This window comes from Streptomyces sp. NPDC007907 (assembly GCF_042959365.1).
GTDB classification, from domain to species: domain Bacteria; phylum Actinomycetota; class Actinomycetes; order Streptomycetales; family Streptomycetaceae; genus Streptomyces; species Streptomyces indiaensis.
Window position 1 is genome coordinate 1 of sequence record NZ_JBIBKR010000007.1, and the last position, 110,628, is coordinate 110,628.

Sequence of the window (110,628 nt, forward strand, 5' to 3'; positions counted from 1 at the left end):
CTGGCGTTGACTTTTGGCACGCTGTTGAGTTCTCAAGGAACGGTCGCTTCCTTTGTACTCACCCTCTCGGGCTTTCCTCCGGGCGCTTCCCTTCGATCTTGCGTTTCCGACTCTATCAGATCCGTTTCGATCCGATTCCCAGTCGGTGGGATTTGCCGTTCGGCCCCGGGCTTTCGCTCGTCGGCCTTTCGACATTCACTACGTTAGCGGATTCCCCGTCCAACTCATAATCGAGTCTGTCGGCAATCGAATTCGGGCATGCGGGCACGCCGAATTCGCCCCTGCTGAGGGGAGTCGCTAGGTAGTTGGTTTGGCCGCTTCCGGCTGCTGGCGATCGCCATACCCGGTTCAGCGGCTCGGGCTACATTACGCACCTCGGCGGAGCGCGTCAACTTCGGCGGCGCCTCGGGACGTGGGCCCGGTACGGGCTCACCGTCGGGTCGTTGGCGACCCAGAAGCGCCAAGGGTGCACGGCACCGTCGCCGCCGACTCCCGTCCTGGGCCCGCTGAGTACCTGGTCGGAGGGCACGGGCGTGCCGGTCAGCATGCGGAGCGGGGTGTCTCCCGGGGTGCACGCGTCCGTGCCGTCAAGCGAACGGTCCACGTTCAGTGCGGTGGCCAGCCGGGCCGGGCCTTTGGCCAGTTCCTTGTCGTTGCGGGCCGAGAGTCGACGGGTGCGGGCCAGCTCGGCCCCCTCGATGATCTCGCCGGCGCGCAGCAGGAGCGCGCTCGCCTTCCCCTCGGGTCCACAGACCAGGTTCATACAGAACCACATGCCATAGGTGAAGTAGACGTACACGTGTCCGGGCGGGCCGAACATCACGCTATTGCGGGCCGTGCGGCCGCGGTAGGCGTGGGAGCCGGGGTCGTTCTCCCCGTCGTAGGCCTCTACCTCGGTGAGGCGGAGGGCGATCGGACCGTCCGGGGTGCTGCGTACCAGGATGCGGCCGAGGAGATCGGGGGCGACATCGAGGACGGGTCGGTCGAAGAACTCCCTGGACAGGGGCGTACGGTCAGGGGTCGCGATCATGCCGTCCGAGGGTACTGGAGATGAGTGGTGCCGCGGGGTGGCCGTTGGGCCCCGCCCTTGCCAGGGTGAGGCTTGGAACCGGCCACGGCCGGATCGCGTTTGTATGGATCAAGGATCCACCCGTTGTGGGCGAGAGGGAGAGACATGGCGTTCAAGAAGCTGCTCGCGAGCCTGGGGGCCGGCGGGGCTTCGGTCGAGACGGTGCTGCACGAGGTCAACGTCGTCCCGGGCGGTGTCGTCCAGGGTGAGGTGCGGATCCAGGGCGGCTCCGTCAACCAGCAGATCGAGGGACTCTCGGTCGGGCTGCAGGCCAAGGTCGAGGTGGAGAGCGGCGACCAGGAGTACAAGCAGGACATCGAGTTCACGAAGTCACGGCTGGGCGGTGCGTTCGAGCTGCAGGCGGGCGCGGTGCACGCGGTGCAGTTCGGTCTCGAGATCCCGTGGGAGACGCCGATCACGATGATCGACGGTCAGGCGCTGCGCGGCATGAACATCGGGGTGTCGACCGAGCTGGAGATCGCGCGTGCGGTGGACTCCGGTGACCTGGACCCGGTCAACGTGCACCCGCTGCCGGCGCAGAAGGCGATCCTGGACGCGTTCATCCAGCTGGGCTTCCGGTTCAAGAACGCGGACATGGAGCGCGGTGTGATCCGGGGTACGCGGCAGCGGCTGCCGTTCTACCAGGAGATCGAGTTCTACCCTCCGCAGCAGTACCGGGGGCTGAACCAGGTCGAGCTGAGCTTCGTGGCCGACCAGAACGCCATGGACGTGGTGCTGGAGATGGACAAGAAGCCGGGGCTGTTCAGCGAGGGCAGCGACACCTTCCGCTCTTTCCAGGTGGGTCTGAACGACTACCAGGGGACGGACTGGACCGCGTACCTGAACCAGTGGCTGTCCGAGGTCGGCAGCAAGCGCAACTGGTTCTAGGCTCGGGGGCGACTGCACGAAACGATCAGGAGGTACCGAGGTGACCGAGCTCAAGCGGCGGCCGCTCCCCCACGACTTCCATCCGCCCGTCGCGTCGTTCACGGTGACGAGCGAGGACATCGAGGAAGGCGCGACGCTCAAGGACGCTCAGGTCCACGCGGCCGGCAACACTTCGCCGCATCTGCGGTGGGAGGGTTTCCCGCCCGAGACCAAGAGCTTCGCCGTGACCTGCTACGACCCCGACGCCCCGACGGGCAGCGGTTTCTGGCACTGGGTGCTGTTCGACATCCCGGCGTCGGTGACCGAGCTGCCGGTGGGTGCCGGCAGTGGCAAGTTCGACGGTCTGCCGGAGGGTGCGATCCACGCGCGCAACGACTACGGCGACAAGGAGTTCGGCGGGGCCGCTCCGCCGCCCGGGGACGGGCCGCACCGCTACGTGTTCACGGTGTACGCCGTGGATGAGGAGAAGCTCGGTCCGGACGCCGACGCGTCGCCCGCGGCGGTCGGCTTCAATCTGCGGTTCCACACGATCGGGCGGGCCCAGCTGATCGGCGAGTACGAGGTGCCCGCCGAAGGCTGAGCACAGTCGCCGCTATCCCGGCGTTCACGGAACGTTTGCCCGCTCCTGGTCTTGGAATTGATCAGGAGCGGGCATTTTTGTTGCCGGGGGTCGCGGGGGTCACCCCTCGTGGGACCAGCAGATATTGCGTTGTCCATCTCGGCGTGCCCGGCCAGAGTTGATCCCAGCCCGCCAGGGGGTGGGCCGGTGCACGGGAGGTGGGCTGGTATGCGGGACACGCTGGTACTGAACGCGAGCTTCGAGCCGCTGTCGACGGTGACGTTGAACCGAGCCGTCGTTCTGGTGCTTCAGGACAAGGCCGTCGTCGAGCAGGCCCACCCCGAACTGCGGATGCGGGGAGCCGCGGTCGACATACCGGTGCCCCGGGTGATCAGGCTCTGCCAGTACGTACGGGTGCCGTTCCGAAGACGAGCTCCGTGGTCGAGGCGGGGTGTGCTGGTGAGGGACCGGCACCGGTGCGCGTACTGCGGGAGGCGGGCGACGACCGTGGACCACGTGGTGCCGCGGTCGCAGGGTGGTCAGGACACGTGGCTGAACACGGTGGCCTCGTGTGCGCAGGACAATCACCGGAAGGCGAACCGGACGCCTGTCGAGGCGGGTATGCCGCTGCTTCGGGAGCCGTTCGAGCCGACACCGGCCGATGCGATGCTGTTGGCTCTGGCTCAGGATGACCTTGCGGCGCTGCCGGATTGGCTGGCGCTGGACGCGGCGTGACCGGCCGCGGGGCCTTGGTGCTTCGTCGGCCGGGGGTTGAGTGAGGTTGTTCGCGCAGTTCCCCGCGCCCCTGACAAGAAGCAGTTCCCCGCGCCCCTGACAAGCAGGGGCGCGGGGAACGTTGCGTTGGGGGTGCTGTCAGTCGATGTGCGGCTTCTCGCGGCGCTCCTGGGCGGGGACGCTTGCTCCGGTCGCGCCGCCGTTGCCGCCTGAACCCCCGCCGATGCCGCCGAAGTTGCCCATGGCGCCGGAGAGGCCCTTGAGGGCGTCGCCGATTTCGCTGGGGACGATCCAGAGCTTGTTGGCGTCGCCCTCGGCGATCTTGGGGAGCATCTGGAGGTACTGGTAGGAGAGGAGCTTCTGGTCCGGGTCGCCGGCGTGGATGGCCTCGAAGACCGTGCGGACGGCCTGGGCCTCGCCCTCGGCGCGCAGGGCCGCGGCCTTGGCCTCACCCTCGGCGCGCAGGATCTGGGACTGCTTCTCACCTTCGGCGCGCAGGATCTCGGACTGGCGGACACCTTCGGCCTGGAGGATCGCGGCGCGCTTGTCCCGGTCGGCGCGCATCTGCTTCTCCATCGAGTCCTGGATGGAGGTGGGCGGTTCGATCGCCTTCAGCTCGACGCGGTTGACGCGGATGCCCCACTTGCCGGTGGCCTCGTCGAGGACGCCGCGCAGGGCCGCGTTGATCTCCTCGCGGGAGGTCAGGGTCCGCTCCAGGTCCATCCCACCGATGATGTTGCGGAGAGTGGTGACGGTGAGCTGCTCGATCGCCTGGATGTAGCTGGCGACTTCGTACGTCGCGGCCCGGGCGTCGGTGACCTGGTAGTAGATGACGGTGTCGATGTTGACGACCAGGTTGTCCTGGGTGATCACCGGCTGCGGCGGGAACGGGACGACCTGTTCACGCAGATCGATGCGGTTGCGGATGGTGTCGATGAACGGGACGACGATGTTGAGGCCCGCGTTGAGTGTCCGCGTGTAGCGCCCGAAGCGCTCGACGATGGCCGCACTGGCCTGTGGGATGACTTGGATCGTCTTGATCAGGGCGATGAAGACCAACACCACCAGAATGATCAGGACGATGATGACCGGTTCCATCGTCGTTCCCCGTGTCCCTTCTCCGCTGCGGCGTCTTCGGCAGATCTTATGGTTGTCGAAGATCTTGCTGGTCGAGTCTGACAGACCGTCGCGTTGCTGGCGAGGAGTTCCGCTCCGGTTACGTCCTGCGAGGTCACATGACGATCGCGGTGGCTCCTTCGATGTCCACGACATCCACTTCCTGGCCCACTTCGAAAGCGTGGCCGGTGTCGAGGGCGCGGGCCGACCAGACCTCGCCGGCGAGTTTGATCCGGCCGCCGGTGCCGTCGACGCGTTCCAGGACGACGGCTTGTCTGCCCTTCAACGCGTCGACGCCGGTGGCGAGTTGGGGGCGCTGGGCGCGGTGCCGGTTCGCGATGGGCCGGACGACGGCGATACCCGCGGTCGAGATGACGGCGAAGACCACGACCTGGGCGACGGCTCCGCCGCCGAAGACGCCGGTGACGACCGCAGCGGCGACGGCGCCCACCGCCAGCATGCCCAGTTCGGGCATGGCGGTCACCACGAGCGCGATGCCTAGCGCTGTCGCGCCGATCAGCCACCACAGCCATGCGTCGATGTCCACGCGGTCATGGTAGGTCCGCGGGCCCCGTCGACGACAGGGCGCCCGTGATGTGAAATCCCCTTCTTGCTCGGGGATTTGTGGGGCGGACGCCCCGCTTCAGGAGAGCGGGAGGCCCTGCGCGGTCCAGCGCTCGCCCGCCTGTTCGACGACGAGCGGCAGGCCGAAGCAGAGGGAGAGGTTGCGGGAGGTGAGTTCGAGCTCCAGCGGGCCGGCGGCGAGAACCTTGCCCTGGCGGATCATGAGGACGTGGGTGAAGCCCGGGGGGATCTCCTCGACGTGGTGGGTGACCATGAGCATCGAGGGGGCGATCGGGTCCAGGGCGAGGCGGCCGAGACGGCGGACGAGGTCCTCGCGGCCGCCGAGGTCGAGGCCGGCGGCGGGCTCGTCGAGGAGGAGCAGCTCGGGGTCGGTCATGAGGGCGCGGGCGATCAGGGTGCGCTTGCGCTCGCCCTCGGAGAGCGTGCCGAACCTGCGGTCCAGGTAGTCGCTCATGCCGAGGCGGTCGAGGAAGGCCCGGGCACGCTGCTCGTCGATCTCCTCGTAGTCCTCGTGCCAGGTGGCGGTCATGCCGTACGCGGCGGTCAGGACCGTCTCCAGGACGGTCTGGCGCTTGGGGAGCTTCTCGGCCATGGCGATGCCGGCCACGCCGATGCGGGGGCGCAGCTCGAAGACGTCGGAGCCGGGCTTGCCGAGGGTCTCGCCGAGGATGGTGGCGGTGCCCGAGCTGGGGAAGAGGTAGGTGGAAGCGAGGTTGAGGAGGGTGGTCTTGCCGGCGCCGTTCGGGCCCAGGATGACCCAGCGCTCACCCTCCTTGACCGACCAGGAGACCTGGTCCACCAGAGCCCGGCCCTCACGGACCACGGATACGTCCTGAAGCTCCAGAACATCGCTCATGAGCGCGTTGTCTCCCCTTGCAGTGTGGCCGGTCTCGGCTGTCGCGTAAGCCTGTGGCTCGGTCCGCCGCGCCGGTGGGCGCAGCCCTCCATGAAATCTACGCCACCGGCCGGCCGGGGCATTCCCTCGGTCCGGTCCTTGGAGGGTCCTAGGGTGGAGGCATGCTTTCGGAACCACGTGCTGGACGTCTCGCAGCTTGGGGAAATGCCCTTTTGGCCGGGCTTGTCTCGCCGGATGACGCCGTGCTGGCCATCGTCGGCACGGACGCGGTGCACCGGGTGGAGGGGCTGCCGGACGAGTCGGGGCAGGTCGGTCTGACGCTCGCGCTCGGGCGGCTGCGGACGCTCGGGGTGAGCGGGCTGCGGGTGGCGCTGCCCGCACCGGGGCATCCGCTGGGGCTGAGCGGGCCGCCGGAGTTCAACGCGCGGGCGCTGGAGGCCGAGGAGGCGGTGGTCTGTCACGGGGCGGCCTACGGGCTGGTGCCGGACGTGTACGAGGCCGGGCCCGAGCATGTGCGGGACGAGGTGGTGTGGCATGTGCTGCCCGTGCGGGAGGCGCCGCCCGCGGATGTGCCGTCGCTGGGTGAGGCGGAGCGGGAGCTGGCGGAGGCCCTGCGGGAGGCGACCGAGGCGTTGACGCGGCTGGACGTGGCCGGCTCGGGGCCGGTGGCGGAGGCGGCGGTCGACGCGTACCGGGCGCGGGCCGAGCGGGGGCGGGAGGTTCTGGCGCCGGGGTATCCGCCGCGGGCGGTCCGGGTGCTGGAGCTGGCGCAGCGGGTGGGGACGCTCATCGCCGTGGCGACGGAGAGTGGGCACGGGGGTGCGGTGAGTTCGTCCGAGATCTCTGCGCGGCGGGAGGCGTTGCGGCCGGTGGAGCGGACGGCTCGGCGGGCGCAGGTCGCGGCGTACAACTCCGTTGTGGAGGAGCGGGAGCGGGGGGTGCGGTGACGGTTCCTTGTGTGGTGCTCGGCGCGGGTGCTGGGTCCTGGGCCGGACCGTGACGCCGAGCGGCCTCCCGGGTGGGGCCGGGAGGCCGGGGGTGCCTCCGGCCCGGAGACGGAGGTGGCGTGTCAGTGGTTGACGGCGAGGTTGCCGAACGCCGGGTTCAGGACGCCCACGACGTTCACGCTGTTGCCGGACACGTTGACCGGGACGTGCACCGGGGCCTGGACGACGTTGCCCGAGCCGACGCCCGGGGAGCCCACGGCCTGGCCGTCGGCGTGCGCGCTGGTGGCGGAGGCCATGCCCGCCCCGGCGGCCAGCAGGCCACCCGTCACCATCGTCACGGCCGCTGCCTTCTTCAGGTTCTTCACTTCTGAGCCCTCCTTGCGATTGCCGCGGCAGGCGCCGCAGCACGCACTGAGAACGGTGGAGATCCACGGAGGTTGCGCCATATGGGGGACGTTCCCACGACAGTATGAATCTCGGTTCGGAACGCAACCTTCCGTGTGGCCGCGGGGCGGGCGGGTCAGCCGGTCACGCCATGGCGAACGGCCCACAGCGCGGCCTGTGTCCGGTCGGAGAGGTCCAGCTTCATCAGGATGTTGGAGACGTGGGTCTTGACCGTCTTCTCGGAGAGGACGAGGGCGCGGGCGATCTCCCGGTTGGAGCGGCCGTCCGCTATGAGTCCGAGGACCTCGCGCTCCCGCTCGGTGAGTGAACCGGCCCTCGTGGTGCCCGCGCTGGTCTCCTCCTGCGCCAACAGGGCGCCGGCGACCTCCGGCTGGAGGAGGATGTGCCCGGCGTGGACCGAGCGGATGGCTCCGGCGAGGGCGTCGGGGTCGACGTCCTTGTACACGTAGCCCGCGGCGCCGGCGCGCAGGGCCGGGACCACCGTGCGCTGTTCGGTGAAGCTGGTGACGACCAGCACGCGGGCGGGGTTGCCCAGCTCGCGGAGCCTGCGCAGGGCGTCGACGCCGTCCATGCCCGGCATCTTGACGTCCATGAGGATGACGTCGGGCTTCAACTCCTCGGCGTGGTCGACTCCTTCGGCACCGTCCGCCGCCTCGCCGACGACCTCGATGTCGTCCTGCACTTCCAGGAAGGTGCGCAGGCCCCGGCGGACGACCTGGTGGTCGTCGACGAGCAGCACCCTGATTGCGTCAGCCACCGGGGACCTCCATCTCGATCACGGTGCCCTTCCCGGGCGCCGATTCCACCGTCAGCGTGCCGCCGGCGCCGGCGGCCCGGTCCCGCATCGACACCAGGCCGAGGTGGCGCCCCGCGCGGCGGACCGCGCTCGGGTCGAAGCCGCCGCCGTCGTCCGTGATCCGCAGGACGGCGCCGTTGCCGCGGCGGTCCAGGGTCACGTCGACGTGGTCCGCGCCGGAGTGGCGCAGGGCGTTGTGCAGGGCTTCCTGGGCCACGCGCAGGAGGGCTTCCTCCTGGGAGGCGGGCAGGGCCTTCACTCCGTGGCCGGAGAAGGTGACACGGGCGCTGTGGGCGCGGTCGAGCACCTGGATCTGGGTGCGGAGGGTCGCGACGAGGCCGTCCTCGTCGAGGGCGGCGGGGCGCAACTCGACGACGGCGGCGCGCAGTTCGTCGGCGGCCTCGGCGGCCAGGGCGGCCACCTGCTGGAGTTCGCCCTTGGCGCGGGAGGGGTCGCGGTCCACCAGGCGGGCCGCGGCCTGGGCGGTCAGGCGCAGGGAGAACAGCTTCTGGCTGACCGCGTCGTGCAGTTCGTGGGCGAGGCGGGAGCGCTCCTCCGCGATGGTGAGCTCGCGGCTGCGTTCGTAGAGGCGGGCGTTGGTGAGGGCGATGGCGGCGTGCTGGGCGAGGATGCCGAGCAGTTCCTCGTCGTCCTCGGTGAAGCCGCAGCCGCCCTGGGGGCGCTCGCAGTTCTTGTTGGCCAGGAAGAGGGCTCCGATGACCTCGTCGCCGTCGCGGATCGGCAGGCCGAGGAAGTCGACGAGGTCGGGGTGGGCCTTGGGCCAGCCCTCGAAGCGGGGGTCCTTGCGGACGTCCGCCAGGCGCTCGGCCCTGGCCTCGTGGAGCATGGCGGCGAGGATGCCGTGCTGCCGCGGGAGGGGGCCGATGGCCTTCCACTCCTCCTCGCTGACGCCGTCCACCACGAACTGGGCGAAGCCGCCGTGGTCGTCCGGGACGCCGAGGGCCGCGTACTGCGCGTCGAGCAGCTCGCGGGCCGAGGCGACGATCGTCTTGAGGACGTCGCGCACCTCGAGGTGCCTGCTCATGGCCAGCAGCGCGGAACTCACCGCGGCGAGGCCGGACCGGGGGCCGTGACTCATGACCTCACGGTACCGGCGGGCGGTGACCGTGCGGATCGGACCGGTGGCTGCGGGGCCCCCGGTCGGTGGGACTAGGTCGCGGGGCCGAGAGCCGGTTGATGCCGAGGTCTCAGGGCGCCGGGCCCGGGGCCTACGGCGAAGGGACCCGGTGGAGTGCGGCCCGCGTCCGAGGCGGCCCGGGCGGCCCCGTTCCTAGGTTGAGGGCACGCGATCACGACGAGGGAGCTGATCATGCCGGTTGCGATCATCACCGGGGCCTCGAAGGGCCTGGGCCGTGCCCTGGCCGAGGCCCTGGCCGGGCGGGGCTGGGATCTGGTGCTCGACGCCAGGGGTGCCGAGACGCTGGCGGACACGGCCGAAGCCCTTTCCGCGCACGGCACGCGGGTGACCGCCCTGCCGGGGGACGTCACCGACCCCGGTCACCGGGCGGAGCTGGTGGCGGCGGCCTGGCGGCTGGGCGGGGTCGACCTGCTGGTGCACAACGCGAGCGCGCTGGGCGCGGAGCCGCTGGTCAGGCTGGAGGAGCTGCCCCTGGAGGGGCTGCGCCGGGCGCTGGAGGTGAACCTGGTGGCGGGGCTGGGCCTGGTCCAGGAGGCGCTGCCGTTGCTGCGGGCCGCGCGGGCCGGCGCCGTCATCGCGGTCAGCTCGGACGCGGCGGCCGGGGCGTACGAGACCTGGGGCGGCTACGGGGCGTCCAAGGCGGCCCTGGACCAGCTGGTGGCCGTGCTCGCCGTGGAGGAGCCGGGGCTGCGGGTGTGGGCGGTGGATCCCGGGGACATGGCCACGGAGCTGTACGCGGCGGCCGTGCCGGACGACCCGGAGCCGCGGCCGGAGCCGGCGGCCGTGGTGCCGGGGTTCCTGCGGCTGCTGGAGGAGCGTCCGGCGAGCGGGCGGTACGGGGCTCCGGCGCTGCTGGACGGAGCGCGATGACTCTGGCGGTGCGGGTACCGGAGGAACTGTCGGCGCGGGTGCCGGTCGAGCAGCGGGGCCCGGGGCTGGAGCGGGACGCCGTACGGCTGCTGGTGTCGCGGGGTGAGGAGGTGGCGCATCACACGTTCACGGAGCTGCCGCGGCTGCTGCGGGCCGGGGATCTGCTGGTGGTCAACACCTCGGCCACGCTGGCGGCGGCCGTGGACGGACGGTCGGGGCACGCGCGCGTGGTGGTGCACTTCTCCACCCGTGGGGACGACGGCCGCTGGGCGGTGGAGCTGCGGGAGCCCGACGGGCGGGGCACCACGCGCGCGCGTGCGGGCGGGCCCGCGGGCACGGAGGTGCGCCTGCCGGGAGGTGTGGGGCTGGTTCTGGAGGAGCCGCTGAGCGGGCGGGGCGACCGGCTGTGGTGGGCGCGGGTGTCCGGGCCGGGGGTGCCGGGGCTGCTGCGGGAGCACGGGCGGCCCATTCGCTACGCCTATACGGAGCGGGACCAGCCGCTGTCCGTCTACCAGACGGTGTTCGCGCTGCCGTCGGCGGACGGGACGGGCAGTGCGGAGATGCCGAGCGCGGCGCGGCCCTTCACGGCGCGGCTGGTGGCGGAGCTGGTGAGCAGGGGGGTGCAGTTCGCGCCGGTGACGCTGCACACGGGGGTGGCCTCGGCGGAGGCGCACGAGCCGCCCTACCCGGAGCGTTTCGCGGTGCCGGAGGCGTCCGCGCGGCTGATCAATGCGGCGCGGGCCGGTGGGGGCCGGGTCGTGGCGGTGGGGACGACCGCGGTGCGGGCGGTGGAGTCGGCGGTGGGCACCGACGGGGCCGTACGCGCGCGTGCGGGGTGGACGGACCTCGGCGTGACGCCGGAACGCGGGGTGCGGGTGGTGGACGGGCTGCTGACCGGGCTGCACGAGCCGGAGGCCTCGCATCTGCTGATGCTGGAGGCGGTCGCGGGGCGGACTGCGGTCGAGCGGGGGTACGAGGCCGCACTGCAAGGGCGCTATCTGTGGCACGAGTTCGGGGACGTGCATCTCGTGCTGCCGTGAAAAGGCCTCACACAGAGCATCGCTCGTGCAACGGGACGTGAGAATGATCTAGGGGCGATGTGAGCCCTCGCATAGGACCCACGTCACGTACGAAAGGACGTAGGAGACAAAGTCGCCCCTTTTGAGCGGCGCATACGGTCCAATCTGCCCCGATTTACCCCTCCCTGATCCACTATCTCCTTTCGTACGTCACACCTTTGCCTCGCCATTTTGCGGCCGCTAAGAATTGCTGACGTCGCTCAGCGCCGTGGGTTCACCTCCGCGGCGTTTGTGTCGGAAACACACCGAGTCCAACGCCGGACGCCGAGCGACTCCCGCGCTATTCGAAGAGGTCCCACGCAGCATGCCCAAGAACATCTTCAGCCGTGTTCAGAGTCGTAGCCTGACCCGTCACCACAAGATCGCCATGGCCGGTGTCGCCACCCTCGGTGCCGCCGCCATCGGGTTCTCCGCGGTGCCGAGCGGCGCCTCGACGAAGACCACGACCGAGGCCGCTCAGCCGGCTGCGGTGGCGTACAGCACCCAGCAGATCAAGGACGTCAAGGCGAGCGTCACGGACCAGATGGCCGGCGCCAGCCTGAAGGCCGAGCAGATCGCGGCCAAGAAGAAGGCCGACGCCGCGGCCGCCGCCAAGAAGAAGGCCGCCGCCGAGGCGGCGAAGAAGAAGGCCGAGGCCGAGCGTCAGGCCAAGGAGGCCGCGAGCCGCGCCGCCAAGCGTGCCGCGGCCAAGAAGAAGGCCGCGGTCAAGAGCTACCCGAACAACCTCGACGGCTGGATCCGCGAGTCGCTCGACATCCTGAAGAAGCACGACATCCCCGCGTCCTACGACGGCATCCACCGCAACATCATGCGGGAGTCCTCGGGTAACCCGAAGGCGATCAACAACTGGGACATCAACGCCATCAACGGCATCCCGTCGAAGGGTCTGCTGCAGGTCATCCCGCCGACCTTCAAGACCTGGCACGTCCCCGGCACCTCCTGGGACATCTACGACCCGGTCGCCAACATCACCGCCGCCTGCAACTACGCGGCCGACAAGTACGGCTCGATGGACAACGTCAACAGCGCGTACTGAGGCCTGCGCGGACCTCTCTGCTTCGCTGAACGGAACGCCGAAGGGCGGCACCCACCTGACGGGGTGCCGCCCTTCGGGCTCGCGGAGCGGGCACTACTTGCGCATGACCTCCGGCTCGTGGCGGCGCAGGAAGCGGGCCACGAAGAATCCGCAGATCACGCCGAGAACCAGGAGCGCGCCCATGTCCATGGCCCAGGCCCCGGCCGTGTGCTCCCACAACGGGTCGGTGTCGCCGGCCGTCTCGGGCGGGCTGATCTTGTTGAAGTCCAGCGTGGCACCGGAGGCGGCGACCGCCCAGCGCGACGGCATCAGGAACGAGAACTGGTTGACGCCGATCGAGCCGTGCAGCGTGAACAGACAGCCGGTGAACACCACCTGGATGATGGCGAACATCACCAGCAGCGGCATGGTCTTCTCGGCGGTCTTCACCAGCGAGGAGATGATCAGGCCGAACATCATCGAGGTGAAGCCCAGCGCCATGATCGGCACGGACAGCTCCAGCAGTGTGGCGCTGCCGAAGACCAGGCCCTCCTCGGGAATCTCCCGGCTGGAGAAACCGATGACGCCGACGAGCAGGCCCTGGAGCACGGTGATCATGCCGAGCACGAACACCTTCGACATCAGGTACGCGGAGCGCGAGAGGCCGGTGGCGCGCTCCCGCTCGTAGATGACGCGTTCCTTGATCAGTTCTCGGACGGAGTTCGCCGCGCCCGCGAAGCAGGCGCCGACCGCGAGGATCAGCAGGACCGTGGTCGCCGTGCCGTTCGGGATGATCCGGCCGGTCTGCGGATTCGCCGGGTTCGGCAGCAGGCCCTTGTCCGCGTCGATGAGCAGGCTGACCGCGCCGAGCACGGCCGGCAGGATCACCATCAGCGCCAGGAAGCCCTTGTCGGAGGCGATCACCGACACATAGCGCCGGACCAGCGTGACGAACTGGGACATCCAGCCCTGCGGCTTCGGCGGCTTCATCGCCTGCATGGGCGGAACCTGTACGGACTGCGGCGCGACGGCGTCGATGTCCGCGGCGTACATCTGGTAGTGCTGTGAGCCCTTCCAGCGGCCCGCCCAGTCGTAGTCGCGGTAGTTCTCGAAGGCGGAGAAGACATCGGCCCAGGTGTCGTAGCCGAAGAAGTTCAGCGCCTCCTCGGGCGGGCCGAAGTAGGCGACCGAGCCGCCCGGCGCCATCACCAGCAGCTTGTCGCAGATGGCCAGCTCGGCCACCGAGTGCGTGACGACGAGGACCGTACGGCCGTCGTCGGCCAGGCCGCGCAGCAGCTGCATGACGTCGCGGTCCATGCCCGGGTCGAGGCCGGAGGTCGGCTCGTCCAGGAAGATCAGCGACGGCTTGGTGAGCAGCTCCAGGGCGACCGAGACGCGCTTGCGCTGGCCGCCGGACAGGGACGTGACCTTCTTGTCCTTGTGGATGTCGAGCTTGAGCTCGCGCAGCACCTCGTCGATGCGGGCCTCGCGCTCGGCCGCCGTGGTGTCGGCGGGGAAGCGCAGCTTGGCCGCGTACTTGAGGGCCTTCTTGACCGTCAGCTCCTTGTGCAGGATGTCGTCCTGCGGGACCAGACCGATGCGCTGGCGGAGCTCGGCGAACTGCTTGTAGAGGTTCCGGTTGTCGTAGAGCACCTCGCCCTGGTTGGCGGGGCGGTAGCCGGTGAGCGCCTTGAGCAGGGTCGACTTGCCGGAGCCGGACGGGCCGATGACCGCGATCAGCGACTTTTCCGGGACACCGAAGGAGACGTCCTTGAGGATCTGCTTGCCGCCGTCGACCGTGACGGTCAGATGGCGGGCGGAGAAGGAGACCTCACCGGTGTCGACGAACTCCTCGAGCCGGTCGCCCACGATGCGGAACGTCGAGTGGCCGACGCCGACGACGTCCGCCGGGCCGAGCAGCTGCGAGCCGCCCTTGGCGATCGGCTGGCCGTTGACGTAGGTGCCGTTGTGGGAGCCGAGGTCACGGATCTCCATGCGCCCGTCGGGCGTCGCGTGGAACTCGGCGTGGTGCCGGGAGACCTGCAGGTCGGAGACGACCAGTTCGTTCTCCAGGGCACGGCCGATGCGTATGACGCGGCCGAGCGAGAACTGGTGGAACGTGGTCGGGCTGCGGTCCCCGTGGACCGGCGACGCCCCCGCGACACCGCCGGAACCCTGCTGCTGCGGAATGTGCGCCGCGGCCTGCTGCGGCTGCTGCCAGCCGGCCTGCGGGGCCTGCTGCTGCGGCTGTTGATGCGGCGGCTGCTGGGCCGGGGCCTGCTGACCCCAGCCGGGGTTCGCGCCCTGCGCGGCGTACGGCTGCTGCTGCGGCTGGGCCTGCGGCGTGGCCACGGAGGCCGCGGCGCCGGACAGGTTCAGGCGCGGACCGTCGGTCGCGTTGCCCAGGTTGACGGCCGAGCCCGGGCCCAGCTCCAGCTGGTGGATGCGCTGCCCCTGCACGAACGTGCCGTTGGTGCTGCCGTGGTCCTCGATGACCCAACTGCGGCCGTTGAAGCTGACCGTGGCGTGACGCCAGGAGACCCTGGCGTCGTCGAAGACGACGTCCCCCTGCGGATCACGTCCGAGGGTGTATGCCCTGGACGGATCGAGCGTCCAGGTACGTCCGTTTGATTCCAGTACGAGTTCCGGCACTCCATGCCCCACTGAGTTGTCCCCCGAGTTACCCCCGACATGGGGAGTCTAGGGATGTCGAACATCGGGGGGAACTATTTCAGGAGCGGCCCCCTGACCGAAAGTCGGGCCTTGTGACAACCGCCGTCGGACGCATCGGCCGATTCCGTTGACGGGGTTGAAAACGGCCCGGAGAGTGGTATTTCGTCGCGAGGGGGACATGCGTGGGTGTTCCCGCCGCGTAGCGGATCGGGGGGTCTGCCATGGGCGCTGCTGGAGAGGCCGGGACGGCGAAGGGGCACGCGCGCGTGCCCTGGGGGGACGTGCTGATGTCCGCCGTGGCCGCCGTGAGCTGGGCGTTGATCGGGATGGCGGGGACGGCGGCGCTGGGGCTGCGGCTGCTGGAGGCGGACGCGGCGGGCTCGTCGGGGCCGATGACCGCTGCGGTGGTGGCGCTCGGGGCGGGTGGTTCGGTCTCGCCGTCCGGTGATGTGTCCGTGTTCGGCCTGTCGGGCGCTGAGGCGGACACGGCCATCGAGATCACGCCACTGGGCGTCAGCCTGGTCGGAGCGGTGCTGCTGTCGTGGTTCTTCCTGCGGTCCCTGCGCGGAGCGGGAGTTGTGATCGCACCGGCCGAACTGCTCGCGCGGGCCGGGTCGGTGGTGGCGCTGTTCGTGGCGATGCTGGGCGGACTGGCGTGGGCGGGGCACGACGTCATCACGATCGACGGGGGATCGCTCGGGCTGGACGACGTGACCGGCGGGAGCGGGGGTGCCGAGATCCCGGGGCTGGGGGACGTCGGGGGGCTGCTGCCGGACCGGCTGGGCGACCTGGTCGACGCGCAGGCCGCGGTCGGCTTCACGGTCGACACCGTCCCGACCCTGCTCGGCGGGTTCGGCTGGTCGGCCGGGATCCTCCTCATCGCCCTGCTGGCCTCACGTCGTACGCCGCTGCCGCGGGGCTGGGAGGCCGTGCACCGGGTCGTGCGGCCGGCCGTGTCCGCGGTGGTGACGGTGCTGCTGGTGGCGGTGGCGGCGGGGTGCGCGGCGGCGGTGTACGCGGCGGTCGGCGACGACCATCCCCGGCGCATCGCCGGTGCTGCGTTGCTCGGGGCGCCGAACGGGGTGTGGCTGGGGGTGCCGCTCGGTCTGTTCGTGCCGTGGGACGGACGCGCGACGGGCGAACTGACCCGGTTTCTGCCCGACCCGCTGGACGACCTGCTCGGTGCCGGCTCGGACGGCTCGGTGACGCTGGGCCGGCTGGCCGAGCTGGACTCTCGAGTGTGGCTGCTGGGGGTGGCCGCGGCGTCGATGATGCTGCTCGCGGGCGTGCTGGCGGGGGTGCGGACGCCGGTCGGGGCGGGAGAACGCGCCCTCGGTTTCGCGGGGCGGTGTGCGCTGTGGCTGGGTGTCGCCACCGCGTCGGCTCTGCCGCTGCTGGCCTGGCTGACGGACGTCTCCGCGAGCGCGTCCCTGTCCGTCCTCGGCTTCGACGCGTTCGGAGCGGGCATCGAACTGCACGGCCGCCTCGCCATGGCCGTGCTGCTGGGGGCGGCCTGGGGCGCGGCGGCCGGGGCTACGGGGGCACTCCTCGCGTGGGGCTGCGGGACAGCGGGGCGCCGGGCCACGCCATGGGCCCGGGCGGCCGGACCGGCCGGCGTCGGTGACGCCGAGGGCCGGTCGGGCGCGGGGTGGGCGGATCACGAGGCCGGGGGCGTCGCCCGACGGGCGGACCTCCCGGGCAGGGGCCGGCCCGAGTACGGGACCGGGACCGGGACGTGGTCCGACGCGCGGGCAGGGGCAGGACAGCCGGAGACCAGGCGCTGGGCCGATCCCGGAACAGGACAACCGGAGACCGGGCGCTGGGCCGGGTCCGGGGCAGGACAGTCGGAGACCGGGCGCAGGCCCCAGGAGAGCGCGCACCAGGCCGGAGCCGGGCAGGCCGAGGCCGGGGGCAGGCCCCAGGAGAGCGCGCACGAGGGCGCAGCCGGGCAGGCCGGGGCCGGGCCCTACGCGCCCCGGACGCCGTATCGGCCGCCCAACCCGGGTACCAACCCGTACCTCCGGGTTCCGGACGAGCTGCGGGAGCCGGAGGACGCGCGGCCTCCCGGGGCGGAACGGGCCACCGATGCCGCGCCCGGGCCGCCGGAGTCCGGCACGCGGTCGGACGACGAGCCCCCCGCCCCGGGGGACGTCCACGGCGCCCCCACCGTCGTACGGCCGGTCGGGCCGCCGCCACGCGGCCCCCGGCAGGCGCCCGGGCCGCGGAACGGGAACGGGCCCCCGGCGCGGCCGGACGACGGGCCGCCGCCACCGCCTCCCCCGCCGCCGCGGAAACCGCCGGGCGGCAGGTGACCGGCGAGTGCGCGGGGCGCCGTACCGGCACGGTGGCCCGCAGATACCGGTACGCAAGGTTCACGTCATCGGCGCGACATGCGGTGTTCGCTGTCCGCCAGACGGACCGCAGGGGCGACAGGCACCGCGCGCCGGATACGGTGGAACCACCATGAGCGCTTCGCAGACCTCGTCTTCCGACGTCCCTGCCGACGTCCCCACCCTCCTTGTGAAGATCTTCGGCAAGGACCGGCCGGGCATCACCGCCGGCCTCTTCGACACTCTCGCGGCCTACTCCGTCGACGTCGTCGACATCGAGCAGGTCGTCACCCGTGGCCGGATGGTGCTGTGCGCGCTCGTGACCGAGCCGCCCCCGGGGCTCGAGGGTGATCTGCGGTCGACCGTCCACAGCTGGGCCGAGTCGATGAAGATGCAGGCGGAGATCATCTCCGGTCTCGGCGACAACCGGCCGCGCGGCCTGGGCCGCTCCCTGGTCACCGTGCTCGGACACCCGCTCACCGCCGAGGCGACGGCCGCGATCGCCTCGCGGATCACGAAGACCGGCGGCAACATCGACCGTATCTTCCGGCTCGCCAAGTACCCGGTGACCGCCGTCGAGTTCGCCGTCTCCGGCGTGGAGACCGAACCGCTGCGCACCGCCCTGGTGACCGACGCCGCGCGGCTCGGCATCGACGTGGCGGTCGTCGCCGCGGGCCTGTACCGGCGCGCGCAGCGCCTCGTCGTCATGGACGTCGACTCGACGCTCATCCAGGACGAGGTCATCGAGCTGTTCGCCGCGCACGCCGGCTGTGAGGACGAGGTCGCCGAGGTGACGGCGGCCGCGATGCGCGGCGAGCTGGACTTCGAGCAGTCCCTGCACGCGCGCGTGGCACTGCTGGAGGGACTGGACGCCTCGGTCGTGGACAAGGTGCGCAGCGAGGTCCGGCTGACGCCGGGCGCCCGCACCCTGATCCGTACGCTGAAGCGGCTCGGGTACCAAGTCGGCGTCGTGTCGGGCGGATTCACTCAGGTCACGGACGATCTGAAGGAGCGCCTCGGGCTGGACTTCGCCCACGCCAACACCTTGGAGATCGTCGACGGCCGGCTGACGGGCAAGGTCACCGGCGAGATCGTCGACCGTGCGGGCAAGGCCCGGCTGCTGCGCCGGTTCGCGGCGGAGGCCGGTGTGCCGCTGTCGCAGACGGTGGCGATCGGTGACGGCGCCAACGACCTGGACATGCTGAACGCCGCGGGGCTCGGGGTGGCCTTCAACGCCAAGCCGGTGGTGCGCGAGGCGGCGCACGCCGCGGTGAACTTCCCCTTCCTGGACACGGTCCTGTACCTGCTCGGTATCACGCGTGAAGAGGTCGAGGCGGCGGACATCCTCGACATCGGCTGAGCCGATGGGAGGGGCCCGGCGCCGCACCGGCGCCGGGCCCCTTCGTCGGGCGTGTCACGCGGAGATCGTCACTCGGCGGGTGCCCAGTAGTCCTGCAGCGAGGCCACGGCCGGCTCCAGGCTCTTCCACGGGCCGCCGAACGACAGCACGGCGAAGGCGGCGGCCGGGAACCCGCGGCGGGTCATCCGCTCCCGCGCGGTCTCCTCGCCCGAGCCCGCCAGGACGTCGGCGAGGCCCTGGATGCCCGGGTTGTGCCCGATCACCAGGAGGTTCCGCACGTCGTCGGGGGTCTCGTTGAGCAGGGCGATCAGCTCGCCCGGTGAGGCCTCGTAGATCCGCTCCTCGTAGACGGTTTTCGGCCGCTGCGGGAACTCCTGGACGGCGAGCTTCCAGGTCTCCCGGGTCCGGACCGCGGTGGAGCACAGGGCAAGGTCGAAGGCGATACCGGTGTCGGTCAGCCTGCGCCCGGCCTCCGCCGCGTCCATTCGGCCCCGGTCGGCGAGCGGACGCTCGTGATCGTTCACCTGTGGCCAGTCGGCTTTCGCATGGCGGAAGAGGACAATCCTGCGGGATTCTGCGACGCTCATGAGATCCAGCTTCGCATGAAACACGCCACCTGGCGCAGGGAGTTGACCCCCGGCTTCGGCCGTGGTCAGCGGGCCGTGAGCTGCTGGATGCGCTCGAAGAGGTGGCTGATCACCGGCTCGCCGGTGGCCGCGTGCGCGTCGGACGGGTTGAGGATCAGGGTGAGCAGGGCGGCGAAGGCGAGCACGGGCAGGGCGAGAGCCCACCAGGGCAGCCGGCCGGCGGCACCCGCCCGGGTCGCCGGATGGGGCCGGATGTGCGTAGGGGCCGACATGGGTGCCTCCGCTCTTCGAGTGGCCGGTGACCGTCTGGCGGCCACACACTCGAAGCTACGGGCTCCACCACTGCCAACCCATCCGGTGATCCACCCACTTGACCCTGACCCTCACCCCCTAGGGGACGCGGGGGCTAGCCCCACCATGGGACGGGCGTGCGCGGGTCAGGGCGAGGCGATGGTCGCGATGACGGCGATGACGACGAAGATCGCGAAGAAGGCGCCGAAGACGAGCAGCATCTTCTTCTGACCGTGCTGGGGATTCGGGTCGAGCACTGGCATGGGGCCAGTCTCCCACCCCCCGTCCGCGCCGGAGGGCCCGGGGTGACTCCTCTCCCACGGGCTCCCCCGGCGCCCGGCTCAGCGGGACGCCTCGTCCTCCACCGTGCGGTCGCGGCCGGCCAGGACGCCGACGACCATCTGCGGGATCATCAGGGCGCTCATCAGCGCGATCGGCAGGCCCCAGCCGCCGCTGTGCTGGTAGAGGACGCCCACCAGGAGCGGTCCGGGGATGGAGATCAGGTAGCCGGTGCTCTGTGCGAACGCCGACAGCCGGACCACGCCCGGGCCGGTCCGGGCGCGCATGCCGACCATGGTCAGCGCGAGCGGGAAGGCGCAGTTGGCGACGCCGAGCAGCAGGGCCCAGACCCAGGCGCCGGCCGAGGGCGCGAGGTAAAGCCCCGCGTAGCCGACGAGGCCGCACAGGCCCAGGGCGACCACGATGGGGCCCTGCTGCGGCAGCCGGGTGGCCAGGCGGGGGATGACGAAGGCGAGAGGTACGCCCATCACCATGGTGACCGCCAGCAGCAGTCCCGCGGTGCCGGCGGGTACACCGGCGTCCCGGAAGATCTGCGCCATCCAGCCCATGGTGATGTAGGCAGCGGTGGCCTGGAGCCCGAAGAACACGGCCAGGGCCCAGGCGGTACGGCTCCGGGCCATGCGCAGCCGGGGCGTCTGCCCGCGCGCGTACTCGGCGGAGGCCGGGGCCCGGTTGCGTGCCGTCTCCTCGGCGGCCCGCTCCCCCTCGCCGGGCTGCGTGCCGCGTCCGCGGGCGAAGGGCAGCCACGGCAGGACCGCCGCCAGGGCGAGCCCCGCCCACAGGGCCAGGCCCGTCTGCCAGCTGCCGCCGAGGGTGTCGGTCAGGGGGACCGTCACGGCGGCCGCGAGGGCCGTGCCGAGGGCCAGGGCCATCGAGTACAGGCCGGTCATGGAACCCACGCGGTCGGGGAACCAGCGCTTGACGATGACCGGCATCAGGACGTTGCTGACCGCGATGCCCATGAGGGCCAGGGCGCTCCCGGCCAGGAATCCGGCCGTGCGGCCCGCGTACGGGCGTATCAGCAGGCCCGTGGCGATCGCGGCCATGCCGGCGCACACCACGGCGCCGGGCCCGAAGCGGCGGGCGAGCCGCGGGGCCATGACGCCGAAGACGGCGAAGCACAGCGGCGGCACGGAGGTGAGCAGCCCGGCGACGCTGCCGCTCATGCCGAGCCCGTCGCGGACCTCCTCCAGGAGGGCGCCGAGGCTGGTGATGGCGGGGCGGAGGTTCAGCGCGGACAGCACGATGCCGAGGACGAGCAGGCGCGTCGTCCACGCGCGCGGGGACGCGCCGTCCGGTTTCCGGGCGTCGTGGGGATGTCCGGCGCCCTCCCGTTTCCCGGCGTCGTGCGCGGCGGCGCTGCGTACGGTCGGGGGCGTCGTCGTCCGGGTTTCCTCGCTAGGCATGAGGCCCATCATAGAATCATGGGATGATTGACTGTCCACTCCCCGGTTGCCCCCGGGCGCCCCGGCCGTGCGAAGGTGTGCCATGCCCCTGAGCCATCCCCGTCGCTCGGCTCTGTCCGAGCAGGTCATCGCCGCGCTGCGGGCCCAGATCACCTCGGGTGAGTGGCCCGTCGGCTCCCGGATCCCGACCGAGCCGGAACTGGTCGAGCAGCTCGGCGTCGCCCGCAACACGGTCCGTGAGGCCGTCCGCGCCCTCTCGCACAACGGCCTGCTGGACATCCGCCAGGGTTCCGGCACGTACGTCGTGGCGACGAGCGAGCTGGCGGGTGTCATGCAGCGCCGGTTCGCCGGGGCGGACCCCCGGCACATCGCCGAGCTGCGCTCCACCCTGGAGTCGGCCGCCGCCCGGCTGGCCGCCGAGCGGCGTACGGAGCGGGACCTCAAGCAGCTCGACGCGCTGCTGCTGCGGCGCGAGGAGGCCTGGGGGTCGGGCGACAAGGAGGCGTTCGTGACCGCGGACGCGACCTTCCACCTGGCCGTCGTGTCGGCCTCCCACAACGACGTGATGACGGCGATGTACGCGGACCTCGGCGAGGTGCTGCGGGACTGGCTGCGCGAGGACGTCGGCGAGGAGCTGACGCCGGAGACGCACATGGACCACGGACGGCTGCTGGAGGCCATCCGCGCGGGCGATGCGGACACGGCCGCGGCGGAGGCGGCACGCTACCCGTTCCTGTGCCGTCCGGACGGCGTCGCCTCCCCCACCACCGACTGACACCGGACGGCGCCACCGCCCGGACGGCGCCGGCTGCCCGGCCGCCGGACCGAAGCCGTCCGCCGGCCCCGCCTCAGTTCGCCCGGCGGTGGCTGATCCACACGTCGGCGACCTCTTTCCAGCACCGGCCGGACAGCCGCACCGTCTGCGCGGGCGCGGCCTCGACCGGTGCGCTGTCGGTGTCGATGTCCCACCAGCGGGCGCACTCGACGTGCAGGCTCACACGGTCGGTCTCCGGGTAGGGGTTGTGGCAGTACGCGGTCACCCGGGAGTCGGTCACGCGGATCCGGCAGGCCGCGCCGAAGGGGTCCGCGGTCTCGCGCTGGTCGGCGGGCACGCGCGCGTGGGGCACCGCCTCGTACGCCAGGGTCAGGACGAGCGCGACGGCGGCGAGGGACACTGAGGCCGTTCGGCGGGACAAGCGCACAAGGGGACCTCCTCGGCCGTGCTGGGGAGGGGCTCGCGTGGTGAGCGCGTACTCCAGAGTGCCCGGTCACCGGCCTCCCCCGCCCGGGCTGCTGAGCCGAACGAGTGACGCCCCGCTCCCCGCGCGCTGCGGGGAACGGGGCGTCCGGGAGATGCGGGAGATCAGGCTCCGATCGCGTGCAGACCGCCGTCCACGTGGATGATCTCGCCCGTGGTCTTCGGGAACCAGTCGCTGAGCAGGGCGACGACGCCGCGCCCGGCCGGCTCGGGGTCCTTCAGGTCCCACTCCAGCGGGGAGCGGTCGTCCCACACGGAGGCCAGCTCGCTGAAGCCCGGGATGGACTTGGCGGCCATGGAGCCGAGCGGGCCGGCCGAGACCAGGTTGCAGCGGATGTTCTGCTTGCCCAGGTCGCGGGCCATGTAACGGCTGGTGGCCTCCAGGGCGGCCTTGGCCGGGCCCATCCAGTCGTACTGCGGCCAGGCGAACTGCGCGTCGAACGTCAGACCGACGACGGAGCCGCCGTTCTGCATCAGCGGCAGGCAGGCCATGGTGAGCGACTTCAGGGAGTACGCCGAGACGTGCATGGCCGTGGCGACCGACTCGAACGGCGTGTTCAGGAAGTTGCCGCCGAGGGCGTCCTGCGGGGCGAAGCCGATGGAGTGCACGACACCGTCGAGCCCGCCGAGCTCCTCGCCGACGATGTCGGCCAGACGGCCGAGGTGCTCGTCGTTGGTGACGTCGAGCTCGATGACCTTGGTCGGCTTCGGCAGCTTCTTGGCGATGCGCTCGGTCAGCGTGGGCCGCGGGAACGCCGTGAGGATGACCTCGGCGCCCTGCTCCTGGGCCAGCTTGGCGGCGTGGAAGGCGATGGAGGCCTCCGTCAGCACGCCGGTGATCAGGACGCGCTTGCCCTCGAGAATTCCGCTCATGGTGATCAGTGACCCATTCCCAGTCCGCCGTCAACGGGGATGACGGCTCCAGTGATGTACGAGGCGTCGTCCGAGGCGAGGAACCGCACCGTCGCGGCGATCTCCTCGGGCTGGGCGTACCGGCCGAGCGGCACCTGCTTCACGATGCCCTCTCGCTGCTCGTCGGTGAGCACCTTGGTCATGTCGGTGTCCACGAAGCCGGGCGCGACGACATTGAAGGTGATGTTGCGCGAGCCCAGCTCACGGGCGAGGGAGCGCGCGAAGCCGACGAGGCCGGCCTTGGAGGCGGCGTAGTTGGCCTGGCCGGCGGAGCCGAGCAGCCCGACGACCGAGGAGATCAGTACGACGCGGCCCTTCTTGGCGCGCAGCATGCCGCGGTTGGCGCGCTTGACGACGCGGAAGGTGCCGGTGAGGTTGGTGTCCAGGACGGACGTGAAGTCGTCCTCGGACATCCGCATCAGGAGCTGGTCCTTGGTGACGCCGGCGTTGGCGACGAGGACCTCGACGGGGCCGTGGGCCTCCTCGATCTCCTTGTAGGCCTGCTCCACCTGCTCGGCGTCGGTGATGTCGCACCGGACGGCGAGGCAGCCCAGCTCCGTCAGGGCGGCCGGCGGCTCACCCGAGCGGTATGTGATGGCGACCTTGTCGCCGGCGTCGGCGAAAGCGCGGGCGATGGCGAGGCCGATGCCCCGGTTGCCTCCGGTGACGAGAACCGAGCGGCTCAACGGATCACCCTTTCGGTAGCGGTCGGATACCCCGCCCGGGCGCCTGGACGACAGGCGGTGATGACAGGCGGCTTCCTCGAAAACCTATCGGTCCGGGCAGGCCCGCGGACAATCGGGCACCGACAGTGGCGTACGGGACTCACTGTCGGGTCCCTACAGAAAGCCGCGGGCCGGGCTCGGGAAACTCGTGGCCCGCGGGCGCGCGGGACGACATGATCGGAGCTGTCACGACGTACGGCAACCACGGTCACCTCGACAGAAAGAGACGGCGGTGCCTCATACCATCGACGAGGCCTTCACGGCCCTCCCCCTACGCGCCCTCGCCGACGCGGCCCTCGCACGCGCGCGTGCGCTGGGGGCCGACCACGCGGACTTCCGCTTCGAGCGGGTGCGGGGCGCCTCCTGGCGGTTCCGGGACGCCAGACCCGCCGGGTCGTCGGACACCACCGACCTGGGGTACGCGGTGCGGGTGGTGCACGGCGGCACCTGGGGCTTCGCCTCCGGCGTGGACCTGACCATGGACGCCGCCGCCCGGGTCGCCGGGCAGGCGGTGGCGATGGCGAAGCTGTCCGCGCAGGTGATCAGGGCGGCCGGGTCGGACGAGCGGGTGGAGCTGGCCGCCGAGCCGGTGCACGCGGAGAAGACGTGGATCTCGTCGTACGAGATCGATCCGTTCACCGTGCCCGACGAGGAGAAGGCCGGGCTGATCGCCGAGTGGAGCGCGCGGCTGCTGGCGGCCGACGGGGTCGACCACGTGGACTCCTCGCTCCTCACGGTCCATGAGAACAAGTTCTATGCCGACACGGCCGGGACCGTGACCACCCAGCAGCGGGTGCGGCTGCACCCGGTGTTCAACGCGGTGTCGGTGGACGAGTCGAGCGGCGAGTTCGACTCCATGCGCACCCTCGCGCCGCCGGTGGGACGCGGCTGGGAGTACCTGACGGGCACCGGCTGGGACTGGGAGAGCGAGCTCGAGCAGATCCCGGAGCTGCTCGCGGAGAAGATGCGCGCGCCGAGCGTGCAGCCGGGCCTGTACGACCTGGTCGTCGACCCGTCCAACCTGTGGCTGACCATCCACGAGTCCATCGGGCACGCCACCGAGCTGGACCGGGCGCTCGGCTACGAGGCCGCCTACGCGGGCACCTCGTTCGCCACGTTCGACCAGCTGGGCAAGCTGCGGTACGGCTCGGAGCTGATGAACGTCACCGGCGACCGCACCGCCGAGCACGGCCTGGCCACCGTCGGCTACGACGACGAGGGCGTCGAGGGCCAGTCCTGGGACCTGGTGAAGGACGGCACGCTCGTCGGCTACCAGCTGGACCGGCGGATCGCGAAGCTGACCGGCTTCGAGCGGTCCAACGGCTGTGCCTACGCCGACTCCCCCGGCCACGTGCCGGTGCAGCGCATGGCCAACGTGTCGCTGCGGCCGGACCCGGCGGGGATGTCGACCGAGGACCTGATCGGCGGCGTGGAGCGCGGCATCTACGTCGTCGGCGACCGCTCCTGGTCGATCGACATGCAGCGCTACAACTTCCAGTTCACGGGGCAGCGCTTCTACCGCATCGAGAACGGACGGCTGGCCGGACAGCTGCGGGACGTGGCCTACCAGGCGACGACGACCGACTTCTGGGGCTCCATGGCCGCCGTGGGAGGGCCGCAGACCTACGTCCTGGGTGGCGCCTTCAACTGCGGCAAGGCTCAGCCGGGCCAGGTCGCGGCCGTCTCCCACGGCTGCCCGTCGGCCCTGTTCAAGGGCGTCAACATTCTGAACACGACCCAGGAGGCCGGTCGATGAACATCAGCTGCAGCATCGGCTGGGGGTCCGGGGGTTACCCCCCGGGAAGGCACATTCTGAACACGACCCAGGAGGCCGGTCGATGAGCGGGCGTTCCAGCAAGCCGCACGAGGTCGTGGAGCGCGCCCTCGAACTGTCCCGGGCGGACGGCTGTGTCGTCATCGCCGACGAGCAGTCCACCGCCAACCTGCGCTGGGCGGGCAACGCGCTGACCACCAACGGCGTCACGCGCGGGCGCACGCTCACCGTCGTGGCCACGGTCGACGGCAAGGAGGGCACGGCCTCCGGCGTCGTCTCCCGGTCCGCCGTGGCCCCGGACGACCTGGAGCCCCTGGTGCGCGCCGCCGAGGCCGCCGCGCGCGGGGCCGGCCCCGCCGAGGACGCGCAGCCGCTGGTCACGGGCGTGCCGCAGACACCGGAGTTCACGCAGGCGCCCGCCGAGACCTCGTCCGCCGTGTTCGCCGACTTCGCGCCCGCCCTCGGTGAGGCCTTCGCCCGCGCGCGTGCGGGCGGCCGTGAGCTGTACGGCTTCGCCAACCACGAGCTGGTGTCGTCGTACGTGGGCACGTCCACCGGACTGCGGCTGCGGCACGACCAGCCGAACGGGACGCTGGAGCTCAACGCGAAGTCACCGGACCGCACCCGGTCCGCCTGGGCCGGGCGCTCCACCCGGGACTTCAAGGACGTCGACCCGGCGGCGCTGGACGCGGAGCTGGCGGTGCGCCTCGGGTGGGCCGAGCGACGCGTGGAGCTGCCTGCCGGGCGCTACGAGACGCTGCTGCCGCCGACGGCCGTGGCGGACCTGCTGATCTACCAGATGTGGTCGGCGTCGGGCCGGGACGCGGTCGAGGGCCGCACGGTGTTCTCCAAGCCGGGCGGGGGCACGCGGGTCGGCGAGAAGCTGACCGAGCTGCCGCTGACCCTGCGCAGCGACCCCAACGAGCCGGGCCTGGAGTCGGCGCCCTTCGTGATCGCGCACTCCTCGGGGGGTGACCAGTCGGTGTTCGACAACGGGCTGCCGCTCGCGGCCACCGAGTGGATGCGCGAGGGCGAGCTGCGGCACCTGACGACCAGCCGGCACAGCGCGGGCCTGACCGGCCTGCCCGTGGCGCCGGGCATCGACAACATCGTCCTGGACGGGGGCGAGGACCGTTCCCTGGACGAGATGGTCGCGAACACCGAGCGCGGGCTGCTGCTGACCTGCCTGTGGTACATCCGCGAGGTCGACCCGGCGTCGCTGCTGCTGACGGGTCTGACCCGGGACGGCGTCTACCTCGTCGAGAAAGGCGAGGTGACGGGCGAGGTGAACAACTTCCGATTCAACGAGTCGCCGGTCGGGGTGCTGGGCCGGGCCACGGAGGCCGGGCGGACGCAGAAGACGCTGCCCCGGGAGTGGAGCGACTGGTTCACCAGGGCGGCGATGCCCGCGCTGCGCGTCCCCGATTTCAATATGAGCTCTGTCAGTCAGGGCGTATAACCTCGTAGGCGGCTGTCACCCGACTGCCCGAGGATCATCCGAGGAGATACGAGAACCGTGACGGACATCGTCGACGAGCTGAAGTGGCGCGGGCTGTTCGCCCTGTCCACCGACGAGGACGCTTTGCGCAAGGCGCTCGCGGACGGTCCCGTCACGTTCTATTGCGGTTTCGACCCGACCGCGCCGTCGCTGCACGTGGGGCACCTGGTGCAGGTGCTCACGGTGCGCCGGCTCCAGCAGGCCGGTCACCGGCCGCTGGCGCTGGTCGGCGGGGCCACGGGGCTCATCGGCGACCCCCGCCCGACCGCGGAGCGCACGCTGAACGACCCGGAGACGGTCACCGGCTGGGTCGCCAAGCTGCGCGCCCAGATCGAGCCGTTCCTGGACTTCGAGGGCGAGAACGCGGCCGTCATGGTCAACAACCTCGACTGGACGGAGAACCTCTCCGCGATCGAGTTCCTCCGTGACATCGGCAAGCACTTCCGCGTCAACAAGATGCTGACGAAGGACTCCGTGGCCCGCCGCCTGGAGTCCTCCGAGGGCATCAGCTACACGGAGTTCAGCTACCAGCTGCTGCAGGGCATGGACTTCCTGCAGCTGTACCGGCGCTACGGCTGCACGCTGCAGCAGGGCGGCAGCGACCAGTGGGGCAACCTCACGGCCGGCCTGGACCTGATCCACCGCCTGGAGCCCGACGCGACCGTGCACGCGCTGGCCACCCCGCTGATGACCAAGGCGGACGGCACCAAGTTCGGCAAGACCGAGGGCGGTGCCGTCTGGCTCGACCCGGAGATGACGACGCCGTACGCGTTCTACCAGTTCTGGCTGAACGTGGACGACCGGGACATCTCCCGCTACATGCGCATCCTGTCCTTCCGTTCCCGCACGGAGCTGGAGGAGCTGGAGCGGCAGACCGAGGAGCGTCCGCAGGCCCGGGCCGCGCAGCGCGCGCTGGCCGAGGAGCTGACGACCCTGGTGCACGGTGCCGACCAGACGGCCGCCGTGATCGCCGCGTCCAAGGCGCTTTTCGGGCAGGGCGACCTGGCGGAGCTCGACGCCGGGACGCTGGCCGCGGCCCTGTCGGAGGTGCCGCACATCCAGGTCGCCGAGCTCGGTCCGATCGTGGACCTGTTCGCCGAGGTCGGCCTGGTGGCGAGCAAGTCGGCCGCGCGCCGCACGGTCAAGGAGGGCGGCGCCTACGTGAACAACGTCAAGGTCGCCGGCGAGGACGTCGTCCCCGCGAAGGAGGACCTGCTGCACGGCCGGTGGCTGGTGCTGCGCCGGGGCAAGAAGAACCTGGCGGCCGTCGAGGTCACGGGCGGCTGAGCGTGCCGGTGAGGGGGTGGTCTCCGGTGTCGGAGGCCGCCCCCTTCGCCGTACGGGTCATGCCCTGTGTTGTTCTCCCCGGGCGGCGGTCCAGGCCTTGTCGCCCAGACCGACCAGGATGATCGCCATCACCAGCTGGAAGACGTGCCGCCACCAGTCGATGCCCGATGTGGCGTCGACACCGGCCGCCCGGGCGATGGCGTTGCCGGCGATGCCGCCGATGATGCCCAGGATGACGGTCAGCCACAGGGGGATGTGCTGCTTGCCCGGGATGATCGCCTTCGCGAGCAGGCCGAGCACCAGTCCCACGATGATCGCCCACAACCAGCCCATCACTGCCTCCTCGCACGGCTCGACGTGAGCACTACGGCCAGTGTCGGCCCAGGTGCCCTACGGCGCATGCCGACGGGGACCGTACGCAGGGCGGCGCAGACGCCCCGCACGGGCGGGGCGCGACCCGGCCTCGTCGCCATCGCTGCCGCGGCGTAACGTAAGAGCTGTCCTGGTCAGGTTCCCCGGCCGGCCGGGGACGGCTACGGGGCGGGGAGAGTCCGATACGGGCGGATGGTGGAATGCGATGCGGAAGCAGCATGGCGGCGGCAACGTCCAGGTTTTCCGGATCACCGGCGCCCGGACGGGCCTGCAGGAGGACGTGCGCGGGCGGCAGCGCCGGTACGTGATCTCGATGACGGTCCGCACGATCTCCGTGATCCTCGCGGCCACCCTGTGGAACGTCGAACGGCACGTCGCCATCGTGGCGTTGGTGCTGGGGCTGGTGCTGCCGTACATCGCGGTGGTGATCGCCAACGCCGGGCGTGAGAATGCGCCGTCTCTGCCGTCGACGTTCGTGGTGTCGCATTCCCGTCCGATGATCGGCCCGCCGGGTGCGGGTGACGGGTCAGGGGAATCGGTTGCGGAAGATGCCGTGCCCGGGCCGGGGGCGGGCGCGCGGAGCGAATCGCACGAGCGGTAGGCGCGCCCCGGCGCGCTCGCGCGGGAGATCGCGGGTGCGCGGGAAGGGAAGTCGGCTTCCCGCCAAGCTCAAGAAAAGCTCAGATCAATCATGTTGTTCCAGTGCCGGGGGCGGGGTTACCCGTGACATACTTCGTACGCGCTCCGCATCCCCCGTCGGAGCGACGGACCGACGCCGGGCAGCTCCCCCCGTGGCTGCTCGGCGTCGCCTTTTCTGTGTGCTGTGGTGAGACGAACCTGTGAGTGACGAGACGCCCATCTGTTCCGCGAAGGGCTGCCGTGTCGACGCCGTGTGGGTGCTGGCGTGGAACAACCCGAAGATCCATACGCCGGAGCGGCGCAAGACCTGGCTGGCCTGTGAGGAGCATCGCGAGCATCTGTCGCAGTTCCTCGGGGTGCGGGGGTTTTTGAAGGACGTGGTTCTTCTGAAGGATTGGGAAGCGCCGGACATGTGACGCTTCCGGGTGCGGGTGCGTCGTGGCTTGTGGCGCTCACGCGGCGGAGCCGCACATGGTTGCAGCCCCGCGCCCCTGAGTGTCTCTACCCGCCGATCGCCGACATCGGCCTGGTCGGCTGTACGAACGTCGGGTCGTCCAGGCCCGCTCCCGCCTTCTTGCCCCACATCGCCAGGCGCCAGATGCGGGCGATCTCCTCGTCGGGGGCGCCCGAGCGCAGGGCGGCGCGCAGATCCGTCTCCTCCTGGGCGAACAGGCAGGTGCGGACCTGTCCGTCGGCGGTGAGGCGGGTGCGGTCGCAGGCCGAGCAGAAGGGGCGCGTGACGGAGGCGATGACGCCGACGACATGCGGGCCGCCGTCGACGAGCCAGCGCTCCGCCGGGGCCGAGCCGCGCTTCTCCGCGCCCTCGGCGGCCAGTTCGAAGCGGGTGCGCAGGGAGGCCAGGATGTCGCCGGCCGTGATCATGCCGTCGCGCTTCCAGCCGTGCTGGGCGTCCAGGGGCATCTGCTCGATGAACCGCAGTTCGTAGTCGTGCTCCACGGCCCAGGCGAGGAGGTCGGGGGCCTCGTCGTCGTTGAGGCCGGGCATCAGGACGGAATTGACCTTCACCGGGGTCAGGCCGGCGTCGCGGGCGGCGTGCAGGCCCTCGAGGACGTCCTTGTGGCGGTCGCGGCGGGTGAGGGTCTTGAAGACGTCCGGGCGGAGCGTGTCGAGGGAGACGTTGACCCGGTCCAGGCCCGCCGCCTTCAGGGCCGCCGCCGTGCGCTTGAGGCCGATGCCGTTGGTCGTCAACGACATCTGGGGGCGGGGGTCGAGCTGCGCGACGCGCTCCACGATGCCGACCAGGCCGGGGCGCAGCAGGGGCTCGCCGCCGGTGAAGCGGACCTCCTCGATCCCGAGGGAGGTGACCGCGATGTCGATCAGGCGGACTATCTCGTCGTCCGTGAGCAGATCGGGCTTGGCCAGCCACTGCAGGCCCTCCTCGGGCATGCAGTACGTACAGCGCAGGTTGCAGCGGTCGGTCAGTGAGACCCTCAGGTCGGTGGCCACCCGGCCGTAGGTGTCGATGAGCACGTGGGCCCCCTCCCTCGTCGCGGATCACGCGTGCGGCACTGCTTCTCCGACATCTGCGAGCCTACGTGACCCCACCGACAACACCACAGGCCCGATCCCACGACGCGGGACGCGGCCGGGCCGCAGGCACCTGGAGGTTCCTACGATCCGGCCGCGCGGGAGGGGTCGTGCTCAGTGGGCTCCGGTGCCGGTCAGGGACCGGACCTCCAGCTCCGCGTACTTCTTGGCGTCGGGCTCCTCCTTGGACAGGACCGTGCCGAGCCAGCCCATGAGGAAGCCGAACGGGATGGAGATGATGCCGGGGTTCTTCAGCGGGAACCAGGCGAAGTCGACCTCGGGGAACATCGCCTTGGGATCACCGGAGACGACGGGCGAGAACAGCACCAGGCCCACGGCGACGATCAGACCGCCGTAGATCGACCACAGGGCGCCCTGGGTGGTGAAGCGCTTCCAGAACAGGCTGTAGAGGATCGTCGGGAGGTTGGCCGAGGCGGCGACCGCGAAGGCGAGGGCGACCAGGCCGGCCACGTTCAGGTCGCGGGCCAGGGCGCCCAGGCCGATGGAGACGACGCCGATGAAGACGGTCGCCCACCGGGCCGCGCGGACCTCCTCGGCGCCGGAGGCCTTCCCCTTGCGGATGACGTTGGCGTAGATGTCGTGCGCGAAGGACGACGACGAGGCGAGGGTGAGGCCGGCGACGACGGCGAGGATCGTCGCGAAGGCGACCGCAGAGATCGTGGCGAGCAGGATCGCGCCCCAGGTGGAGTCGACGCCGCCCAGGTGCAGGGCGAGCAGGGGTGCCGCCGTGTTCCCGGACGGGTTGGAGGCGAGGATCTCCTCCTGGGAGATGAGCGCGGCGGCGCCGAAGCCGAGCGCGATCGTCATCAGGTAGAAGCCGCCGATGATGCCGATGGCCCAGTTCACGGACTTACGGGCGGCCTTGGCGTCGGGCACGGTGTAGAAGCGGATCAGGATGTGCGGCAGGCCGGCCGTGCCCAGCACCAGGGCGATGCCGAGGGAGATGAAGTCCAGCTTGGAGGTGCCGGTCGCGCCGTACTGCAGGCCGGGCTCCAGGAAGGCGGCGCCCTTGCCGCTGTTCTCGGCGGCGGTGCCGAGCAGGTCGGAGATGTTGAAGTCGAACTTCAGCAGCACCAGGAAGGTGATGAGGATGGTGCCGCCGATGAGCAGCACGGCCTTGACCATCTGCACCCAGGTGGTGCCCTTCATGCCGCCGATGGAGACGTAGACGATCATCAGGACGCCGACGAGGGCGACGATGAGGATCTTGCCGGCGTCGGAGGTGATGCCGAGCAGCAGCGAGACGAGGACGCCGGCGCCGGCCATCTGGGCCAGCAGGTAGAAGATCGACACCACGATGGTGGAGGTGCCGGCGGCGGTGCGGACCGGGCGCTGGCGCATGCGGTAGGCGAGGACGTCGCCCATGGTGTAGCGGCCGGAGTTCCTGAGCGGCTCGGCCACCAGGAGGAGGGCGACCAGCCAGGCGACGAGGAAGCCGATGGAGTAGAGGAAGCCGTCGTAGCCGAAGATGGCGATGGCGCCCGCGATGCCGAGGAACGACGCGGCGGACATGTAGTCGCCGGAGACGGCGAGGCCGTTCTGGAAGGCGCTGAACTGGCGGCCGCCGGCGTAGAAGTCGGCGGCGTCCTTGGTCTGGCGGCCCGCCCAGATGGTGATGCCGAGGGTCGCGAGGACGAACAGCGCGAACAGGGTGATGATCAGCGGGCGGTGCTCGCTGGCCTCGTTCGCGGCGAGGAAGGTGTGCTGTACGGGGCTCATGCGCCGCTCTCCATCCGGGTCTTGATGGCCTCGGCCTTGGGGTCGAGCTTCGCGGCGGCGTGCCGCGAGTACCACCAGGCGATGAGGAACGTGGTGACGAACTGGGCGACGCCGAGGACGAAGGCGACGTTGATGTTGCCGAACAGCTTGCTGCCCATGAAGCCGCCCGCGTAGTTCGAGAGCAGGACGTACAGCAGGTACCAGGCGATGAAGCCGACGGTCAGCGGGAAGGCGAAGGAGCGGTAGGAGCGGCGCAGTTCACCGAACTCCGCGCTCTCCTGCACCTCGGCGAACTCCTCGGGTGTGGGGAGCTTGTGTTGCTCTTTCGAGGGGGGCGGTGCGTCGGTGGCCACGGAGTCTCCTCGCAGGGACGGAAGCGGTTGTGAACGGGGGCGGAGGCACGTGTCCTCGCGCTCCTTGTCCAACGTCACGGCGACGCATGAGAACCGGTTCAAACGCCCGGCGTTGTTTCCGAAGTCGTTTCGACAAAGCGTTGCTGCGGGCGAGAGGCCGGGATAGCTTCACCCTGCACCACCACGTCATGTACCTGCCCGGGCACCACCTGTGCCTCGGGCCGGTTTCGTTTCCGGAGGATGTGGAGACCCCATGTCTCACTTGCGTTCCAGACGCCGGCTCGCTCTCGCCGTGCCCGTCGTGCTCTCCCTGACGGCCTCGCTCGGCTTCCTGCCGGCCGCCGCGTCGGCGGCCCCGCACACCGAGTCGGCCTCCAGGTCGGCGGACGCGCCGAAGCTGTCGTACGTCGTCAACACCACGCCGTCCCGCCCTACGATCGCCTCGGTGAAGAAGGCGATCGTGAAGGCCGACGGAGCGGTGGTGGAGACCTACGAGCGGATCGGCGTCATCGTCGTCCACTCCTCGAACCCCGACTTCGCCAAGGAAATCCGCACGGTGCGCGGGGTCCAGTCGGCGGGTGCGACGCGGACGGTGCCGCTGACGGCCGCGGGCACGAAGCAGGAGGGCGGCGTCGAGTATCTGACGGCCGCCCAGGCGAAGCGCGCGGAGGCCGCCTCGGCGGGGACGGCCGAGAGCGAGCCCCTCGAAGCGGACCAGTGGGACCTGCGCGCGATCGGCGCCGACAAGGCCGCGAAGATCAACCCGGGCAGCCGCAAGGTGACGGTCGCCGTCATCGACACCGGCGTGGACGACACCCACCCCGACATCGCCCCGAACTTCTCCGCGTCCCAGTCCGCCAACTGCGACGGCGGCAAGGCCGACACCAGCGAGGGCGCCTGGCGGCCGTACACCCCCGAGGACTACCACGGCACGCACGTCGCGGGTGAGATCGCCGCCGCCCGCAACGGCGTCGGCGTCGCGGGCGTCGCCCCCGGGGTGAAGGTGTCCAGCATCAACGTGACCGACCGGACGAACGGCCTCTTCTACCCGGAGAGCGTCGTGTGCGCGTTCGTGTTCGCCGCCGACCACGGCGTCGAGATCACGAACAACAGTTACTACGTCGACCCGTGGCTGTACAACTGCATGGACGACCCCGACCAGCGGGCCATCGTCGACGCGGTCAACCGGGCGCAGCTGTACGCCCAGAGGAAGGGCACGCTGAACGTCGCCGCGGCGGGCAACTCCAACCACGACCTGGACGCGGACGCGATCGTCGACGACTCCAGCCCGGACGACTCCACCCCGGTCGAGCGCACCATCGACCCGCACGAGTGCCTCGACGTTCCGAACCTGCTGCCGGGTGTCGTCACGGTGAGCGCGACGGGCGTGAACAACGTCAAGTCGTACTACTCCTCCTACGGCAAGGGCGTGGTCGACGTCGCCGCGCCCGGCGGTGACGGGCGCTACCAGACGCCTGACACCCCCTCGAAGAACGGCCGTATCCTGTCCGCCCTGCCGAACGGCACGTGGGGCTTCCTGCAGGGCACGTCGATGGCCTCGCCGCACGCGTCCGGTGTCGCCGCGCTGCTGAAGTCCGAGCACCCCTGGGCCTCTCCGGCCCAGCTCCAGGCGATGCTGAAGGCACAGGCCGACCCGACCGCCTGCCCCACGTCCTACGACCAGAACGGCGACGGCACGCAGGACGCCGTGTGCGAGGGCGGCAAGCACCGCAACGGCTTCTACGGCCACGGCATCGTCAACGCGCTGCGCGCCGTCAAGTGACCCGACCCGCCACCGGGACCTTCCGCAAGATCAGCTCGTACCGTGAACGAACTGGAGACACCATGACTGCGCCGTACGCGCGCTACCGTCGCGCCGTCGCGATCCCGGCCGGGATGGCCATGGCAACGGCCCTCGCGTTCCTGCCGAACACCGTCGCCACGGCCGCCGAGGACGCTCCCGCCCCGACCGCGGCCCGGGCGGACGCGACCCCGCTCAGCTACGTCGTCAACGTCAAGCCGGGCCACGGCACGTCGGCGCACGTGAAGAAGGCCGTCGCCGAGGCGGGCGGCACGATCGTGACGTCGTACGACCAGATCGGCGTCATCGTCGTCCACTCCTCGAACCCCGACTTCGCCAAGGAAATCCGCACGGTGCGCGGGGTCCAGTCGGCGGGCGCCACCCGGACCGCCCCGCTCCCGTCGGCGTCGACGGGCGACCTGGGCGCACCGAAGGTGCTGAGCGCGGCCGAGGTCGCCGCGGCCGACGCCCCGGCCGGGCAGGACCCGCTGCAGCCCCAGCAGTGGGACCTGCCCGCCATCAAGGCGGACAAGGCGCACGAGAAGACGCTGGGCAGCGAGAAGGTCACGGTCGCCGTGATCGACACCGGCGTGGACGACACCCACCCCGACATCGCGCCCAACTTCGACCGCGGGGCGTCGGTCAACTGCGTGTCGGGCAAGCCGGACACGGCCGACGGGGCATGGCGGCCGAGCGCCCAGGAGAGCCCGCACGGCACCCACGTCGCCGGTGAGATCGCCGCCGCCAAGAACGGCGTCGGCATGACCGGTGTCGCGCCCGGCGTGAAGGTCTCCGGCATCAAGGTGTCCACCACGGCCGGGTTCTTCTACACGGAGGCCGTGGTGTGCGGCTTCGTGTGGGCGGCCGAGCACGGGGTCGACGTGACCAACAACAGCTATTACACGGACCCCTGGTACTTCAACTGCAAGAACGACCCGGACCAGAAGGCCCTCGTGGAGGCCGTCGGCCGGGCCTCGCGGTACGCGGAGAAGAAGGGCGCGGTCAACGTCGCCGCGGCCGGCAACGAGAACTACGACCTCGCCGCCGACGAGATCACCGACCCGTCGTCCCCGAACGACAGCACGCCGGGCGACCGGGTCGTCGACCCCTCGAAGTGCCTCGACATCCCGACCCAGCTGCCGGGTGTCGTCACGGTCGCCTCGACGGGCGCGAAGGGCATCAAGTCGTCCTTCTCCAACCACGGGCTGGGCGTCATCGACGTGGCCGCCCCGGGCGGCGACTCGACCGCCTACCAGAAGCCGGACGCCCCGGCCACGAGCGGCCTCATCCTGGGCACGCTGCCGGGCGGCAAGTGGGGTTACATGGCCGGTACGTCGATGGCGTCCCCGCACGTCGCGGGTGTCGCCGCCCTCATCAAGTCGACGCACCCGTACGCCTCTCCGGCCCTGGTGAAGGCCCTGCTGTACGCGGAGGCCGACGCCACGCCGTGCACGGACCCGTACGACATCAACGGCGACGGCAAGGTCGACGCGGTGTGCGAAGGCTCCGAGAACCGCAACGGTTTCTACGGCTGGGGCATCGCGGATGCGCTGGACGCGGTGACCAAGTAGAGCTCGTGTGAAGGTGATCCGGGCCGGGCGGGGGCACCCGTCCGGCCCGTTCCGCGTCTGGGGCAGGATTCCTTGTCATGGACGTGCACGAGAAGACGGCGACCTGGACGGCCCCACCCGTGCGGCCGCAGTGGCAGTTGGCGCTGCGGTTCGCCGGGAGCGTGGTGTGGTTTCCGGTCGTGTGTGTGCTGTGGGCGGCGGTCGTGGGCGCGTTCCTCGTGGTCGGCATGTTCGCCGAGGTGATCACCGCCTTCAGCAGCAGGCTCGAACGCGGCTACCTGGACGCCATGGGCTGGACGGTGGACCGCGTCGGGCGGCTGGCCTCCTGGTGCGTGTCCTGGCCGGAGCTGCGTCATGAGGGCGACGTCGAGTACTACAAGGCGCGGGTGGAGAAGGCGGTGGGCAAGTGGACGGCCCGGGCCTCCGCGCCGATCGAGCCGAAGAAGCCGAAGCCGCCCGTGGAGTGCGCGATACCCCTGCGTGTCTACCGCGGGGTCGGCGGCTGGTACGTCGCCGAGGTCGCACTCGCGCAGGGCTGGGAGCTGAGGCCGACGGACGAGCGCGAGGAGGTGCGGCTGTGGTGGGCGGCCGCGCCCAAGAACGGCTGAATCCGGCTGATGTCCGGCTGACGTGCGACCGACTTGCCCGGACGCGTGGAGGTTGGTGAAGATCCTGGGGTGATTCCGACAAGACCCCCGTCCGGAGCGGCCGATGCGCACGGGGCCGTACGACGCACCGGCGCGGGCCGGACCGTCGCCGTCCTGGTGCTGGTGGCGCTGGCCGCGCTGATCCCGCTGCTCGGCCCGTCCGTCGCGCTGCACGGCACCGGGGAGGCCGGGGCACCCGGCGCCGGTGGCATAGCCCTGCTCCGGACGGTGCTGTTCGCGGCGCTGTGCATACCCGTCGGCGAGCTGTTCGTGAACCGCCTGGCGCGCACGCTGCCCGGCGCGGAGGCCGGTACCCGACCGGGTTCGGGAACGGGACGGGACCCGGCGTTGCCCCGCAGTTGGTCCCCCGTCGCGGCAGCCGCCGGTTTCGTCGCCGCCCTGGGACTCGCCTCGGTCGTGGCCACCGGCAATCTCGTGCCGGGCGATGCGGCGGACGTCGACGTCGGGGGCCTCTATGCCTCCCGGGACGGCAAGCTCGCCCTGCTGGAGGTCAACGCGTTCCTGGTGACGGGGCTGTGCGCCGTGTCGCGCCGGCCGGTCACACAGGTCTGGCCACTGGCCGCCGTGATCGTCGCCGAGGCCCTGCGCGCCCACCCCACGATCGAGCACAGCCCGCTGACCGGCTCCGGGCTGACGCTCGTCCATCTGACCTGCGCGGCCCTGTGGACGGGCGGTCTGCTGCACGCGCTGCGCGTCCTGCAGCTGTGGCACGGCCGGCGCGCCACGGCGGCGGGCGCGGCCCTGCTGGGTCTCTACGCGCGCGTGGCCCTCGTGCTGCTCGCCGCCATCACCGCGACGGGCGTGTGCAGTTCACTGCGCCGGATGCCGCCGGAGACGATCCTGGAGCAGCTGACCGGTACGGCGTACGGGCGGGCCCTGTTCGCCAAGGTGCTGCTCGTGGTGGTCGTCGCCGCGCTCGCGGTGTGGGCCAGACGCCGACTGCGCCGGGCGGCCGACCCGTTGACCGCCTGCGTTCCGGCCCGGGCGGAGGTCGTGGTCCTGGGTCTCGCGGTCGCGGCGTCGGGCCTGCTGACGGCGCTTCCGGTGCCCATCCGCTGGTGACGCCGGTGCGTCTCAGGCCGCGCGCATCTCGCCGTAGGTGACGGCCGGTGCCCTGCGTGCGTCGAGGACCCCGAGGGTGCCGACGGTCAGCAGGAGTTGCGCGGCGATGTAGGTCAGCATGATCCAGAAGTCCGGGGCGGGCGGTTGCGGCCACTCGGCCACGCCGGTCGCGATGAGCGTGTCGGACAGCAGGAACAGCGCCCCGCCGAGCCCGGCGAAGAGGCCGAGCCGGGTGGCCGACCGGAACGCCATGGCGGTGAGCAGCAGGCTGTACCCGGCCACGGGCACGCGCAGGTCCGCGGGCAGGTCCGGCCACAGCAGCGCGACGGTCGTCACGAGGGCGACGGCGTAACCGAGGGCCAGGAGGCCCGTCCGCGCCCGGGGGAGCGTGTCGCGTCTGCCGTGGACCGCGAAGAGCACGAGGTAGCAGACGTGTCCGGCCGCGAAGGAGGCCATGCCCGCGAGGAAGGCCGGCTCGGCGTCCGACAGCAGCAGGACGTCCCCGCCCCAGCCGAACAGCAGGGCCGCCAGGAGCGGCCGGGGTGCCTTGCGCAGGGCGGCCAACAGGGCCAGGAGCGGCATCAGCAGGGGCTTGGCGACGGCGTGCCCGACGTCGGCACCGGCCGCGAGGCAGACGAGATCGACGGCGGCGACGAGACCGAAGGCGGCCAGGAGGAGACGCGAGAGTTTCACGCGGACGTGCTCCCGGCGACCGGAGCGGGGTCGGAGACCGACACGGGCTCGCCGGAGGACGCAGCTCCGGAAACCGGCGTGCTCCCGGAAACCGGACCGGACCGGGAAACGGGCGTGCCCCCGGGGGCAGGCGCGGTCTCGGTGGCCGGCGCGGGCACCCCGGCGGGCTTGGTCCCCTCCGGCGGGGACGAAGTCGGTGCGGCGGTGGCAGCGGCTGCCGGCTGTGGGCCCCAGCCCGGTCCGCGGAACACGCGTCCCGCGCGCTCGCTCCAACTGTTCGCCGTCCGCAGGTCCTTGGCGATCGACACGTACTCGTGCGTGGCCACCTTCAGGAGGTTGTACGTGGCGATGTTCTTGGTCAGCCCGTACCGCGGCCGCTCGGTCTCCTCGACGAACGACCCGAACAGCCGGTCCCAGACGATGAGGATGCCGCCGAAGTTGCGGTCCAGATAGCCGCCCTGGGAGGCGTGGTGGACGCGGTGGTGCGAAGGGGTGTTGAAGACGAACTCGAACCAGCGGGGCAGCTTGCCGATGCGCTCGGTGTGGATCCAGAACTGGTAGACGAGGTTCGCCGAGGAGCAGAACGCGAGCGCGGCGGGGTGCACACCGGCGACGATGAGGGGGACGTAGAACGGCCACACGGTCAGGGACGTCCAGGGCTGGCGCAGCGCGGTGGTGAGATTGAACTTCCGGCTGGAGTGGTGGACGACGTGGCAGGCCCACAGGATGCGGATGACGTGGTGGCCGCGGTGGGACCAGTAGTAGAAGAAGTCCTGCCCGAGCAGCATCAGCGGGACGGTCCACCACACCACGGGCACGCGCAGCGGCGTGAGTTCGTAGAGGGCCGTGTAGATGGCCAGGATCGGGATCTTCCACAGGAAGTCGAAGACGAGGCTGCCGAGCCCCATGCCGACGCTCGTCGCGGCGTCCTTGGCCTCGTAGCCCTCCGCGTCCTCGTCGGGATGGAGTCGGTAGCTCACCATTTCGACCACGGTGAGCAGCACGAAGGCGGGGATGGACCACAGCACGACATCGGGCAGGTTCGGCATGCAAGCACCGTAGGTCCGGCGTCCAGCCCCGACTAGACGTTGTTACCCACAAGTATTACCGACGGTACGCGCTTGCTTCTTGGCGATCTCCGCCAATCCGGAACGGGGCGAAGTCGGACGTCGGAGGACGCGGCGACCGGCTGATCGACTGAGGACCGATCAGACGTACACCCTTCGAACGGACAACCCGGACAACACGCCTGAGGGGGTATCGGAAGAGATCCTGGGCGAACCTGACGGACGGCGGTGTCAGTCACGGCCCGTATCCTCAGGGACCATGCTGGAAGACCTGACGACCGCAGTGTTCTCGGCCACGCCGTGGCCGGCCGCGTACCCCAAGGGATACGCGGTCGTTGACGTGGAGACCACGGGCCTGGCCCGGGACGACCGCATCATCTCCGCGGCGGTCTACCGGCTGGACGCGCGCGGCGAGGTCGAGGACCACTGGTACACGACGGTCAACCCCGAGCGCGACCCGGGCCCGGTGTGGATCCACGGACTGACGAGCGAGGCACTCGAAGGGGCGCCCCTCTTCCCGGACATCGCCGGGGAGTTCGCGGCCCGGCTGGACGGACGGGTGCTCGTCGCGCACAACGCCGTCTTCGACTGGCAGATGATCGCCCGGGAGTACGCGCGCGCCGAGCGCGAGGCGCCGGTACGGCAGCGGCTGTGCACCATCGCGCTCTCCAAGGAGCTCGGGCTGCCGTTGCCCAACCACAAGCTGGAGTCCCTCGCGGCGCACTTCGGCGTCGTGCAGCAGCGGGCTCACCACGCCCTGGACGACGCGCGCGTGCTGGCGGAGGCGTTCCGGCCGAGCCTGCGGGCGGCGGCGGCGAACAACGTACGGCTGCCGCTGCACGAGTGCCGGCCGCTGACCGAGTGGACCGACCGCCCCACCGCGCCCGCCATCGGCCGGCAGGCGGGCCCCGGAGGCTACGGCGGCTACCGGCCGAGCAGTTGGCGCCCGTCCCGCAAGCGCCCCGCCTGCCCCTACCCCAACCCCGGGCGCTACGAGGAGGGCGGGCGGCTCAAGCAGGGCATGCGGGTCGCCTTCTCCGGCGACACCTCCACCGAGCGGGACCTGCTGGAGGACCGCGCGACCGAGGCCGGGCTGCATGTGGCCACGAGCCTGTCCCGTCTCACCAGCCTGCTCGTCACGAACGACCCGGACTCGGGCACCAGCAAGGTCGTGAAGGCCCGGCAGTTCGGCACGCCGGTCGTGGACGAGGCGGCGTTCGGACAGCTCCTCGCCGACGTGGAGCCGGCGACGGAGGGGTAGCCGCCCCGCAGAAGACAGGGCTGCCCGGCGCCGCGGAGGGCAGCGCTGACCGGCGCCGCAGAGGGCAAGGCTGACCCGGCGCCGCGGAGGGCAGGGGTGACCGGCGCCGCAGGGGTGGCCCATCCCACGGGGCCGCCCGCCTCGCAGGGGTGGCCCTTCCCGTAGAGCCGCCCTTCAGCACTGCCCGCCCGGCAGGGCGACCGTACGGACGGGTGATTGCCGGGCGACTCGCCCGGCGCCCGCTCGCCCGCGCGGGGCCGACGGTTCACCCTGTGGCGCATGGCGACCTGTGAGGTATGTGGCAATCAGTACGGAATGACCTTCGAGGTGCACGCGCAGGGCGCGGTGCACGTCTTCGACTGCTTCTCCTGCGCGATCCACCGTATGGCCCCCATCTGCGAGCACTGCCGGGTGCAGATCATCGGCCAGGGCGTCGAGGTCGAGGGCCACTGGTACTGCGGCGCCCACTGCGCCCGGGCGGAGGGAAAGGCAGGAATTGTCGACAAGGTCTGAACCCGTACCCGACTGAATGCACCCCACGACCGAGTTGTACGGTCGTGGGGTGTACCGCTTCCTGATGTCCCGGCAGTGGGTGATCCTCACGCTGATCGCCCTGCTCCTCATCCCCACGATGATCAGGCTGGGCATCTGGCAGATGCATCGCTACGAGGAGCGCACCGCCCGGAACCAGCTGGTCACCGACGCGCTGGCGGCCGATCCGGTGCCCGTGGAGCGGCTGACCGCGCCCGGGCACACCGTGACCAGCGCCGAGCGGTACCGCACGGTGACGGCGCAGGGCCGCTTCGACACGCAGGACGAGGTCGTCGTCCGGCGCCGCACCAACTCCGACGACGAGGTCGGCTACCACGTACTCACCCCCTTCGTCCTCGACGACGGCAAGGTGCTGCTGGTCAACCGGGGCTGGATCCCCTCCACCGGCCCCAGCCAGACCACGTACCCGAAGGTTCCCGCACCGCCGGACGGCGAGATCACCGTCGAGGGGCGGCTGATGCCCGACGAGACGACCGCCGCGAGCGGTATCAAGAACCTCCGGGGCCTGCCGGACCGGCAGATCATGCTGATCAACAGCGAGCAGCAGGCCCGCCGGCTGGACGCCCGGGTGCTCGGCGGCTACATCGCCCAGACCGCTCCCGAGCCCAAGGGTGACGTCCCCGAGCTGCTGGGCAACCCCGGCAAGGAGGACGCGGCGCTGAACTACGCGTACGCCATCCAGTGGTGGCTGTTCTCCGCGGCGGTCCCGGTCGGCTGGGTGGTCCTGGCCCGCCGCGAGGCCCGGGACCGGGCCCGCAAGGCGGCCGGGGAATCCGACACCACGGAAACCGAGCCGGCGGCGGTGTAGACACCCGCGACCGGACGCCGCGCGGCGGGGGCGAGGGCCTCGCGCGTCGCACCCCCGGCTCGGAGAGGTGGCGCAGCGCCCCGAACCCGACGCCCCGCCCCTGCCGGTCACGGGACGTCACTCCCCCGGCCCCGGCCCTGATTGCCGCGCCCGCTTGCCGGGAACCCGCACTCCGTGCACCCCAGCATCGAGGACTACGCGCTCATCGGAGACGAACAGACCGCGGCCCTGGTCGGTATGGACGGATCCGTCGACTGGCTGTGCCTGCCCCGCTTCGACTCGGCCTCCTGCTTCGCCCGACTGCTCGGCGACGAGGACAACGGCTACTGGCGCATCGCCCCCGTGGGGGCCGACCGCTGCACCCGGCGCGCCTACCGCCGCGACACTCTCGTCCTGGACACCGAGTGGGAGACGGAGCAGGGGTCCGTCCGGGTCACCGACCTGATGCCCCAACGCGACCGCGCACCCGACCTGGTGCGCGTCGTCGAGGGCCTGGACGGCGAGGTGACGCTGCACAGCGCCCTCAAGTTGCGCTTCGACTACGGCTCGATCGTCCCCTGGGTACGCAAGGCCGACGGCCACCGCGTCGCGGTCGCCGGCCCCGACTCGACGTGGCTGCGCAGCGAGCCGGAGGTGACCAGCTGGGGCGAGGACTTCGGCACCCACGCGGAGTTCACCGTCAAGAAGGGGGAAAAGGTCGCTTTCGTCCTGACCTGGCACCCCTCCCACGAACCGCGCCCGCCGCTCATCGACCCGTTCGACGCACTGCGCCACAGCGTGGAGGACTGGCGGGCCTGGGTCTCGCGCTGCCGCTACGACGGTCCGTACCGGGACGCCGTCGTCCGCTCCCTGATCACCCTCAAGGCGCTCACCTACGCCCCGACGGGCGGCATCGTCGCCGCCCCCACCACCTCCCTGCCCGAGGAACCGGGCGGGGTGCGCAACTGGGACTACCGCTACTGCTGGCTGCGCGACTCCACCCTCACCCTGAACGCGCTGCTCGCCGCGGGCTACCAGGAGGAGGCGGAGGCCTGGCGGAACTGGCTGCTGCGCGCGGTCGCGGGCGATCCGGCCGACCTGCAGATCATGTACGGCGTGGCGGGCGAGCGGCGGCTGCCGGAGTTCGAACTGCCGTGGCTCTCCGGCTTCGTCGATTCCGCCCCGGTACGCATCGGCAACGACGCCGTGAACCAGCTCCAGCTGGACGTCTACGGCGAGGTCATGGACTCCCTGTCGCTCGCCCGCGAGTCGGGCCTGTCCCCGCAGCCGGACGTGTGGGCGCTGCAGAGGGCGCTGATGGACTTCCTGCGCACCCACTGGCAGCAGCCGGACGAGGGGCTGTGGGAGGTGCGCGGCGGCCGGCGCCAGTTCGTGCACTCGAAGGTGATGGTGTGGGTGGCCGCCGACCGTGCCGTACGCACCCTGGAGCACCATCCGGAGCTGGACGGCGACCTGGACGGCTGGCGGGCGCTGCGCGACGAGGTGCACGAGGAGGTGTGCGAGAAGGGCTACGACGCCGAGCGCAACACCTTCACGCAGTCCTACGGCTCACGCGAACTGGACGCCGCACTGCTGCTCATCCCCCGCGTCGGATTCCTGCCGCCGGACGATCCGCGGGTGATCGGCACGATCGACGCGGTCCGCGCAGAGCTGGCCCACGGCGGCTTCCTGCGCCGCTACAGCACGGAGGAAGCCGCCGTCGACGGGCTGCCCGGCGGCGAGGGCGTCTTCCTGGTGTGCTCGTTCTGGCTCGCGGACGCCCTGTACATGACGGGCCGCACCAAGGAGGCCCGGGAGCTGTTCGAGCGGCTGGCGGGGCTCGCCAACGACGTCGGGCTGCTGTCGGAGGAGTTCGACCCGGTGACCGGCAGGCACCTCGGCAACTTCCCGCAGGCGTTCAGCCACATCGGGCTGGTGAACACCGCCCTCGCCCTGTTCGGTGGGAACGGGGCAGGATAGGGACCATGGATCTTGGACTGAAGGACCGGGTGTACGTCGTCACCGGGGCCACGCGGGGCCTCGGCAACGCCACCGCGCGCCAGCTGGTCGCGGACGGGGCGAAGGTGGTCGTCTCGGGGCGGGACGAGAAGAGTGTCGCCGAAGCGGCGGCCGAGCTGGGAGCGAACGCGGTCGGAGTGGCCGTCGACAACGCCGACCCGGAGGCGGCAACCCGGCTGATCGGGGCCGCCCGGGAGCACTTCGGCCGTTTCAACGGTGTCCTCGTCAGCGTGGGCGGGCCGCCGGCCGGGTTCGTCGCGGACAACACCGACGAGCAGTGGCAGGCGGCGTTCGAGTCGGTGTTCCTCGGTGCGGTGCGGCTGGCTCGCGCCGCGGCCGCCGAGATGGAGGCCGGGAGCGTCATCGGGTTCGTGCTGTCCGGGTCCGTGTACGAGCCGATCCCGGGGCTGACCATCTCGAACGGGCTGCGGCCGGGGCTCGCGGGCTTCGCCAAGTCGCTCTCCGACGAGCTGGGGCCGCGGGGCATCCGGGTCGTCGGTGTCCTGCCGGGGCGGATCGACACCGACCGGGTGCGGCAGCTGGACGCGCTGTCGGCTGATCCCGAGGCGACCCGGGCCGCGTCGGAGTCGCGCATTCCGCTGCGGCGGTACGGGACACCGGAGGAGTTCGGGCGGGTGGCGGCGTTCTTGTTGTCGCCGGCCGCTTCCTACCTGACCGGTGTGATGGTGCCCGTCGACGGAGGCGCCCGCCACGGGTTCTGACCGCTGCGTGCCCTTGAGGGCGTGCCCCTGGAGTGCGTCGTCAACTCACTCGCTCCGCGCCGTGCTTGACGCCCCGCAGGCGTACCTCGGCCGGAAGTGACTCGAGACCCGCCGATCGCTTCGCGTGGGCCAGGGCGCCGGTCGTGAAGTCGGTCAGGGCCGTCCCCGGGTCCACGTGCGGCTCCAGTGCCAGGCGTACGTGGGCTTCGGGGGTGCGGCGGTGCCCCTTCAGGTGGGCGCGGGCTCCGTCCACGCCGTCGACGTGCGCCGCCTCCTGGGTGAGGACGTCCTCCAGGGCCCGGCCGCGCAGCAGGGCCCCCTCGCCGTCGCCGGTGTCGACGAGGACCTCGGCGAGGCGGCGCCGGCGCAGGACCGCGACGAGCCACCACAGGGCGAGCAGCAGCAGAACCGCCAGGGCGGCGATGACGACCGGCCACCACCAGCCCTCGTCGTGCCAGCGGGTGCGCTCGGCGTTGCTCAGCAGCACGTCGTGCTTGCTGTCGTGGATCCACCACGAGGGCATGGGGGCGCCCAGGCCGACGGCGAGGACGGAGCCGCCCAGCACCAGCAGGACCAGGCCCATCAGGCCGAGGAACACGCGGTTGGCGATCGGGAGCACCGTCGCTCACCCCTTCCGGCCGGGCCGCCGGACGCGCACCGACAGCGAGGGCGTACGGGACAGCCCCAGCCCCTTGACCGCGTCGGCGAGCACGGCGTCCAGATCGGTCCGTACGTCGTCCACTTCTCTGAAGTGCGCCATCGCGCGCACGTCCGCCCGCCTGCGGCGCACCCGTACCCGTGCCGACTGCACGCCGGCCACCTCCATGGCCCGGTCCCGCAGCGCGGTGGCGGCGGCGTCCCGGTGCAGTCCGGCACGGACCTCGGGGTGTCTGCGCCGCATGGGGAGCAGGGCCCGCAGGCCGGGTGTGGCGGCCAGGAGCAGCAGCCACAGGCCGAGGACGGCGGCGACACCGGCGCCGACGAGCACCCAGGTGTCGTCGAGGGGCTTCTCGGCCAGTTGCCGAGCCAGTTCCTTGCGCCAGTACATCCCGGGCCGGCCGGCGCGCACGGAGACGATGTCGTAGAGGAACAGCCCGGCCAGGCCCAGGAGCAGCAGGGCGACGATGGCCGCGGGGACGCGGCGCGCCGACCAGAAGCGGCCCTCGTGGCCGCCGCCCTCACCGGGCTCGGCGGCCGGCTCGTGGGCGTCCGGCGCATCGGAGCGGCCGGGTTCGTCGCCGTCGCGCGGATCCTGCTCGTCGAGGACGGGCAGCCGCTGCGTGGCGCCCTCTGGAGGTTCTTCCCGGTCCCGGGGTTCGCTCATCGCGTCCTCCCCTGTACCGTGCCGGGCGCCGCGGCCAGGTGGAGCCGCTCCACCTGGACGACGACCTCCGGCACCTGCATGCCCACCAGGTCCCCCACCCGCTCGACGACCCGGCGCCGCACGCTGCCGCAGCGGGCACCGATGTCGCAGGGGTAGTCGAGTTCGACGTGGACCCGGACGTGGGCGACTTCATGGTGGACGGCGACGGACGCGGAGGGTCGTCCGGCGTCGGGCGGCAGCGTGCCGACGGCCTCGCGGGCCGCCTGCGAGGCGATCTTCGCCACGACCCGGTCGGCGATCCGCGTCGCGCCGCGCTCGCCCGGCGGGACGACGGGCAGCGGTCTGTCGAGTTCACCGGCCCCCGTGCTCACAGGCGTCACCGCCGCCGTTCACGGACGCGGAAGAAGTCACCGAAGTCCATGTCCCCGTCCAGGAACCGGCCCACGACGAAGCCGACGGCGCCCAATGCCGCCACCAGCACGAAGGCACCGAATCCGCCGAAGTATCCGGCGAAGGCCAGCGCCATGCCGGCGATCATGCCGACCACGGCCATGCTCATGCGCTTCTCAGCTCCCTAGCCGCTGTGGTGTCCGATGGCCCGTGCCTCACTGGATCCGGCGCTCCGGTTCCTCTTCCTCCTCGTCCGGCAGCTTCACGTCGCTCACCGCGATGTTGACCTCGACGACCTCGAGACCGGTCATCCGCTCCACGGCGTTGATGACGTTCTCCCGCACGCCCCGGGCCACATCGGCGATCGACACGCCGTATTCGACGACGATCTCCAGGTCGAGGGCCGCCTGGACCTCACCGACCTCGGCCTTCACCCCGCGCGTCACCGACTTGGCGCCGCCGGGCACCCGGTCGCGCACGGCGCCGAAGGTGCGGGACAGGCCGCTGCCCATGGCGTGCACGCCGTCGACGTCGCGTGCGGCGAGCCCGGCGATCTTCTCCACCACGCCGTCCGCGATGGTCGTCCGGCCCCGGGAACCCGGGTCCCCTCCCCCGCGCTTGACCAGCGGGCTCCTGCGCGCCGCCGGTGTCTCGGACTCCCCGCCCCGGTTCTCGGTCATGTCAGTCATCGCCGCACGTCCCTTTCGGTCGTCGTCCTGGGACCACCGTAAGCACGGTTGCGCGGGAGCGCGCCTCTGATGCGGCAGGCTGGAGGAATGACGGCCGACCGATGGGCGCAAGCAGTGAGACATCAGCTGGGAATCGGCAGGCTTCTGCCGCTGGGTGACGCGCGGGACGGCGCGTGGATCGCGGAACGGGCGGTGGAGGCGGTGCTGCGGAGTGCGGCACGGGACGCGCCGGGCGTGCGCCTCGACGCGCTCCGTGTCGCGGTCGCCGACGCGGCGGACACCGTCGAGCCGGCCGTACCGGCTCCGCCGAGTGCGCTGCCGCCCGGGCCGCTGCGGGTGACGGCGGAGATCGCCGCGACGGCCTCGCGGCCCCTGCCGGCGACGGCGTCCGCGCTGCGGGAGGCGCTGGCGGCCGCGGCGGACCAGCGGCTCGGGCTGACGGTGACGGAGGTGGACCTGCGGGTGACGGGGCTGCTGGACGAGGAGGGGGCGGCCGAAGGCGCCCCCGCCGTCGCCCTTCCCGAGCCCCCGGCTGCCGCGCGGACCGAGGGCGACGACGAGGCCCGGGTGGCCGCCGCCGCGCTCGGCGTCCCGGGTGTCCTCCGTCTGACCGGCACGCTGGGGCACCCCGTGCACATCGAGCTGCTGTTCCCCGAGGGCGCGGCGCTGCCCCACCGCCATGTCCGGCTGGAGCTGGCGGTGCACTCGGACCACCGGGCCAGGGACGTGGCCCGCGAGGTCCGGACGGCGGTCAGGCGGACTCTGTCGGATCACCCGACGGTGGCGGTCGTGGTGAGCGCGGTCGGCTGACCGCGCTCCCGGTCCCGGGCCGGCGGTGCCGCGCGGCCCGGCAGCGACGGCCTGTCGGCGCGCGGGGCGCCGGTGGGCGGGTCACCTGCGGCGGACGGCCGGGGCCGGTCGTTCACCGGCGAGGCTCAGTCCTCCACGCCCGCGAGGTCCCGCAGCCTGCGGGCCTGGGCCTGGCGTTCCGCCGCGCGCTGTTCCTCGTACGTGCGGTCCTGGGCGCCGCGCAGCAGGGCCTTGGTCTCGATGACGGCGTCGCGGGGCGCGGCGAGCACGGCCGAGACGAGGTCGCGGACCGTGTCGTCCAACTGCCCGGCGGGCACGGCGAGGTTGGCCAGGCCGGTGTGCACGGCCTCCTCGGCCGTGACGAACCGCCCGGTCACGCAGATCTCCAGCGCGCGGGCGTAACCGACGAGTCCCACCAGCGGATGCGTGCCGGTCAGGTCGGGCACGAGTCCGAGGCTGGTCTCGCGCATGGCGAACTGCACGTCGTCGGCGACGACGCGCAGGTCGCAGGCGAGGGCGAGCTGGAAGCCCGCCCCGATGGCATGCCCCTGGACAGCGGCGACGGAGACGATGTCGCTGCGCCGCCACCAGGTGAACGCCTCCTGGTATTCGGCGATGGTCGCGTCCAACTCGGTGTCGGAGCCGCGCGCGAGATCGATGAACGACGGTTCGCCGTCGAAGCCCTCGGGCGTGAACGCCTGCCGGTCGAGCCCGGCCGAGAAGGACTTGCCCTCGGCCCGCAGCAGCACGACGCGGACGGAGCCCGGCAACTGCCGACCGGCCTCGGTCAGCGCCCGCCACAGAGCGGGGCTCTGCGCGTTGCGCTTGTCCGGGTTGGTCAGCGTCACCGTGGCGATCGCGTCGTCGACGGTGAGCCGTACGCCGTCCTTGTCGAGTACGGGAACGAGGTCCTTGTCGGGCGAAGCCATGGGACGCCTCCGATGTGTGCGGTCCGACGCGCCCGTACGACGGCTGGACCGCCGTGGCAGGCACGCTTAAGTGACTGCACAGTAACCACCCGGGCGATCAGTCGACCGACCGGGTGGCCACCATCGGAGCCGAGGGGCCACCCGGGGTCAGGCCGTGGCCTTTTTGCCCCGGGTCGCCCCGCCACGCCCTCGCAGCGTGACGCCCGACTCACTGAGCATGCGGTGCACAAAGCCATACGAGCGGCCGGTCTCCTCGGCCAACGCCCGGATGCTCGCACCGGCGTCGTACTTCTTCTTCAGGTCTGCCGCGAGCTTGTCGCGCGCGGCGCCGGTCACCCGGCTGCCCTTCTTCAGAGTCTCGGCCACCCGTGCCTCCTCATGGGAAGTGCGCTCTGGTCTCCTCATGATCACCCCTCCGGGCCTTCATGGCCACCCATTCGGCAAGGTCCGTGAGACAAGGTTGTGACGACGGGAGCGCGTCCCCACATACGGAATGCCTAATTCCGATGGGCGGCGTCCGCACACCCGAACGGATGATGGAGGAAAAGGCCTGGTCAGAAAGGCGGCGCGGCCGAGCCCCGAAGAATCGGGGACTCGACCGCGCAATCGATGTAGGACACACCTCGGTACGAGGAGATCTCACACAGATGATGGATCACCGCTGGGCCGAATGATCCATACGCCGTTGATCACGCATGGGATCAAGGGAGAGTGCCGCTCAGGCCAGGGCGACGAGGTCCGCGTAGTCGGCGCCCCACAGGTCCTCGACACCGTCCGGCAGCAGGATGATCCGCTCCGGCTGGAGCGCCTCGACCGCGCCCTCGTCGTGCGTGACCAGGACGACCGCGCCCTTGTAGGTGCGCAGCGCGCCGAGGATCTCCTCACGGCTGGCCGGGTCGAGGTTGTTGGTCGGCTCGTCGAGGAGCAGCACGTTGGCCGACGACACCACGAGGGTGGCGAGGGCGAGGCGGGTCTTCTCGCCGCCGGAGAGCACCCCGGCCGGCTTGTCGACGTCGTCGCCGGAGAACAGGAACGAGCCGAGCGTCTTGCGGACGTCGACCAGGTCCAGGTCGGGGGCGGCCGAGCGCATGTTCTCCAGGACCGTGCGCTCCGGGTCCAGGGTCTCGTGCTCCTGGGCGTAGTAGCCGAGCTTGAGGCCGTGGCCCTGGATGACCTTGCCGGTGTCGGGCTCCTCCGCACCGCCGAGGAGGCGGAGCAGGGTCGTCTTGCCTGCGCCGTTGAGGCCGAGGATGACGACGCGCGAGCCCTTGTCGATGGCCAGGTCGACGTCGGTGAAGATCTCCAGCGAGCCGTAGGACTTCGACAGCCCCTCGGCCATGAGCGGGGTCTTGCCGCACGGGGAGGGCTCGGGGAAGCGCAGCTTGGCGACCTTGTCGGACTTCCGCTCGGCCTCCAGGCCGGCCAGCAGCTTGTCCGCCCGGCGGGCCATGTTCTGCGCGGCGACGGTCTTGGTGGCCTTGGCCCGCATCTTGTCGGCCTGCGAATGCAGCGCGGAGGCCTTCTTCTCGGCGTTCTGCCGCTCGCGCTTGCGGCGCTTCTCGTCGGCCTCGCGCTGCTGCTGGTAGAGCTTCCAGCCCATGTTGTAGATGTCGATCTGGGCGCGGTTGGCGTCCAGGTAGAACACCTTGTTGACGACCGTCTCGACCAGGTCGACGTCGTGGGAGATCACGATGAAGCCGCCGCGGTAGGTCTTCAGGTAGTCGCGCAGCCAGACGATCGAGTCGGCGTCGAGGTGGTTCGTGGGCTCGTCGAGCAGCAGGGTGTCCGCGTCGGAGAAGAGGATCCGGGCCAGCTCGATGCGGCGGCGCTGACCGCCGGAGAGGGTGTGCAGGGGCCGGCCGAGCACCCGGTCGGGCAGGTTGAGCGCGGCGGCGATGGTGGCGGCCTCGGCCTCGGCGGCGTACCCGCCCTTGGTGAGGAACTCCGTCTCCTGGCGCTCGTACTGCTTGAGCGCCTTGTCGCGGGTGGCGCCCTTGCCGTTGGCGATGCGCTGTTCGTTGTCCCGCATCTTGCGGATCAGCACGTCCAGGCCGCGGGCCGACAGGATGCGGTCGCGGGCGAGGATGTCGAGGTCGCCGGTGCGGGGGTCCTGCGGGAGATAGCCGACCTCGCCGGAGCGGGTGATGGTGCCGCCGGCGGGCATGCCCTCGCCCGCGAGGCACTTGGTGAGGGTGGTCTTCCCCGCGCCGTTGCGGCCGACCAGGCCGATGCGGTCGCCCTTGGCGATGCGGAACGAGGCGTTTTCGATGAGGACGCGGGCACCGGCGCGCAGCTCGATACCGGAGGCGGAGATCACGGACAGACTCCAGGGCGGATACGGGGGCGGGATGGACGGCTGAGGACGTTCCCGCCGTCTAATGCGCGAGGAGAATGGCCATGGGGGACAGTCTAACGGGGGCGTGCTACCACTTTTTCTGTGTGCGGGTGTTCGATCACCGATGTCCGGGCTGGGGCCGGTGGCCGGTGGAACACTGGGCGGGACAGCCCCGCGAGACACGAGGAAGTGATCGCCATGGCAGGTACGTCCGGCGGGCGTCCGAGCATCTACCCGACGCTGCTGTACGCGGACGCCAAGGCGGCGATCCGGCAGCTCACGGAGGCCCTCGGTTTCACGGAGCTGTCGGTGTACGAGGGCGAGGACGGCTCGGTGCTGCACGCCGAGCTGGCGCAGGGCAACGGCGCGGTGATGGTCGGCTCCAAGGGCCGGGGCGGTCTGTTCGACGCGGCCATGAAGGACGCCGGCACCACGGGGGTGTACGTGGTGGTAGACGACGTCGACGCGCACCACCGCCACGCCGTGGACCACGGCGTGGAGATTCTGATGCCCCCGACGGACCAGGACTACGGCTCCCGGGACTACATGGCCCGGGACGTCGAGGGCAACGTGTGGAGCTTCGGGACCTACGCGCCCGAGACTGCGGTCTAGCCCGAGACTGCGGTCTGGCGACGCACCAGGCACGGTTCACGCCCTAGCTACCGCCGGTGTGGACCTGGAAGGCGGCGCGGCGGACCGCCTTGGCCAGGGCCGGGTCGGGGTGCGCGGCGGCGAGGGCGACCAGGACCTGCACGGTGCGGGGGTGGCCCACGGCGCGCACCTCGTCCAGCAGCATCGGGACGGTCGGCTGCACGGCCGACTCCAGGTGGCGCACCAGCAGCGGCGCCTCACCGTGGTCGGCGACGGCGGCGGCGGTGTCCACCCACAGCCAGGTGGCCTCCGCGCGGGTGAGGACCTCGTGGGCGTCCTCGGGGTCCGCGCCGTCGTGCTCGGCGAGCCACAGCAGCGCGTACGGCCTGAGCGTGGGCTCGTCCAGCACGCCGCGGACGTCCGGCTCGGCGGGGGCGCCGACCACGCGCAGCGCCTCGAAGGCGAGGCCGCGCAGCAGGGCGTCCTCGCCGCGGGCGGCGCCGAGCAGCTCGGTGACGGCGCTGCCGACGGGGCGGGCGGCGAGCCAGGCGCGGTACTCGGCGCGGGCCGCGTTGGGACGCAGCTGGGCGCAGCCGCGGAGCATGTCCTCGGCGGCCTGCTCGATGTTCCCGGCGGGGCTCTGCGCGGCGACGCAGATCTGCTCCAGCTTGACCCAGACGGCCCAGTTGCCGAGGGGGGTGAGCGTGGCCTGGCCGTCGCCGTAGGTGAGGGCGCCGACGGAGGCTAGGGCGCGCAGCGCCCAGTCGAGCAGCGGGGCGAGCGGGGCGTCGGTGGGCTGCGGTTCGGCCTGCGGTTCGGGCTGGGGGCCGTAGGGGATCTCGCAGCGGGCGGTGCGCAGCTCGGTGACGCGCTGCTCCAGGAGGTCGAGGAGCTGTTCGACCGGGACGGGCCCGGCGGACAGCTGGAGGAAGGAGAGCGCCTGCGGCATGGCCGAGACGACCTCGGCGACGGCGGCGGGCTCGTGGTCCGCGGGCTCCGGGTGGGCGAGCGACCAGGCGTCGAAGAGCGCGACCCAGCCGCGCAGCACGGCGCTGTCGTCGCGGTCCCAGGCGCGCAGCCGCCAGCCGGGGCGGGCGGTGTCGCCGTGCACCTCGACGAGGCCGGCGAGGCGGGCGGTGTCCCAGTCGGCTCTGACCTGAGCCGGGGTCAGGCCCAGATCGCGGGCGGCCCGTTCGGCGGTCGCGTCGGAGAGGGTGGCCTTGCCGTTGTCGGTGGCGCTGTCCCGGCCGGGGCCGAGCGCCCGGTCCGCCCAGCGGGCGACGCGAGCCGCGGCGGCGAGACCTGAGCGTGCCATTCTGGCCAGTTCCGCCGGTGCCGGGGTGCCCTCCGGGGGGCGCGGCGCGGGGCGGCGCGAGCGCCGCTGGTTCATCGCTGGTGGGGCGGCGGCCAGGGGTCGCGGGCGGACGAGTCGGAGCCTGGAGTCGCGCGGGATACGGGACGTCACGGGGGCAGTCTTCCGGTTGACGGTCCGAAAACCCAAACGGAATGTCACGGCGGGCGACGGGGATGGCCAACGCACCGGCCCGCGGGAGTGGTCGAGGGCCGGAAACCGGCCAGTGGTACGACGCTAAACGGAATGATGGCGACCGGTCCCTGCGGAGCGGGACGGGACGCGGTTGCGGCCGGGCGAAGAGGACGTGAACGGCGGGTGTGGGCACGGCGCCGAGAGCAGACGCGCCGGAGGGCGTACCGCAGCCGGGTCACATCAAGGGCGTCAGGAAGCGCCGGAGCGCCTCCTCGTAGGCTTCCGGGTCGGCGTTCCACAGGGCTCCGTGCGGGGCGTGGGCGACCGTGCGCAGGGCGACCACGTCCGGGCGGGAGTCGGCGAGCCGGCGCGACAGCCGCCAGGGGGCGACGGCGTCGTCCGGTCCGTGGAAGAGCAGTGCGGGGACGCGCAGTCCGTAGGACGGGGCCGTGCCCGCGGCGCGGTCGCCGGTCAGTCCCGTGCGGCCCTGGGCGGCACGGACCGCGAGGGGCAGCAGCGCACCGGGGGTGCGGCGGGCCGAGGCGAGGGCGCGCAGGGTGGTCTCCCAGCTGAGCACCGGGGAGTCGAGGACGAGCCCGGCGACGCGGTCGCGCAGCCCCGAGTGGGTGGCGGCACGCAGGGCCATGGTGGCGCCGGTGGACCAGCCGTGCAGGACGACCTGCCGGGCGCCGTAGCGCACGGCGTAGCGGATGGCCGCGTCGAGGTCGCGCCACTCGGTCTCGCCGAGGTGGTTCAGGCCGTCGGGCGGACGCGGTGCGCCCAGGTCGCCGCGGTAGGCGAGGGCGAGCACCGGGATGTGGCCGCGGTGCAGGAACCCCATGACGTTCATGGCGAGTTCCCGGGTGGTGCCCAGACCGTGCACGGCGATCACCCAGGTGTCCCGCTTGCCCGGCACGAACCACGCGGGCAGGGAGCCGAGTTCACCGGGGACGTCGACGTCGGCGTGTTCGAGTCCGAGCGCGGTGCCGGGGTTGCCGACGTACACGTTCGGGGTGAGCCAGACCTTGTCACCGGATTCCAGCGTGCCGTGGGTGACGCTCTCCAGGCGGCGCACGACGGTGTCGGCGGGGTGCCGGACGCCGGTCAGGACGGGGCCGACGACGGCGTGGGAGCCGTCGCCGGAGAGACCGTAGCGGCCGGGGCGCAGAGCGGCGAGGTCCCGGGTGAGGCTGATCTGCCCGGCGGCGGCGCCGTGCACGGTGAGCCGGGGTTCGGTGGGCAGGGGCCTGCCGGGGGGTGCCTTGAGCGCGGCGTCGCTGGCGAGCCGGCCGGCGGCCACCGCGGCGGCACCGGCCCCGATCACGGCGGTGACGGCAGCGGCCGTCGCTCTGACAGTGCGCACGCCTCCAAGTGTCCCGGCGGATCGGGCGGGCTACCAGTGGGGCGGAGCGGCGGGGTGGTGCCGGGCACCGGCGGCGGGGTGGTACCGCGGCACCGGCGGCCCGGGGCGCGCCGGCGGCCGGGTGGGGCCGGGGTGCCGGCGGCCGGGTGGGGCCGGGTAGTGCCGCGGCGCCGGCGATGGCGTGCGGGCCGCTCAGCCGCGCTGGCCGTAGCCGCGCAGGCGCTCCGCGACCTCTGCCAGCTGCTCGCGTGACAGCAGGCTCGGGGCCAGGCCGGGCACCGAGGAGGCGGTGAGCCACAGGCGGCACATCCACTCCAGCTGGGCGGTGCGGTCGTAGGCCTGGGCGAGGGTGGCGCCGTGGGTGAGGGTGCCGTGGTTCTGGAGCAGGCAGCCGGAGCGGTCGGTGAGGGCGTGGAGCATGTTCTCGGCCAACTCGTCGCTGCCGTAGGTGGCGTAGGGGGCGACGCGGACGGGGCCGCCGAGCGCGGCGGCCATGTAGTGGATCAGCGGCAGCTCGGTCACGAGCGTCGAGACGGCCGTGGCGTGCACGGCGTGGGTGTGGACGACGGCCAGGGCGTCGGTCGTGCGGTAGACGGCGAGATGCATGGGCAGCTCGCTGGTCGGGACGAGGGTGCCGAGGACCTGCCGGCCGTCCAGGCCGACGCCCGTCACGTCCTCGGGCGTCAGCCGGTCGTAGGGGACGCCCGAGGGGGTGACCAGGACGGTGTCCCCGACGCGCACCGAGACGTTGCCGGACGTGCCGACGACGAGGCCCTCCGTGACCGTCCGGCGGGCCGTGTCGACGAGGTCGTGCCAGGCGCGTGTCTCCTCGGGGCGCGCGGTCCTGCGGCGCGGCTCCCCCGCACCCCCCTCGTCCCCCGGTACGCCCGCCGTGCCCCGCTCGTCGCCACGCTGCTCAGCCATGCCGCGATCCTGCCAGGCGGGGCCTCGCGGCGCTGCGGTGCGGGGGACTTCGGGGGCGCGCTTCGTACACGACCGCGGTGGCACCCCGACGGGTGACCGGGACCCGTTCGACGGGCCACTCGTCCGGGTGAAACGGGACACTCCTGGCAGCCGGCCGCCGGGGCACCGGGCGGCCGCGCCGGGGCGGAACGCCGACCCCCTGATGCGGTCACCCCTGCGCCCCTCCCAGTTCATCTTCCGTTCACTCAGGTTCCCTACGTTCATCGAGCCAATGACCTCGAACGATTGCCTGGGTAAATGGAAAGCTTCTCGCTGATCCTCGCGATTGTGGTGATAACCGCACTCGCGTTCGATTTCACGAACGGTTTCCACGACACCGCGAACGCCATGGCCACGACCATTTCCACGGGCGCCATGAAGCCCAAGGTTGCGGTGGCCATGTCCGCGGTCCTCAACCTGGTCGGCGCCTTCCTGTCCGTCGAAGTCGCCAACACGATCTCCAAGGGCCTCGTCGACGAGGCCGGCATCCGTCCCGAGGTCATCTTCGCCGCCCTGGTCGGCGCGATCCTCTGGAACCTGCTGACCTGGCTCGTCGGTCTGCCCTCCAGCTCCTCCCACGCCCTCATGGGCGGTCTGATCGGTGCCACGATCGCCTCGGCGGGTGTCGGCGCGGTGCACGGGGACGTGCTGGTCACCAAGGTGCTGATCCCGGCGATCGCCGCCCCGCTGGTCGCGGGCATCGCGGCGATGCTGGCCACGCGGCTGACCTACTCCCTCGGCAGCAAGGCCGAGGACAAGGCGTCCAAGAAGGGCTACCGGGCCGGCCAGATCGCCTCCGCGGGCCTGGTCTCCCTGGCGCACGGCACCAACGACGCACAGAAGACCATGGGTGTCATCACTCTCGCCCTGGTCGCCGGCGGCGCCGTGGCGCCCGACTCGGACCCGCCCATGTGGGTCATCCTCTCGGCCGGTCTCGCCATCGCGCTCGGCACCTACCTGGGCGGCTGGCGCATCATCCGCACCATGGGCAAGGGACTGACCGACCTCCAGCCGCAGCAGGGCTTCGCCGCCCAGACCTCCGCGGCCACGGTCATCCTGGCCTCCTCGCACCTCGGTTTCTCCCTCTCCACGACGCACTCCGTGTCCGGTTCGGTGATGGGTGCCGGACTCGGCCGCAAGGGCGGCGTGGTCCGCTGGTCCACCGCGACGCGGATGTTCGTCGCGTGGGGTCTGACGCTGCCGGCCGCGGCCCTGGTGGGCGCGCTCGCCGAGTACGTCACCGGCTTCGGCAGCTGGGGCACCGCCGTGGTGGCCGTCTTCCTCATCGCCTCCAGCGCGACGATCTGGAAGCTGTCGCGGCGCGAGGTGGTCGACCACACCAACGTCAACGACACCGACAGCGAGAACGACGGCGCCGAGCCCGCGGGCGTGGTCACCACGGCGATCGCCGCCGTGACGCCGCCCCCTGCGGGAGGCACGGCGTCGGCGGACCCGGTCCCGACGTTCCCGGCGCAGGCCACCGCCGAGCGCACGCCGACCACGACCACCACGGTCTGACCGCCACCGGTTACAAGGAAGAGTCTCGGATATGAAGATCGACTGGGCGGCCCTCGGCTCCGTCTTCGGCGTCAGCCTCGTGGTCACCGTGGCCCTCGTCGGCCTGTTCACCCTCGGCATCACCGGTCTCTCCCGCCGCGAGCGGGCGGTGGCGGAGGGCGGGTCCGCGAGCCTCGCCGTCACCGGCGCGTACGCGTGCTTCGCGGCCTGTGCGGCGGCCGTGGGCTACGGGATCTATCTGATCGTGGCCTGAGCGCCCCACCGCACATCGTGTCCGCCGGGCGGCACGGGACTTTGGTCCCGTGCCGCCCGGTCGTCATGCGGGGCAGGGGGCGATGTGGGGTTCTCCACACTCTCCCCTCGCAGGTCAACGGCAAGTTGACGGCCGTTCCCGGCCGTGGTGGACTGCCGGGGCCAGTACGGCGGCAGGAGAGGAAGCCGGTGAAAGTCCGGCGCGGTCCCGCCACTGTCACCGGGGTAGCAATCCCCCGGGAGCCAGGAACTCTCACCGCCGATCTCGTCGAACCAGGGCGCGGACACCCTGAGTGAGGACACATATCGCCATGCGCGGCTGCCGATCGAGGTTCACCACCCCACCCCTGCCCGCCCTCCTGGCCGGCTGAGCCCATGGGTGCCGGTCGCGTCTTCGCGTACGGCGCCGCCGCCGGTCTGATCGGTGACCTGTTGCTCGGTGATCCTCGCCGGGGGCATCCGGTCGCCGCGTTCGGGCGGGCCGCGGGCGCCGTGGAACGGGTGTTGTGGCGGGACCATCGCGGGTGGGGCGCGCTGCACACCGCCGTGTGTGCCGGCGGGGCCGTCGCCCTCGGGTCCGTCGCCGCGCGTGCCGTACGCACCTCCCCCGCCGCCTCCGTCGCGCTGACCGCTGCCGCCACCTGGGCCGTGGTCGGGGGGACTTCACTCGCCCGGGAGGCCCGGACCATCGGGCGGGCCCTGGAGGCCGGGGACGTCGAGGCGGCCCGGGCCCGGCTGCCGCACCTGTGCGGCCGCGATCCGCAGGCCCTCGACGCCGACGGCATGGCCCGGGCCGTGGTCGAGTCGGTCGCCGAGAACACCTCCGACGCGGTGGTGGGGGCTCTGGTGTGGGGCGCCGTCGGCGGGGTGCCGGGGCTGCTGGGGTTCCGGGCCGTCAACACCCTGGACGCCATGGTCGGGCACAAGTCGGCCCGCTACCGCCGCTACGGGTGGGCCTCCGCACGCCTGGACGACCTCGCGGGGTGGCCCGGAGCGCGGCTGACCGCCGTCCTCGCCGCCCTGGCCGGGCCGGATCCGCGAGGGGCCGTGCGGGCCTGGCGGGCGGATGCGGCGCAGCATCCGAGTCCCAACGCCGGGCCCGTGGAGGCTTCGTTCGCCGGGGCGCTCGGGGTGCGTCTCGGCGGGACGCTGTCGTACGGCGGGCGGGTGGAGCACCGGCCCGTGCTGAACACCGGGGGGCGTGCCGTCGGCACGCGGGACGTCGAACGGGCCGTACGGCTGTCGAAGCGCGTGACATGGCTCGCGCTCGGGGTGTGCGCGGGCGCGCGGTTGTTGACGAGTGCGCGGTTGTCCAGAGGTGCGCGATCGCTCGGGAGTGCGCCGTCGCTCCGGGGTGCGCGGTCGCTGAAGAGGGGGAAATGACATGAGCGGTGGGCTTCTCGTCGCCGGTACCACTTCCGACGCCGGCAAGAGCGTCGTGACCGCCGGGATCTGCCGGTGGCTGGTGCGCCAGGGCGTCAAGGTCGCGCCCTTCAAGGCGCAGAACATGTCCCTGAACTCCTTCGTGACGACGGAAGGGGCCGAGATCGGGCGGGCACAGGCCATGCAGGCGCAGGCCTGCCGCGTCGAGCCGACCGCGCTGATGAACCCGGTGCTGCTCAAGCCCGGTGGCGAGCAGAGCAGTCAGGTCGTGCTGCTGGGCAAGCCGGTCGGGGAGCTGAGCGCGCGCGGCTACCACGGCGGACGGCAGCAGCAGTTGCTCGGGACGGTGCTGGACTGCCTGGAGCAGTTGCGGGGCACGTATGACGCGGTGATCTGTGAGGGGGCCGGTTCTCCCGCCGAGATCAACCTGCGGCGGACGGACATCGTGAACATGGGGATCGCCCGGGGCGCCGGGCTGCCCGTGCTCGTCGTCGGCGACATCGACCGGGGCGGGGTGTTCGCCTCGTTCTTCGGGACGGTGGCGCTGCTGTCGCCCGAGGACCAGCGTTGCGTCGCCGGGTTCCTCGTCAACAAGTTCCGCGGGGACGTCTCCCTGCTGGAACCGGGCCTGGACATGCTGCACGGGCTCACGGGGCGGAAGACGTACGGCGTGCTGCCGTTCCGGCACGGGCTCGGGATCGACGAGGAGGACGGACTGCGGGTCTCCCTGCGGGGAGCGGTCCGGGAGTCCGTCGTCGCCCCGCCCGTCGGCGAGGACGTGCTGCGGGTCGCGGTCTGTGCCGTGCCGCTGATGTCCAACTTCACCGATGTGGACGCGCTGGCCGCCGAACCGGGCGTCGTGGTGCGGTTCGTGGACCGGCCGGAGGAGCTGTCCGACGCCGACCTCGTCGTCGTGCCCGGCACCCGCGGGACGGTCCGGGCGCTGGAGTGGCTGCGCGAGCGCGGGCTCGCCGACGCCCTGGTGCGCAGGGCCGCCGAGCAGCGGCCCGTGCTCGGCATCTGCGGTGGCTTCCAGATCCTCGGCGAGCACATCGAGGACGACGTGGAGAGCCGAAGGGGACACGTCGGCGGGCTCGGGATCCTGCCCGTGCGGGTGCGGTTCGCCCGCGAGAAGACCCTCACCCGGCCGGAGGGCGAGGCCCTCGGCGAGCGGGTCGAGGGTTACGAGATCCATCACGGTGTCGCCGACGTCCAGGGCGGCACGCCCTTCCTGGACGGCTGCCGGGTCGGCCAGACCTGGGGCACGCACTGGCACGGCTCCCTGGAGTCGGACGGCTTCCGGCGGGCCTTTCTGCGCGAGGTGGCGGCCGCCGCGGGCCGCCGTTTCGTGCCCGCGCCGGACACCTCGTTCGCCGCGCTGCGCGAGGAGCAGCTCGACCGGCTCGGCGACCTGATCGAACAGCACGCGGACACCGACGCGCTGTGGCGGCTCATCGAGTCCGGCGCGCCGCAAGGACTGCCCTTCATTCCACCGGGAGCACCCGCATGAGCACTGTGTTGTTGTTGTCGACCGCCGACACGGACCTGCTGGCGGCCCGGGCCGCCTCCGGTGCCGACTACCGGATCGGCAACCCGACCCGCGTGGACGTCCGGGAGGAGCTGCCCGCCCTGCTGGACGGGGCGTCCGTCGCCGTCGTCCGGTTGCTCGGCGGCAAGCGGGCCTGGGAGGACGGGCTCGCCGCGCTGAGGGCCTCCGGCATCCCCACCGTGCTGCTGGGCGGCGAGGCCGTGCCGGACGCGGAGCTGATGGCCGAGTCGTCCGTCCCGGCCGGTGTCGTCGCGGAGGCGCTCAGGTACCTCGTGGAGGGCGGGCCGGACAACCTCACCGAACTCGCCCGGTTCCTCTCGGACACCGTGCTGCTGACGGGCGAGGGGTTCGACGAGCCGCGGAAGATGCCGGAGTACGGCGTCCACGGCGAGCGCGCCCGCGTGGAGGGCCGTCCGACCGTCGGCGTGCTCTTCTACCGGGCGCACGAACTGAGCGGCAACACCGCCTTCGTCGACACCCTGTGCGACGCGATCGAGGCGCGGGGCGCCAACGCGCTGCCCGTGTACTGCGGTTCGCTGCGCGGGGCGGACGCGGGCCTGTACGAGATTCTCGGGCAGGCCGACGCCCTGGTCGCCACCGTCCTCGCGGCCGGCGGCACGCACGCCTCGCAGGCCTCGGCAGGCGGCGACGAGGAGGCCTGGGACATCGGCGCCCTCGCCGAGCTGGACATCCCCGTGCTGCAGGGCCTGTGCCTGACGTCCTCGCGGCAGGCCTGGGCGGACTCGGACGCCGCCCTCTCCCCTATGGACGCCGCGATGCAGGTGGCGATCCCGGAGTTCGACGGGCGGCTGATCACCGTGCCGTTCTCCTTCAAGGAGCAGGGCCCGGACGACGTGCCCGTCTACGTCGCCGACCCGGAGCGTGCGGGGCGCGTCGCCGGCATCGCCGTACGGCACGCGCGGCTGCGGCACAAGGAGAACGCCGAGAAGAAGCTGGCGCTGGTCTTCACCGCGTACCCGACGAAGCACTCGCGGGTTGGCAACGCGGTCGGGCTGGACACGCCGGCTTCGGCGGTGCGGGTGCTGGACGCGCTGCGGGACGCCGGGTACGTCGTCGAGGGGCATCCGGACCAGGGCGACGAGCTGATCCACCGGCTCATCAACGCCGGTGGCCACGACGTGGAGTGGCTGACGGAGGAGCAGCTGGCCGCCGCGCCCGCGCGGGTGCCGCTGGCGGACTACCGGGCGTGGTTCGAGAAGCTGGACCCGGAGCTGAGGGACGCCATGACCGAGGCGTGGGGCGAGCCGCCGGGCAGCCTGTACGTCGACGGCGACGACATCGTGCTGGCGTCCCTGCAGTTCGGGAACGTCGTCGTGATGATCCAGCCGCCGCGCGGCTTCGGCGAGAACCCGATCGCGATCTACCACGACCCGGACATGCCGCCGTCCCACCACTACATGGCGGCCTACCGGTGGCTGGAGAACAGTTTCGGCGCCGACGCCATCGTGCACATGGGCAAGCACGGCACCATGGAGTGGCTGCCCGGCAAGGGGCTCGGGCTCAGCGGGGGCTGCGCCCCGGACGCGGTCCTCGGGGACCTGCCGCTGGTCTACCCGTTCATCGTCAACGACCCGGGCGAGGGCACCCAGGCCAAGCGGCGCGGGCACGCCACGGTCGTCGACCACCTGGTGCCGCCGATGGCCCGGGCCGACACCTACGGCGACCTGGCCAAGCTGGAGCAGCTCCTCGATGAGTACGCGCTCGTCTCCGACCTGGACCCGGCGAAGGCCCCGACCGTGCGCGCCCAGATCTGGACGCTGGTCAAGGCCGCGGAACTCCACCACGACCTGCACGTCGACGAACAGCCGGACGACGAGGAGTTCGACGAGTTCGTCATGCACATCGACGGCTATCTGTGCGAGATCAAGGACGTGCAGATCCGCGACGGCCTGCACATCCTGGGCGGCGGGCCGGTCGGCGAGCCGCGCGTCAATCTCGTGCTGGCCGTGCTGCGCGCCTCGCAGGTGTGGGGCGGACAGGCCAACGCGCTGCCGGGCCTCAGGGCCTCGCTGGCGCGGCACTTCGGGCTGGTGGAGAAGGAACTGCTGGCCGAGCCGGGCGCCCCGGTGAAGGTGCCGGTGGAGCTGACGGACCTGGTGGACGGCCCCGCGCGCAGTGCGGCCGACGCGATCGACCTGCTGGAGCAGCTGTGCCGGCGGATCGCGGAGGGCATGGAGGAGCGCGGCTGGGCGGTCGCCGAGGGCCCGGCTCTGGTCCGGGAGGTCCTCGGCACCGAACTGCCCGACGCGGTCGCCGTGCTGGAGTTCGCCTGCACCGAGGTCGTGCCCCGGCTGGAGCGGACCACCGACGAGATCGGGCACATCCTGCGGGCGCTGCGGGGCGGTTACGTCCCGGCCGGTCCGTCCGGTTCGCCGACCCGCGGGCTCGTCAACGTCCTGCCGACGGGCCGCAACTTCTACTCCGTCGACCCCAAGGCCATCCCGTCCCGGCTGAGCTGGGAGGTCGGGCAGTCCCTCGCCGACTCGCTGGTGCAGCGGTATCTGCAGGACACCGGTGAGTACCCGACGTCCGTCGGCCTGACGGTGTGGGGCACCTCGGCGATGCGCACCCAGGGCGACGACATCGCCGAGATCCTGGCGCTGCTGGGCTGCCGGCCGGTGTGGGACGACGCCTCGCGCCGGGTGACCGGGTTCGAGGTGGTCCCGCTAGCGGAGCTCGGCCGGCCGCGCATCGACGTGACGGTCCGCATCTCGGGCTTCTTCCGGGACGCGTTCCCGCACGTCGTGGGCCTGATCGACGACGCCGTGCGCACGGTGGCCGAGCTGGACGAACCGGCCGAGTCCAACTACGTCCGGGCCCATGCCGACCAGGACACCGCCGAGCACGGCGACCGCCGCCGGGCCACGGCCCGCATCTTCGGCTCCAAGCCGGGGGCGTACGGCGCCGGTCTGCTGCCGCTGATCGACGCCCGCAACTGGCGCTCCGACGCGGACCTCGCCGAGGTGTACGCGGTGTGGGGCGGCTACGCCTACGGGCGCGGGCTCGACGGGCGGGCCGCGCGCGGTGACATGGAGACGGCGTTCAAGCGGATCGCCGTCGCCGCGAAGAACGTCGACACCCGTGAGCACGACCTGGTCGACGCCGACGACTACTTCCAGTACCACGGCGGCATGGTCGCCATGGTGCGGCATCTGACGGGCGCGAGCCCCGAGGCGTACGTCGGCGACTCGGCCACCCCCGACCAGGTGAAGACCCGCACGCTCGGCGAGGAGACCCACCGCGTCTTCCGCGCCCGGGTGGTCAACCCGCGCTGGATGGCGGCCATGCGGCGGCACGGCTACAAGGGCGCCTTCGAGATGGCGGCGACCGTGGACTACCTGTTCGGGTACGACGCCACGGCCGGGGTCGTCGACGACTGGATGTACGAGAAGCTCAGCTCCGAGTACGTCTTCGACCCGGAGAACCGGGACTTCATGAAGAAATCCAACCCCTGGGCGCTGCGCGGCATCACCGAGCGGCTCCTGGAGGCCGCCGACCGCGGACTGTGGGCCGAGCCGGACGCGGAGACGCTTCAGCGGCTGCGCGCCACCTACCTGGAACTCGAAGGCGACTTGGAGGGCGACGAGAAGTGACCACCCCCTTTCCGTTCACGGCCGTCGTCGGCCAGGACGACCTGCGGCTCGCGCTGCTGCTGAACGCGGTGTCACCGGCGGTCGGCGGTGTGCTGGTGCGCGGCGAGAAGGGCACGGCCAAGTCGACGGCGGTGCGGGCTCTGTCGGCGCTGCTGCCCAAGGTCCCGGTCGTCCCCGGCTGCCGTTTCTCCTGCGACCCCGCCTCCCCCGACCCGGGGTGCCCGGACGGGCCCCACGAGACCGGCGGCGGCACCGAGCGGCCCGCCCGCATGGTCGAACTGCCCGTCGGCGCCTCCGAGGACCGGCTGGTGGGCGCGCTCGACATCGAGCGGGCCCTCTCCGAGGGCGTGAAGGCCTTCGAGCCGGGCCTGCTCGCGGACGCGCACCGCGGGATCCTCTACGTCGACGAGGTCAACCTCCTCCACGACCACCTGGTCGACCTGCTGCTGGACGCCGCCGCGATGGGCGCCTCGTACGTCGAGCGCGAGGGCGTCTCCGTACGGCACGCCGCCCGTTTCCTGCTCGTCGGCACCATGAACCCCGAGGAGGGCGAGCTGCGGCCGCAGTTGCTCGACCGGTTCGGGCTGACCGTCGAGGTCGCGGCCTCGCGGGAGCCGGACCAGCGGGTGGAGGTCGTCAAGCGGCGGCTGGCCTACGACGACGACCCGGCCGCCTTCGCCGCGCGCTGGGCCGAGGAGGAGGCCGCCGTGCGGGCGCGGATCGTCGCCGCGCGGGAGCTGCTGCCGTCCGTGCGGCTGGGCGACGGGGCGCTGCGGCAGATCGCGGCGACCTGCGCGGCCTTCGAGGTGGACGGCATGCGCGCCGACATCGTGATGGCGCGCACCGCCACCGCGCTGGCCGCCTGGGCCGGGCGCACGGACGTGCTCGCGGAGGACGTCCGGCAGGCGGCGCTGCTCGCGCTGCCGCACCGGCGGCGGCGCAACCCCTTCGACGCGCCGGGACTCGACGAGGACAAGCTCGACGAGACCCTGGAGGAGTTCGGCGGCTCGGACGACGACGACCCGGACCCGGACCCCGGCCCGGACGGGCCCGGCGGAGGCGGCGGACAGCCGGAACCCGACGACGCGCCCCAGGGCGGCGACGACACCGCGGCCCGGCCCGAGGCCGGGGAGAACGGGCAGCCGCAGCCCTCGGGCGCCGGCGAGCAGTCGGCCGTACGGGCCTCCGAGCCGTTCCGCACCAGGGTGCTGAGCGTGCCCGGGATCGGCGAGGGTGCCGCCGGGCGGCGTTCGCGGGCGCGCACCGAGCACGGGCGGACGACCGGGGCCCGGCGGCCCCGGGGCGCGCTCACCAAGCTGCACCTGGCGGCGACCGTGCAGGCGGCGGCGCCGCACCAGCGGGCGCGCGGACGGTCCGGCCCGGGCCTGGTCGTGCGCCGGGACGATCTGCGGCAGGCCACCCGCGAGGGGCGCGAGGGCAACCTCGTGCTGTTCGTCGTGGACGCCTCCGGGTCGATGGCGGCGCGGCAGCGGATGAGCGCCGTGAAGGGCGCCGTGCTGTCGCTGCTGCTGGACGCCTACCAGCGGCGCGACAAGGTGGGCCTGGTGACCTTCCGCGGCACGGACGCGGACGTGGCGCTGCCGCCGACCTCGTCGGTGGACGCGGCGGCGGCCCGGCTGGAGACGCTGCCCACCGGCGGGCGCACGCCGCTCGCCGCGGGGCTGCTGCGCGCGCACGACGTGCTGCGCGTGGAGCGGTTGCGCGACCCGGCCCGGCGGCCGCTGGTGGTGCTGGTGACGGACGGGCGGGCCACCGGCGGCCCGGAGCCGGTCGCCCTGGCCGGGCGTGCGGCGCGGCTGTTCGCGGCCGACGGTCTCGCCTCGGTCGTCGTGGACTGCGAGTCGGGGCCGGTGCGGCTGGGGCTCGCCGGGCAGCTCGCGGGTGAACTGGGCGGTACGGCGGTGACATTGGACGAGCTGCGGGCGGACAGCATCGCCGGGCTGGTGAAGGACGTGCAGAGGAGGGCCGCGTAATGCCGCAGGGACAGCCGAGTGTGGTGCCGGACGACGGGCTGACGACCCGGCAGCGGCGGAACCGGCCGCTGGTCGTCGTCCACACGGGCATCGGCAAGGGCAAGTCCACCGCCGCCTTCGGGCTCGCGCTGCGGGCCTGGAACCAGGGGTGGCCCATCGGGGTGTTCCAGTTCGTCAAGTCGGCGAAGTGGAAGGTCGGCGAGGAGAACGCGCTGCGGGTGCTCGGCGCCTCCGGCGAGGGCGGGTCCGTCGACTGGCACAAGATGGGCGAGGGCTGGTCGTGGGTGCAGCGCGACGCCCAGATGGACAACGAGGAGAAGGCCCGGGAGGGCTGGGAGCAGGTCAAGCGGGACCTGGCGGCCGAGACGTACAAGCTGTACGTGCTCGACGAGTTCGCCTACCCGATGCACTGGGGCTGGGTGGACACGGACGAGGTGATCTCCGTGCTGCGGGACCGGCCCGGCACCCAGCACGTCGTCATCACCGGGCGGAACGCGCCCGGAAAGCTCGTGGACTTCGCCGATCTCGTGACCGACATGTCCAAGGTCAAGCACCCCATGGACGTGGGGCAGAAGGGCCAGAGGGGCATCGAGTGGTGAGTGCTTCCGTCCCTCGGCTGGTCATCGCCGCGCCCTCGTCGGGCAGTGGCAAGACCACCGTTGCCACGGGGTTGATGGCCGCGTTCGCCGCGCGGGGGCTCGCCGTGTCCCCGCACAAGGTCGGACCGGACTACATCGACCCCGGGTACCACGCGCTCGCGACCGGGCGGGTGGGACGGAACCTCGACGCGTACCTGTGCGGGCCCGAGCTGGTCGGGCCGCTGTTCCTGCACGGGGCGCGGGGGTGTGACATCGCCGTCGTCGAGGGCGTGATGGGGCTGTACGACGGGGCCGCGGGCGAGGGTGAGCTGGCTTCGACGGCTCATGTCGCGAAGCTGCTCGGGGCGCCGGTGGTGCTGGTCGTGGACGCGTCGTCGCAGTCACGGTCGGTGGCGGCGCTGGTGCACGGCTTCGCCTCCTGGGATCCGGAGGTGCGGGTCGGGGGCGTGATCCTCAACAAGGTCGCCTCGGACCGGCACGAGGAGCTGTTGCGGGAGGCGTTGGAGCAGGCGGGGGTGCCGGTGCTGGGGGTGTTGCGGCGGGTTGCTCAGGTGGCTACGCCGTCGCGGCATCTGGGGCTGGTGCCGGTCGCCGAGCGGCGTGCTGCGGCGGTTGAGGCGGTGGCGGCGATGGGGGCGCAGGTCTCCGAGGGCTGTGATCTCGACGCGTTGGCCCGGCTGGCGCGGAGTGCGAGTGCGTTGTCGGGGGCGGCCTGGGATGCGGCCGAGGCCGTTTCCGCGCCCCCGCCGCCCCTCCCCTTCCCGTCCTCCAGGGGCTCCGCCCCTTCGACCCCGCCGGAGGGCTCCGCCCCCCGGACCCCCGGTCGGCCTGAACGGCCTCGTCCTCAAACGCCGGACCGGCTGGTTGTCGCTGTTGCCGGCGGGGAGGCGTTCACCTTCTCCTACGCCGAGACCACCGAACTGCTCACCGCCGCCGGGGCCGAAGTCGTCACCTTCGACCCCCTGCGGGACCAGGAACTGCCCGAGAAGACCGCCGGGTTGGTGATCGGGGGCGGGTTCCCCGAGGTGTACGCCGCCGAGCTGTCCGCCAACGTGCCGCTGCGCAAGGCCGTCGCCGAGCTGGCGGGCAGCGGCGCTCCCGTGGCCGCCGAGTGTGCCGGGCTGCTGTATCTGTGCCGGGAGCTGGACGGGCTGCCGATGTGCGGGGTGCTGGACGCCTCGGCGCGGATGACCGAGCGGCTCACGCTGGGCTACCGGGACGCCGTGGCCGTGGGCGACAGCGTGCTCGCGGTGGCCGGGACGCGGATGCGCGGGCACGAGTTCCACCGGACCGTCGTGGAGCCCGGCTCGGGGGCGGAGCCCGCCTGGGGGGTCCGCACCCCCCGGCCGCGGGTCGAAGGTTTTGTACAGCGCGGTGTGCACGCGAGCTATCTGCACACGCACTGGGCGTCCGAGCCCGGTGTCGCCCGTCGGTTCGTCGAGAGGTGCCGGACGTCATGAGCAGCAGGCTGGTCGGAGTCGGGGTGGGACCCGGGGATCCGGAGCTGGTGACCGTCAAGGGCGTCAACGCCCTGCGCGAGGCCGATGTCGTGGTGGTGCCCGTGATGGCCGCGCCCGACGGGCGGGACGGCGGCGAGCCCGGGCGGGCCGAGGCGACCGTCCTGCACTACGTGCCCGAGGAGAAGGTCGTCCGGGTCGTGTTCGCGCTGAACGAGCGCAGCGACCGGGCCCGGCGCGAGGCGGCCTGGGACGCGGCCGGCGAGCGGGTCGCCGAGTTGTTGCGGCGGCACGCGTCGGTGGCTTTCGCGACGATCGGGGACCCCAACGTCTACTCGACGTTCACCTACCTCGCGCAGACCATCACCGAGCTCGTGCCGGGAACGGTCGTCGCGACGGTGCCCGGGATCACCGCCATGCAGGACCTGGCCGCCCGGTCCGGTGCCGTGCTGACCGAGGGGACCGAGCCGCTCACGCTCGTGCCCGTCACCGCCGGGTCGGCCGTGCTGAAGGACGCGCTGGCCGGGCCGGGGACCGTCGTCGCCTACAAGTTCGGGCGGCAGGCGCACGAGGTCGCCGAGGCGCTGCGGGAGACCGGGCGGCTCGCCGACGCCGTGTGGGGCTCCGCGCTCGGGCTGCCGGAGGAGTCCGTACGCCGGGCCGCCGAACTCGACGACGCGCCCCTGCCCTACCTGTCGACGCTCATCGCACCCGCCCGGCGCGACGGCGGCCGGGGCGGAAAGCTCTGACCCGTCCGCCCACCGCCGCCCCTCCCCCGTTCCACCCCCTGTACGAGAGGACCATCCCATGGCCGACGCCCCTGCCGGCAAAGTGACCTTCGTCGGTGCCGGCCCCGGCGCCGCCGACCTGCTGACGTTCCGTGCCGCCCGCGCCATCGCCGAGGCCGACGTCGTGATCTGGGCGGCCAGCCTGGTCCAGGAGGAGGTCCTGGAGCACGCCCGTGCGGACGCGGAGATCCTCGACTCGGCGACCATGTCCCTGGAGGACGTCGTCGCCGTGTACGAGCGGGCCCGCGCCGAAGGGCTGAAGGTCGCCCGTATCCACTCCGGCGACCCGGCCCTGTGGGGCGGCACGCAGGAGCAGGTCGACCGGTGCGCCGCGATCGGCATCGCGACCGAGATCGTGCCCGGGGTGTCCTCCTTCTCCGCCGTCGCGGCCCTCGCCCAGCGCGAGCTGACCATCCCGGAGGTGGCGCAGTCGGTCGTACTGACCCGGCTCGGCGGCGGCAAGACGCCGATGCCGCCCGGGGAGGAGGTCCGGGAGTTCGCCAAGCACGGCACCACCATGGCGGTGTTCCTCTCCGCCGCCCGCAGCGGGCAGCTGGTGCGGGAGCTGCTGGAGGGCGGCTACCCGACGACGACGCCGGTCGTGGTGGCGTACCAGGCGACCTGGCCGGAGGAGCTCGTCGTGAAGTGCACGATCGGCACGCTGGAGGAGACGGTCAAGGAGCACAAGCTCTGGAAGCACACCCTGTTCCTGGTCGGCCCGGCGCTCGACGCGCACGGCACGCGCTCGCACCTGTACCACCCGGGTCACTTCCACGGCTACCGCAAGGCCGACCCGGAGGCCCGCAGAGCGCTGCGTGAGCGAGGTGCCAGTACATGATCACCGTGGTCGGGACCGGCACCGGCGTCCCGGTGGGCGAGGACGTCCTGGCCGGGGCCGGGCTGGTCGTCGGCGGGCGGCGGCATCTGGACGCCGTACGGCTGCCGGAGTCGGCCGAGCGGGTCGTGCTCGGGCCGCTGGCGCCCGCGCTCGACGCCGTCGAGAAGCAGGTCTGCGCAGGCGGCCGTGTCGTCGTGCTGGCGTCCGGGGATCCGGGGTTCTTCGGGATCGTGCGGGTGCTGGCCGAGCGGTTCGGGCCGGAGCGGCTGGACGTGCGGCCCGGGGTGTCGTCGGTCGCCGCCGCGTTCGCGCGCATCGGGCTGCCGTGGGACGACGCCGTGGTGGTGAGCGCCCACGGCCGGGAGCTGCGGACGGCCGTCAACGTGTGCCGGGCACAGCCGAAGACAGCCGTGCTGACCGGCCCGGGCGCGGGTCCGGCGGAGCTGGGTGCCGCGCTGCGGGACGTGCCACGGGTGCTGGTCGTCGCCTCCGGGCTGGGCTCGCGGGCGGAGCGCGTGGAGCGGGTGACGCCCGCCGAGGCCGCCGCCCGGGACTGGGGCACGGCGGTGAACGTGGTGCTGTGCCTGGACCAGGCGCGGGCGCTCGGCCCCGTGCGGACGGTCGCGGGGCCCGGGGAGCGGCCCGCCGGATGGGCCCTGGACGAGGCGGAGTTCGCCCACCGGGACTCGATGATCACCAAGTTCGAGGTGCGGGCCCTGGCCCTGGCCCGGCTGGGGCCGCGCCCGGGTGACCTGGTGTGGGACGTGGGCGCGGGCTCGGGGTCCGTGGCCGTGGAGTGCGCGCGGCTGGGCGCGGCCGTGACCGCCGTGGAGAAGACCGCGGACGGGGTCGAGCGGGTCCGTGCCAACGCCGCCGCGCACGGCGTGGACGTACGCGTGGTGCACGGCGCGGCGCCGGACGCGCTGACGGATCTCGCCGAGACGCCGGACGCCGTGTTCGTGGGAGGTGGCGGGCGCGGACTGCCCGCGATCGTCGCCGCGTGTGCGCGGCGTGCCCGGCGCACGGTGGTCGTCGCGATGGCGGCGCTCGACCGGGTGCCGGCCGCGCGCGAGGCCCTGACGAGCGCCGGTCTGCGCTGCGACGGCGTGCTGCTGCAGTCCTCGCGGCTCGCGCCGCTGCCCGGGGACGTGACCCGGCTCGCGTCGACCAACCCTGTTTTCCTGCTGTGGGGCGTCCGGCCCCCGGCAGCCGTCGAAGAAGGAGTCGCTCAGTGATCGGCCTCATTTCCGCCACGGCGGCGGGAGCTGCCGCGCGGGACCGGCTGGCCGCCGCGTGGCCGGACCGCACCCGGGTGTACGAGGGTCCCGTCGGGGACGCCGTACGGACCGCGTTCGCGCAGTGCGAGCAGCTCGTGTGCTTCCTGGCGACGGGGGCGGTGGTGCGGCTGGTGGCACCGCTGCTGTCCGGCAAGACCGAGGACCCGGGTGTGGTGTGCGTCGATGAAGGCGGGCGGTTCGCCGTGTCGCTGCTGGGCGGGCACGCGGGCGGCGCCAACGAACTGGCCCTCGAGGTGGGTGACCTGCTGGGTGCCGAGCCGGTGGTGACGACGGCCACGGACGCCGTGGACCTGCCCGGTCTGGACACCCTGGGCCTGCCCGTGGAGGGCGATGTCGCCGCGGTCTCGCGGGCGCTGCTCGACGGTGAGGCGGTGGCGCTGCGGGCCGAGGTGGCCTGGCCGCTGCCGCCGCTGCCGGTCGCGGAGGCGGGGTCGTACACGATCCGGTTGACCGACCGGCTCGTCGAGGCGGCCGAGCGCGAGGTGGTGCTGCGTCCGCCGACCCTGGTCGTCGGGGTCGGGGCGTCCAGGGGCGCCCCCACCGAGGAGGTCCTCGGACTGGTCGAGGACGCCCTGCGGGAGGCCGGGCTGGCGGTGGCGTCCGTCGCCGAACTCGCCACCGTCGACGCCAAGGCCGAGGAGACCGGCATCGTCGAGGCCGCGCGGCGGCTCGGGGTGCCCCTCGTGACGTACTCCGCGCAGGAGCTGGCCGGGGTCGACGTGCCCAATCCGTCCGACGCGCCGCTCGCCGCCGTCGGCACCCCGTCCGTCGCGGAGGCCGCCGCGCTCGTCGGCGGGGGCGCACTGCTCGTCCCCAAGCGGAAGTCGGCCGCGATCCCGGCGATGGCGACCTGTGCCGTCGTACGGCGGCCGGGGCGCGGGCGGCTCGCGGTGGTGGGGCTCGGGCCGGGCGCCCGGGACCTGCTGACGCCGCGCGCGCAGGCCGAACTGCGGCGCGCCTCCGTGCTCGTGGGGCTCGACCAGTACGTCGACCAGATCCGTGATCTGCTGCGGCCGGGCACCCGGGTCCTGGAGTCGGGGCTCGGCGCCGAGGAGGAGCGGGCGCGCACCGCGGTCGAGGAGGCCCGCAAGGGGCAGGCCGTGGCGCTGATCGGCAGCGGGGACGCGGGCGTCTACGCCATGGCCTCCCCCGCGCTGGCCGAGGCCTCCGACGACATCGACGTGGTCGGTGTGCCCGGCGTGACGGCGGCGCTCGCGGCCGGTGCCATCCTGGGCGCGCCGCTGGGCCACGACCACGTGTCGATCAGCCTGTCCGACCTGCACACACCGTGGGAGGTCATCGAGCGGCGGGTGCGGGCGGCGGCCGAGGCGGACATCGTGGTCACCTTCTACAACCCGCGTTCGCGAGGCCGTGACTGGCAGCTCCCGAAGGCGCTGGGCATCCTCGCCGAGCACCGGGCACCGCAGACACCGGTCGGGGTCGTGCGCAACGCCTCGCGGCAGGACGAGTCCAGCCGGCTCACCACGCTGGGCGCGCTCGACCCGGCGACGGTCGACATGATGACGGTCGTGACCGTGGGCAACACCGCGACCCGGGACATCGCGGGGCGCATGGTGACACCGCGTGGCTACCGCTGGCAGACAGCGCAGGAGGGTGCCGAGTGAACCGCGTCGTCCATCCCATCGAGGTGGAGTCCTACCGGCGCCTGCGGGCCCGGCTGGACACCTCGCACTTCCCGCCGCTGACCCGGGCGGTCGTGGAGCGGGTCATCCACTCCGCCGCCGACCTCGACTACGCCACCGACCTCGTCATGGACGAGGCCGCCCTGGAGAAGGCGCACGCGGCGCTGCACGCCGGGGCTCCCGTGGTCGTGGACGTCGAGATGGTCGGCGCCGGCATCACCCGGCGCGAGACGGTCTGCCGCCTCAAGGACGCCGAGTCCGGGCCCGGGCTGACCCGTTCCGCGCACGCGATCCGGCTCGCTCACGAGCAGGTCGGTCCCGGCGCCCTCTGGGTGATCGGCAACGCGCCGACGGCGCTGGAGGAGCTGCTGACGCTCGACGCCGACCCGGCACTCGTCATCGGACTGCCCGTCGGCTTCGTCGGAGCCGTCGAATCGAAGGCCGCGCTGCGCGAGAGCGGACTGCCCGCCGTGAGCAACGTGTCCGAGAAGGGCGGGTCGGCGGTCGCCGCCGCCGCGCTCAACGCCCTGCTGTACCACCCCGCTTCCGCCGAGGAGAAACTGTGACCACCCCGCCCGCCCTGCTCATCGCCGGCCACGGCACCCGGGACGACGCCGGAGCCGAGGCGTTCCGCGACTTCGTACGGGAGCTGGGGGCCCGGCACCCCGAACTGCCCGTCGCGGGCGGCTTCATCGAGCTGTCCCCGCCGCCGCTCGGCGAAGCCGTCACCGAACTGGTCGAGCAGGGCGTGCGGCGCTTCGCCGCCGTCCCGCTGATGCTGGTGTCCGCCGGGCACGCCAAGGGCGACATCCCGGCGGCCCTGGCCCGTGAGAAGGAGCGGCACCCGGGCATCTCGTACACCTACGGGCGTCCGCTCGGCCCGCACCCGGCGCTGCTGAACGTGCTGGAGCGGCGCCTCGACGAGGCCCTGGGCTCGTCGGACCGCTCGCCGGGCGACCGGTCCGAGGTGACGGTGCTGCTGGTGGGGCGCGGCTCCACGGACCCGGACGCCAACGCCGAGGTGCACAAGGCGGCCCGGCTGCTGTGGGAGGGGCGCGGCTACGCGGGCGTCGAGACGGCGTTCGTGTCGCTGGCCGCGCCGGACGTGCCGAGCGGGCTGGACCGCTGTGTGCGGCTGGGCGCCCGCCGGATCGTGGTCCTGCCCTACTTCCTGTTCACGGGCATCCTGCCGGACCGGGTGCGGCACCAGACGGAGGGCTGGGCGGCCGCGCACCCGGACGTGGAGGTGCTGTCGGCCGACGTCATCGGGCCGGAGCCGGAGCTGCTCGACCTCGTGTGGGAGCGGTACGAGGAGGCCGTCAAGGGCGATCTGCGGATGAACTGCGACTCGTGCGTGTACCGCATCGCGCTGCCGGGCTTCGAGGACAAGGTGGGCATGCCGCAGCAGCCGCACTTCCACCCGGACGACGACGACCACCACCACGGTCACGGTCACGGGCACCACCACGGCGCTCACTCGCATGCGCACTGAGCACGGGCACGATCTGCGCCACCACGGGGACGCGGAGGTCCGGGACGACGGCGGTTCGCTCGTCGACCTCGCCGTGAACGTCCGCGCGGACACGCCGCCCGCCTGGCTGCGGGAGCACATCGCCGCGTCCCTGGACGGGCTCGCGGCCTACCCGGACGGGCGGGCCGCGCGGGCGGCGGTGGCCGCGCGGCACGGGCTGCCGGTGGAGCGGGTGCTGCTGACGGCGGGCGCGGCGGAGGCGTTCGTGCTGCTGGCGCGGGCGTTGAAGGTGCGGCGGCCGGTGGTCGTGCACCCCCAGTTCACGGAGCCGGAGGCGGCACTGCGGGACGCGGGGCACACGGTCGGCCGGGTGCTGCTCCGGGAGGCGGACGGCTTCCGGCTGGACCCGGCGGCGGTCCCCGAGGACGCGGACCTGGTGGTGATCGGCAACCCGACGAACCCGACGTCGGTGCTGCACCCGGCGGACGCGATCGCCTCACTCGCCCGGCCCGGGCGAATGCTGGTGGTGGACGAGGCGTTCATGGACGCGGTGCCGGGCGAGCGCGAGGCCCTGGCCGGGCGGGTCGACGTGCCCGGCCTCGTGGTGCTGCGCAGCCTGACCAAGACGTGGGGCCTGGCGGGGCTGCGGATCGGCTACGTGCTGGCGGCGCCGGAGACGATCGAGGAGCTGGAGCGTGCGCAGCCCTTGTGGCCGGTGTCGACCCCGGCGCTGGCCGCCGCCGAGGCGTGCGTGGGGCCGCGTGCCCTGGCGGAGGCGGCCCACGCGGCGCACCGCATCGCGGCGGACCGCGCGCACCTGCTGGCGGGCCTCGCCCGCTTCGCCCCGGCCGGGCTGCGGGTGGCCGGGCCCGCGCGGGGCCCGTTCGTCCTGGTCCGCGTGGACGGGGCGTCCGCGGTCCGCCGCCGCCTGCGCGACCTCGGCTACGCCGTGCGCCGCGGGGACACGTTCCCCGGGCTGGACGAGAAGTGGCTCCGGCTGGCGGTGCGGGACCGCAGCACGACCGACGGGTTTCTACGAGCGCTGCGGCGAGCGCTGACGGACTGACACCTCAGCCCCCAAGGTGCCCGGCCGTCACCGTCTCGGCCGGACGCAGACCCGGGAGGCGGCGGGCGGGCAGGCCACGGTGACGGGCGGCCCACAGGCCGCCGGCACCTGAAGCGAAGAAGCCGGCCCGGGGGAGGTGAACCGGGCCCTCGGATGCCGACCGCCGCCCGGGCCGGCCGACGGGGCAGGATGGCCGTGCCCCGCCGGCCGGCCGCGGACGGCCGGCCGGCCGCGGACGGCCGGCGGTCAGCCCCGGCGGCGTACCCGGGACAGCACTCCCCCGCCCACAGCGAGCAGGGCAATCGCGACGCCCACGAGGTACGGCGTGGCGGAGCTGCCGCCGGTCTCGGCCAGGTTCGTCTCGGCGGGTGCTCCCTGCGGCTCGACCGCGGCGGACGGGGCGGACGCCTCGGCCGGCTCGGCCGGCTCGGCCGGGGCCGGTTCGGCCACCTCGGGCCGGGGTGTCCGGCAGGCCGCCTCGGCCAGGGTGACGGTGCCGTCGACCTCCGCGACGTTCTGCTTCAACGGGTCGACGGACACCTTGAGTTCGAGGGCGGTGGCGGCGGCGTTGCGGGCCGTGGTCCGGGTGTTGTCGAGGTCCAGGCGCACCTCGCCGACGCCCGGCACCCTGACTTCCGCCGGGCCGTGGCCGTTCAGGGCCACGCGCTTGCCGAGCACGGTCACGGAGCCGGGCAGGTCCGTCGTGGCGACCGGGCTCTCGCCGACCTCGCAGGTGGCCTTGGCGGTGACCTGCTCGACCTCGATCAGCGACAGCAGCGGCAGGCCGGGGACGTGGAGGCGGGCGTGGGCCAGGGTCGTGATCCCCTCGGCCTTCATGGGGGTCGTGGTGGCCCTCGCATCGGCCACCTCCGCGCGCAGCACGCTGAAGGGCCGGCCGCCGTCCACCGCGTCGAGCGTGGCCGTCAGCGTGGTCTTCTCGGCGCTCTGCGGGGCCTGGACGTCGTTGAGGGAGACGGTGAGGGGGACGTTCACCGGCTTGTTCAAGGGGGAGACGTCCAGGTCGGTGCGCAGTACGGCGGCGCTCGCGCGGCCGTGGTCGTCGGCGGCGTGGGCCGTGCTCACACCGGTCAGCGCCAGGGGTCCGGCGGCGAGGGCCGTGGCCGTCGCGACGGTCACGAGACGAAGTGCGGGCTTGCGGACGGAAAGGCTGTTCACGTTCAGGACTCCCAGGAAAACCGACTCGGGTCCCGGTGTGAATCGCCGCGCCGCGCGTGCGGCTTGAGCGATCTGACGCCGCTTCACTCCATCGTGGCGGGATCACGGTCGTTTTCGAATCTCCCCGGCGCAGGCGTTCCCCCTCACCGTCATGACTATCCGACCACGCGCCCGTTCAGCACCACGCGGCGCGGCGCCGCCAGTACCCGTACGTCGGCCCGCGGGTCCTCGTCGTAGACGACGAGGTCGGCCGGGGCGCCCTCGTCAAGGCCGGGGCGGCCGAGCCAGGTGCGGGCCGTCCAGGTGCCCGCGGCGAGGGCCTCGACGGGCGGGATGCCGGCGGTGACGAGTTCGCCGACCTCGGCGGCGGCCAGACCGTGGGCGAGGCTGCCGCCGGCGTCGGTGCCGACGAAGACGGGGATCCCGGCGTCGTAGGCGTTGCGCACGGTGTCGTAGCGGCGTTCGTGGAGCCGGCGCATATGGGCCGACCAGCGGGGGAACTTGCTCTCTCCGCCGTCGGCGAGCTGCGGGAAGGTCGCGATGTTGACCAACGTCGGGACGATGGCGACACCGCGCTGCGCGAACAGCGGGATGAGGTCCTCGGTGAGGCCCGTGGCGTGCTCGATGCAGTCGATGCCCGCCTCGACGAGGTCCTGGAGGGAGTCCTCCGAGAAGCAGTGCGCGGTCACGCGGGCGCCCAGGCGGTGGGCTTCGGCGATCGCCGCTTCCACCGCCTCGCGGGGCCAGCACGCCGAGAGGTCGCCGAGGTCGCGGTCGATCCAGTCGCCGACCAGCTTGACCCAGCCGTCGCCGCGGCGGGCCTCCTGGGCGACGTAGGCGACCAGGTCCTCCGGCTCGATCTCCCAGGCGTAGTTGCGGATGTAGCGGCGGGTGCGGGCGATGTGCCGCCCGGCGCGGATGATCTTGGGCAGGTCCTCGCGGTCGTCGGTCCAGCGGGTGTCGGAGGGCGAGCCGGCGTCGCGGATGAGCAGGGTGCCGGCGTCCCGGTCCGTCAGGGCCTGCTTCTCGGCGACGTCCGCGGGGACCGGACCGTGCCGGTCGAGCCCCACGTGGCAGTGCGCGTCGACGAGGCCGGGCAGGGCCCAGCCGGCGACCGTGCGGATGTCACGGGCGCCGGCGGGACGGTCGTAGGAGACGCGGCCGTCGACCACCCACAGCTCGTCCCGGACGTCCTCCGGGCCGACGAGCACCCGCCCCTTCACGTGCAGCACCACCTGATCGCTCATGCACCGCACCTTAGTGAGCCGGGCGCGGGCGATCGACGGGGGCCGGTGTGTGCGGGACTCGCCGCACAGGGGGCCGGGGGCGCCCGGTTACCCTCGACGCGGTCGAACCTGCTGTGAGTGAAGAGAGCATTGCCGTGACGCATCCGTTTCTGGACCTGGCCCCGCTCGGCGCGGACCGCTTCGCCGCCATCGAGGACCGTGTGGCGCGGCTGCTGAGCACCGAGCAGGACGTCGTGATCATGCAGGGTGAGGCGCTGCTGCCGCTGGAGGGCGCGATCCGTGCCGCGGCCGGTCCCGGCACGACGGCGCTGAACGTCGTCACGGGGCCGTACGGCCAGACCTTCGGCGACTGGCTGCGGGACTGCGGGGCCACGGTGATCGACCTGGCGGTGCCCTTCCACACGGCGGTCACGGCCGAGCAGATCCGGCAGGCCTTCGCCGAGCACCCGGAGATCGACTTCGTGTCCCTGGTGCACGCGGAGGCGGCGACGGGCAACACCAACCCGGTCGCGGAGATCGGCGAGGTCGTACGGGCGCACGGGGCGCTGTTCTACCTGGACGCCGTGGCGTCGGTCGGGGCCGAGCCGGTGCTGCCGGACGCGTGGGGCGTCGACCTGTGCGTGATCGGAGCGCAGAAGGCGATGGGTGGTCCGGCGGGTGTCTCGGCGGTGTCGGTGAGCGAGCGGGCCTGGGCGCGGATGGCGGCCAACCCGAAGGCGCCGCGCCGGTCGTACCTGTCGCTCCTCGACTGGAAGGAGCGGTGGATCGACGGCGGCCGCAAGGCGCTGCTGCACGCGCCCGCGCAGCTGGATATGCTGGCGCTGGAGGCCTGTGTGGAGCGGATCGAGGCGGCCGGCCTCGACGCCGTGATGGCCCGGCACGCGGCCGCCGCGGCGGCGGCCCGGGCCGGAGCGGTCGCGCTGGGTGGCGGGCTGGAGCCGTACGTGTACGAGGCGCGGGACGCGGCGCCCGTCGCCACGACGCTGCGGGCACCGTCCCAGGTGGTGGCGTCGGAGCTGGTCCGGCGGGCGCTGGAGGCGGATCCGGCGGTGCCGCTCGCGGCCGGCGGGGGTGCGCTGGCCAAGGAGATGATCCGGGTCAACCACTACGGTGCGGACGCGACGCCGGGTGCGGTGCGGGCGAGTCTGGCCGCGCTGGGGGTGGCGCTCTCCGAGCAGGGGCTGCCGGTGGACGTGGAGGCGGCGCTGCGTGCCGTCGAGGGGGCGTGGCGGTAGCCGTCGGCTGTCGTGCACCGGGGCACCGTTGTCGGTGCCCCGTGCCATGCTCCCCGTATGACCGCCGACACACCTGCTGACGCACCTGCCGACGCCCCGTCCGTCCTGCCCGACGGCCGCCCCGTCCCCCGGCTCACGGGCGACGAGCGGGCCATGCTCGAGAGCTGGCTGGACTTCCACCGGGCCACGCTGGAGCTGAAGTGCGCCGGGCTGGACGACGCCCAGGTGCGGATCGCGGCTGCCGAGCCGTCGTCGTTGACCCTGCTCGGGCTGGTGCAGCATCTCGCCGAGGTCGAGCGGAACTGGTTCCAGCGGGTGGCCGGCGGGCTCGCCGTACCGCCCGTGTTCGAGGACGCGACCGGCTGTGCGCTGGATCCGGAGCGGGGTCTGGACGAGGCGCTCGGGATCTGGCGGGGGGAGATCGCGCGGGGGCGGGAGCTGTGCGCCGGGTTGCCGCTGGACCACATCGGGCGGGTCGCGGAGGGGCCGGTGCCCGGCATGGAGGTCAGCCTGCGCTGGGTGCTGATCCACATGATCGAGGAGTACGCACGGCACAACAGTCACGCCGATCTCCTGCGGGAACGTATCGACGGAGTGACCGGGGCCTGAATTCCACGTGCTTTCCGCGACTTCCCACATGTAAGCTGGCACACAATTAAGAATTCCCTCAAGAAAAGCTTCCCGTCTTCTTCTGCCCGCTTTTCCCGTTCCTAAACGCGCAGATTTTGAGGACACCCGGAGGGGAAATTCCGGCGGGCCCTGTGGGGCTTACATGGTTGTGACGCGTTACACACCGTGACCACTATGCCCGGTATTTCCGGGACAATATCGGGCATACATCCGCCTCACTGTCTGAGCCCTCGCGCTCGCGCGATAACACAGATGAGGCCCATATGTAACCCCGATCGACGATGCAATTTTGAATTTCGCTGGGTAAGTTCAATTTGCATGACTGCCGTACAAGCAGATCCGCAAATCGACCGTCCCACCGTGGCTGACGGAGCCGCACTGTGGCGGATGGCGAAGGACTCGAAGGTTCTCGACCTGAACTCGTCCTACAGCTATCTGCTGTGGTGCCGGGACTTCGCCGCCACCACGGCCGTCGCCCGCGACGAGCAGGGCGAGCCGATGGGTTTCATCACCGGGTACGTGCGGCCGGACAGCCCGCACACCCTGCTGGTCTGGCAGGTGGCGGTGGACGAGGCCCACCGCGGGCGCGGCCTGGCCGCCGCGCTGCTCGACGGCCTGGTCGCACGGACCGCGGCCGAGCGCGGGGTGACCACGGTGGAGACCACCATCACCCCGGGCAACACCGCCTCGGAGCGCCTGTTCACGTCGTTCGCCGAGCGTCACGGCGCCCGGCTGGAGCGCGAGGTGCTCTTCGACACGGCCGTGTTCCCCGACGGGCCGCACGACCCCGAGGTGCTCTACCGCATCGGCCCGCTGCCCCACTGAGACTTCCCGCCCCACCCCACTCCCGTCCCACAGACTTTCCCCACGTACCGAGGAGCGATTCGTCGTGACCATCACCCAGCCGGACCTGAGCGTCTTCGAGACCGTCGAGTCCGAGGTGCGCAGCTACTGCCGCGGCTGGCCCACCGTCTTCGACCGTGCGGTGGGCAGCCGCATGTACGACGAGGACGGCCATGAGTACCTCGACTTCTTCGCCGGTGCCGGGTCACTGAACTACGGGCACAACAACCCGGTCCTGAAACGCGCGCTGATCGACTACCTGGAGCGGGACGGCGTCACGCACGGGCTCGACATGTCGACCACGGCCAAGCGCACGTTCCTGGAGACCTTCCAGAACCTGCTGCTGCGCCCGCGCGACCTGCCGTACAAGGTCATGTTCCCGGGCCCGACCGGCACCAACGCCGTGGAGGCCGCGCTGAAGCTGGCGCGCAAGGTGAAGGGGCGCGAGTCGATCGTGTCCTTCACCAACGCCTTCCACGGCATGTCGCTGGGCTCGCTGGCCGTGACCGGCAACGCCTTCAAGCGGGCCGGCGCCGGCATCCCGCTGGTGCACGGCACGCCCATGCCGTTCGACAACTACTTCGACGGCACCGTCGAGGACTTCCTGTGGTTCGAGCGGCTGCTGGAGGACCAGGGCTCGGGCCTCAACAAGCCCGCTGCCGTGATCGTCGAGACCGTGCAGGGCGAGGGCGGCATCAACGTGGCCCGGGCCGAGTGGCTGCGCGCCCTGTCCGAGCTGTGCGAGCGGCAGGACATGCTGCTGATCGTCGACGACATCCAGATGGGCTGCGGCCGTACCGGCGCGTTCTTCTCCTTCGAGGAGGCGGGCATCACGCCGGACATCGTCACCGTCTCCAAGTCGATCAGCGGCTACGGCTTGCCCATGTCGCTGTGCCTGTTCAAGCCCGAGCTCGACGTCTGGGAGCCGGGCGAGCACAACGGCACGTTCCGCGGCAACAACCCGGCGTTCGTCACGGCCACCGCGGCCCTGGAGACCTACTGGGCCGACGGTTCCGCGATGGAGAAGCAGACCCGCAAGCGCGGCGAGCAGGTCGAGCAGGCGCTGATCTCCATCACCGAGGAGAACCTGGCCGACGTGAAGGAGTACCGGGGCCGCGGCCTGGTGTGGGGCATGGAATTCCACGACAAGGCCCGCGCCGGCAAGGTCGCCAAGCGCGCCTTCGAGCTCGGGCTGCTCATCGAGACGTCCGGCCCGGAGAGCGAGGTCGTGAAGCTGCTCCCGGCACTCACCATCACGCCCGAGGAACTGGACGAGGGCCTGAGCGTCCTGGCCCGTGCCGTCCGCGAGACCGCCTGACACCGAACCAGAAGCACCACCCATCTAGGAGGCATCGCAGCACCGTGATTGTCCGTTCGTTCAAGGAGATCGAAGGTACCGACCGGCACGTGAAGGCGGCGTCCGGTACGTGGGAGAGCAAGCGCATCGTCCTCGCCAAGGAGAAGGTCGGTTTCTCCCTGCACGAGACCATCCTGTACGCGGGTACGGAGACGTCGATGTGGTACGCGAACCACATCGAGGCCGTCGTCTGCGTGGAGGGCGAGGCCGAGCTGACCGACCACGAGACCGGGCTGACCCACACGATCACGCCCGGCACGATGTACCTCCTGGACGGGCACGAGAGGCACACGCTGCGGGTCAAGCAGGACTTCCGCTGCCTCTGCGTGTTCAACCCGCCCGTGACCGGACGGGAGGACCACGACGAGAACGGCGTCTACCCGCTGCTCACCGAGGAGGTGTGACGTTTCCATGACCGCCACCACCGACATGACCACCACCGCCGGTATCCCCGACCTCTACCCCACCCGTGGTGCCACCGAGGTGCCCACCCCGCGGCAGGACCCGGTCGTCTGGGGCGCGCCCGACGCGCCCGGGCCGATCGTGCCCGGCGACCTGCTGTCCTTCGAGCGCGACGGTTTCCTCGCCATCGATCAGCTGATCACGGACGACGAGGTCACCGTCTACCGCAACGAGCTGAACCGGCTGGTCAACGACCCGGACATCCGTGCCGACGAGCGGTCGATCGTCGAGCCGCAGTCCAAGGAGATCCGCTCGGTCTTCGAGGTGCACCGGATCAGTGAGGTGTTCGCCAAACTGGTCAGTGACGAGCGGGTCGTCGGCCGGGCACGGCAGATCCTCGGCTCGGACGTGTACGTCCACCAGTCGCGGATCAACGTCAAGCCGGGGTTCGGCGCCAGTGGTTTCTACTGGCACTCGGACTTCGAGACGTGGCACGCGGAGGACGGTCTGCCGCGGATGCGCACGGTGTCGGTCTCGATCGCGCTGACCGAGAACTACGACACCAACGGCGGGCTCATGATCATGCCGGGGTCGCACAAGACGTTTCTCGGGTGTGCGGGTGAGACGCCGAAGGACAACTACAAGAAGTCGCTGCAGATGCAGGACGCGGGCACGCCGTCCGACGAGGCGCTGACCCAGATGGCCACGCAGCACGGCATCAGGCTGTTCACCGGCAAGGCCGGTTCGGCGACCTGGTTCGACTGCAACGCCATGCACGGTTCCGGCGACAACATCACGCCGTTCCCGCGCAGCAACGTGTTCATCGTGTTCAACAGCGTGGAGAACACGGCGGTGGAGCCCTTCGCGGCCCCGATCCGCCGCCCGGAGTTCATCGGAGCCCGGGACTTCACGCCGGTCCGGTGACCGCCGGTCAGCGGTGAGACGGCCGTGTGACAGAGCTGCCGGGTGGGGCCTCCTCGTGTGGGACGGGAGGCCCCACCCGGTTTTCTCATGCCGCGAGCGCGTCCAGGAGCCGGTCGACGTCCGCGGGCGTGTTGTAGAGGTGGAACGCGGCCCGCAGGTTCCCGGCCCGGTCGGAGACCTCGATGCCCGACCGGCTCAGCTCACCCTGCCGGTGTCCGAGCCCCGGCACCGACACGATCGCCGAGCCCGGCGCCGCCACGGGCTCGTGCCCCAGCCGGGCGAGCCCGGTGCGGAAGCGGTCCGCGAGACCGACGTCGTGGGCGTGCACGACGTCGACCCCGATCTCCTCCAGCAGTTCCAGGGACGCGCGCAGCCCCGCGTAGGTGAACAGGGCGGGGCTGACGTCGAACCGCCGTGCGGAGTGGGCGAGTTCCTCGACGGGTCCGTAGCAGCTGTCCCAGGGGACCTCGCCGGCCACCCAGCCGGCGAGCAGCGGGGTGAGTCCGCCGAAGTCCGGCGGGGCGACGAAGAAGGCGGCCCCGTGCGGGCCCATGAGCCACTTGAATCCGACGGCGGCGAGGAAGTCGTCGGCGTCGGCCTCCATCGGCAGCCAGCCGGCGGACTGGGAGGCGTCGACGTAGGTGCGGGCGCCGTGCGCCCGGGCCGCCTCCCGTACGGCGGGCAGGTCGGCGAGACGGCCGTCGGCGGACTGCGCGGCGCTGACCGCGACGAGCGCGGTGCCGGGACGGACGGACTCGGCGAGCCGCTCCAGGGGCACGGCCCGCACCTTGAGATCGCCGCGCACGTGGAACGGGTTCACCAGCGAGGAGAAGTCGGCCTCCGCGGTGAGGACTTCGGCACCGGCGGGCAGCGAGGCGGCGATCAGCCCGCCGTACTCGGCGACCGACGCACCGGTCGCGACCCGCTCGGCCGGAACGCCGGCCAGCCGGGCGAAGGACGCCCGGGCGGCCTCCACGTCCTCGTACAGGGGACCCAGGGGCGTGCCCTCGGCCCGCATCCGCACCGCCTGCTGCACGGCGCTGACGGTACGGGCGGGCAGGAGCCCGTTGCTCGCGGTGTTGAGGTAGGTGTGCTTCGGGGTGAACTCGGCACGGACGAGGTTCTCGAAGGTCTCCATGGGACCACTCTGCGTCCCCGGGATCTCCCCGTCCATTGCCGATTTCTGCGTAACTCCACCAAGCAGCGCTTATGCATGCGCTCCGAGCTGGGTGTTTCAGTGCTGGGGCACGGCACAGCCGTCCGGGCCGCAGGCGTCGGCGTCGCCGTCGACGATCCGCAGGGCCGGGCGCTCGCCGTACGCCTGGGCCAGGGCCCGGGCGAAGACCTCGGCGGGCTGGGCGCCGGAGACGCCGTACTTCCGGTCGAGCACGAAGAACGGCACGCCGTTCGCCCCGAGCTGCGCGGCCTCGCGCTCGTCGGCGCGGACCTCGGCGGCGTAGGCGTCCGGGTCGGCGAGCACCGTGCGCACGGCCTGCGCGTCCAGCCCGGCCGCCACGGCGAGCTCCACCAGCCGCTCGTCGTCGTTGAAGACGGAGCGCTCCTCGGCGAAGTTGGCCCGGTAGAGCCCGTCGAGCAGCTGGTCCTGGCGGCCCTGCTCCTTGGCGAAGTGCAGCAGGCGGTGCATGTCGAAGGTGCTGCCGTGGTCGCGGCCGCGAGTGCGGTAGTCGAGTCCCTCGGCGGCGGCCTGGGCCCCGAGGTTGTCCTCCCCGGCCTCGGCCTGTGCGGCGCTCATGCCGTACTTCTTGGTGAGCATCGTGATCACGGGCTGGATGTCGTCCTTGGCGCGTCCCGGGTCCAGCTCGAAGGAGCGGTGCACCACCTCGACGTCGTCGCGGTGCGGGAAGTCCCGCAGCGCCTTCTCGAAGCGGGCCTTGCCCACGTAGCACCAGGGGCAGGCGATGTCGCTCCAGATCTCGACGCGCATGTCTCGGCTCTCTCCAGGTCGGACGGTACGGAGACTCCCTCCGCCGAGTGGATGAACGTTCAAGCAGCGGGCTTCATTCCCCGGGCAGCACGAGCCGCATCCGCAGGTGGTGGTCTCCCGGCCCGGCCGGTTCCGGGACCCAGGCCTGCCGCCGGTAGAACCCCTGAGCCCGCCGGTTGTCGACGTGCACGTCGAGAACGGCCGTCCGCCTGCCGTCGCCCTGCCACTCCTCGACGCAGGCGGCGTGCAGCGCGGTGCCGACACCGCGGCGCCAGTGACCGGGGTCGACGTGGAACTGGAACAGCTTCACCTCGTCCGCCGGGACGCCCTCGGGCGTACGGAAGGAGGCGAGGCCGACCATGCGCCCCGCCTCCACGAGGCACAGGACCCGCCCGTCCGGCCGGGTGAGGGCACCGCGCCAGGCCTCAGTCCAGTCGGTGCCGTCCTGGGGCACCCCGTCGGGGTAGTACGTCGCCCGGGCCCGGGCGTGCAGCGCGACGACGTCCGCCAGCTCGGCGGGCAGGACGGTACGGATCACACGGCCTGGGGTCACTCGGTTCTTGATCATGGAATTCACGACGTGCTCGCGCCCGCGAACGGTTCCCCGACCGGCCTCAGCCGCCGTCCCGCAGATCGTCGGGCCAGAAGGGCCTGAACTCGATGTGGTCGTACGTCACCACGCAGCCCTCCCCCATCGGGGACTGGGTCATGAAGCCGACCAGGGCCGCGTCCGTCTCCTTCTCGTCGGCAAGGGTGAACAGGCGCACGAAGGTCCAGCGTTCGCCGTCGCGGGAGGCGTGGAAGGCGAAGGCGCGGCCGGTGCGGCTCACCCGGAGCCAGACGGAACTGCCTTCCACGGTGAAGGAGTTGGCGTCGTCGGAGTGCCCTCGGGTGACCACCGTGCAGACGGTGGGCACGTCCGGGGAGTACTCCAGGCAGAGCTTGCCCCAGGCCCGCTCGCCCACATGGACGTAGAGCACCCCGGCGTCGAAGGCCGCGCCGAACCCGACGGTGACCTTCGCGATCAGCTGGAAGTCCCCTTCGGGTGCCCCGAGGAGCCGGGGCGCGTCGGACGCGGGATCCAGCCCTTCACCGGTGGGCGGCACGAACCGATCCTGCCGCCCCCCGGCCCACCCGGTGAGCACGCCGTCCTCATAGGACCAATGACCATCGGGCCCATACGTACGCAGACCGAAGGGAAGTTCGGGAATCTCCAGATCCATTCGCCCCACTCTTCCAGCTCCGCCCCTCACGGGCGCGGGACTGTGCCAATTTGCGGCTCCGCCGCGTGGGCGCGATCAACCACGACGAACCCGCAGCCCGCACTCCACCGCACCCTCACGGCGCTACCGCTCCAAACGCCCGTTGAACCTACGAGGCAGCCCCAGCGGGTTCTCGTCCCTCAACTCGGCGGGAAGCAAAGCAGAAGGCGCGTTCTGATAGGCAACAGGCCGCATCCATCGCTCGATCGCCGTCCCGCCCACCGACGTGGACGTCGACGTCGTCGCCGGGTACGGCCCCCCGTGGTGCTGCGCCGGCGCGACGGCAACACCCGTCGGCCAGCCGTTCACCAGCACGCGCCCCGCCAGCGGCGTCAGCTCCGCGAGGATCTCCGCGCCGCGGCCGTGCCCGGCGGCCTCCTCCTCGGACAGCTGCACCGTCGCCGTCAGGTTGCCCGGCAGCCGCGACAGGACGGCCTTGACCTCCGCCTCGTCCTCGTAGCGGGCCACCACGGTGACCGGACCGAAGCACTCCTCCAGGAGCAGGTCGTGCTCGCCCTCCTCCGCCAGCCTGCTCGCCGGCACCGTGAGGAAGCCCGCGCTGACGGTGTGCTCGCCGCCCGCGCCCGGGGTGACCGGGGAGTCGACGTCGGGCAGTTCGGCCCGCTCGGCGACACCGGCCACGAAGTTGTCGCGCATGCGGTGGTCGAGCAGGACCCCGGCGTCGGTGTCGCTGACGGCGTCGGTCAGGGACTTGAGCAGGGCGTCGCCCACGGATCCGGCCGGCGCCAGGACGAGGCCCGGCTTCACGCAGAACTGGCCGACGCCCAGGGTCATGGAGCCGGCGAGGCCGGCGCCGATCGCCTCGGCCCGCTCGGCCGCCGCGGCCTCGGTGACGACGACCGGGTTCAGGGAGCCCAGCTCGCCGTGGAAGGGGATGGGGACGGGGCGGGCCGCCGCCGCGTCGAAGAGCGCCCGGCCGCCGCGCACGGAACCGGTGAAGCCGGCCGCCGCGACCAGCGGGTGCTTGATCAGCTCGACGCCCGCCTCGAAGCCGTGGACCAGGCCCACGACGCCCGCGGGGATGTCATGCCGGGCGGCGGCGCGGCGCAGCACCTTGGCCACGTACTCGGACAGGGCCGGGTGGTCCGGGTGGGACTTGACGACGACCGGGCAGCCGGCCGCGAGGGCGCTCGCGGTGTCGCCGCCGGCGACCGAGAAGGCGAAGGGGAAGTTCGACGCGGAGTAGACGGCGACGACGCCCAGCGGCACCTTGTAGCGGCGCAGGTCCGGGATCGGCGGGGTCGCGGTGTCGTCGGGGTGGTTGATGACGACGTCGAGGAAGGCGCCCTCGTCGACGATGTCCGCGAAGGCGCGCAGCTGGTAGCAGGTGCGCGCGAGCTCGCCGGTCAGCCGGACCGGGCCGAGCGCGGTCTCGGCGTCGGCGGTCTCGACCAAACCGTTGTTGGCCGCCTCCAGTTCGTCCGCGGCGGTGCGGAGGAAGGCCACGCGGACCGTGCGGTCGGCCAGCGCCCCGCGGGCCTCGTGCGCGGCACGGACGGCGGCGTCCACCTCCTGGGCTGTGGCCTCCACCGCAACCTGTTCACGCTGCTTCCCGGTTCGGGGGTCGACACTCCAGACTGGTGCTGCTGCCACCGCGGGTCCCTCCACATGTAATGCCGCAGTACGGGGTCATCCACCAGGCATGTTCGATATACTGAACGCTGTCTCTGATGATGAATACGCTGTGGAGACTATTTCCCGTCCAACGAAGGGGTCAAGGGCGATGTCGGCTGGCGAGACGGGCGGCGGGGCGCAGGTCAAGTCCGCGGTGCGAACGGTTGAACTGCTCGAATACTTCGCCGGACGCCCCGGCATGCACAGCCTCGCGGCGGTCCAGGAGGCCGTCGGATATCCCAAGTCCAGCCTCTACATGCTGCTGCGCACCCTGGTCGAGCTGGGCTGGGTGGAGACGGACGCGACGGGCACGCGGTACGGCATCGGGGTGCGGGCGCTGCTCGTGGGCACGTCGTACATCGACGGTGACGAGGTCGTCGCGGCGGCCCGCCCGACCCTGGACCGGCTCTCGGACGACACGACCGAGACGATCCACCTCGCCCGCCTCGACGGCACGAACGTCGTCTACCTCGCCACCCGCCAGTCGCAGCACTACCTGCGCCCCTTCACCCGGGTCGGCCGCCGGCTGCCCGCGCACTCGACGTCCCTCGGCAAGGCCCTGCTGAGCACGTACTCGGACGAGCAGGTCCGCAAGATGCTCCCGGAGACGCTGCCCGCGCTGACCGAGCACACCATCACCGACCGCGAGAAGCTCATCGAGGAGCTGCACCAGGTGCGCGAGCAGGGCTTCGCCGTGGACCGCGAGGAGAACACCCTGGGGCTGCGCTGCTTCGGTGTGGCGATCCCGTACCGCACGCCGGCGCGGGACGCGATCAGCTGCTCGGTGCCGGTGGCCCGGCTGACCCCGGCGCACGAGCAACTGGTCAAGGACGCGCTCTTCGACGCACGGGACCGGCTGACACTGGCCACCCGTAGGCTCTGAGGCATGAATGTCGAGCTGCGCCAGGTCCACGACAGCGATCTGCCGGTCTTCTTCCGGCAGATGAACGACCCCGAGTCGCTGACCATGGCGGCCTTCACCCCGGAGGATCCGACCGACCGGGCCGCCTTCGACACCCGCTGGTCTCGGATGCGCTCGTCGCCCGATGTCGTCATCCGTACGGTCCTGGCCGACGGGGACGTGGTCGGCAGCGCGGGGGTGTACGGGGTGCCGGGTGAGCGCGAGGTGACGTACTGGGTCGACCGCGCGTACTGGGGCAAGAGCATCGCCACCCAGGCGCTGCGGGCGCTGCTCGCCGAGGTTCCCGAGCGTCCGCTGTACGCGCGTGCGGCGTCGGACAACGCGGGGTCGCTGCGGGTGCTGGAGAAGTGCGGGTTCCGCGTCGTGGCGACGGCCACCGGCTACGCGGCCGCCCGCGGTGCCGAGATCGAGGAGAAGGTGCTGATGCTGGAGGGCTGAGCCGCCCTCCCCCGCCCGGCGGAGACGGATCGTCGCCGGGCATGAGGCGCCCGCGGCCGCCCGCGCGGGAGCCTGATCGCATGACGCAGTCGCTCGCTCCGCTCACCGCCCCGCGCCCGGCCGCCGGTCCCGGCCGCACCCGGCGGGTCCTCCGTGCCGTCGCCGTCGTCTCCTGTGTGCCGTACCTCGCCCTCAAGGCCGCCTGGGTCGCAGGGAGTCACGTCGGGATCCCCGAGGGCAGCCCGCTGCTCGACGACCGTCTCACCATGGCCGCGATCAACGGCCTCTCGGTCCTGCTGGACAGCGCGGTGATCGTGCTGGCGCTGGTGCTGACCCGGCCGTGGGGGCTGAAGGTGCCCGCGTGGCTGCTCGCGTTCCCGGTGTGGGTCGCGACCGGGCTGCTCGCGCCCGTCATGGCCGGGTTCCCGGCGCAGCTGGTGGTGCGGGCGTCCCGCGGGGGCGGCGCCTCGTCGGCGGGCCGTGAGGCCTTCTTGGACGAGTGGGTGTTCACCGTCGTGTACACGGGTTTCATCGCGCAGGGTCTCGCCCTCGGCGGGCTCTTCGTGCTCTACGCGCGCGACCGCTGGGGGCGGTTGTGGTGCGGGCGGGTGTGGGACCTGCCGGTCGGCGCCGTCGGGCCGGCCCACCGGGCCCTCGCCGTGGCCGCCGCCGTGCTCGCCCTGCCGCCGCTCACTCTCCACGCCCTGTGGGCCTGCGGCGTCCCCGCCGGGCTCAGCACGGGCCGGGCGGCGGGCCGGGGCGGTGAGTTCTACGTGCTGGAAGCCCTGTTCGTCGTGTTCCTGCTCGCGGCGGTCGGCGGCGCACTGCTGTTGGCCTTCCGGCGCGGCCGGGCCCTGCCCGTGGCGGTGCCGCTCGCGCTCGCCTGGGTCGGTTCGGGGGCCGTGGCCTGCTGGGGCGGCTGGCTGACGCTGGCATCCCTCGGCGGTCCGGCGGACCTCTCCGACCGTGCCACACCGCTGATGAACCTCGCCTACTGTGGCCAGATGCTCGTCGGCCTGCTGGTCGCCGCCATCGGCGCCTACCACTTCGCGGAGCGCTCGGCCGGGGCCGCGCGGCGGGCGGCGTGAGCGCAGTCGCCCGGCTGCTGTTCGGCCGACGGGCGCGCCTGCGCTGGATCCATCTGATCCTCGGCGGTGCGCTGGCCATGCCGTACGTCCTGGTCGGCTCGGTGGTCATCGGCCCGGTCACCGGCTCCGACGACGTCTTCGGCTCCTTCCCCCTGCAACTCGCCTCGTTCGGCCTGGGTCTGCCGCTCGCGGCCGTCACCTCCCTGTTCCCGCTGACCCGGCCGCTGGAGTCGGGCGCCGTGCGCTGGCTGTGCGGGGTGGACGCGGAGCGGCTCGCCTCCGGGCCGGCGCGCACGCGAGGCGAGAAGGGCCGTACGGCCGCGTGGTTCACGCTGCATCTGGGGTTCGGCGGGATCATCGCGGGGATGTCGCTGGCGCTGCCGCCGTTCGCCGTCACGCTGATCGTGCTGCCGCTCCTCGTGGGGGTGCGCGGCGACCGGCTCGGGTTGCCCGAAGTCTTCGACCATGCCTGGGTGTTGGCGCTCGCCCCGGTCGTGGGGGCGCTCTCGCTCGTGGCCCTCGCCGGCTGTGCGGCCGGGTGCGGCGCGCTGCTGGCCCGTTGGGCGCCCCTGCTGCTCGGCCCCACGCCCCGGGAGCGGCTGGCGGCGGCCGAGGCGCGGGCGGCCGACCTCGCCGTGCGCAACCGGCTGGCGCGGGAACTGCACGACTCCGTCGGCCACGCCCTGAGCGCGGTCACCCTGCAGGCGAGCGCGGCCCGCCGGGTCCTGGACTCCGACCCGGAGTTCGTCCGCGAGGCCCTCGCCGCGATCGAGGAGACGACCCGGCGTACGGTCGGTGAACTCGACGCCGTGCTCTTTGTGTTGCGCGAGGGCGACGCCCCCGGCACGGCCCCGGGGCCGACCCTTGCCGCCGACCTCGACGGTCTGCTGCGGCGCACACGGGCGGGGGGACAGCGGGTGAGCGCCACGGTGGACGCCGACCCGGAGGCGCTGCCACTGCTGCTGTCCCGTGAGGCCTACCGCATCGTGCAGGAGGGGCTGAGCAACGCCCTCAAGCACGCCGGTGAGCGGGCCGCCGTGGAGGTGCGGATCGCGGTGGCGGGCGGGGAGCTGGAGATCACCGTGGAGAACCCGGTGACCGGCCCCGCCCCCTCCCGCACCGGCGGCGGCCACGGCCTGCGGGGCATCGCGGACCGGGCGAGGCTGCTGGGCGGCACGGCCACGGCGGGAGCGACCGCCGCACACACCTGGCGCCTGCACGCACGCCTGCCGCTGAGGGGGCCGGCGTGAGAGGGGCCGCTCGCCAGGACCCGCCCGACGCGTCCGCAGAGAAGGACGGGCAGTGGAGGCCCGCCCGACCCGTCCAGCGAGAAGGACCGGCACGGGAGGACCCGCCCGACCCGTCCCGCAGGAGAAGGACGGGCACGGGAGGACCCGCCCCGACCCGTCCCGTCCCGTCCCGTCCCGCATGAGTGAACCCGCATGAGTGGACCCGTGTGAGTGACCCCGTATGAGAGGCCCCTTATGTCCCGCCCCGATCCGATCCGTGTCGTTCTCGCCGACGACGAGCGCATGGTGCGCACCGCGCTGCGCGCCATCCTCTCCGCCGAGCCGGACCTGGAGGTCGCGGGCGAGGCCGCCACGGGTGCCGAGGCGGTGGCGGCCGTGCGGGAGCTGCGGCCGGACGTCGTCCTCATGGACGTCCGGATGCCGGAGACCGACGGGATCCGCGCCACCGAGCAGATCCTCGCCACGATGGACGACCCGCCCAGGATCGTCGTCGTGACCACCTTCGAGAACGACTCCTACGTGTACGACGCGCTGCGTGCCGGAGCCGCCGGGTTCCTGCTGAAACGGGCGGACGCCGACGCGCTGGTGCAGGCGGTCCGGCTGGTGGCGCGCAGCGACAGCCTGCTGTTCCCGGCGGCCGTGCGCACCCTCGCCACCGAGCACGCCCGTGCGCACCCCGCACCGCCGGCGTGGGTGGCGAAGCTCACGGGACGGGAGGGCGAGGTGCTGCGGCACATGGCGCGGGGCCTGACCAACGCGGAGATCGCCCGCCGGATGGAGGTCGGCCCGGCGACGGTGAAATCCCATGTCGCGGCGGTCCTGGCCAAGACCGGCACCCGGGACCGGACCCAGGCGGTGATCGCCGCGTACGAAGCCGGGTTTCTGAACGGCGGATGAGAAAACCGGCCTCTGGATGAGAAACCGGGACGGACGGGAACGATCCGCCCGGTGCGGTTCGTCCTCCTGTTCGGAATGAACAAGACGATCAGGCGCGCTTCGGTCTTCTCGCTGCTCTTGGTACTGGCTCTGCTGGTCAGGGCGACCTGGGTGCAGTTCTACGAGGGCCGGGCGCTGGCAGACGACAAGGACAACCGGCGGAACGCGATCGAGACGTACTCGGCGCCGCTCGGCAACATCATCGTGGGCGGCCGGTCGGTCACCGGCTCGGCGCCGACGAAGACGGGCGACCTGAGGTACAAGCGGACGTACACGGACGGCCCGCTGTACGCGGCGGTGACGGGTTTCGCGTCGCAGGCGTACGCCCCGACTCAGCTGGAGGGCATCTACACCGATCTGCTCAACGGCACGGACAGCCGGCTCAAGTCCGTGCTGGACACGCTCACCAATCAGCGGGCCGAGCCGGGCAACGTGGTCACGACCATCGACCCGGGCGTGCAGAAGGCGGCCTACGACGCGCTCGGTGACAAGAAGGGCGGGGCCGTCGCCGTCGACCCGAAGACCGGGAAGATCCTCGCGGTCGTGTCGACGCCGTCGTACGCCCCCTCCTCCCTGACCGACGCCAACACGGCGGGGTCGGCCTGGAAGAAGCTCACCACCGACCCGGACAAGCCGCTGGTCAACCGCGCGCTGCGGCAGCCGCTGCCGCCCGGTTCGACGTTCAAGCTGGTCGTGGCGGCGGCCGCGCTGGAGGACGGGCTGTACTCGTCGGTGGACGAGAGGACGGACAGCCCGGACCCGTACACGCTGCCCGGCACCAGCCGGGACCTGACGAACGAGAACCCGAACGCGCCCTGCACCGACGCGACCATCCGTACGGCGCTGGAGTACTCCTGCAACAACGTCTTCGCCAAGATGGCCGTGAAGCTGGGCCAGGACAAGGTGAAGGCGATGGCGGAGAAGTTCGGCTTCAACGACGACGCGCTGGATGTGCCGGTCCGGGCCTACACGAGCGTCTATCCGTCGGACATGCACCCGTCTCAGACGGCCCTGACGGGCATCGGCCAGTTCGACGTCACGGCCACGCCGCTGCAGATGGCCATGGTGTCGGCGGCCATTGCCAACGGCGGCAAGCTGGTCTCGCCGCACATGGTCTCGCAGATCACCGACAGCGGGGGCGATGTGCTGGAGGACTACGACGACGCCGGTTCGAAGGAGATCGTCAGCTCCTCCACCGCGGAGCAGTTGCAGTCGGCGATGCAGACGGTCGTCAGCAAGGGCACGGGCACGAACGCGCAGGTACCGGGCGCGACCGTGGGCGGCAAGACGGGTACGGCCCAGCACGGCGAGAACAACAGCCAGGTGCCGTACGCCTGGTTCACCTCGTACGGCAAGTCCGACTCCACGGGCAAGGAGGTTGCCGTGGCGGTGGTCGTGGAGCAGTCGAGCGCGGCCCGCTCGGAGGTCAGCGGCAACGGGCTCGCGGCGCCGGTCGCCAAGGCGATGATGCAGGCGGCACTGAAGGACTGAGCCGCCGCCACTGAACCTCCGCCGCCGATACGCCGTCTGTACGGACGAGACGGGCCGCCCCCTTCCCCCCGGGGGCGGCCCGTCCTCGTGTCACCGCGCGTCCGGCGTCACTTCGCGCCCAGGAGCTGCTCGATCGGGTCGATCGCGAAGTACACCAGGAACAGCGCCGAGGTCCCCCACAGCAGCCAGTGCACCTCCTTGGCCTTGCCGAGCACGGTCTTGATGACGACGTAGGCGAGGAAGCCGGCGCCGATGCCGTTGGTGATGGAGTAGGTGAACGGCATCACGGCGATGGTGAGGAACGCGGGGATGGCGATGTCGTAGCGGTCCCAGTCGATGTGCTTGACCTGGGTCATCATCAGGAAGCCGACGGCGATCAGGGCCGGGGCGGCGGCCTGGAGCGGGACGATGGTGAGCAGCGGGGTGAGGAACAGCGCGAGGCCGAACAGGCCGCCGGTGACGAGGTTGGAGAAGCCGGTGCGCGCGCCCTCTCCGACACCGGCGGCGGACTCGATGTAGGAGGTCGCCGAGGAGGCGGAGGCCGCACCGCCGGCCACCGCGGCGGCACCGTCGATGAGCAGCACCCGGCCGAGGTTCGGGACCTTGCCCTCGTCGTCGAGCAGGCCCGCCTCGGCGCTGATGCCGACGACCGTGCCCATGGTGTCGAAGAAGTCGGACAGGATCAGCGTGAAGATCAGCAGGACGACGGTGATGACGCCGACGCCGGGGGCGCTGAAGGCACCGAACAGGTCGAAGTCGCCGAGGAGCCCGAAGTCGGGGGTGTCGACGAGCTTGTCCGGCCAGGCGGGCGTGGTGAGGCCCCAGGACTTGATGTCGGCGAGGGAGTCGATGACCACCGCCAGCGCGGTCATGGTGACGATGCTGATCAGGATGGCGCCCTTGACCTTGCGGGCGAGCAGCCCGATCGTCAGCAGCACACCGAGGCAGAAGACCAGCATCGGCCAGCCGGCGAGGGTGCCGGTGCCGCCCAGCTGAACGGGCACGGTGGTGTTCGCGGCGTCGGGGATGCGGCTGACGAACCCGGCGTCGACGAAGCCGATGAAGGCGATGAACAGGCCGATGCCGACGCTGATCGCCTGCTTGAGCGGCTGGGGTATCGCGTGCATGACGGCCTCGCGCAGACCGGTCACCACCAGCACGCAGATCAGCAGGCCTTCGAGGACGATCAGGCCCATCGCGTCGTCCCAGCTCATGAGCGGGGCGATCTGGAAGGCGACCACGGCGTTCAGGCCGAGTCCGGCGGCGAGCGCGAGGGGCAGGTTGCCGCCGACGCCCATGACGATCGTCATGACGGCGGCCACCAGGGCGGTGGCGGTGGTGAGTTGGACGGCGTCCAGCTGGTGCCCGAACTTGTCCTTCGCGCTGCCCAGAATGATGGGATTCAGGACAAGGATGTAGGCCATCGTGAAGAAGGTGGCGAAGCCGCCGCGGATCTCCCGGCCGAAGGTGGACCCTCGCTCGGAGACCCTGAAGAACCGGTCGACGCTGTTCGCCGCCGGTGGCGCGGCGTCGGACCGGTCGGCCACCTTCTGTGATTCGGACATGGCGCGTGCTCCTCGATGCCTGGGTGATCGGTGTGCGGATGCTGGCTGGATTGTCGTCGTGTTGAACCACGTTCAGGTTTTCTTCGTGTTACGAAATCGAAGTCCGGCCCGCCATACGCTGTTCGAAGCTCCGTACGAACCATCCGTCGATCGCTGCTACGCTTCCCGATCTCGTCCGGGCCTCCCCCCGGATGGTCACATGTCATCTACATGACAGCCACAGGGTGCGCCGGCCGGGAGCGCCCGTAGCCGCTGGAGGAGAGGTCGCCCGTGGGTCTTCGACGGCAACAACACCGGCAAGGAGCCCAAGGAGCCGACGCCGCCCGGGCCGGACGGCGAGGCCTGCAAGTTCACGGCCTGCGACATCGGCTACCAGTAGGGCCTCGTCCCCAGTGACTCCGGTCGGCCCTCGTCCCCCCTTGGGCCGACCGGAACCGCCGGGTGTCCGACCCCCCAGTCGGACACCCCGGCACCTCGGCCGTCCGGAGCCCCCCTCCGGACGGCCGGACGGTAGCGGCCGAGCCCCCCTCGGCCGGCCGGCAGGACGCCCCCGCCGATACGCACCGGCGGGGGCGTCGCCGTATCCGCCGCGGGCTACGAACCCGGTCGCCGCAGCCCCGCAAAGACGTTCCGACTCACGCACCGGCACCCCCGAGTGTCCCGAAAGTTTTCGGAAACTGCGGCCTCACGCAGACCCGTTGACGCGCTGCGCCCCCTCCGGTGAAACTCCGAGGGCCACTATCGAACAGAACCCCCCACACTCCGACAGGAAGTGTCATGCGCCCCCGCATCGCCCGCACGCTCCTGCTCCCGTTCCTGGCCTTGGCCGGTCTCCTCCTGGCCTTCCTCACGGCACCGCCCAGCACCGCGGACCCGGGAGCCCCACCCGTGAAGCACAGCAGCACGTACGCCGGTTATCTCTTCGCCTACTTCACCGGTGAGGGCACCGCCGACGGCGAGCAGATCCGCTACGCCCTCAGCCGCGGCAACGACCCGCTGCACTGGCGTGAGCTGAACGCCGGAAAGCCGGTGCTGACGTCCACGACCGGCGAGAAGGGCCTGCGCGACCCGTTCGTCATCCGCTCCCCCAAGGGCGACACGTTCTACCTGATCGCCACCGACCTGCGGATGTACCAGAACTCCAGCGGCAGCTGGGACGACGTCCAGCGGCACGGCAGCAAGTCGATCATGGTCTGGGAGTCCACCGACCTGGTCCACTGGACCGAACAGCGCCTGGTGAAGGTCTCCCCCGACAACGCGGGCAACACCTGGGCCCCGGAGGCCTACTGGGACGACGACCTCGGCTCGTACGTCGTCTTCTGGGCGTCGAAGCTGTACGCCGACGACGACCCGGACCACAAGGGCGACACGTACAACAAGATGCTGTACGCGACCACGAAGGACTTCCGCACCTTCAGCGAGCCGAAGGTCTGGAACGACCCGGGCTACTCGGTGATCGACTCCACGGTCGTGAAGGACAAGGACCAGTACTACCGCTACACCAAGGACGAGCGGGACCCGAGTTCCTCCAGCCCCTGCTCGAAGTTCATCACCGGCGAGAAGTCGACCTCGCTGACGTCGACGACGTACGACCTGGTGGCCGACTGCATCGGCAAGGGCGCGATGGACCGCGGCGAGGGCCCGACGGTGTTCAAGTCGAACACCGAGAAGAAGTGGTACCTGTTCATCGACGAGTACGGCGGTCGCGGCTACGTGCCCTTCGAGACCACCGACCTCGCCTCCGGCAGGTGGACCCCGTCCACGAACTACCAGCTCCCGGCGAGCCCCCGGCACGGCACCGTCCTGCCGGTGACGCAGCAGGAGTACGACCGTCTGCTGGCCGCCTACCCCTCCACCCCCGCCTCGGTCGTGGACGCGACGGCCGGGCACCAGAAGGGCTACGCGATCGTCACGGACAGCGCCTCGAAGGTCGTCCTGCCCATGGAGCCGGACGCCGGACTGCGGAGCCTCGCCCCGAGGCTGTGGGTCGGTGCGGGCGCGAAGCTGAGCCCGAAGTCCGGCACCCGGCGCGACTTCCGCACGCCGCAGAAGTACACGGTGACGGCCGCCGACGGCAGCAAGCGCACCTGGACGGTCGAGGCGGTGCCCACCCGCAGTCCCCTGCTGCCGGGCCTGAACGCCGACCCCGACGTGCACTACCTGAACGGCCGGTACTGGATCTACCCGACGACGGACGGCTTCCAGGGCTGGAGCGGCACCAGGTTCAAGGCGTACTCGTCGAAGGACCTGGTCGACTGGAAGGACCACGGCGTCATCCTCGACCTCGGTCCTGACGTGAGCTGGGCCGACAAGAACGCCTGGGCCCCCGCGATCGCCGAACGGAACGGCACGTACTACTTCTACTTCTGCGCCGAGCAGCAGATCGGCGTGGCGGTGGCCGACTCCCCCGCCGGCCCCTTCAAGGACGCGCTCGGCAAGCCCCTGGTCGCCAAGGGCGGTGCGCTGAAGGGCCAGATGATCGACCCGGCGGTCTTCACGGACGACGACGGCCGGGCCTACCTGTACTGGGGCAACGGCCACGGCTACGTGGTGCCGCTCAACGACGACATGGTGTCCTTCGACGCCTCGAAGGTGAAGGACACCACCCCGGACGACTTCCGCGAGGGCTCCTTCGTGATCAAGCGGAAGGGCACGTACTACTTCATGTGGTCCGAGGACGACACACGCAGCGAGAACTACCACGTGGCGTACGCGACGGGTCCGTCCCCGCTCGGCCCGTGGACCAAGCGCGGGACGATCCTCGAGAAGCGGCCCGAGTACGGCATCCTCGCCACCGGCCATCACTCGGTGGTCAACACCCCGGGCACCGACGACTGGTACATGGTCTACCACCGCTTCGCCCTCAACGGCCCCGGTCTGCCGGGCGGCGACGGCATGCACCGCGAGACGACCGTCGACCGCATGGAGTTCGCGGCCGACGGCACCGTCAAGCCCGTGGTGCCGACGCTGGAGGGGATCGAGCCGGTACGGCGGTGAGCCTCACAGGTACGGCATCGGCTTCCCACTGCGAGCAAGCCCCTGCGAGAGAAGGGTTTTCCGCCGGGCCGGCGGCTCGGGCCGGGTGACGTGGCGGCCGACCGGCCGGCCCGTGACGCGCAGGACCGTCGTGCCGTTGCCGGTCATGGGGTGCTCACCTCGTTCGACGGGCGCGTCCAGGGGGCGCCGAGCTCGGAGTAGAGGGAGAGGGTGTCGGCGGCGGCCGCGACGAACCCGTCGATGCCGGGGACGGCCCGGCGGTTCTCGCCGGGGACGCGGTGCCAGGCGGTGTCCGGCAGGGGCTCAGGGTCGGGGGCGGTGCGGATGGCCTCGACGACCTTCATGAACGCGCCGGTCTCGTCCGGCGGGACGAGCAGGTCCGCGCCGGTGGTGAGGTGGTCGACGAGGTTCTCCAGCAGGTCGGTGCGGCCGTGCTCGGACTCCTCCGGGCCGTGTCCCGCGCGCTGGAGCAGCACGCGGTCCTGCTTGTACCAGAAGGTGATGCGGCCGCTGCTGCCGTGCACCAGGACGTACGGCTCGTCGGCTTCCTCGGCGCACAGGGTCGCGGCGACCGTCACCGGGTGGCCCTGGGCGGTGGTGATCCGGACGCAGGAGGTGTCGTCGGACTCGATGGCGTTGGCGCGCAGCAGTTCGGTCTCGATGCCGGTGACATCCTCGGCGCGGGTGCTGGCGCCCAGGGCGAGGGCGGTGGCGACGGCGTGGGCGAGGGGGTTGGTCAGCGCCCCGTCGATCACGTCGACGCCGTTCAGCCGTCGTTTGCCCGCCCAGGGGGCCCGCTTGAAGTAGTCCTCGTCGCGCACCCAGGCACCGGCCCCGCCGAGGCCGACGAGCCGCCCGATCGCGCCCTTCTCGATCAGCTCGCGCACGGCCGTCAGGGCGTGTGACCCCAGCGACTGGAAGCCGATCTGGCAGACGACCCCGGCCTCGGCCACCCCGTCGGCCATCCGGCGGAACTCGGCGTAGGAGGGGGCGGGCGGCTTCTCCAGGAGGAGGTGCACCCCACGTCCGGCCGCCGTCAGCGCGAGGTCGGTGTGGGTCGGGATGGGGGTGCAGATCACGGCGATCCGCGCGCCGGTGGCCTCCAGCAGGGCTCCGAAGTCGGCGGACTGCTCGGGCGTGCCCAGGTCGCCGAGTTCCTCCTCGGTCAGCGGCGTCAGTTCGCAGACGCCGACGAGCCGTACGAGGCCCTGCCTCTGGAGCCGGCGGATGTTCTCGACGTGCCAGCGGCCGTGACCGCGGGCACCGGCGAGGACGAGGGGCAGCGGGGTGCTCGCAGGGGTGTTCATGGCGTCGATGATGCGGCCGGTCCCCGGAAGCCTCCCCGCCCCCGCGCCGCGGGCCACCGCCCGGTCGGCCTGCCGGGCGCCGGTGCCGAGGTGTTCCGCGTCGGAACGGGACGAGCGACGGATGTGTCGGCGATGTACAGCGGCAGCGTCGTGGTCTCGCCCGCGGGTCCGCCGCCGGTCAGGGTGTAGAGCAGGTCGACGTTGCCAAGGGGGACAGGGCGGCGCGTTCTACGCGGAGCGCGTCCACCGCGGGTCCCGCCCGCTCAGCCCGATCGCGCGGTCCAGCAGGGGCGCGTCCGCCTCGACGGTGACGACCGGACCGAAGACGGCGCCGCGCCCGGGGTCGTCGACGGAGGCGGCGAGGAAGTCGTGGCAGACGCGCAGTGCGGCCGGGTCGGGGCTGTAGGGCTGTCCGGTGGCGCGGGCCAGGTCCCAGCCGTGCACGACCAGTTCGTCGGTGGCGACGAGGCCGGCGACCTCGCCGGGCAGGTCGACGCCCCCGGCCCGGGTCATGCCGGTCCGGGCGGCCGGGTCGCGCCAGGCCTCGCCCAGTTCGGCGAGTAGGTCGGGCAGCTCCTCGCGCCAACCGGGGGCGAGTTCCGGCAGCGCGGAGCCCGGGCTGGTGTCGGTCGTGGCGCCGAGGTCCTTGCGGGCGGCGTCCCGGAAGGCGGCGGCCAGCCCCGCCAGGTGGCCGAGCAGATGCCGCACCGCGTACGCGGGGCAGGGCGTCGGATGGGCCAGCTGTTCGTCGGTGACGCCCGCCACGAGCTGCGCCACGGCCTCCGTCTGTGGGCCGAGGTCGAGGATCGTCCCGGTGGTGTCGGTCATACCTGCTCCTCAGAAGTGCGGTCCTGGGAGGGTGGACCGGCGCCGGCCGCGGAACTCATCGCTTCGGGATCGTGGACCCCGGCCGGCCTCCCTAAAATGTGCGGAGGGGTTGTTCCGGGCACCTTCGGTGGCGGGTGGTGCGTCATGGCACAGGACGGCGAGCTGAGACTGCATCTGGAGTGCGAGCTGGCGGACGAAGCCACGCGCGTGTTCCGGGAGCTGACCGACCCCGTGGAAGTGGCGCGCTGGTGGGGCCCGGACGGGTTCAGCACCCCGGGCGTGGAGATCGACCTCCGCCCCGGTGGCGCCTACCGCATCGCGATGCAGCCCCCGGAAGGCGAGCTCTTCCACCTGGTGGGCGAATACATCGACGTCGATCCCCCGGTGGGCCTGGCGTACACCTTCCGCTGGGAGGACCCCGACCCCGAGGACCGGGAGACCGTGGTGACGCTGTCACTGTTCGACACCGACGTCGGACGGTCCCAGCTCATCCTCGACCAGGGTGACTTCGCCACCGAGCGGCGGCTGGCCCTCCACGAGGAAGGCTGGATCCAGGGCCTCGGCAAGCTCGGGGAGATGCTCGCCTCGCGAGGGGACTGATCACCGCCTCCCGCCTGCCCCGTTCTGGCGGGAACTAAGGCACCTTCCCGATCCCTCGGCAGGGCCCTTAGCCCCACGATGGCCAGGTATGACGACCAAGACGACCTGGCCCCTCGTGCGCGTCCTGGGCGACCGCGACGCCGGGCTCTACCTGTGCGGCGTGGTGGTCTCCGGCTTCGGCACCTCGGCCCTGTGGCTGGCGTCCGGGGTGTGGGTGAAGGACCTGACCGGCTCGGACGGCCTGGCCGCGCTGTGCATGCTGGCCATGTGGCTGCCGACCCTGGCCGGCCCGCTGCTGGGCACCCTCGCCGACCGCGGCCGCCGCAGACCCCTGCTGATCGGCACGAACCTGCTGCCGGCCGCCCTCCTGCTCACCCTCCTGGGCGTCGGCACCACGGCCGACCTGTGGCTGCTGTACGCGGTGCTGTTCGTGTACGGCGCCACGGGCGTCGTCCACGACGCCGCCGAGTCGGCGCTCGTGGCGACCGCGATCGAACCGTCCCTGCTCGGCGACTTCAACGGCCTGCGCATGACCGCCAACGAGGCCATGAAGCTCCTGGCCCCGCCGGCGGGCGCGGGCCTCTACGCGGCGTACGGCGGTCCGGGTGTCGCCCTCCTGGACGCGGCGACGTTCGTACTGGCCGCGGGGCTGTACGCGATGCTGCGGGTGCGGGAGAGCAGGCCGGCCCGGCCCACCGGCAGCGGTCGGCGGCGCACCATGGCGGGCGCCCGGCATCTGTGGGCGCACCCCGTGCTGCGCCCCCTGGTCCTGGCGGGGGGCGTCACGATGCTGTGTGCCGGCCTGAACGGGGCCATGGTGTACGCCGTCGTCGACGACCTCGGGCACTCCCCCACGTACACCGGCGTGCTGTACGCCGTGCAGGGCGCCGGTTCCCTCGTGGTCGGGCTGCTCTGCGGCCCCGGCCTGCGCCGGCTGGGGACGCGGCGCTTCGCGGCGTCCGGCGTCGCCCTGCTGGCTCTGGCGACGGCGCTGCGGGCGGTGCCGTGGGACCCGGTGGCACTGGTGTGCGGCGCGGCGATCGGCATGGGGCTGCCCGCGGTGCTGATCGCCGCGCTGACGTCCGTGCAGCGTGAGACGCCGGGCGCGCTGCTGGGCCGGGTCACTGCCACCGCCCACACCCTGGTGTACGCGCCGAACGTGGTCGGGCTGGCCGCCGGAGCGGCCCTGGTGGAGCTGGTGAGCCACCGACTGGTGCTGGTGGCCCTGGGCGTGGCCCTGCTGGTGACGGCGGTCGCGCTGGGTCAGAGCCCGGCGAGGGCGGAGCGGACGGCCCCCAGGTCGCCGTCGGACGCCAGCCCGGCGTGATACAGCCGCAGTTCGGTGGCCCCCTGCCGGCGTGCTTCGGCGGCGTCGGCGGCGAGGGTGCCGGGGCTGCCGCCCATGCCCGCGACGACGGGGAAGTGGGCGGCGATGACCGCGCCCGCGCGGTCCTGCCGCGCGAACGGTGTCAGTGTGCCGGTGCCGCCCGCGCAGGGCACCACCACGCCGTCCGCCACGGAGAGGATGTGCGCCGGATCGACCCCCGGGTTGGCGCCGACGTGGTACGAGACCGGATCCGCGTGCAGCAGCACCTGGAAGCCGTCGGGAGCGGCGTCCCGGACCGCGGCGACGGCCTGCTCCTGGAGGGTGCGGGCGGTGTCGTCGCGGTACGCGCGCGTGGTGTGCGCGAGGGACTCGCCGAGGAGCTTCTCGATGCCCGGCCAGCCTCCGTCGGACGGCGCCGCCCCTTGCCACACCGGCTCCAGCGCGGCCCGTACTGCGGTCGCCAGCTCGTCGGGGTCGAGGCCGTGCCGGCCGTAGCCCTCGCGGCAGGACGGGCAGAAGCACAGCGCCATCAGGTACTGCCCGGCCTCCCCGAGTCCGACGCCGCCGGTCTTGTCGTGGGCGTGCAGATGCTGCAGGCCGTACCAGCCGAGGGACTCCAGCTCGGTGCCGCGCGCCCCGGGCCGGACGGCCGCCTCGGCCGCCAGGTCGGTCAGGTAGGCACGCGTGGCGGGCTGTGCGATGCACGGAGCCCAGGGGTAGCGGTCGCCGTAGGCGTTGACGACCGAGGTGCCGGGGTGCTCGGCGCCGAGGCGGGAGTTGTGCGCGAGGACGACCCAGGTGTGCACCTCCAGTCCCGCTCCGGCGAGGGCGGCGGCGGCCTCACCGAAGGCGTCGCCGGGGGCCCAGTCACCGGCCGGGTAGGGGCGCGGCTCCCGGCCCTCCCAGCGGTCGCCCGCCGGGTACAGCACGGCGGCGTGCTCGGCGGTGACGATGCGGTGGCGCGGGTGGCGGGGTGTGAGGGCGCGCGTGGAGTGATAGGCGGCGGCGAGCGTCACCTGGGCCACGCCGAGCGCGGCGATCCGCGCGGGTGCCTCCGGGTCGCCGTTGACGTCCCAGGGGTAGACGAATGTCGACGCCTTCACGTGGTCTGCTCCGGCAGCTTCACTTGGTCTCCTCCAGCAGCGCGTAGCCGCGCTCGATCACGTCGGCGAGCTGTTTCACATGGCCCTCGTCCGGTTCGTGCAGCGGGGGCCGCACCTCCCCGACGTCCAGGCCGCGCAGCCGTACACCGGCCTTGACCAGCGCGACCGCGTAGCCGCGGCCTCGGGCGCGCAGTTCCACGAACGGGCGGTAGAAGCCGTCGAGCAGCTTCTCCACGGTGGTGTCGTCGCCGGTCCGCAGGGCCTGGTGGAAGGCCAGAGCGATCTCCGGGGCGAAGCAGAACACGGCGGACGAGTAGAGCGTGACGCCGAGGGCGCGGTAGGCGAGCTGGGTCAGCTCGGCGGTCGGCAGGCCGTTGAAGCAGAGGAAGTCGCCAGGGGCCTCGGTGCGGACGGCGCTGACGACGCGCTGCATGAGGTCGAGGTCGCCGAGCCCGTCCTTGAGGCCGATGATCCCGTCCGTGCGGGCGAGCCCGACGACCGTCTCCGGGGTGAACACGGCGTTGTCGCGCTGGTAGACGATGACCGGCAGGGCGGTGGCGGCGGCCACCTCGCGGTAGTGCCGCAGCAGCCCCTCCTGCCCGGCGACGACGAGGTAGGGCGGCATGGCGAGCAGTCCGTCCGCCCCGGCGGCCTCGGCGAGGCGGGCGTAGCGCACGGCGAGCGCGGTGCCGTACCCGGCGCCGGCGACGACGGGCACACGCCCGTCGGTGGCCTCGACGGCGACCCGTGCACAGGCCTCGAACTCCTCGGGTGTCAGCGCGTGGAACTCGCCGGTGCCGCAGCAGGCGAACACGGCGGCGGCTCCGGCCTCTACCCCGCGCCGGACGTGCGTGCGGAAGGTGTCGAGGTCCACGGAGCCGTCGGGGCCGAAGGCGGTGACCGGGAAGAACAGCGGTCCGCTGGGGATGCCGAGTCGAGCGGCGAGAGGGGCTGACGTCACGAGCTCTCCCGGTTCCATATTCATGATTGGCGTCCATATTTCTGAACGTCTCCACGCTAGGGCGCCCCCTTGCGCCGGTCAAGCGCGCACACCCGCGACACACCTGCGTATTCACTCCCTCCGCGCCCTGCTTGACGGGCTCCGGCCCGCCTCCTTAGCGTGTCCACGGATATGAATACTGTGCGCTCATGTGTACGATGGCGCACAGTACGGCCGCGATCAAGGAGATCCGTGGATGCCCGCTCCCCGCACCGTCCTGCTCACCGGAGCCGCCGGCGGCCTCGGCACCCTGATGCGGGACCTGCTCCCGGCCTACGGCTACGACCTGCGCCTGCTGGACCTGCGGCCGGTCGAGGGCGAGCCCGACGCGATCACCGCCGACCTGGCCGACCGGGGCGCCGTGCGCGAGGCCGTCCGGGACGTCGACGCGGTCCTCCACCTCGCGGGCATCTCCCTGGAAGCCCCCTTCGAGAAGATCCTCAAGGCCAACATCGAGGGCACCTACCACCTGTACGAGGCCGCCCGCGAGCAGGGCGTCGGCCGGATCGTCTTCGCCTCCTCCAACCACGCCGTGGGCTACACCCCGCGCCCCCGGGGCGACGACCCCCTCATCCCGGTCGACACCCCGCGCCGCCCGGACACCTTCTACGGCCTTTCCAAGTGCTTCGGGGAGGACCTCGCGCAGTTCTACTGGGACAAGCACGGCCTGGAGACGGTCTCGGTACGCATCGGCTCCTGCTTCCCCGAGCCGACCAGTGTGCGCATGCTCTCGGTGTGGATGAGCCCCGCCGACGGCGCCCGCCTCTTCCACGCGGCCCTGACCGCCGAGCACGTCGGCCACACCGTCGTCCACGGCTCCTCCGCCAACACCCGCCTGTGGTGGGACCTCGGCACCGCCCGGGCCCTCGGCTACGAACCGCAGGACGACTCCGAGCCCTACGCCGAGAAGCTCATCGCCGAGCAGGGCGATCTGCAGGACGGCAACGAGGCGCACGCCTACCTCGGCGGCCGGTTCGTGACGGACCCGCCGATCTGGCCGTACTGACCGAAAACGATCGCCACGGAGGAGGGCGGGCACCGAACGGGCCCGCCCGCAGCCCTGTCCGGGCACGGACCGTGTCCCGGCCGTAGGCGCGACAGGACCACGCCAGGGGCGCGGGGAACTGCCCGACCAGCCACGACGCACCCGCGGCCGCCGCACCCCACACCACCCGAGCCGAGGGGGCCGCCCCGCCCGAACGGGCACACGCGGGCAGCATCGGGCCCGGATCAGGCCTGGTCACCCCGCACCACCCGCTGTAGAACTTTCCCCCAGGAGGCCCGAACGGGCAGACAGCACAGCAAGGCGGGTGAGCCCATGACCAGAACCGCGGAAGAACGCCAGCGGGAGATCGTACGGACCGCCCGCACCACCGGCTCGGTCGACGTCACCACGCTCGCCGCGGAACTCGGCGTCGCCAAGGAAACCGTACGAAGGGACCTGCGCGTCCTGGAGGACCACGGCCTGCTCCGCCGCACCCACGGCGGCGCCTACCCCGTGGAGAGCGCCGGCTTCGAGACGACGCTCGCCTTCCGCGCCACCAGCCACGTCCCCGAGAAACGCCGGGTCGCGGCCGCCGCGGCCGAACTCCTCGGCGACGCCGAGACCGTCTTCGTCGACGAGGGCTACACCCCGCAGCTCATCGCCGAAGCACTCCCCCGGGACCGGCCGCTGACCGTGGTCACCGCGTCCCTGCCGGTCGCCGGCGCCCTCGCCGAGGCCGAGCACGTCTGCGTGCTGCTGCTCGGCGGCCGGGTACGGCGCGGCACCCTCGCCACCGTCGACCACTGGACGACGAAGATGCTGGCCGGCTTCGTCGTCGACCTGGCGTTCATCGGCGCCAACGGCATCTCCCGCGAACACGGCCTCACCACCCCCGACCCGGCCGTCAGCGAGGTCAAGGCACAGGCCATCCGGGCCGCCCGGCGTGTGGTCTTCGCCGGCGTGCACACCAAGTTCGGAGCCGTCAGCTTCTGCCGGTTCGCCGAGGTCGGCGCGCTGGAGACGATCGTGACGAGCACCCTGCTCCCGGCCTCCGAGGCCCACCGCTACTCGCTGCTCGGACCGCAGGTCATCCGCGTCTGATCCACTCCTCCCCCCGTCCCACCGGGCGCAGCCGCGCCCTGTCGCGCCCCTTATCTCCCCATACCTTCTTGTCTCCCCATACCTTCCAGGAGCGATCCATGCGAACCCAGAGCCGACGACGGCCACCGCGAGCCCCGCTCGCCCTGGCCGCCGCAGGGACGCTGCTCGCCCCGCTGCTCTCCGGCTGCTGGGTCGGCGCGGGCGGGGCCGGATCCGGCGGCGACGCCATCAACGTCCTCATGGTCAACAACCCCCAGATGGTCGAGCTGCAGAAGCTGACCCGCGCCCACTTCACCCGGGAGACGGGCATCAAGGTCAACTTCACGGTCCTGCCAGAGAACGACGTCCGCGACAAGATCAGCCAGGACTTCGCCAACCAGGCCGGCCAGTACGACGTCGCCACCCTGTCCAACTACGAGATACCGATCTACGCCCGCAACGGCTGGCTGCGCGAGATGAACTCCTACGTCGCCGAAGACCCCGGCTACGACGAGCAGGACGTCCTCAAGCCGATGCGCCAGTCCCTCAGCGGCGACGACGGCAAGCTCTACGGCCAGCCCTTCTACGGCGAGTCGTCGTTCCTGATGTACCGCAAGGACGTGTTCGAGAAGAACGGCCTGACGATGCCCGCGCACCCCACCTGGCAGCAGGTGGCGGACCTCGCGGCGAGGACGGACGGCGCCGAACCGGGCATGAAGGGCATCTGCCTGCGCGGCCTGCCCGGCTGGGGCGAGGTCATGGCCCCGCTCACCACGGTCGTCAACACCTTCGGCGGCACCTGGTTCGACCAGGACTGGAAGGCACAGCTCGACTCCCCGGCCTTCGAAAAGGCGACGAAGTTCTATGTCGACCTGGTCCGTGAGCACGGCGAGTCCGGCGCCGCCCAGTCCGGCTTCGCCGAGTGCCTCAACAACATGACCCAGGGCAAGGTCGCCATGTGGTACGACGCCACCTCCGCGGCCGGATCCCTGGAGGCGGCGGACTCCCCCGTGAAGGGCAAGGTCGGCTACGCCCCCGCCCCCGTCGAGAAGACGAAGTCCTCCGGCTGGCTCTACACCTGGGCCTGGGGCATCCAGCAGGCCTCCCGCAACCCCGACAACGCCTGGAAGTTCGTCTCCTGGGCGTCCGGCAAGGGCTACGAGCAGCTGGTCGGCGACCGGGTCGGCTGGTCGAACGTCCCGGCCGGAAAGCGGGCGTCGACCTACGCCAACGCCGACTACCGCAAAGAGGCCGCCGCCTTCCAGGAGATGACCAAGGAGGCCATCGAAGGCGCCCGGCCCGACGATCCCGGCGTCCAGCCGCGGCCCGCGCCCGGCATCCAGTTCGTCGGCATCCCCGAGTTCACCGACCTCGGCACCAAGGTCTCCCAGGAGATCAGCGCGGCCATCGCCGGACGCCAGTCCGTCGAGTCGGCCCTGACGAAGTCCCAGGCGCTCGCCGAGAAGATCTCCGAGGAGTACGAGGGACGATGACCGCCACGACAACGGCCCCCGTGGCCTCCCCCGAGATACCCGGCCCCGTCCGCCGGCCCTCCGCCCGGCTGCGTGCCTGGGCCACCCGGGCCCCGCTGCTGCCCGCCCTGATCTTCATGATCGTCGTCACCCAGCTGCCCTTCGTGGCCACACTGGTGATCTCCTTCTTCGACTGGAACGCCCTCTATCCCGACGCCCGGCACTTCACCGGCGTCGACAACTACCAGGAGGTGCTCACCGACCCGGACCTGCGCCACTCGGTGGGGACGACGGTGCTGCTGACGGTGGCGGTGGTCCTGGCCAGCCTCGTCCTCGGACTCGTCCTCGCCTTGCTGCTGGACCGGAGGTTCCGCGGCCGCGGCATCGTCCGCACCCTGCTCATCGCGCCCTTCCTGGTGGTGCCGGTCGCCGCGGCCCTGCTCTGGAAGCATGTGCTCTACAACCCTGAATACGGCCTGCTCAATGGACTGTTGCACTATGTGGGCGGCCCACAACCCGACTGGATCTCGAACACCCCGCTGCTCGCCGTCGAGGCGTCCCTCGTCTGGCAGTGGACGCCGTTCATGATGCTGATCCTGCTCGCCGGACTGCAGAGCCGCGACCACGAGCAGATCGAGGCGGCCCGGGTCGACGGCGCGAGCGACTGGCAGATCTTCGTCCATCTGACGCTGCCGCACCTGCGCCGCTACCTCGAACTGGGCGCCCTGCTGGGCTCGATCTACATCGTCCAGAACTTCGACGCGGTCTTCACGATCACGTCCGGCGGCCTCGGCACCGCCAACCTCCCCTACACCGTCTACCAGAGCTTCTACCAGGCCCATGAGAACGGCCTCGCCTCGGCCGCGGGCGTCCTGGTGGTCATCGGCTCGATCGTCATCGCGACCTTCGCCCTGCGCGTGGTGTCGTCCCTGTTCCGCGAGGAGGTGTCCCGCGCATGAGCGTCGTACGCCGTAACGGCCTGGGCCTGCTGGCCTGGCTGGCCGGGATCGTGTTCTTCCTGCCCATCGCGTGGATGGCGCTGACGTCGTTCCACTCGGAGTCCGACGCCGCCACCAACCCGCCCTCCTTCGCGGCCGCCCTCACCCTGGACGGCTACAGGGAGTTCTTCGGCGCCGGCGGCGGCGCCAGCCCCTGGCCCGCCCTGATCAACTCCACGGTCGCCTCCGTGGCCTCGACGCTGCTGGTCCTGCTGCTGGCCTTCCCGGCGGCCTACGCGCTGTCGATCAACCGGGTCCGCAAGTGGACGGACGTGCTGTTCTTCTTCCTGTCCACCAAGATGCTGCCGGTCGTGGCGGGCCTGCTCCCGATCTACCTGTTCGCCAAGAACGCCGGGATGCTCGACAACATCTGGCTGCTGGTCGTGCTCTACACCTCCATGAACCTGCCGATCGCGGTGTGGATGATGCAGTCCTTCCTCGCCGAGATCCCGGTCGCGGTGATCGAGGCGGCGAGGGTGGACGGGGCCCGGCTGCCCACGGTCCTCGCGCGCGTGGTCGCCCCGATCTCCCTCCCCGGTATCGCCGCGACCGCCTTGATCTGCTTCATCTTCAGCTGGAACGAGCTGCTGTTCGCCCGGGTGCTCACGGGCGTGGTCGCCGAGACCGCCCCCGTCTTCCTGACCGGTTTCATCACCAGTCAGGGCCTGTTCCTGGCGAAGGTGTGTGCCGCATCGCTCGTCATCTCCCTGCCGGTGCTCGCCGCGGGGTTCGCCGCCCAGGACAAGCTGGTCCAGGGCCTGTCGTTGGGAGCCGTGAAATGAAGGCCGCCGTCATCGAGTCCGTGGGCAAGGCCGTCGTCGCCGAGGTCCCCGACCCGGCGCCCGGCCCGCGGGAGGTCGTGGTCGAGGTCGCGGCCTGCGGCCTGTGCGGAACCGACCT

At 72.1% G+C, this 110,628-nt stretch carries 107 protein-coding genes and 1 riboswitch (1 of these 108 only partly in view); of the genes, 62 read left to right on the top strand and 45 right to left on the bottom strand.

Features of this window, described 5'->3' with window-relative positions:
* Window positions 1–388: 388 nt before the first annotated feature.
* On the bottom strand, window positions 389–1,030 hold the full coding sequence (locus ACFZDI_RS27250) for a DNA-3-methyladenine glycosylase (RefSeq protein ID WP_391253920.1): 642 nt from the start codon (window positions 1,028–1,030) through the stop codon (window positions 389–391).
* A 144-nt stretch (window positions 1,031–1,174) separates the two neighbouring features.
* On the opposite strand from ACFZDI_RS27250, the gene ACFZDI_RS27255 reads away from it, so the two are divergent.
* From ACFZDI_RS27255 to ACFZDI_RS27265, 3 genes are all read left to right on the top strand, one after another.
* Entirely contained in the window at window positions 1,175–1,957 is a 783-nt protein-coding gene (locus ACFZDI_RS27255) for a sporulation protein (protein ID WP_234850249.1), read from the top strand.
* Between the two features lie 40 nt (window positions 1,958–1,997).
* On the top strand, window positions 1,998–2,537 hold the full coding sequence (locus ACFZDI_RS27260; protein WP_234850250.1) for a YbhB/YbcL family Raf kinase inhibitor-like protein: 540 nt from the start codon (window positions 1,998–2,000) through the stop codon (window positions 2,535–2,537).
* Between the two features lie 207 nt (window positions 2,538–2,744).
* A complete protein-coding gene (locus ACFZDI_RS27265) occupies window positions 2,745–3,251 on the top strand; it encodes an HNH endonuclease (protein WP_391253923.1) in 507 nt (168 codons plus the stop codon).
* 138 nt (window positions 3,252–3,389) lie between these two features.
* Here the strand turns inward: ACFZDI_RS27265 and ACFZDI_RS27270 are convergent, their stop codons facing one another.
* From ACFZDI_RS27270 to ACFZDI_RS27280, 3 genes are all read right to left on the bottom strand, one after another.
* A complete protein-coding gene (locus tag ACFZDI_RS27270) occupies window positions 3,390–4,349 on the bottom strand; it encodes an SPFH domain-containing protein (protein ID WP_234850251.1) in 960 nt (319 codons plus the stop codon).
* Window positions 4,350–4,482: 133 nt separating this feature from the next.
* Entirely contained in the window at window positions 4,483–4,914 is a 432-nt protein-coding gene (locus ACFZDI_RS27275; RefSeq protein WP_234850252.1) for an NfeD family protein, read from the bottom strand.
* 96 nt (window positions 4,915–5,010) lie between these two features.
* Window positions 5,011–5,808, bottom strand: a complete 798-nt coding sequence (locus ACFZDI_RS27280) for an ABC transporter ATP-binding protein (RefSeq protein WP_234850253.1) — start codon at window positions 5,806–5,808, stop codon at window positions 5,011–5,013.
* A gap of 161 nt (window positions 5,809–5,969) precedes the next feature.
* Here ACFZDI_RS27280 and ACFZDI_RS27285 point away from each other — a divergent pair, with 161 nt between their 5' ends.
* Window positions 5,970–6,755 carry a hypothetical protein gene (locus tag ACFZDI_RS27285; protein ID WP_391253926.1) on the top strand — a complete coding sequence of 262 codons (786 nt, stop codon included), beginning with the start codon at window positions 5,970–5,972 and terminating at the stop codon, window positions 6,753–6,755.
* 122 nt (window positions 6,756–6,877) lie between these two features.
* On the opposite strand, the gene ACFZDI_RS27290 is transcribed toward ACFZDI_RS27285, so the two are convergent.
* The 3 genes from ACFZDI_RS27290 to ACFZDI_RS27300 all read right to left on the bottom strand — a co-directional run bounded on the left by ACFZDI_RS27290 (window position 6,878) and on the right by ACFZDI_RS27300 (window position 9,055).
* Window positions 6,878–7,120 carry a chaplin gene (locus ACFZDI_RS27290; RefSeq protein WP_190897712.1) on the bottom strand — a complete coding sequence of 81 codons (243 nt, stop codon included), beginning with the start codon at window positions 7,118–7,120 and terminating at the stop codon, window positions 6,878–6,880.
* 155 nt (window positions 7,121–7,275) lie between these two features.
* On the bottom strand, window positions 7,276–7,917 hold the full coding sequence (locus ACFZDI_RS27295) for a response regulator transcription factor (RefSeq protein ID WP_234850255.1): 642 nt from the start codon (window positions 7,915–7,917) through the stop codon (window positions 7,276–7,278).
* Window positions 7,910–9,055 carry a GAF domain-containing protein gene (locus ACFZDI_RS27300; RefSeq protein ID WP_391253929.1) on the bottom strand — a complete coding sequence of 382 codons (1,146 nt, stop codon included), beginning with the start codon at window positions 9,053–9,055 and terminating at the stop codon, window positions 7,910–7,912. The genes ACFZDI_RS27295 and ACFZDI_RS27300 overlap by 8 nt, the downstream gene beginning before the upstream one ends.
* Before the next feature lie 231 nt (window positions 9,056–9,286).
* Here ACFZDI_RS27300 and ACFZDI_RS27305 point away from each other — a divergent pair, with 231 nt between their 5' ends.
* The 3 genes from ACFZDI_RS27305 to ACFZDI_RS27315 all read left to right on the top strand — a co-directional run bounded on the left by ACFZDI_RS27305 (window position 9,287) and on the right by ACFZDI_RS27315 (window position 12,100).
* Window positions 9,287–9,985, top strand: a complete 699-nt coding sequence (locus tag ACFZDI_RS27305) for an SDR family oxidoreductase (RefSeq protein WP_234850257.1) — start codon at window positions 9,287–9,289, stop codon at window positions 9,983–9,985.
* Window positions 9,982–11,025, top strand: coding sequence for an S-adenosylmethionine:tRNA ribosyltransferase-isomerase (locus ACFZDI_RS27310; RefSeq protein ID WP_391253931.1), 1,044 nt, complete (start codon window positions 9,982–9,984; stop codon window positions 11,023–11,025). The genes ACFZDI_RS27305 and ACFZDI_RS27310 overlap by 4 nt, the downstream gene beginning before the upstream one ends.
* A 343-nt stretch (window positions 11,026–11,368) precedes the next feature.
* Window positions 11,369–12,100: a transglycosylase SLT domain-containing protein gene (locus tag ACFZDI_RS27315; RefSeq protein WP_234850259.1), complete on the top strand. Its 732-nt coding sequence runs from the start codon at window positions 11,369–11,371 to the stop codon at window positions 12,098–12,100.
* Window positions 12,101–12,193: 93 nt separating this feature from the next.
* Here the strand turns inward: ACFZDI_RS27315 and ACFZDI_RS27320 are convergent, their stop codons facing one another.
* Window positions 12,194–14,731 carry an FHA domain-containing protein gene (locus ACFZDI_RS27320; RefSeq protein ID WP_361115741.1) on the bottom strand — a complete coding sequence of 846 codons (2,538 nt, stop codon included), beginning with the start codon at window positions 14,729–14,731 and terminating at the stop codon, window positions 12,194–12,196.
* A gap of 242 nt (window positions 14,732–14,973) precedes the next feature.
* Here ACFZDI_RS27320 and ACFZDI_RS27325 point away from each other — a divergent pair, with 242 nt between their 5' ends.
* Window positions 14,974–17,064, top strand: a complete 2,091-nt coding sequence (locus ACFZDI_RS27325) for a streptophobe family protein (protein WP_391253933.1) — start codon at window positions 14,974–14,976, stop codon at window positions 17,062–17,064.
* 151 nt (window positions 17,065–17,215) lie between these two features.
* Window positions 17,216–18,442: a phosphoserine phosphatase SerB gene (gene serB / locus ACFZDI_RS27330; RefSeq protein WP_234848254.1), complete on the top strand. Its 1,227-nt coding sequence runs from the start codon at window positions 17,216–17,218 to the stop codon at window positions 18,440–18,442.
* A 68-nt stretch (window positions 18,443–18,510) separates the two neighbouring features.
* Here the strand turns inward: serB and ACFZDI_RS27335 are convergent, their stop codons facing one another.
* From ACFZDI_RS27335 to ACFZDI_RS27350, 4 genes are all read right to left on the bottom strand, one after another.
* On the bottom strand, window positions 18,511–19,029 hold the full coding sequence (locus ACFZDI_RS27335) for a histidine phosphatase family protein (protein ID WP_234848253.1): 519 nt from the start codon (window positions 19,027–19,029) through the stop codon (window positions 18,511–18,513).
* A gap of 65 nt (window positions 19,030–19,094) precedes the next feature.
* Entirely contained in the window at window positions 19,095–19,301 is a 207-nt protein-coding gene (locus ACFZDI_RS27340) for a hypothetical protein (RefSeq protein ID WP_234848252.1), read from the bottom strand.
* A gap of 165 nt (window positions 19,302–19,466) precedes the next feature.
* Window positions 19,467–19,583, bottom strand: coding sequence for an SGM_5486 family transporter-associated protein (locus ACFZDI_RS27345; RefSeq protein WP_268839344.1), 117 nt, complete (start codon window positions 19,581–19,583; stop codon window positions 19,467–19,469).
* 78 nt (window positions 19,584–19,661) lie between these two features.
* On the bottom strand, window positions 19,662–21,026 hold the full coding sequence (locus tag ACFZDI_RS27350; protein ID WP_391253936.1) for a CynX/NimT family MFS transporter: 1,365 nt from the start codon (window positions 21,024–21,026) through the stop codon (window positions 19,662–19,664).
* 82 nt (window positions 21,027–21,108) lie between these two features.
* On the opposite strand from ACFZDI_RS27350, the gene ACFZDI_RS27355 reads away from it, so the two are divergent.
* Window positions 21,109–21,801: an FCD domain-containing protein gene (locus tag ACFZDI_RS27355; RefSeq protein ID WP_391253938.1), complete on the top strand. Its 693-nt coding sequence runs from the start codon at window positions 21,109–21,111 to the stop codon at window positions 21,799–21,801.
* A 73-nt stretch (window positions 21,802–21,874) separates the two neighbouring features.
* Here the strand turns inward: ACFZDI_RS27355 and ACFZDI_RS27360 are convergent, their stop codons facing one another.
* The 3 genes from ACFZDI_RS27360 to fabG form a co-directional block, all read right to left on the bottom strand.
* Window positions 21,875–22,228, bottom strand: a complete 354-nt coding sequence (locus ACFZDI_RS27360; protein WP_391253940.1) for a hypothetical protein — start codon at window positions 22,226–22,228, stop codon at window positions 21,875–21,877.
* A 161-nt stretch (window positions 22,229–22,389) separates the two neighbouring features.
* Window positions 22,390–23,157, bottom strand: coding sequence for an enoyl-ACP reductase FabI (gene fabI / locus ACFZDI_RS27365; protein WP_391253942.1), 768 nt, complete (start codon window positions 23,155–23,157; stop codon window positions 22,390–22,392).
* A 5-nt stretch (window positions 23,158–23,162) separates the two neighbouring features.
* Window positions 23,163–23,882, bottom strand: coding sequence for a 3-oxoacyl-[acyl-carrier-protein] reductase (gene fabG / locus ACFZDI_RS27370; protein ID WP_234848247.1), 720 nt, complete (start codon window positions 23,880–23,882; stop codon window positions 23,163–23,165).
* 271 nt (window positions 23,883–24,153) lie between these two features.
* Here fabG and ACFZDI_RS27375 point away from each other — a divergent pair, with 271 nt between their 5' ends.
* The 3 genes from ACFZDI_RS27375 to tyrS all read left to right on the top strand — a co-directional run bounded on the left by ACFZDI_RS27375 (window position 24,154) and on the right by tyrS (window position 28,480).
* On the top strand, window positions 24,154–25,677 hold the full coding sequence (locus ACFZDI_RS27375) for a TldD/PmbA family protein (RefSeq protein WP_234848246.1): 1,524 nt from the start codon (window positions 24,154–24,156) through the stop codon (window positions 25,675–25,677).
* Window positions 25,678–25,759: 82 nt separating this feature from the next.
* The gene (locus ACFZDI_RS27380; RefSeq protein WP_391253945.1) at window positions 25,760–27,154 is read left to right on the top strand and encodes a metallopeptidase TldD-related protein; all 1,395 of its coding nucleotides are present in this window, start codon (window positions 25,760–25,762) and stop codon (window positions 27,152–27,154) included.
* A gap of 57 nt (window positions 27,155–27,211) precedes the next feature.
* Window positions 27,212–28,480, top strand: coding sequence for a tyrosine--tRNA ligase (tyrS, locus tag ACFZDI_RS27385; RefSeq protein ID WP_391253947.1), 1,269 nt, complete (start codon window positions 27,212–27,214; stop codon window positions 28,478–28,480).
* Between the two features lie 57 nt (window positions 28,481–28,537).
* On the opposite strand, the gene ACFZDI_RS27390 is transcribed toward tyrS, so the two are convergent.
* A complete protein-coding gene (locus ACFZDI_RS27390; protein ID WP_234848243.1) occupies window positions 28,538–28,813 on the bottom strand; it encodes a GlsB/YeaQ/YmgE family stress response membrane protein in 276 nt (91 codons plus the stop codon).
* A 244-nt stretch (window positions 28,814–29,057) separates the two neighbouring features.
* Between ACFZDI_RS27390 and ACFZDI_RS27395 the strand changes: the two genes are divergently transcribed.
* Together ACFZDI_RS27395 and ACFZDI_RS27400 are read left to right on the top strand one after the other, a co-directional pair.
* Entirely contained in the window at window positions 29,058–29,453 is a 396-nt protein-coding gene (locus ACFZDI_RS27395) for a DUF3099 domain-containing protein (protein WP_234848242.1), read from the top strand.
* 238 nt (window positions 29,454–29,691) lie between these two features.
* Window positions 29,692–29,907 (top strand): hypothetical protein, encoded by a 216-nt coding sequence (locus ACFZDI_RS27400; RefSeq protein WP_234848241.1) that lies wholly within the window; start codon window positions 29,692–29,694, stop codon window positions 29,905–29,907.
* An 85-nt stretch (window positions 29,908–29,992) separates the two neighbouring features.
* On the opposite strand, the gene moaA is transcribed toward ACFZDI_RS27400, so the two are convergent.
* From moaA to ACFZDI_RS27415, 3 genes are all read right to left on the bottom strand, one after another.
* Window positions 29,993–30,982: a GTP 3',8-cyclase MoaA gene (moaA, locus tag ACFZDI_RS27405; protein WP_391253950.1), complete on the bottom strand. Its 990-nt coding sequence runs from the start codon at window positions 30,980–30,982 to the stop codon at window positions 29,993–29,995.
* Between the two features lie 171 nt (window positions 30,983–31,153).
* Window positions 31,154–32,779, bottom strand: a complete 1,626-nt coding sequence (locus ACFZDI_RS27410) for a cation acetate symporter (RefSeq protein ID WP_234848239.1) — start codon at window positions 32,777–32,779, stop codon at window positions 31,154–31,156.
* Window positions 32,776–33,132 (bottom strand): DUF485 domain-containing protein, encoded by a 357-nt coding sequence (locus ACFZDI_RS27415; RefSeq protein WP_234848238.1) that lies wholly within the window; start codon window positions 33,130–33,132, stop codon window positions 32,776–32,778. Before ACFZDI_RS27415 ends, ACFZDI_RS27410 begins: the two co-directional genes overlap by 4 nt.
* Before the next feature lie 253 nt (window positions 33,133–33,385).
* Between ACFZDI_RS27415 and ACFZDI_RS27420 the strand changes: the two genes are divergently transcribed.
* From ACFZDI_RS27420 to ACFZDI_RS27435, 4 genes are all read left to right on the top strand, one after another.
* On the top strand, window positions 33,386–34,915 hold the full coding sequence (locus ACFZDI_RS27420) for a S8 family serine peptidase (RefSeq protein ID WP_391253953.1): 1,530 nt from the start codon (window positions 33,386–33,388) through the stop codon (window positions 34,913–34,915).
* 62 nt (window positions 34,916–34,977) lie between these two features.
* Window positions 34,978–36,504: a S8 family serine peptidase gene (locus ACFZDI_RS27425; protein WP_391253955.1), complete on the top strand. Its 1,527-nt coding sequence runs from the start codon at window positions 34,978–34,980 to the stop codon at window positions 36,502–36,504.
* Window positions 36,505–36,581: 77 nt separating this feature from the next.
* On the top strand, window positions 36,582–37,112 hold the full coding sequence (locus tag ACFZDI_RS27430; protein ID WP_391253957.1) for a hypothetical protein: 531 nt from the start codon (window positions 36,582–36,584) through the stop codon (window positions 37,110–37,112).
* 69 nt (window positions 37,113–37,181) lie between these two features.
* A complete protein-coding gene (locus ACFZDI_RS27435; RefSeq protein ID WP_391253959.1) occupies window positions 37,182–38,234 on the top strand; it encodes a CopD family protein in 1,053 nt (350 codons plus the stop codon).
* A gap of 12 nt (window positions 38,235–38,246) precedes the next feature.
* On the opposite strand, the gene ACFZDI_RS27440 is transcribed toward ACFZDI_RS27435, so the two are convergent.
* Together ACFZDI_RS27440 and ACFZDI_RS27445 are read right to left on the bottom strand one after the other, a co-directional pair.
* Window positions 38,247–38,927 (bottom strand): lysoplasmalogenase family protein, encoded by a 681-nt coding sequence (locus tag ACFZDI_RS27440; RefSeq protein ID WP_391253961.1) that lies wholly within the window; start codon window positions 38,925–38,927, stop codon window positions 38,247–38,249.
* Window positions 38,924–39,976 carry a sterol desaturase family protein gene (locus ACFZDI_RS27445; protein WP_391253963.1) on the bottom strand — a complete coding sequence of 351 codons (1,053 nt, stop codon included), beginning with the start codon at window positions 39,974–39,976 and terminating at the stop codon, window positions 38,924–38,926. Before ACFZDI_RS27445 ends, ACFZDI_RS27440 begins: the two co-directional genes overlap by 4 nt.
* Window positions 39,977–40,253: 277 nt before the next feature.
* Here ACFZDI_RS27445 and ACFZDI_RS27450 point away from each other — a divergent pair, with 277 nt between their 5' ends.
* From ACFZDI_RS27450 to ACFZDI_RS27470, 5 genes are all read left to right on the top strand, one after another.
* Entirely contained in the window at window positions 40,254–41,255 is a 1,002-nt protein-coding gene (locus ACFZDI_RS27450) for a DEDDh family exonuclease (protein ID WP_391253965.1), read from the top strand.
* A gap of 279 nt (window positions 41,256–41,534) precedes the next feature.
* Window positions 41,535–41,768 carry a hypothetical protein gene (locus ACFZDI_RS27455; protein WP_078615365.1) on the top strand — a complete coding sequence of 78 codons (234 nt, stop codon included), beginning with the start codon at window positions 41,535–41,537 and terminating at the stop codon, window positions 41,766–41,768.
* 49 nt (window positions 41,769–41,817) lie between these two features.
* Window positions 41,818–42,615, top strand: a complete 798-nt coding sequence (locus ACFZDI_RS27460; protein WP_391253967.1) for an SURF1 family cytochrome oxidase biogenesis protein — start codon at window positions 41,818–41,820, stop codon at window positions 42,613–42,615.
* 174 nt (window positions 42,616–42,789) lie between these two features.
* The gene (locus ACFZDI_RS27465) at window positions 42,790–44,574 is read left to right on the top strand and encodes a glycoside hydrolase family 15 protein (RefSeq protein WP_234848230.1); all 1,785 of its coding nucleotides are present in this window, start codon (window positions 42,790–42,792) and stop codon (window positions 44,572–44,574) included.
* Window positions 44,575–44,579: 5 nt separating this feature from the next.
* Window positions 44,580–45,335, top strand: a complete 756-nt coding sequence (locus ACFZDI_RS27470; protein WP_391253969.1) for an SDR family oxidoreductase — start codon at window positions 44,580–44,582, stop codon at window positions 45,333–45,335.
* A 40-nt stretch (window positions 45,336–45,375) separates the two neighbouring features.
* Here ACFZDI_RS27470 and amaP read toward each other — a convergent pair whose 3' ends face one another.
* Genes amaP through ACFZDI_RS27495 form a run of 5 tightly spaced genes read right to left on the bottom strand, consistent with a single transcriptional unit; the run spans window position 45,376 to window position 47,738 of the window.
* Complete coding sequence (amaP, locus tag ACFZDI_RS27475; protein WP_391253970.1) at window positions 45,376–45,954, bottom strand: alkaline shock response membrane anchor protein AmaP; 579 nt, start codon at window positions 45,952–45,954, stop codon at window positions 45,376–45,378.
* Between the two features lie 6 nt (window positions 45,955–45,960).
* Entirely contained in the window at window positions 45,961–46,659 is a 699-nt protein-coding gene (locus ACFZDI_RS27480; RefSeq protein ID WP_391253972.1) for a DUF6286 domain-containing protein, read from the bottom strand.
* The gene (locus ACFZDI_RS27485; protein WP_234848227.1) at window positions 46,656–47,039 is read right to left on the bottom strand and encodes a hypothetical protein; all 384 of its coding nucleotides are present in this window, start codon (window positions 47,037–47,039) and stop codon (window positions 46,656–46,658) included. Before ACFZDI_RS27485 ends, ACFZDI_RS27480 begins: the two co-directional genes overlap by 4 nt.
* Window positions 47,036–47,218 (bottom strand): hypothetical protein, encoded by a 183-nt coding sequence (locus tag ACFZDI_RS27490; protein ID WP_033310926.1) that lies wholly within the window; start codon window positions 47,216–47,218, stop codon window positions 47,036–47,038. Before ACFZDI_RS27490 ends, ACFZDI_RS27485 begins: the two co-directional genes overlap by 4 nt.
* Window positions 47,219–47,264: 46 nt before the next feature.
* A complete protein-coding gene (locus ACFZDI_RS27495) occupies window positions 47,265–47,738 on the bottom strand; it encodes an Asp23/Gls24 family envelope stress response protein (RefSeq protein ID WP_234848226.1) in 474 nt (157 codons plus the stop codon).
* A gap of 87 nt (window positions 47,739–47,825) precedes the next feature.
* Between ACFZDI_RS27495 and ACFZDI_RS27500 the strand changes: the two genes are divergently transcribed.
* Complete coding sequence (locus ACFZDI_RS27500) at window positions 47,826–48,548, top strand: nucleopolyhedrovirus P10 family protein (protein ID WP_391253974.1); 723 nt, start codon at window positions 47,826–47,828, stop codon at window positions 48,546–48,548.
* Between the two features lie 125 nt (window positions 48,549–48,673).
* Here the strand turns inward: ACFZDI_RS27500 and ACFZDI_RS27505 are convergent, their stop codons facing one another.
* The 3 genes from ACFZDI_RS27505 to ACFZDI_RS27515 all read right to left on the bottom strand — a co-directional run bounded on the left by ACFZDI_RS27505 (window position 48,674) and on the right by ACFZDI_RS27515 (window position 51,794).
* Complete coding sequence (locus ACFZDI_RS27505) at window positions 48,674–49,477, bottom strand: enoyl-CoA hydratase/isomerase family protein (RefSeq protein ID WP_234848224.1); 804 nt, start codon at window positions 49,475–49,477, stop codon at window positions 48,674–48,676.
* 147 nt (window positions 49,478–49,624) lie between these two features.
* Window positions 49,625–49,843 carry a helix-turn-helix domain-containing protein gene (locus ACFZDI_RS27510; protein ID WP_010037790.1) on the bottom strand — a complete coding sequence of 73 codons (219 nt, stop codon included), beginning with the start codon at window positions 49,841–49,843 and terminating at the stop codon, window positions 49,625–49,627.
* A 352-nt stretch (window positions 49,844–50,195) separates the two neighbouring features.
* Entirely contained in the window at window positions 50,196–51,794 is a 1,599-nt protein-coding gene (locus ACFZDI_RS27515) for an ATP-binding cassette domain-containing protein (RefSeq protein WP_391253976.1), read from the bottom strand.
* A 216-nt stretch (window positions 51,795–52,010) separates the two neighbouring features.
* Here ACFZDI_RS27515 and ACFZDI_RS27520 point away from each other — a divergent pair, with 216 nt between their 5' ends.
* On the top strand, window positions 52,011–52,424 hold the full coding sequence (locus ACFZDI_RS27520; RefSeq protein WP_234848222.1) for a VOC family protein: 414 nt from the start codon (window positions 52,011–52,013) through the stop codon (window positions 52,422–52,424).
* 43 nt (window positions 52,425–52,467) lie between these two features.
* Here the strand turns inward: ACFZDI_RS27520 and ACFZDI_RS27525 are convergent, their stop codons facing one another.
* The 3 genes from ACFZDI_RS27525 to ACFZDI_RS27535 form a co-directional block, all read right to left on the bottom strand.
* Window positions 52,468–53,868 (bottom strand): hypothetical protein, encoded by a 1,401-nt coding sequence (locus tag ACFZDI_RS27525; protein ID WP_391253978.1) that lies wholly within the window; start codon window positions 53,866–53,868, stop codon window positions 52,468–52,470.
* A 256-nt stretch (window positions 53,869–54,124) separates the two neighbouring features.
* On the bottom strand, window positions 54,125–55,252 hold the full coding sequence (locus ACFZDI_RS27530) for an alpha/beta hydrolase family protein (RefSeq protein WP_391253980.1): 1,128 nt from the start codon (window positions 55,250–55,252) through the stop codon (window positions 54,125–54,127).
* 192 nt (window positions 55,253–55,444) lie between these two features.
* A complete protein-coding gene (locus ACFZDI_RS27535; RefSeq protein ID WP_344369156.1) occupies window positions 55,445–56,176 on the bottom strand; it encodes a class II aldolase/adducin family protein in 732 nt (243 codons plus the stop codon).
* Between the two features lie 297 nt (window positions 56,177–56,473).
* Between ACFZDI_RS27535 and ACFZDI_RS27540 the strand changes: the two genes are divergently transcribed.
* The 15 genes from ACFZDI_RS27540 (at window position 56,474) to cobC (ending at window position 75,685) form a co-directional block, all read left to right on the top strand.
* Entirely contained in the window at window positions 56,474–57,733 is a 1,260-nt protein-coding gene (locus tag ACFZDI_RS27540; RefSeq protein WP_391253982.1) for an inorganic phosphate transporter, read from the top strand.
* Window positions 57,734–57,764: 31 nt separating this feature from the next.
* Window positions 57,765–57,986 carry a hypothetical protein gene (locus tag ACFZDI_RS27545; protein WP_175431774.1) on the top strand — a complete coding sequence of 74 codons (222 nt, stop codon included), beginning with the start codon at window positions 57,765–57,767 and terminating at the stop codon, window positions 57,984–57,986.
* 139 nt (window positions 57,987–58,125) lie between these two features.
* Window positions 58,126–58,260: riboswitch (cobalamin riboswitch) on the top strand.
* Between the two features lie 100 nt (window positions 58,261–58,360).
* Window positions 58,361–59,368 (top strand): cobalamin biosynthesis protein, encoded by a 1,008-nt coding sequence (locus tag ACFZDI_RS27550; RefSeq protein WP_391253984.1) that lies wholly within the window; start codon window positions 58,361–58,363, stop codon window positions 59,366–59,368.
* A gap of 1 nt (window position 59,369) precedes the next feature.
* Entirely contained in the window at window positions 59,370–60,878 is a 1,509-nt protein-coding gene (locus ACFZDI_RS27555) for a cobyric acid synthase (protein ID WP_391253986.1), read from the top strand.
* Window positions 60,875–64,531 (top strand): cobaltochelatase subunit CobN, encoded by a 3,657-nt coding sequence (cobN, locus tag ACFZDI_RS27560; RefSeq protein ID WP_391253988.1) that lies wholly within the window; start codon window positions 60,875–60,877, stop codon window positions 64,529–64,531. The genes ACFZDI_RS27555 and cobN overlap by 4 nt, the downstream gene beginning before the upstream one ends.
* Window positions 64,528–66,525 carry a putative cobaltochelatase gene (locus ACFZDI_RS27565; protein WP_234850524.1) on the top strand — a complete coding sequence of 666 codons (1,998 nt, stop codon included), beginning with the start codon at window positions 64,528–64,530 and terminating at the stop codon, window positions 66,523–66,525. Before cobN ends, ACFZDI_RS27565 begins: the two co-directional genes overlap by 4 nt.
* Complete coding sequence (gene cobO, locus ACFZDI_RS27570) at window positions 66,525–67,124, top strand: cob(I)yrinic acid a,c-diamide adenosyltransferase (protein WP_234850525.1); 600 nt, start codon at window positions 66,525–66,527, stop codon at window positions 67,122–67,124. The genes ACFZDI_RS27565 and cobO overlap by 1 nt, the downstream gene beginning before the upstream one ends.
* Window positions 67,121–68,584 (top strand): cobyrinate a,c-diamide synthase, encoded by a 1,464-nt coding sequence (locus ACFZDI_RS27575; RefSeq protein ID WP_391253991.1) that lies wholly within the window; start codon window positions 67,121–67,123, stop codon window positions 68,582–68,584. Before cobO ends, ACFZDI_RS27575 begins: the two co-directional genes overlap by 4 nt.
* The gene (gene cobI, locus ACFZDI_RS27580) at window positions 68,581–69,330 is read left to right on the top strand and encodes a precorrin-2 C(20)-methyltransferase (protein ID WP_234849550.1); all 750 of its coding nucleotides are present in this window, start codon (window positions 68,581–68,583) and stop codon (window positions 69,328–69,330) included. The genes ACFZDI_RS27575 and cobI overlap by 4 nt, the downstream gene beginning before the upstream one ends.
* Before the next feature lie 58 nt (window positions 69,331–69,388).
* Window positions 69,389–70,207 carry a precorrin-4 C(11)-methyltransferase gene (cobM, locus tag ACFZDI_RS27585; protein ID WP_234849549.1) on the top strand — a complete coding sequence of 273 codons (819 nt, stop codon included), beginning with the start codon at window positions 69,389–69,391 and terminating at the stop codon, window positions 70,205–70,207.
* Window positions 70,204–71,442: a precorrin-6y C5,15-methyltransferase (decarboxylating) subunit CbiE gene (gene cbiE, locus ACFZDI_RS27590; protein ID WP_391253993.1), complete on the top strand. Its 1,239-nt coding sequence runs from the start codon at window positions 70,204–70,206 to the stop codon at window positions 71,440–71,442. Before cobM ends, cbiE begins: the two co-directional genes overlap by 4 nt.
* Window positions 71,439–73,130, top strand: coding sequence for a precorrin-3B C(17)-methyltransferase (gene cobJ, locus ACFZDI_RS27595; RefSeq protein ID WP_391253995.1), 1,692 nt, complete (start codon window positions 71,439–71,441; stop codon window positions 73,128–73,130). Before cbiE ends, cobJ begins: the two co-directional genes overlap by 4 nt.
* Window positions 73,127–73,714 carry a precorrin-8X methylmutase gene (locus ACFZDI_RS27600; RefSeq protein ID WP_234849546.1) on the top strand — a complete coding sequence of 196 codons (588 nt, stop codon included), beginning with the start codon at window positions 73,127–73,129 and terminating at the stop codon, window positions 73,712–73,714. The genes cobJ and ACFZDI_RS27600 overlap by 4 nt, the downstream gene beginning before the upstream one ends.
* On the top strand, window positions 73,711–74,640 hold the full coding sequence (locus ACFZDI_RS27605) for a sirohydrochlorin chelatase (protein ID WP_234849545.1): 930 nt from the start codon (window positions 73,711–73,713) through the stop codon (window positions 74,638–74,640). Before ACFZDI_RS27600 ends, ACFZDI_RS27605 begins: the two co-directional genes overlap by 4 nt.
* On the top strand, window positions 74,630–75,685 hold the full coding sequence (cobC, locus tag ACFZDI_RS27610; RefSeq protein WP_391253998.1) for an Rv2231c family pyridoxal phosphate-dependent protein CobC: 1,056 nt from the start codon (window positions 74,630–74,632) through the stop codon (window positions 75,683–75,685). The genes ACFZDI_RS27605 and cobC overlap by 11 nt, the downstream gene beginning before the upstream one ends.
* Before the next feature lie 246 nt (window positions 75,686–75,931).
* Here the strand turns inward: cobC and ACFZDI_RS27615 are convergent, their stop codons facing one another.
* Window positions 75,932–76,861 (bottom strand): SCO1860 family LAETG-anchored protein, encoded by a 930-nt coding sequence (locus ACFZDI_RS27615; RefSeq protein WP_234849542.1) that lies wholly within the window; start codon window positions 76,859–76,861, stop codon window positions 75,932–75,934.
* Window positions 76,862–77,016: 155 nt separating this feature from the next.
* On the bottom strand, window positions 77,017–78,108 hold the full coding sequence (locus ACFZDI_RS27620; RefSeq protein ID WP_391254000.1) for an amidohydrolase family protein: 1,092 nt from the start codon (window positions 78,106–78,108) through the stop codon (window positions 77,017–77,019).
* A gap of 134 nt (window positions 78,109–78,242) precedes the next feature.
* Between ACFZDI_RS27620 and ACFZDI_RS27625 the strand changes: the two genes are divergently transcribed.
* From ACFZDI_RS27625 to thpD, 6 genes are all read left to right on the top strand, one after another.
* Entirely contained in the window at window positions 78,243–79,343 is a 1,101-nt protein-coding gene (locus ACFZDI_RS27625; protein ID WP_391254002.1) for an aminotransferase class V-fold PLP-dependent enzyme, read from the top strand.
* A gap of 57 nt (window positions 79,344–79,400) precedes the next feature.
* Window positions 79,401–79,952 (top strand): DUF664 domain-containing protein, encoded by a 552-nt coding sequence (locus tag ACFZDI_RS27630; RefSeq protein ID WP_391254004.1) that lies wholly within the window; start codon window positions 79,401–79,403, stop codon window positions 79,950–79,952.
* Window positions 79,953–80,291: 339 nt separating this feature from the next.
* Entirely contained in the window at window positions 80,292–80,798 is a 507-nt protein-coding gene (gene ectA / locus ACFZDI_RS27635; protein WP_234849538.1) for a diaminobutyrate acetyltransferase, read from the top strand.
* 64 nt (window positions 80,799–80,862) lie between these two features.
* Window positions 80,863–82,134, top strand: a complete 1,272-nt coding sequence (gene ectB / locus ACFZDI_RS27640) for a diaminobutyrate--2-oxoglutarate transaminase (RefSeq protein WP_234849537.1) — start codon at window positions 80,863–80,865, stop codon at window positions 82,132–82,134.
* A gap of 44 nt (window positions 82,135–82,178) precedes the next feature.
* Window positions 82,179–82,577: an ectoine synthase gene (locus ACFZDI_RS27645; protein ID WP_234849536.1), complete on the top strand. Its 399-nt coding sequence runs from the start codon at window positions 82,179–82,181 to the stop codon at window positions 82,575–82,577.
* A gap of 25 nt (window positions 82,578–82,602) precedes the next feature.
* Window positions 82,603–83,499, top strand: a complete 897-nt coding sequence (gene thpD / locus ACFZDI_RS27650) for an ectoine hydroxylase (protein ID WP_234849551.1) — start codon at window positions 82,603–82,605, stop codon at window positions 83,497–83,499.
* An 85-nt stretch (window positions 83,500–83,584) separates the two neighbouring features.
* Here the strand turns inward: thpD and ACFZDI_RS27655 are convergent, their stop codons facing one another.
* From ACFZDI_RS27655 to ACFZDI_RS27675, 5 genes are all read right to left on the bottom strand, one after another.
* A complete protein-coding gene (locus ACFZDI_RS27655) occupies window positions 83,585–84,637 on the bottom strand; it encodes an aminotransferase class V-fold PLP-dependent enzyme (protein ID WP_391254007.1) in 1,053 nt (350 codons plus the stop codon).
* A gap of 96 nt (window positions 84,638–84,733) precedes the next feature.
* Complete coding sequence (locus ACFZDI_RS27660; protein WP_234849534.1) at window positions 84,734–85,444, bottom strand: DsbA family oxidoreductase; 711 nt, start codon at window positions 85,442–85,444, stop codon at window positions 84,734–84,736.
* 73 nt (window positions 85,445–85,517) lie between these two features.
* The gene (locus ACFZDI_RS27665) at window positions 85,518–86,012 is read right to left on the bottom strand and encodes a GNAT family N-acetyltransferase (protein ID WP_391254009.1); all 495 of its coding nucleotides are present in this window, start codon (window positions 86,010–86,012) and stop codon (window positions 85,518–85,520) included.
* A gap of 46 nt (window positions 86,013–86,058) precedes the next feature.
* Window positions 86,059–86,667: a DUF1349 domain-containing protein gene (locus tag ACFZDI_RS27670; RefSeq protein ID WP_391254011.1), complete on the bottom strand. Its 609-nt coding sequence runs from the start codon at window positions 86,665–86,667 to the stop codon at window positions 86,059–86,061.
* A gap of 123 nt (window positions 86,668–86,790) precedes the next feature.
* Complete coding sequence (locus tag ACFZDI_RS27675) at window positions 86,791–88,320, bottom strand: aldehyde dehydrogenase family protein (RefSeq protein WP_391254013.1); 1,530 nt, start codon at window positions 88,318–88,320, stop codon at window positions 86,791–86,793.
* A 130-nt stretch (window positions 88,321–88,450) separates the two neighbouring features.
* Here ACFZDI_RS27675 and ACFZDI_RS27680 point away from each other — a divergent pair, with 130 nt between their 5' ends.
* From ACFZDI_RS27680 to ACFZDI_RS27705, 6 genes are all read left to right on the top strand, one after another.
* Window positions 88,451–89,224 carry an IclR family transcriptional regulator gene (locus tag ACFZDI_RS27680; RefSeq protein ID WP_234849529.1) on the top strand — a complete coding sequence of 258 codons (774 nt, stop codon included), beginning with the start codon at window positions 88,451–88,453 and terminating at the stop codon, window positions 89,222–89,224.
* Window positions 89,225–89,227: 3 nt separating this feature from the next.
* Window positions 89,228–89,701 (top strand): GNAT family N-acetyltransferase, encoded by a 474-nt coding sequence (locus ACFZDI_RS27685; RefSeq protein ID WP_234849528.1) that lies wholly within the window; start codon window positions 89,228–89,230, stop codon window positions 89,699–89,701.
* Window positions 89,702–89,781: 80 nt separating this feature from the next.
* Entirely contained in the window at window positions 89,782–90,789 is a 1,008-nt protein-coding gene (locus ACFZDI_RS27690) for a hypothetical protein (RefSeq protein ID WP_391254016.1), read from the top strand.
* Complete coding sequence (locus ACFZDI_RS27695; RefSeq protein WP_234849526.1) at window positions 90,786–92,039, top strand: sensor histidine kinase; 1,254 nt, start codon at window positions 90,786–90,788, stop codon at window positions 92,037–92,039. Before ACFZDI_RS27690 ends, ACFZDI_RS27695 begins: the two co-directional genes overlap by 4 nt.
* Window positions 92,040–92,273: 234 nt before the next feature.
* Entirely contained in the window at window positions 92,274–92,936 is a 663-nt protein-coding gene (locus tag ACFZDI_RS27700; protein WP_234849943.1) for a response regulator transcription factor, read from the top strand.
* A 75-nt stretch (window positions 92,937–93,011) separates the two neighbouring features.
* Complete coding sequence (locus tag ACFZDI_RS27705; RefSeq protein WP_391254512.1) at window positions 93,012–94,466, top strand: penicillin-binding transpeptidase domain-containing protein; 1,455 nt, start codon at window positions 93,012–93,014, stop codon at window positions 94,464–94,466.
* 107 nt (window positions 94,467–94,573) lie between these two features.
* On the opposite strand, the gene ACFZDI_RS27710 is transcribed toward ACFZDI_RS27705, so the two are convergent.
* Window positions 94,574–96,031, bottom strand: a complete 1,458-nt coding sequence (locus ACFZDI_RS27710) for a solute carrier family 23 protein (RefSeq protein WP_391254018.1) — start codon at window positions 96,029–96,031, stop codon at window positions 94,574–94,576.
* Window positions 96,032–96,808: 777 nt separating this feature from the next.
* On the opposite strand from ACFZDI_RS27710, the gene ACFZDI_RS27715 reads away from it, so the two are divergent.
* Window positions 96,809–99,028, top strand: a complete 2,220-nt coding sequence (locus ACFZDI_RS27715; RefSeq protein ID WP_391254019.1) for a family 43 glycosylhydrolase — start codon at window positions 96,809–96,811, stop codon at window positions 99,026–99,028.
* Between the two features lie 3 nt (window positions 99,029–99,031).
* Here the strand turns inward: ACFZDI_RS27715 and ACFZDI_RS27720 are convergent, their stop codons facing one another.
* The 3 genes from ACFZDI_RS27720 to ACFZDI_RS27730 all read right to left on the bottom strand — a co-directional run bounded on the left by ACFZDI_RS27720 (window position 99,032) and on the right by ACFZDI_RS27730 (window position 101,163).
* The gene (locus ACFZDI_RS27720) at window positions 99,032–99,175 is read right to left on the bottom strand and encodes a hypothetical protein (protein WP_391254021.1); all 144 of its coding nucleotides are present in this window, start codon (window positions 99,173–99,175) and stop codon (window positions 99,032–99,034) included.
* Window positions 99,172–100,335 carry a Gfo/Idh/MocA family oxidoreductase gene (locus ACFZDI_RS27725; protein WP_391254023.1) on the bottom strand — a complete coding sequence of 388 codons (1,164 nt, stop codon included), beginning with the start codon at window positions 100,333–100,335 and terminating at the stop codon, window positions 99,172–99,174. The genes ACFZDI_RS27720 and ACFZDI_RS27725 overlap by 4 nt, the downstream gene beginning before the upstream one ends.
* A gap of 228 nt (window positions 100,336–100,563) precedes the next feature.
* The gene (locus ACFZDI_RS27730; RefSeq protein WP_391254024.1) at window positions 100,564–101,163 is read right to left on the bottom strand and encodes a TIGR03086 family metal-binding protein; all 600 of its coding nucleotides are present in this window, start codon (window positions 101,161–101,163) and stop codon (window positions 100,564–100,566) included.
* 144 nt (window positions 101,164–101,307) lie between these two features.
* Here ACFZDI_RS27730 and ACFZDI_RS27735 point away from each other — a divergent pair, with 144 nt between their 5' ends.
* Window positions 101,308–101,763 carry an SRPBCC domain-containing protein gene (locus ACFZDI_RS27735; protein WP_391254026.1) on the top strand — a complete coding sequence of 152 codons (456 nt, stop codon included), beginning with the start codon at window positions 101,308–101,310 and terminating at the stop codon, window positions 101,761–101,763.
* A gap of 88 nt (window positions 101,764–101,851) precedes the next feature.
* Complete coding sequence (locus tag ACFZDI_RS27740; RefSeq protein ID WP_391254028.1) at window positions 101,852–103,090, top strand: MFS transporter; 1,239 nt, start codon at window positions 101,852–101,854, stop codon at window positions 103,088–103,090.
* Here the strand turns inward: ACFZDI_RS27740 and ACFZDI_RS27745 are convergent.
* Window positions 103,027–104,193, bottom strand: coding sequence for a hypothetical protein (locus ACFZDI_RS27745; protein ID WP_391254030.1), 1,167 nt, complete (start codon window positions 104,191–104,193; stop codon window positions 103,027–103,029). The two genes, ACFZDI_RS27740 and ACFZDI_RS27745, sit on opposite strands and share 64 nt — an antisense overlap.
* Before the next feature lie 19 nt (window positions 104,194–104,212).
* Window positions 104,213–105,154 carry a 5-dehydro-4-deoxyglucarate dehydratase gene (locus ACFZDI_RS27750; RefSeq protein WP_391254032.1) on the bottom strand — a complete coding sequence of 314 codons (942 nt, stop codon included), beginning with the start codon at window positions 105,152–105,154 and terminating at the stop codon, window positions 104,213–104,215.
* A 235-nt stretch (window positions 105,155–105,389) separates the two neighbouring features.
* On the opposite strand from ACFZDI_RS27750, the gene ACFZDI_RS27755 reads away from it, so the two are divergent.
* The 6 genes from ACFZDI_RS27755 to ACFZDI_RS27780 all read left to right on the top strand — a co-directional run.
* On the top strand, window positions 105,390–106,199 hold the full coding sequence (locus ACFZDI_RS27755; protein ID WP_391254033.1) for an NAD-dependent epimerase/dehydratase family protein: 810 nt from the start codon (window positions 105,390–105,392) through the stop codon (window positions 106,197–106,199).
* Window positions 106,200–106,511: 312 nt separating this feature from the next.
* Window positions 106,512–107,279 (top strand): DeoR/GlpR family DNA-binding transcription regulator, encoded by a 768-nt coding sequence (locus tag ACFZDI_RS27760; RefSeq protein ID WP_234849954.1) that lies wholly within the window; start codon window positions 106,512–106,514, stop codon window positions 107,277–107,279.
* A gap of 98 nt (window positions 107,280–107,377) precedes the next feature.
* Window positions 107,378–108,751 carry an extracellular solute-binding protein gene (locus tag ACFZDI_RS27765; protein WP_391254036.1) on the top strand — a complete coding sequence of 458 codons (1,374 nt, stop codon included), beginning with the start codon at window positions 107,378–107,380 and terminating at the stop codon, window positions 108,749–108,751.
* The gene (locus tag ACFZDI_RS27770) at window positions 108,748–109,689 is read left to right on the top strand and encodes a carbohydrate ABC transporter permease (RefSeq protein ID WP_234849956.1); all 942 of its coding nucleotides are present in this window, start codon (window positions 108,748–108,750) and stop codon (window positions 109,687–109,689) included. The genes ACFZDI_RS27765 and ACFZDI_RS27770 overlap by 4 nt, the downstream gene beginning before the upstream one ends.
* Window positions 109,686–110,510, top strand: a complete 825-nt coding sequence (locus ACFZDI_RS27775) for a carbohydrate ABC transporter permease (RefSeq protein WP_234849957.1) — start codon at window positions 109,686–109,688, stop codon at window positions 110,508–110,510. The genes ACFZDI_RS27770 and ACFZDI_RS27775 overlap by 4 nt, the downstream gene beginning before the upstream one ends.
* Window positions 110,507–110,628: the beginning of a zinc-dependent alcohol dehydrogenase family protein gene (locus tag ACFZDI_RS27780; RefSeq protein ID WP_234849958.1), read on the top strand. The gene runs 868 nt beyond the window's last position; only the first 122 of its 990 coding nucleotides appear in the window; it begins with the start codon at window positions 110,507–110,509; its stop codon lies beyond the right edge, outside the window. Before ACFZDI_RS27775 ends, ACFZDI_RS27780 begins: the two co-directional genes overlap by 4 nt.

What these genes read in the sequence shown, in the direction of transcription:
- ACFZDI_RS27270 (WP_234850251.1), bottom strand. Translation starts at nt 4,349, where the DNA reads ATGGAACCGGTCATCATCGTCCTGATCATTCTGGTGGTGTTGGTCTTC.
- ACFZDI_RS27740 (WP_391254028.1), top strand. Translation starts at nt 101,852, where the DNA reads ATGACGACCAAGACGACCTGGCCCCTCGTGCGCGTCCTGGGCGACCGC.
- ACFZDI_RS27455 (WP_078615365.1), top strand. Translation starts at nt 41,535, where the DNA reads ATGGCGACCTGTGAGGTATGTGGCAATCAGTACGGAATGACCTTCGAG.
- ACFZDI_RS27520 (WP_234848222.1), top strand. Translation starts at nt 52,011, where the DNA reads ATGGCAGGTACGTCCGGCGGGCGTCCGAGCATCTACCCGACGCTGCTG.
- serB (WP_234848254.1), top strand. Translation starts at nt 17,216, where the DNA reads ATGAGCGCTTCGCAGACCTCGTCTTCCGACGTCCCTGCCGACGTCCCC.
- thpD (WP_234849551.1), top strand. Translation starts at nt 82,603, where the DNA reads ATGACCACCACCGCCGGTATCCCCGACCTCTACCCCACCCGTGGTGCC.
- cobC (WP_391253998.1), top strand. Translation starts at nt 74,630, where the DNA reads ATGCGCACTGAGCACGGGCACGATCTGCGCCACCACGGGGACGCGGAG.
- ACFZDI_RS27425 (WP_391253955.1), top strand. Translation starts at nt 34,978, where the DNA reads ATGACTGCGCCGTACGCGCGCTACCGTCGCGCCGTCGCGATCCCGGCC.
- ACFZDI_RS27665 (WP_391254009.1), bottom strand. Translation starts at nt 86,012, where the DNA reads ATGATCAAGAACCGAGTGACCCCAGGCCGTGTGATCCGTACCGTCCTG.
- ACFZDI_RS27690 (WP_391254016.1), top strand. Translation starts at nt 89,782, where the DNA reads ATGACGCAGTCGCTCGCTCCGCTCACCGCCCCGCGCCCGGCCGCCGGT.
- ACFZDI_RS27300 (WP_391253929.1), bottom strand. Translation starts at nt 9,055, where the DNA reads ATGAGTCACGGCCCCCGGTCCGGCCTCGCCGCGGTGAGTTCCGCGCTG.
- ACFZDI_RS27700 (WP_234849943.1), top strand. Translation starts at nt 92,274, where the DNA reads ATGTCCCGCCCCGATCCGATCCGTGTCGTTCTCGCCGACGACGAGCGC.
- ACFZDI_RS27775 (WP_234849957.1), top strand. Translation starts at nt 109,686, where the DNA reads ATGAGCGTCGTACGCCGTAACGGCCTGGGCCTGCTGGCCTGGCTGGCC.
- ACFZDI_RS27705 (WP_391254512.1), top strand. Translation starts at nt 93,012, where the DNA reads ATGAACAAGACGATCAGGCGCGCTTCGGTCTTCTCGCTGCTCTTGGTA.
- cobN (WP_391253988.1), top strand. Translation starts at nt 60,875, where the DNA reads ATGAGCACTGTGTTGTTGTTGTCGACCGCCGACACGGACCTGCTGGCG.
- ACFZDI_RS27285 (WP_391253926.1), top strand. Translation starts at nt 5,970, where the DNA reads ATGCTTTCGGAACCACGTGCTGGACGTCTCGCAGCTTGGGGAAATGCC.
- ACFZDI_RS27310 (WP_391253931.1), top strand. Translation starts at nt 9,982, where the DNA reads ATGACTCTGGCGGTGCGGGTACCGGAGGAACTGTCGGCGCGGGTGCCG.
- ACFZDI_RS27450 (WP_391253965.1), top strand. Translation starts at nt 40,254, where the DNA reads ATGCTGGAAGACCTGACGACCGCAGTGTTCTCGGCCACGCCGTGGCCG.
- ACFZDI_RS27555 (WP_391253986.1), top strand. Translation starts at nt 59,370, where the DNA reads ATGAGCGGTGGGCTTCTCGTCGCCGGTACCACTTCCGACGCCGGCAAG.
- ACFZDI_RS27735 (WP_391254026.1), top strand. Translation starts at nt 101,308, where the DNA reads ATGGCACAGGACGGCGAGCTGAGACTGCATCTGGAGTGCGAGCTGGCG.
- cobM (WP_234849549.1), top strand. Translation starts at nt 69,389, where the DNA reads ATGGCCGACGCCCCTGCCGGCAAAGTGACCTTCGTCGGTGCCGGCCCC.
- ACFZDI_RS27395 (WP_234848242.1), top strand. Translation starts at nt 29,058, where the DNA reads ATGCGGAAGCAGCATGGCGGCGGCAACGTCCAGGTTTTCCGGATCACC.
- ACFZDI_RS27380 (WP_391253945.1), top strand. Translation starts at nt 25,760, where the DNA reads ATGAGCGGGCGTTCCAGCAAGCCGCACGAGGTCGTGGAGCGCGCCCTC.
- ACFZDI_RS27765 (WP_391254036.1), top strand. Translation starts at nt 107,378, where the DNA reads ATGCGAACCCAGAGCCGACGACGGCCACCGCGAGCCCCGCTCGCCCTG.
- ACFZDI_RS27770 (WP_234849956.1), top strand. Translation starts at nt 108,748, where the DNA reads ATGACCGCCACGACAACGGCCCCCGTGGCCTCCCCCGAGATACCCGGC.
- ACFZDI_RS27540 (WP_391253982.1), top strand. Translation starts at nt 56,474, where the DNA reads ATGGAAAGCTTCTCGCTGATCCTCGCGATTGTGGTGATAACCGCACTC.
- ACFZDI_RS27495 (WP_234848226.1), bottom strand. Translation starts at nt 47,738, where the DNA reads ATGACTGACATGACCGAGAACCGGGGCGGGGAGTCCGAGACACCGGCG.
- ACFZDI_RS27710 (WP_391254018.1), bottom strand. Translation starts at nt 96,031, where the DNA reads ATGTCCGAATCACAGAAGGTGGCCGACCGGTCCGACGCCGCGCCACCG.
- ACFZDI_RS27550 (WP_391253984.1), top strand. Translation starts at nt 58,361, where the DNA reads ATGGGTGCCGGTCGCGTCTTCGCGTACGGCGCCGCCGCCGGTCTGATC.
- ACFZDI_RS27505 (WP_234848224.1), bottom strand. Translation starts at nt 49,477, where the DNA reads ATGGCTTCGCCCGACAAGGACCTCGTTCCCGTACTCGACAAGGACGGC.
- ACFZDI_RS27315 (WP_234850259.1), top strand. Translation starts at nt 11,369, where the DNA reads ATGCCCAAGAACATCTTCAGCCGTGTTCAGAGTCGTAGCCTGACCCGT.
- ACFZDI_RS27410 (WP_234848239.1), bottom strand. Translation starts at nt 32,779, where the DNA reads ATGAGCCCCGTACAGCACACCTTCCTCGCCGCGAACGAGGCCAGCGAG.
- ACFZDI_RS27470 (WP_391253969.1), top strand. Translation starts at nt 44,580, where the DNA reads ATGGATCTTGGACTGAAGGACCGGGTGTACGTCGTCACCGGGGCCACG.
- ACFZDI_RS27680 (WP_234849529.1), top strand. Translation starts at nt 88,451, where the DNA reads ATGTCGGCTGGCGAGACGGGCGGCGGGGCGCAGGTCAAGTCCGCGGTG.
- ACFZDI_RS27445 (WP_391253963.1), bottom strand. Translation starts at nt 39,976, where the DNA reads ATGCCGAACCTGCCCGATGTCGTGCTGTGGTCCATCCCCGCCTTCGTG.
- ACFZDI_RS27265 (WP_391253923.1), top strand. Translation starts at nt 2,745, where the DNA reads ATGCGGGACACGCTGGTACTGAACGCGAGCTTCGAGCCGCTGTCGACG.
- ACFZDI_RS27630 (WP_391254004.1), top strand. Translation starts at nt 79,401, where the DNA reads ATGACCGCCGACACACCTGCTGACGCACCTGCCGACGCCCCGTCCGTC.
- ACFZDI_RS27755 (WP_391254033.1), top strand. Translation starts at nt 105,390, where the DNA reads ATGCCCGCTCCCCGCACCGTCCTGCTCACCGGAGCCGCCGGCGGCCTC.
- ACFZDI_RS27730 (WP_391254024.1), bottom strand. Translation starts at nt 101,163, where the DNA reads ATGACCGACACCACCGGGACGATCCTCGACCTCGGCCCACAGACGGAG.
- ACFZDI_RS27670 (WP_391254011.1), bottom strand. Translation starts at nt 86,667, where the DNA reads ATGGATCTGGAGATTCCCGAACTTCCCTTCGGTCTGCGTACGTATGGG.
- ACFZDI_RS27500 (WP_391253974.1), top strand. Translation starts at nt 47,826, where the DNA reads ATGACGGCCGACCGATGGGCGCAAGCAGTGAGACATCAGCTGGGAATC.
- cobI (WP_234849550.1), top strand. Translation starts at nt 68,581, where the DNA reads ATGAGCAGCAGGCTGGTCGGAGTCGGGGTGGGACCCGGGGATCCGGAG.
- ACFZDI_RS27545 (WP_175431774.1), top strand. Translation starts at nt 57,765, where the DNA reads ATGAAGATCGACTGGGCGGCCCTCGGCTCCGTCTTCGGCGTCAGCCTC.
- ACFZDI_RS27280 (WP_234850253.1), bottom strand. Translation starts at nt 5,808, where the DNA reads ATGAGCGATGTTCTGGAGCTTCAGGACGTATCCGTGGTCCGTGAGGGC.
- cbiE (WP_391253993.1), top strand. Translation starts at nt 70,204, where the DNA reads ATGATCACCGTGGTCGGGACCGGCACCGGCGTCCCGGTGGGCGAGGAC.
- ACFZDI_RS27250 (WP_391253920.1), bottom strand. Translation starts at nt 1,030, where the DNA reads ATGATCGCGACCCCTGACCGTACGCCCCTGTCCAGGGAGTTCTTCGAC.
- ACFZDI_RS27535 (WP_344369156.1), bottom strand. Translation starts at nt 56,176, where the DNA reads ATGGCTGAGCAGCGTGGCGACGAGCGGGGCACGGCGGGCGTACCGGGG.
- ACFZDI_RS27335 (WP_234848253.1), bottom strand. Translation starts at nt 19,029, where the DNA reads ATGAGCGTCGCAGAATCCCGCAGGATTGTCCTCTTCCGCCATGCGAAA.
- ACFZDI_RS27490 (WP_033310926.1), bottom strand. Translation starts at nt 47,218, where the DNA reads ATGAGCATGGCCGTGGTCGGCATGATCGCCGGCATGGCGCTGGCCTTC.
- ACFZDI_RS27325 (WP_391253933.1), top strand. Translation starts at nt 14,974, where the DNA reads ATGGGCGCTGCTGGAGAGGCCGGGACGGCGAAGGGGCACGCGCGCGTG.
- ACFZDI_RS27480 (WP_391253972.1), bottom strand. Translation starts at nt 46,659, where the DNA reads ATGAGCGAACCCCGGGACCGGGAAGAACCTCCAGAGGGCGCCACGCAG.
- cobO (WP_234850525.1), top strand. Translation starts at nt 66,525, where the DNA reads ATGCCGCAGGGACAGCCGAGTGTGGTGCCGGACGACGGGCTGACGACC.
- ACFZDI_RS27340 (WP_234848252.1), bottom strand. Translation starts at nt 19,301, where the DNA reads ATGTCGGCCCCTACGCACATCCGGCCCCATCCGGCGACCCGGGCGGGT.
- ACFZDI_RS27760 (WP_234849954.1), top strand. Translation starts at nt 106,512, where the DNA reads ATGACCAGAACCGCGGAAGAACGCCAGCGGGAGATCGTACGGACCGCC.
- ACFZDI_RS27430 (WP_391253957.1), top strand. Translation starts at nt 36,582, where the DNA reads ATGGACGTGCACGAGAAGACGGCGACCTGGACGGCCCCACCCGTGCGG.
- ectA (WP_234849538.1), top strand. Translation starts at nt 80,292, where the DNA reads ATGACTGCCGTACAAGCAGATCCGCAAATCGACCGTCCCACCGTGGCT.
- ACFZDI_RS27345 (WP_268839344.1), bottom strand. Translation starts at nt 19,583, where the DNA reads ATGCCAGTGCTCGACCCGAATCCCCAGCACGGTCAGAAGAAGATGCTG.
- ACFZDI_RS27620 (WP_391254000.1), bottom strand. Translation starts at nt 78,108, where the DNA reads ATGAGCGATCAGGTGGTGCTGCACGTGAAGGGGCGGGTGCTCGTCGGC.
- ACFZDI_RS27390 (WP_234848243.1), bottom strand. Translation starts at nt 28,813, where the DNA reads ATGGGCTGGTTGTGGGCGATCATCGTGGGACTGGTGCTCGGCCTGCTC.
- ACFZDI_RS27725 (WP_391254023.1), bottom strand. Translation starts at nt 100,335, where the DNA reads ATGAACACCCCTGCGAGCACCCCGCTGCCCCTCGTCCTCGCCGGTGCC.
- ACFZDI_RS27305 (WP_234850257.1), top strand. Translation starts at nt 9,287, where the DNA reads ATGCCGGTTGCGATCATCACCGGGGCCTCGAAGGGCCTGGGCCGTGCC.
- ACFZDI_RS27255 (WP_234850249.1), top strand. Translation starts at nt 1,175, where the DNA reads ATGGCGTTCAAGAAGCTGCTCGCGAGCCTGGGGGCCGGCGGGGCTTCG.
- ACFZDI_RS27355 (WP_391253938.1), top strand. Translation starts at nt 21,109, where the DNA reads ATGCCCCTGAGCCATCCCCGTCGCTCGGCTCTGTCCGAGCAGGTCATC.
- ACFZDI_RS27685 (WP_234849528.1), top strand. Translation starts at nt 89,228, where the DNA reads ATGAATGTCGAGCTGCGCCAGGTCCACGACAGCGATCTGCCGGTCTTC.
- ACFZDI_RS27715 (WP_391254019.1), top strand. Translation starts at nt 96,809, where the DNA reads ATGCGCCCCCGCATCGCCCGCACGCTCCTGCTCCCGTTCCTGGCCTTG.
- ACFZDI_RS27720 (WP_391254021.1), bottom strand. Translation starts at nt 99,175, where the DNA reads ATGACCGGCAACGGCACGACGGTCCTGCGCGTCACGGGCCGGCCGGTC.
- ACFZDI_RS27655 (WP_391254007.1), bottom strand. Translation starts at nt 84,637, where the DNA reads ATGGAGACCTTCGAGAACCTCGTCCGTGCCGAGTTCACCCCGAAGCAC.
- fabI (WP_391253942.1), bottom strand. Translation starts at nt 23,157, where the DNA reads ATGAGCGGAATTCTCGAGGGCAAGCGCGTCCTGATCACCGGCGTGCTG.
- ACFZDI_RS27420 (WP_391253953.1), top strand. Translation starts at nt 33,386, where the DNA reads ATGTCTCACTTGCGTTCCAGACGCCGGCTCGCTCTCGCCGTGCCCGTC.
- ACFZDI_RS27350 (WP_391253936.1), bottom strand. Translation starts at nt 21,026, where the DNA reads ATGCCTAGCGAGGAAACCCGGACGACGACGCCCCCGACCGTACGCAGC.
- ACFZDI_RS27660 (WP_234849534.1), bottom strand. Translation starts at nt 85,444, where the DNA reads ATGCGCGTCGAGATCTGGAGCGACATCGCCTGCCCCTGGTGCTACGTG.